Annotated in this window: 99 protein-coding genes, 7 tRNA genes and 1 riboswitch (1 of these 107 running past the window's edge); of the genes, 81 read left to right on the top strand and 25 right to left on the bottom strand. The window is 33.5% G+C overall.

Annotated elements, in window-relative coordinates; genetic code table 11:
- Positions 1-39 precede the first annotated feature (39 nt).
- The 7 genes from EP747_RS17180 (at position 40) to EP747_RS17210 (ending at position 789) form a co-directional block, all read left to right on the top strand.
- Positions 40-113, top strand: a tRNA-Trp gene (locus EP747_RS17180).
- 15 nt (positions 114-128) lie between these two features.
- A tRNA-His gene (locus EP747_RS17185) sits at positions 129-204 on the top strand.
- Between the two features lie 80 nt (positions 205-284).
- Positions 285-359: transfer RNA gene (locus EP747_RS17190), tRNA-Gln, on the top strand.
- Between the two features lie 4 nt (positions 360-363).
- Positions 364-438, top strand: a tRNA-Gly gene (locus EP747_RS17195).
- A gap of 6 nt (positions 439-444) precedes the next feature.
- Positions 445-515: transfer RNA gene (locus EP747_RS17200), tRNA-Cys, on the top strand.
- A 14-nt stretch (positions 516-529) separates the two neighbouring features.
- Positions 530-613 (top strand) — tRNA-Leu (locus EP747_RS17205).
- Positions 614-706: 93 nt separating this feature from the next.
- A tRNA-Leu gene (locus tag EP747_RS17210) sits at positions 707-789 on the top strand.
- A gap of 207 nt (positions 790-996) precedes the next feature.
- Here EP747_RS17210 and EP747_RS17215 read toward each other — a convergent pair.
- Entirely contained in the window at positions 997-1299 is a 303-nt protein-coding gene (locus EP747_RS17215; protein ID WP_129691329.1) for a hypothetical protein, read from the bottom strand.
- A gap of 512 nt (positions 1300-1811) precedes the next feature.
- Here EP747_RS17215 and queG point away from each other — a divergent pair.
- The 6 genes from queG to yhbH all read left to right on the top strand — a co-directional run bounded on the left by queG (position 1812) and on the right by yhbH (position 9339).
- Positions 1812-2936, top strand: a complete 1125-nt coding sequence (queG, locus tag EP747_RS17220) for a tRNA epoxyqueuosine(34) reductase QueG (RefSeq protein WP_129691330.1) — start codon at positions 1812-1814, stop codon at positions 2934-2936.
- A gap of 76 nt (positions 2937-3012) precedes the next feature.
- Positions 3013-3927, top strand: coding sequence for an amidase domain-containing protein (locus EP747_RS17225; RefSeq protein WP_165347121.1), 915 nt, complete (start codon positions 3013-3015; stop codon positions 3925-3927).
- A 61-nt stretch (positions 3928-3988) separates the two neighbouring features.
- Entirely contained in the window at positions 3989-4483 is a 495-nt protein-coding gene (gene trmL / locus EP747_RS17230; RefSeq protein WP_129691332.1) for a tRNA (uridine(34)/cytosine(34)/5-carboxymethylaminomethyluridine(34)-2'-O)-methyltransferase TrmL, read from the top strand.
- Positions 4484-4924: 441 nt separating this feature from the next.
- On the top strand, positions 4925-6820 hold the full coding sequence (locus EP747_RS17235; RefSeq protein ID WP_129691333.1) for a PrkA family serine protein kinase: 1896 nt from the start codon (positions 4925-4927) through the stop codon (positions 6818-6820).
- Between the two features lie 102 nt (positions 6821-6922).
- The gene (locus tag EP747_RS17240; RefSeq protein ID WP_129691334.1) at positions 6923-7825 is read left to right on the top strand and encodes an aldo/keto reductase; all 903 of its coding nucleotides are present in this window, start codon (positions 6923-6925) and stop codon (positions 7823-7825) included.
- Positions 7826-8151: 326 nt separating this feature from the next.
- Complete coding sequence (yhbH, locus tag EP747_RS17245) at positions 8152-9339, top strand: sporulation protein YhbH (protein ID WP_088072555.1); 1188 nt, start codon at positions 8152-8154, stop codon at positions 9337-9339.
- Positions 9340-9463: 124 nt separating this feature from the next.
- Here the strand turns inward: yhbH and EP747_RS17250 are convergent, their stop codons facing one another.
- The 4 genes from EP747_RS17250 to EP747_RS17265 form a co-directional block, all read right to left on the bottom strand.
- Entirely contained in the window at positions 9464-10558 is a 1095-nt protein-coding gene (locus tag EP747_RS17250) for a Ger(x)C family spore germination protein (RefSeq protein ID WP_129691335.1), read from the bottom strand.
- On the bottom strand, positions 10555-11667 hold the full coding sequence (locus tag EP747_RS17255; RefSeq protein ID WP_129691336.1) for a GerAB/ArcD/ProY family transporter: 1113 nt from the start codon (positions 11665-11667) through the stop codon (positions 10555-10557). Before EP747_RS17255 ends, EP747_RS17250 begins: the two co-directional genes overlap by 4 nt.
- Complete coding sequence (locus tag EP747_RS17260; RefSeq protein ID WP_165347123.1) at positions 11664-13124, bottom strand: spore germination protein; 1461 nt, start codon at positions 13122-13124, stop codon at positions 11664-11666. The genes EP747_RS17255 and EP747_RS17260 overlap by 4 nt, the downstream gene beginning before the upstream one ends.
- A gap of 563 nt (positions 13125-13687) precedes the next feature.
- Complete coding sequence (locus tag EP747_RS17265) at positions 13688-14578, bottom strand: LysR family transcriptional regulator (RefSeq protein ID WP_129691338.1); 891 nt, start codon at positions 14576-14578, stop codon at positions 13688-13690.
- Between the two features lie 195 nt (positions 14579-14773).
- On the opposite strand from EP747_RS17265, the gene EP747_RS17270 reads away from it, so the two are divergent.
- Complete coding sequence (locus EP747_RS17270) at positions 14774-16033, top strand: hypothetical protein (protein ID WP_129691339.1); 1260 nt, start codon at positions 14774-14776, stop codon at positions 16031-16033.
- Positions 16034-16193: 160 nt separating this feature from the next.
- Complete coding sequence (locus EP747_RS17275; protein WP_129691340.1) at positions 16194-20483, top strand: S8 family serine peptidase; 4290 nt, start codon at positions 16194-16196, stop codon at positions 20481-20483.
- Positions 20484-20539: 56 nt separating this feature from the next.
- Here EP747_RS17275 and EP747_RS17280 read toward each other — a convergent pair whose 3' ends face one another.
- Positions 20540-21253 carry a DUF421 domain-containing protein gene (locus EP747_RS17280; protein ID WP_129691341.1) on the bottom strand — a complete coding sequence of 238 codons (714 nt, stop codon included), beginning with the start codon at positions 21251-21253 and terminating at the stop codon, positions 20540-20542.
- 240 nt (positions 21254-21493) lie between these two features.
- Here EP747_RS17280 and EP747_RS17285 point away from each other — a divergent pair, with 240 nt between their 5' ends.
- A complete protein-coding gene (locus tag EP747_RS17285) occupies positions 21494-22309 on the top strand; it encodes a putative protein N(5)-glutamine methyltransferase (RefSeq protein WP_235832924.1) in 816 nt (271 codons plus the stop codon).
- A gap of 66 nt (positions 22310-22375) precedes the next feature.
- Here the strand turns inward: EP747_RS17285 and EP747_RS17290 are convergent, their stop codons facing one another.
- The 3 genes from EP747_RS17290 to EP747_RS17300 form a co-directional block, all read right to left on the bottom strand.
- Positions 22376-22510, bottom strand: coding sequence for a hypothetical protein (locus EP747_RS17290; protein ID WP_056467807.1), 135 nt, complete (start codon positions 22508-22510; stop codon positions 22376-22378).
- A 67-nt stretch (positions 22511-22577) separates the two neighbouring features.
- A complete protein-coding gene (locus tag EP747_RS17295; protein WP_129691435.1) occupies positions 22578-23222 on the bottom strand; it encodes a YczE/YyaS/YitT family protein in 645 nt (214 codons plus the stop codon).
- Between the two features lie 17 nt (positions 23223-23239).
- On the bottom strand, positions 23240-23677 hold the full coding sequence (locus EP747_RS17300) for a GNAT family N-acetyltransferase (RefSeq protein ID WP_129691342.1): 438 nt from the start codon (positions 23675-23677) through the stop codon (positions 23240-23242).
- A 127-nt stretch (positions 23678-23804) separates the two neighbouring features.
- Here EP747_RS17300 and EP747_RS17305 point away from each other — a divergent pair, with 127 nt between their 5' ends.
- The 3 genes from EP747_RS17305 (at position 23805) to EP747_RS17315 (ending at position 25416) form a co-directional block, all read left to right on the top strand.
- Complete coding sequence (locus tag EP747_RS17305) at positions 23805-24257, top strand: MarR family winged helix-turn-helix transcriptional regulator (protein ID WP_129691343.1); 453 nt, start codon at positions 23805-23807, stop codon at positions 24255-24257.
- Positions 24258-24283: 26 nt separating this feature from the next.
- Complete coding sequence (locus EP747_RS17310; protein ID WP_129691344.1) at positions 24284-24802, top strand: GNAT family N-acetyltransferase; 519 nt, start codon at positions 24284-24286, stop codon at positions 24800-24802.
- A gap of 311 nt (positions 24803-25113) precedes the next feature.
- Positions 25114-25416: a transposase gene (locus EP747_RS17315; protein WP_129691345.1), complete on the top strand. Its 303-nt coding sequence runs from the start codon at positions 25114-25116 to the stop codon at positions 25414-25416.
- A gap of 77 nt (positions 25417-25493) precedes the next feature.
- On the opposite strand, the gene EP747_RS17320 is transcribed toward EP747_RS17315, so the two are convergent.
- Positions 25494-27734, bottom strand: a complete 2241-nt coding sequence (locus EP747_RS17320) for an MMPL family transporter (RefSeq protein WP_129691346.1) — start codon at positions 27732-27734, stop codon at positions 25494-25496.
- A gap of 118 nt (positions 27735-27852) precedes the next feature.
- Here EP747_RS17320 and EP747_RS17325 point away from each other — a divergent pair, with 118 nt between their 5' ends.
- Both EP747_RS17325 and EP747_RS17330 read left to right on the top strand, forming a co-directional pair.
- Positions 27853-28476 carry a TetR/AcrR family transcriptional regulator gene (locus tag EP747_RS17325; protein WP_129691347.1) on the top strand — a complete coding sequence of 208 codons (624 nt, stop codon included), beginning with the start codon at positions 27853-27855 and terminating at the stop codon, positions 28474-28476.
- Positions 28477-28878: 402 nt separating this feature from the next.
- The gene (locus EP747_RS17330; RefSeq protein ID WP_129691348.1) at positions 28879-29418 is read left to right on the top strand and encodes a DUF2179 domain-containing protein; all 540 of its coding nucleotides are present in this window, start codon (positions 28879-28881) and stop codon (positions 29416-29418) included.
- Between the two features lie 246 nt (positions 29419-29664).
- Here the strand turns inward: EP747_RS17330 and EP747_RS17335 are convergent, their stop codons facing one another.
- The gene (locus EP747_RS17335) at positions 29665-30705 is read right to left on the bottom strand and encodes a putative sulfate exporter family transporter (protein WP_129691349.1); all 1041 of its coding nucleotides are present in this window, start codon (positions 30703-30705) and stop codon (positions 29665-29667) included.
- 389 nt (positions 30706-31094) lie between these two features.
- On the opposite strand from EP747_RS17335, the gene menE reads away from it, so the two are divergent.
- The 5 genes from menE (at position 31095) to EP747_RS17360 (ending at position 37261) form a co-directional block, all read left to right on the top strand.
- Entirely contained in the window at positions 31095-32609 is a 1515-nt protein-coding gene (gene menE / locus EP747_RS17340) for an o-succinylbenzoate--CoA ligase (protein ID WP_129691350.1), read from the top strand.
- Between the two features lie 33 nt (positions 32610-32642).
- Positions 32643-33698, top strand: a complete 1056-nt coding sequence (locus EP747_RS17345; protein ID WP_129691351.1) for a TauD/TfdA family dioxygenase — start codon at positions 32643-32645, stop codon at positions 33696-33698.
- Positions 33699-33785: 87 nt separating this feature from the next.
- Complete coding sequence (locus tag EP747_RS17350; RefSeq protein WP_129691352.1) at positions 33786-35075, top strand: MFS transporter; 1290 nt, start codon at positions 33786-33788, stop codon at positions 35073-35075.
- A gap of 98 nt (positions 35076-35173) precedes the next feature.
- A complete protein-coding gene (locus tag EP747_RS17355; protein ID WP_129691353.1) occupies positions 35174-36172 on the top strand; it encodes a TauD/TfdA family dioxygenase in 999 nt (332 codons plus the stop codon).
- Positions 36173-36316: 144 nt separating this feature from the next.
- Positions 36317-37261 carry an alpha/beta hydrolase gene (locus EP747_RS17360; RefSeq protein WP_129691354.1) on the top strand — a complete coding sequence of 315 codons (945 nt, stop codon included), beginning with the start codon at positions 36317-36319 and terminating at the stop codon, positions 37259-37261.
- Between the two features lie 97 nt (positions 37262-37358).
- Here the strand turns inward: EP747_RS17360 and EP747_RS17365 are convergent, their stop codons facing one another.
- The gene (locus tag EP747_RS17365; protein WP_129691355.1) at positions 37359-38132 is read right to left on the bottom strand and encodes an SDR family NAD(P)-dependent oxidoreductase; all 774 of its coding nucleotides are present in this window, start codon (positions 38130-38132) and stop codon (positions 37359-37361) included.
- 472 nt (positions 38133-38604) lie between these two features.
- Between EP747_RS17365 and EP747_RS17370 the strand changes: the two genes are divergently transcribed.
- Together EP747_RS17370 and EP747_RS17375 are read left to right on the top strand one after the other, a co-directional pair.
- The gene (locus tag EP747_RS17370) at positions 38605-39894 is read left to right on the top strand and encodes an MFS transporter (RefSeq protein ID WP_129691356.1); all 1290 of its coding nucleotides are present in this window, start codon (positions 38605-38607) and stop codon (positions 39892-39894) included.
- A 29-nt stretch (positions 39895-39923) separates the two neighbouring features.
- Positions 39924-40112, top strand: coding sequence for a hypothetical protein (locus EP747_RS17375; RefSeq protein ID WP_129691357.1), 189 nt, complete (start codon positions 39924-39926; stop codon positions 40110-40112).
- Positions 40113-40175: 63 nt separating this feature from the next.
- Here the strand turns inward: EP747_RS17375 and EP747_RS17380 are convergent, their stop codons facing one another.
- Positions 40176-41081: a LysR family transcriptional regulator gene (locus tag EP747_RS17380; RefSeq protein WP_129691358.1), complete on the bottom strand. Its 906-nt coding sequence runs from the start codon at positions 41079-41081 to the stop codon at positions 40176-40178.
- Between the two features lie 143 nt (positions 41082-41224).
- Between EP747_RS17380 and EP747_RS17385 the strand changes: the two genes are divergently transcribed.
- The 4 genes from EP747_RS17385 to EP747_RS17400 all read left to right on the top strand — a co-directional run bounded on the left by EP747_RS17385 (position 41225) and on the right by EP747_RS17400 (position 44895).
- A complete protein-coding gene (locus EP747_RS17385; protein WP_129691359.1) occupies positions 41225-42013 on the top strand; it encodes an SDR family NAD(P)-dependent oxidoreductase in 789 nt (262 codons plus the stop codon).
- Between the two features lie 191 nt (positions 42014-42204).
- Complete coding sequence (locus EP747_RS17390; protein WP_129691360.1) at positions 42205-42681, top strand: 2,4'-dihydroxyacetophenone dioxygenase family protein; 477 nt, start codon at positions 42205-42207, stop codon at positions 42679-42681.
- A 211-nt stretch (positions 42682-42892) separates the two neighbouring features.
- Positions 42893-43675 (top strand): SDR family NAD(P)-dependent oxidoreductase, encoded by a 783-nt coding sequence (locus EP747_RS17395; protein WP_129691361.1) that lies wholly within the window; start codon positions 42893-42895, stop codon positions 43673-43675.
- A 44-nt stretch (positions 43676-43719) separates the two neighbouring features.
- Positions 43720-44895, top strand: a complete 1176-nt coding sequence (locus EP747_RS17400) for a thiolase family protein (protein WP_129691362.1) — start codon at positions 43720-43722, stop codon at positions 44893-44895.
- 93 nt (positions 44896-44988) lie between these two features.
- On the opposite strand, the gene EP747_RS17405 is transcribed toward EP747_RS17400, so the two are convergent.
- A complete protein-coding gene (locus EP747_RS17405) occupies positions 44989-45756 on the bottom strand; it encodes a TSUP family transporter (RefSeq protein WP_129691363.1) in 768 nt (255 codons plus the stop codon).
- A 270-nt stretch (positions 45757-46026) separates the two neighbouring features.
- On the opposite strand from EP747_RS17405, the gene EP747_RS17410 reads away from it, so the two are divergent.
- Positions 46027-46362: a hypothetical protein gene (locus EP747_RS17410; RefSeq protein WP_129691364.1), complete on the top strand. Its 336-nt coding sequence runs from the start codon at positions 46027-46029 to the stop codon at positions 46360-46362.
- Positions 46363-46642: 280 nt separating this feature from the next.
- Here the strand turns inward: EP747_RS17410 and EP747_RS17415 are convergent, their stop codons facing one another.
- Positions 46643-49759 carry an efflux RND transporter permease subunit gene (locus EP747_RS17415; protein ID WP_129691365.1) on the bottom strand — a complete coding sequence of 1039 codons (3117 nt, stop codon included), beginning with the start codon at positions 49757-49759 and terminating at the stop codon, positions 46643-46645.
- Between the two features lie 246 nt (positions 49760-50005).
- Here EP747_RS17415 and EP747_RS17420 point away from each other — a divergent pair, with 246 nt between their 5' ends.
- The 5 genes from EP747_RS17420 to EP747_RS17440 all read left to right on the top strand — a co-directional run bounded on the left by EP747_RS17420 (position 50006) and on the right by EP747_RS17440 (position 54261).
- Positions 50006-50704, top strand: a complete 699-nt coding sequence (locus tag EP747_RS17420) for a response regulator transcription factor (RefSeq protein WP_129691366.1) — start codon at positions 50006-50008, stop codon at positions 50702-50704.
- A gap of 1 nt (position 50705) precedes the next feature.
- Positions 50706-52064 (top strand): sensor histidine kinase, encoded by a 1359-nt coding sequence (locus tag EP747_RS17425; RefSeq protein WP_129691367.1) that lies wholly within the window; start codon positions 50706-50708, stop codon positions 52062-52064.
- 44 nt (positions 52065-52108) lie between these two features.
- Complete coding sequence (locus tag EP747_RS17430; RefSeq protein ID WP_129691368.1) at positions 52109-53422, top strand: VTT domain-containing protein; 1314 nt, start codon at positions 52109-52111, stop codon at positions 53420-53422.
- A 42-nt stretch (positions 53423-53464) separates the two neighbouring features.
- On the top strand, positions 53465-53653 hold the full coding sequence (locus tag EP747_RS17435; RefSeq protein WP_235832925.1) for a hypothetical protein: 189 nt from the start codon (positions 53465-53467) through the stop codon (positions 53651-53653).
- Positions 53654-53904: 251 nt separating this feature from the next.
- Positions 53905-54261, top strand: a complete 357-nt coding sequence (locus EP747_RS17440; RefSeq protein ID WP_129691369.1) for an ATPase — start codon at positions 53905-53907, stop codon at positions 54259-54261.
- 706 nt (positions 54262-54967) lie between these two features.
- Here EP747_RS17440 and bioA read toward each other — a convergent pair.
- Complete coding sequence (gene bioA, locus EP747_RS17445; RefSeq protein ID WP_129691370.1) at positions 54968-56326, bottom strand: adenosylmethionine--8-amino-7-oxononanoate transaminase; 1359 nt, start codon at positions 56324-56326, stop codon at positions 54968-54970.
- Between the two features lie 139 nt (positions 56327-56465).
- On the opposite strand from bioA, the gene EP747_RS17450 reads away from it, so the two are divergent.
- The 3 genes from EP747_RS17450 to bioB are packed head-to-tail and all read left to right on the top strand — an operon-like array spanning position 56466 to position 58738.
- The gene (locus EP747_RS17450) at positions 56466-57038 is read left to right on the top strand and encodes a biotin transporter BioY (protein ID WP_129691371.1); all 573 of its coding nucleotides are present in this window, start codon (positions 56466-56468) and stop codon (positions 57036-57038) included.
- A gap of 1 nt (position 57039) precedes the next feature.
- Positions 57040-57726, top strand: coding sequence for a dethiobiotin synthase (bioD, locus tag EP747_RS17455; RefSeq protein WP_165347125.1), 687 nt, complete (start codon positions 57040-57042; stop codon positions 57724-57726).
- A 16-nt stretch (positions 57727-57742) separates the two neighbouring features.
- Positions 57743-58738, top strand: a complete 996-nt coding sequence (gene bioB, locus EP747_RS17460) for a biotin synthase BioB (protein ID WP_129691373.1) — start codon at positions 57743-57745, stop codon at positions 58736-58738.
- A 78-nt stretch (positions 58739-58816) separates the two neighbouring features.
- Here the strand turns inward: bioB and pgmB are convergent, their stop codons facing one another.
- A complete protein-coding gene (gene pgmB / locus EP747_RS17465) occupies positions 58817-59488 on the bottom strand; it encodes a beta-phosphoglucomutase (RefSeq protein WP_129691374.1) in 672 nt (223 codons plus the stop codon).
- A gap of 22 nt (positions 59489-59510) precedes the next feature.
- Positions 59511-60530, bottom strand: coding sequence for a LacI family DNA-binding transcriptional regulator (locus EP747_RS17470; RefSeq protein WP_129691375.1), 1020 nt, complete (start codon positions 60528-60530; stop codon positions 59511-59513).
- A gap of 447 nt (positions 60531-60977) precedes the next feature.
- Here EP747_RS17470 and EP747_RS17475 point away from each other — a divergent pair, with 447 nt between their 5' ends.
- From EP747_RS17475 to EP747_RS17515, 9 genes are all read left to right on the top strand, one after another.
- Complete coding sequence (locus tag EP747_RS17475; protein ID WP_129691376.1) at positions 60978-62660, top strand: alpha-amylase family glycosyl hydrolase; 1683 nt, start codon at positions 60978-60980, stop codon at positions 62658-62660.
- Positions 62661-62671: 11 nt separating this feature from the next.
- The gene (locus tag EP747_RS17480; RefSeq protein ID WP_129691377.1) at positions 62672-63958 is read left to right on the top strand and encodes an ABC transporter substrate-binding protein; all 1287 of its coding nucleotides are present in this window, start codon (positions 62672-62674) and stop codon (positions 63956-63958) included.
- 160 nt (positions 63959-64118) lie between these two features.
- A complete protein-coding gene (locus EP747_RS17485) occupies positions 64119-65000 on the top strand; it encodes a carbohydrate ABC transporter permease (RefSeq protein WP_129691378.1) in 882 nt (293 codons plus the stop codon).
- The gene (locus EP747_RS17490; RefSeq protein WP_129691379.1) at positions 64987-65838 is read left to right on the top strand and encodes a carbohydrate ABC transporter permease; all 852 of its coding nucleotides are present in this window, start codon (positions 64987-64989) and stop codon (positions 65836-65838) included. The genes EP747_RS17485 and EP747_RS17490 overlap by 14 nt, the downstream gene beginning before the upstream one ends.
- A 35-nt stretch (positions 65839-65873) precedes the next feature.
- Positions 65874-66932, top strand: a complete 1059-nt coding sequence (locus EP747_RS17495; RefSeq protein WP_129691380.1) for a zinc-dependent alcohol dehydrogenase — start codon at positions 65874-65876, stop codon at positions 66930-66932.
- A gap of 66 nt (positions 66933-66998) precedes the next feature.
- A complete protein-coding gene (locus EP747_RS17500; RefSeq protein WP_129691381.1) occupies positions 66999-67811 on the top strand; it encodes a sugar phosphate isomerase/epimerase family protein in 813 nt (270 codons plus the stop codon).
- Positions 67811-68845: a Gfo/Idh/MocA family protein gene (locus EP747_RS17505; protein ID WP_129691436.1), complete on the top strand. Its 1035-nt coding sequence runs from the start codon at positions 67811-67813 to the stop codon at positions 68843-68845. Before EP747_RS17500 ends, EP747_RS17505 begins: the two co-directional genes overlap by 1 nt.
- Positions 68842-71064 carry a glycoside hydrolase family 65 protein gene (locus tag EP747_RS17510; RefSeq protein ID WP_129691382.1) on the top strand — a complete coding sequence of 741 codons (2223 nt, stop codon included), beginning with the start codon at positions 68842-68844 and terminating at the stop codon, positions 71062-71064. The genes EP747_RS17505 and EP747_RS17510 overlap by 4 nt, the downstream gene beginning before the upstream one ends.
- A gap of 12 nt (positions 71065-71076) precedes the next feature.
- Positions 71077-72198 carry a glycerate kinase gene (locus tag EP747_RS17515; RefSeq protein ID WP_129691383.1) on the top strand — a complete coding sequence of 374 codons (1122 nt, stop codon included), beginning with the start codon at positions 71077-71079 and terminating at the stop codon, positions 72196-72198.
- Positions 72199-72323: 125 nt separating this feature from the next.
- Here EP747_RS17515 and EP747_RS17520 read toward each other — a convergent pair whose 3' ends face one another.
- Positions 72324-73517 (bottom strand): chromate transporter, encoded by a 1194-nt coding sequence (locus EP747_RS17520; protein ID WP_129691384.1) that lies wholly within the window; start codon positions 73515-73517, stop codon positions 72324-72326.
- A 192-nt stretch (positions 73518-73709) separates the two neighbouring features.
- Here EP747_RS17520 and EP747_RS17525 point away from each other — a divergent pair, with 192 nt between their 5' ends.
- The 20 genes from EP747_RS17525 (at position 73710) to EP747_RS17620 (ending at position 94921) form a co-directional block, all read left to right on the top strand.
- Positions 73710-75047: a D-serine ammonia-lyase gene (locus tag EP747_RS17525; protein ID WP_129691385.1), complete on the top strand. Its 1338-nt coding sequence runs from the start codon at positions 73710-73712 to the stop codon at positions 75045-75047.
- 315 nt (positions 75048-75362) lie between these two features.
- Positions 75363-76838: an aminotransferase class V-fold PLP-dependent enzyme gene (locus tag EP747_RS17530; protein WP_129691386.1), complete on the top strand. Its 1476-nt coding sequence runs from the start codon at positions 75363-75365 to the stop codon at positions 76836-76838.
- 202 nt (positions 76839-77040) lie between these two features.
- Positions 77041-77301 carry a metal-sensitive transcriptional regulator gene (locus tag EP747_RS17535; RefSeq protein WP_098848528.1) on the top strand — a complete coding sequence of 87 codons (261 nt, stop codon included), beginning with the start codon at positions 77041-77043 and terminating at the stop codon, positions 77299-77301.
- Between the two features lie 127 nt (positions 77302-77428).
- The gene (locus tag EP747_RS17540) at positions 77429-77905 is read left to right on the top strand and encodes a DsrE/DsrF/DrsH-like family protein (RefSeq protein ID WP_129691387.1); all 477 of its coding nucleotides are present in this window, start codon (positions 77429-77431) and stop codon (positions 77903-77905) included.
- Between the two features lie 20 nt (positions 77906-77925).
- Entirely contained in the window at positions 77926-78222 is a 297-nt protein-coding gene (locus EP747_RS17545; RefSeq protein ID WP_129691388.1) for a rhodanese-like domain-containing protein, read from the top strand.
- A gap of 54 nt (positions 78223-78276) precedes the next feature.
- Positions 78277-78849, top strand: coding sequence for a sulfurtransferase TusA family protein (locus EP747_RS17550; protein ID WP_129691389.1), 573 nt, complete (start codon positions 78277-78279; stop codon positions 78847-78849).
- 43 nt (positions 78850-78892) lie between these two features.
- Positions 78893-80020, top strand: coding sequence for an MBL fold metallo-hydrolase (locus EP747_RS17555; RefSeq protein WP_129691390.1), 1128 nt, complete (start codon positions 78893-78895; stop codon positions 80018-80020).
- A 20-nt stretch (positions 80021-80040) separates the two neighbouring features.
- On the top strand, positions 80041-80268 hold the full coding sequence (locus EP747_RS17560) for a sulfurtransferase TusA family protein (RefSeq protein WP_129691391.1): 228 nt from the start codon (positions 80041-80043) through the stop codon (positions 80266-80268).
- A gap of 68 nt (positions 80269-80336) precedes the next feature.
- Positions 80337-81128, top strand: coding sequence for a sulfite exporter TauE/SafE family protein (locus tag EP747_RS17565; protein WP_129691392.1), 792 nt, complete (start codon positions 80337-80339; stop codon positions 81126-81128).
- Between the two features lie 344 nt (positions 81129-81472).
- Positions 81473-81772 (top strand): hypothetical protein, encoded by a 300-nt coding sequence (locus EP747_RS17570; RefSeq protein ID WP_129691393.1) that lies wholly within the window; start codon positions 81473-81475, stop codon positions 81770-81772.
- An 857-nt stretch (positions 81773-82629) separates the two neighbouring features.
- Positions 82630-86457, top strand: a complete 3828-nt coding sequence (locus EP747_RS17575) for a S8 family peptidase (protein WP_165347126.1) — start codon at positions 82630-82632, stop codon at positions 86455-86457.
- A gap of 783 nt (positions 86458-87240) precedes the next feature.
- Positions 87241-87819 carry a hypothetical protein gene (locus tag EP747_RS17580; protein WP_129691395.1) on the top strand — a complete coding sequence of 193 codons (579 nt, stop codon included), beginning with the start codon at positions 87241-87243 and terminating at the stop codon, positions 87817-87819.
- A gap of 331 nt (positions 87820-88150) precedes the next feature.
- Positions 88151-88501 carry an ASCH domain-containing protein gene (locus EP747_RS17585; RefSeq protein WP_129691396.1) on the top strand — a complete coding sequence of 117 codons (351 nt, stop codon included), beginning with the start codon at positions 88151-88153 and terminating at the stop codon, positions 88499-88501.
- A gap of 5 nt (positions 88502-88506) precedes the next feature.
- Positions 88507-88941, top strand: a complete 435-nt coding sequence (locus tag EP747_RS24930; protein WP_129691397.1) for a hypothetical protein — start codon at positions 88507-88509, stop codon at positions 88939-88941.
- A 309-nt stretch (positions 88942-89250) separates the two neighbouring features.
- A riboswitch (SAM riboswitch) is annotated at positions 89251-89368 on the top strand.
- Positions 89369-89543: 175 nt separating this feature from the next.
- Positions 89544-90560, top strand: a complete 1017-nt coding sequence (locus tag EP747_RS17595) for a methionine ABC transporter ATP-binding protein (RefSeq protein WP_129691398.1) — start codon at positions 89544-89546, stop codon at positions 90558-90560.
- Positions 90550-91218 (top strand): methionine ABC transporter permease, encoded by a 669-nt coding sequence (locus EP747_RS17600; RefSeq protein WP_098233178.1) that lies wholly within the window; start codon positions 90550-90552, stop codon positions 91216-91218. The genes EP747_RS17595 and EP747_RS17600 overlap by 11 nt, the downstream gene beginning before the upstream one ends.
- Positions 91215-92063 (top strand): MetQ/NlpA family ABC transporter substrate-binding protein, encoded by an 849-nt coding sequence (locus tag EP747_RS17605; RefSeq protein WP_129691399.1) that lies wholly within the window; start codon positions 91215-91217, stop codon positions 92061-92063. Before EP747_RS17600 ends, EP747_RS17605 begins: the two co-directional genes overlap by 4 nt.
- Before the next feature lie 45 nt (positions 92064-92108).
- Positions 92109-93299, top strand: coding sequence for a M20 family metallopeptidase (locus EP747_RS17610; RefSeq protein WP_129691400.1), 1191 nt, complete (start codon positions 92109-92111; stop codon positions 93297-93299).
- Between the two features lie 289 nt (positions 93300-93588).
- A complete protein-coding gene (locus EP747_RS17615; protein WP_129691401.1) occupies positions 93589-93978 on the top strand; it encodes a YidH family protein in 390 nt (129 codons plus the stop codon).
- A 73-nt stretch (positions 93979-94051) separates the two neighbouring features.
- A complete protein-coding gene (locus tag EP747_RS17620; protein ID WP_129691402.1) occupies positions 94052-94921 on the top strand; it encodes an alpha/beta fold hydrolase in 870 nt (289 codons plus the stop codon).
- A gap of 600 nt (positions 94922-95521) precedes the next feature.
- On the opposite strand, the gene EP747_RS17625 is transcribed toward EP747_RS17620, so the two are convergent.
- Entirely contained in the window at positions 95522-96874 is a 1353-nt protein-coding gene (locus EP747_RS17625; protein ID WP_129691403.1) for an Nramp family divalent metal transporter, read from the bottom strand.
- Between the two features lie 342 nt (positions 96875-97216).
- On the opposite strand from EP747_RS17625, the gene EP747_RS17630 reads away from it, so the two are divergent.
- Entirely contained in the window at positions 97217-97777 is a 561-nt protein-coding gene (locus tag EP747_RS17630; protein ID WP_129691404.1) for an AAA family ATPase, read from the top strand.
- Between the two features lie 246 nt (positions 97778-98023).
- Here EP747_RS17630 and EP747_RS17635 read toward each other — a convergent pair whose 3' ends face one another.
- The 3 genes from EP747_RS17635 to EP747_RS17645 all read right to left on the bottom strand — a co-directional run bounded on the left by EP747_RS17635 (position 98024) and on the right by EP747_RS17645 (position 100076).
- Entirely contained in the window at positions 98024-98638 is a 615-nt protein-coding gene (locus EP747_RS17635; protein WP_129691405.1) for a TasA family protein, read from the bottom strand.
- 72 nt (positions 98639-98710) lie between these two features.
- Positions 98711-99259: a signal peptidase I SipW gene (gene sipW / locus EP747_RS17640; RefSeq protein ID WP_129691406.1), complete on the bottom strand. Its 549-nt coding sequence runs from the start codon at positions 99257-99259 to the stop codon at positions 98711-98713.
- Between the two features lie 49 nt (positions 99260-99308).
- Positions 99309-100076, bottom strand: coding sequence for a DUF4047 domain-containing protein (locus EP747_RS17645; RefSeq protein ID WP_129691407.1), 768 nt, complete (start codon positions 100074-100076; stop codon positions 99309-99311).
- A 263-nt stretch (positions 100077-100339) separates the two neighbouring features.
- On the opposite strand from EP747_RS17645, the gene EP747_RS17650 reads away from it, so the two are divergent.
- The 6 genes from EP747_RS17650 to EP747_RS17675 all read left to right on the top strand — a co-directional run bounded on the left by EP747_RS17650 (position 100340) and on the right by EP747_RS17675 (position 108127).
- Positions 100340-102055 carry a M4 family metallopeptidase gene (locus tag EP747_RS17650; protein WP_129691437.1) on the top strand — a complete coding sequence of 572 codons (1716 nt, stop codon included), beginning with the start codon at positions 100340-100342 and terminating at the stop codon, positions 102053-102055.
- Positions 102056-102274: 219 nt separating this feature from the next.
- Positions 102275-103534, top strand: coding sequence for a helix-turn-helix domain-containing protein (locus tag EP747_RS17655; protein WP_129691408.1), 1260 nt, complete (start codon positions 102275-102277; stop codon positions 103532-103534).
- Between the two features lie 638 nt (positions 103535-104172).
- Entirely contained in the window at positions 104173-104850 is a 678-nt protein-coding gene (locus tag EP747_RS17660; RefSeq protein ID WP_129691409.1) for a response regulator transcription factor, read from the top strand.
- On the top strand, positions 104847-106235 hold the full coding sequence (locus EP747_RS17665; protein WP_129691410.1) for a sensor histidine kinase: 1389 nt from the start codon (positions 104847-104849) through the stop codon (positions 106233-106235). Before EP747_RS17660 ends, EP747_RS17665 begins: the two co-directional genes overlap by 4 nt.
- Positions 106236-106358: 123 nt before the next feature.
- Complete coding sequence (locus tag EP747_RS17670; RefSeq protein ID WP_129691411.1) at positions 106359-107444, top strand: ABC transporter permease; 1086 nt, start codon at positions 106359-106361, stop codon at positions 107442-107444.
- The gene (locus EP747_RS17675) at positions 107444-108127 is read left to right on the top strand and encodes an ABC transporter ATP-binding protein (RefSeq protein ID WP_129691412.1); all 684 of its coding nucleotides are present in this window, start codon (positions 107444-107446) and stop codon (positions 108125-108127) included. The genes EP747_RS17670 and EP747_RS17675 overlap by 1 nt, the downstream gene beginning before the upstream one ends.
- Before the next feature lie 166 nt (positions 108128-108293).
- Here the strand turns inward: EP747_RS17675 and poxB are convergent, their stop codons facing one another.
- Complete coding sequence (gene poxB, locus EP747_RS17680) at positions 108294-110030, bottom strand: ubiquinone-dependent pyruvate dehydrogenase (RefSeq protein WP_129691413.1); 1737 nt, start codon at positions 110028-110030, stop codon at positions 108294-108296.
- 246 nt (positions 110031-110276) lie between these two features.
- Here poxB and EP747_RS17685 point away from each other — a divergent pair, with 246 nt between their 5' ends.
- Complete coding sequence (locus EP747_RS17685) at positions 110277-110651, top strand: MerR family transcriptional regulator (RefSeq protein ID WP_129691414.1); 375 nt, start codon at positions 110277-110279, stop codon at positions 110649-110651.
- Positions 110652-110686: 35 nt separating this feature from the next.
- Complete coding sequence (locus EP747_RS17690; RefSeq protein ID WP_129691415.1) at positions 110687-112351, top strand: acyl-CoA dehydrogenase family protein; 1665 nt, start codon at positions 110687-110689, stop codon at positions 112349-112351.
- 162 nt (positions 112352-112513) lie between these two features.
- On the opposite strand, the gene EP747_RS17695 is transcribed toward EP747_RS17690, so the two are convergent.
- Positions 112514-113065, bottom strand: a complete 552-nt coding sequence (locus EP747_RS17695; RefSeq protein WP_129691416.1) for a hypothetical protein — start codon at positions 113063-113065, stop codon at positions 112514-112516.
- Positions 113066-113181: 116 nt separating this feature from the next.
- On the opposite strand from EP747_RS17695, the gene EP747_RS17700 reads away from it, so the two are divergent.
- On the top strand, positions 113182-113481 hold the full coding sequence (locus EP747_RS17700) for a metal-sensing transcriptional repressor (RefSeq protein ID WP_129691417.1): 300 nt from the start codon (positions 113182-113184) through the stop codon (positions 113479-113481).
- 15 nt (positions 113482-113496) lie between these two features.
- Positions 113497-115343, top strand: the 5' portion of a protein-coding gene (locus EP747_RS17705; protein WP_129691418.1) for a heavy metal translocating P-type ATPase. 547 nt of this gene lie beyond the right edge of the window; only the first 1847 of its 2394 coding nucleotides appear in the window; the start codon lies at positions 113497-113499; its stop codon lies off the right edge, out of view.

The following is a 115343-nucleotide window of genomic DNA, read 5'->3' on the forward strand; positions in this document are numbered from 1 at the left end:
GGGTTCGGCGGTTCGAATCCGTCCCCCTCCACCATTTATAGGGGCATAGTTTAACGGTAGAATAGAGGTCTCCAAAACCTTTGGTGTGGGTTCGATTCCTACTGCCCCTGCCAAATAATACAATAATGGCGGTCGTGGCGAAGTGGTTAACGCATCGGATTGTGGTTCCGACACTCGTGGGTTCGATTCCCATCGGTCGCCCCATTTAAATTATTGTAACGATTACTCAAGTGAGTAATATTATTTATAATAAAATGAATATAGTATATAAAGTTCTTAATTAATGGGCTATAGCCAAGCGGTAAGGCAACGGATTTTGATTCCGTCATGCCCTGGTTCGAATCCAGGTAGCCCAGCCATTACGCGGAAGTAGTTCAGTGGTAGAATACAACCTTGCCAAGGTTGGGGTCGCGGGTTCGAGCCCCGTCTTCCGCTCCAAAATATGGCGGTATAGCCAAGTGGTAAGGCAGAGGTCTGCAAAACCTTTATCATCGGTTCAAATCCGGTTACCGCCTTTTAATTTACTTCTGCCGGGGTGGTGGAATGGCAGACACACAGGACTTAAAATCCTGCGGGGGTTGACCCCGTGCCGGTTCGAGTCCGGCCCTCGGTATCATTAAACCTCTTACAAAAGTAAGAGGTTTTTAATTACAGATTTGAATGGACAATTTGTCTTTCATATATTATAATTATTTTATAACTTTTTGGCGGTGTGGTGGAATGGCAGACACGCCTGACTCAAAATCAGGTATCTTCACGGATGTGCAGGTTCAAGTCCTGTCACCGCTATATTGAAATTAGAGAAGAGGATTTTGCAGAGATGCAGAATCCTTTTTTTATTTAGAAAGTAAGGGTTAGGGGAAAAAAGAATAGAGTTTTTAGTGATTAGGTAATTCTTCATCTAACATTATATAATTGACTTCATTTTGTTTTAATCATCATTATAAAGAAAGGCAGCGACTATAACAATGATCGCTGCCTTTCTTTATGTGACTATTATTCATTCATTTTTACATATTTACGTTTTTGCTTAGCACCAAGCCAATCAAATTGTTTTGGTTTTCTTTTATTTGCTAAAGTAACTACTAATCCTGTTGTTGCTATTAGTAGGCTTGCAGCAGCTACTTTAATAGTAAATTGTTTTGCATCTTTTAATTTCTCATTATTGTATCGATCAAGTTCCTTAAGTGTATCCTGTGTAAAATCAATTCTGTCGTTTGTTTCTTCAATCAAACTACAGACACCTTCGAAACTTTCGACCAAAGGATTTTTCTCTTCATTTACCAAAGGATCTGTCATAGTTACTCTCCTCCTATATATTTAACCTATAAAGAAGAATTCTATGGGAAAATTAATTATACCTTTATTCAAATTTCTACAAATCTTTCAATATCTCTGCAATTAGCTAATTAATAAGGTCCTGATGAATATTTATCTTTTACTTACTCACGTCATCTGTTATTTTTTAACTGCTTTAAACATTTTCTATTCTTGACTCCTTCATAAACCATGCTAGAACTCTTTCGACAAAAAATGATTTTATTCTTGAATTTATGACATATTTATGATAAATTTAATTACAAGTTCATTAAAAACCTACTAAATACATATTACATTTGTATTAGTAGTTTAGCACTTATAACTTGATAACAACGCAGTGTATTGATTCATTCGAAGAACGATACATTGCGTTTTTTTATATTAAAAAGTCTATTATTAAAAGCATTTGTGTCATAATTAGATAAAGAAATAATTTTCTGACTAGAATAGAAAATATAATTTGTAAATTAACAGGCAGTTAGGTGATTCTTGTGAATATAAAAGAATTTCAAAAAGAATTGATTTCATATAGTAAAGAAATTGGAATAGATAAGATTGGATTTACGACTGTTGATCCATTTTTAACATTAAAAAATCGTTTATATAGGCAGCAGGAATTAAATTATCAATCGGGTTTTGAGACAAAGGATATTGAACGAAGAGTAGATGCAAGAAAAATTATGACAGAAGCTAATTCAATTATTGCAATTGCTCTAGCTTATCCATCTAAATTAAAAAATCCTCCTAAAAGTAAAAAAGGATCTACAAGAGGAATCTTTTGTAGGGCCTCATGGGGAGAAGATTACCATGTAGTTGTTAAAAAGAAATTACTTCAGCTTGAGTCTTTTATATTATTACATTATCCAAGTGCAAAGGTTCAGTCGATGGTAGATACTGGTGAGCTAGTAGATCGAGCTGTCGCTGAGCGAGCAGGTATAGGCTGGAGTGCTAAAAATTGTTCAATTATTACGCCAGAATTTGGTTCTTATGTGTATTTAGGGGAAATGATAACCTCATTACCTTTTGAACCAGATTCGCCTATTGAGGAACAGTGTGGAGAGTGTACAAAATGCCTTGATGTTTGTCCGACTAGTGCGATTGTTTCTCCAGGTCAATTAAATGCTAAAAATTGTATTGCTTTTTTTACCCAATCAAAAGAGATGATTCCTGTTGAGTTTCGAAAAGAGCTGGGAAATCGTATATATGGATGCGATACATGTCAGACAATTTGTCCTAAAAATAAAGGAATTAATTTTACTCATCATACTGAAATGGAACCTGATCCGGAAACTGTAAAACCTTTATTACGCTCTATATTAAAAGTAAGTAATAGAGAGTTTAAAAGTCAGTTTGGTCAAATGTCTGGGTCATGGAGAGGAAAGAATCCTATTCAGCGAAATGCCATTATTGCTTTAGCACATTTTAAAGATGAATCGGCATTAGATGATTTAAAGCAATTAGCGAAAAAAGATGCAAGACCAGTAATAAGAGGTACAGCTATTTGGGCTATTTTTGAGATTGAGGGAAAGAACAGTACACCATTTATTGAAAGTTGTTTACAAAAAGAGCAAGATGAGATTGTATTAAATGAAATTAAGGCTGTTCTTTCAAAGTAATCACTACTTAGTGGTATAATCTCTTATTTTTCAACATCGTATAGAATAAGAATATATGTTGAAAAGGGGGATTATCTTGTTTAATCGTCAACTTTTAGAGCGTTATTTAAAAGAACGATTACAACTTTATTTTGGTGAAGGACATCGAAGTCATCTTATACAAGAAAAAGAATATCAGGCAATAAGGCGTAAAGTTGAATTATATAATATGCGTAATATTTCATTAGTGAAAGTATATGGAAATCTTGATGTAAACAATATTTGGAATGAACAGGATGTAACGTATATAAATTATACTTTCCATACGCGATATTTTTTAAAGCAATCCGATTTATATTTTGAAGAGGATCAACATGAAAGACAGATCGCGATTGAAAATGATGAAATTTTATATGACATAGCGTTCCCGATTGATAATCAAGTTGAAAAATTTGAACTCGAAGAAGATGATTTAGGTGAAAATGAATCATTAGAACGAAATAACAGATATAACCGATTTAATGCTGTTAAATATGCTGAAACCTGGTGGGATGGCCATAATAAAGAATATCCATTGTATGCAAATGATTGTACTAATTTTATATCTCAATGTTTAAGGGCTGGAGGCATTCGAATGGTTGGAATGCCAAAACCGGGGACAGGGTGGTGGTATAAAAATCATTCTAATAGTAGTTATAGCTGGAGAGTTGCTCACGCATTAAGAAGATTTTTACCTGCGCCTAAAACTGGAATTAAAGCAGAAGAGGTGCCTACTCCAAAAGATCTTACATTGGGGGATATTATCATATATGATTTCGAAGGTGATGGAGTATGGAATCATTGTACGATCGTTGTTGCTAAGGATGAAAATGGTGAACCGTTAGTTAATGCACATACTGTAAATAGCCGTAAAAGATATTGGTCATATTATGATTCTTCTGCTTTTACGGAGAATATTAAGTATAAGTTTTTTCACATCGTTGATGGCTTTTCTAACCCTCCAATAGAATAATACCTTAATAATTGCGAATTTGGTATAATATAAAGCATTGAAACAATATAGAGGTGAAAAAATGGGAATACACGTTGTATTATATCAACCACAAATTCCAGCAAATACAGGAAATATTGCACGTACTTGTGCAGGAACAGATACAAGTTTGCATTTAATCCGTCCGTTAGGTTTTTCAACTGACGATAAAATGTTAAAAAGAGCTGGTCTTGATTATTGGGAGCATGTAGATATACATTATCATGATTCTTTGGACGATTTATTTGATAAGTATAAAGACGGCAAATTTTATTTTATAACTAAATTTGGAGAAAAAACATATTCAAACTTTGACTATACAAATTTAGATGAAGAGATTTTCTTTGTATTTGGTAGAGAAACAACAGGGCTTCCGAAAGAGTTAATTGAAAAAAATATGGAAACTTGCCTACGTATACCAATGACAGATCATATTAGGTCTCTAAATTTATCAAATACAGCTGCGATATTAATTTACGAAGCTTTGCGTCAGCAAGATTTCCGTGAGTTGTTAAAGGTAAAGGATTATTCTAATTAATAAACAAAAGTCACCATATTTTGGTGATTTTTTTTTATTAATTTAAAAGTTTATCAAAGAGTACACAAATAAAAAAGATGCTTCCATTAAAACGGTCTAGATAAAATTAAGACCGCGTTTGAGAAGCATCCTTTAAAAAATATTATCTGTTTTTCAGTCCAGGTTTGTCATTATAGCCGCCTGTGAAAATTGCTGCTAAGAATGATGCTGTCACTAATAAAATTAATACTAGTCTCATCAGTATGTATCCTCCCAATTGAAAAATTCCCAACACCCTAAACCTTATTATACAAAAAAAACATAGAAATATGAAAGTAAAATTATGAGAATCGGATTTCGATAAAATATATTTTCCTAATTAAAGATATAGCATGAGTACGGACATCCTTGCATATCCTTTAATAATCTCTCTTACAGATGAGAAGAAGGAGGTACTTGTCCATGGATATTTTAAAGAAACTTGAGCAGCATCGGGACATGGAACAAAGATTGAAATGGGAAGGCACTTTTGCTGAGTATCTTGAAATGTTAAAAGAGGAGCCATGGGTTGCACAAACTGCACATTCTAGAATTTATAATATGATTAAAGACGCAGGTATTGAAGAAGTGAATGGTAAAAAAACCTACAGTTTCTTTAATAACAACCTATATGGATTAGAAGAAGCGTTAGAGAGACTCGTGGAAGAATATTTCCATCCTGCTGCCAAGAGATTAGATGTAAAAAAACGTATTTTATTGTTAATGGGTCCTGTAAGTGGTGGTAAATCTACACTGGTAACGATGTTAAAAAGAGGATTAGAAAATTATTCAAGGTCTGATCAAGGTGCAATCTACGCTATTAAAGGTTGCCCAATGCATGAAGATCCATTGCATTTAATTCCTAACCATTTAAGAGATGATTTTTTCAAAGAATATGGAGTTCGAATTGAAGGAAATCTTTCACCTTTAAATTTAATGAGACTTGAACAAGAATTTGGTGGAAGAATAGAAGATGTGTTGGTAGAAAGAGTATTTTTATCAGAGGATCGTCGAGTTGGTATTGGTACTTTTAGCCCGTCTGATCCAAAATCTCAAGATATTGCAGACTTAACAGGAAGTATTGATTTTTCAACAATTGCTCAATTTGGATCAGAGTCAGATCCACGTGCCTACCGGTTTGATGGTGAGTTGAATAAAGCAAACCGCGGAATGATGGAATTCCAAGAGATGTTAAAATGTGATGAAAAGTTTTTATGGCACTTATTATCCCTGACGCAGGAAGGAAACTTTAAGGCAGGGCGTTTTGCATTGATTTCTGCGGATGAATTAATCATTGCTCATACGAATGAAACAGAGTACCGATCTTTTATTAATAATAAGAAGAATGAAGCGCTTCATTCTCGAATAATCGTAATGCCAATTCCTTATAACTTAAGAGTTAGTGAAGAAGAGAGAATTTATCAAAAAATGATCTCTGAAAGTGATGTTTCAAATGTTCATATTGCTCCACATACTTTACGTGTTGCAGCAATGTTTACAATTCTTACTCGTTTAAAAGAACCAAAACGAGGAGATATTGATTTAGTTAAGAAGATGCGTCTATATGATGGTGAAATGGTAGAAGGCTATAACACTGTTGATTTAGAGGAGCTGAAGAAAGAATATTTAGATGAAGGTATGCATGGTATCGATCCACGATATGTCATTAACCGTATTTCATCTACAATTATTCGTAAAGAGATCCCTTCAATTAATGCTTTGGATGTATTACGCTCATTAAAAGATGGTTTAGATCAACATCCATCTATTTCTAACGAAGATCGTGAGCGTTATATGAATTTTATCTCAATCGCAAGAAAAGAATACGATGATATTGCAAAACAAGAAGTTCAAAAAGCTTTTGTTTATTCATATGAAGAGTCTGCCAAAACACTTATGGATAATTATCTTGATAATGTAGAAGCATATTGCAATAAGAATAAGCTTCGTGATCCTTTAACAGGTGAAGAGATGAATCCAGATGAAAAGTTGATGCGTTCGATTGAAGAACAAATTGGCATCTCTGAGAATGCCAAGAAAGCATTCCGTGAAGAAATATTAATCAGAATCTCTGCATATGCAAGGAAAGGCAAACGTTTTGATTACAATTCACATGAAAGATTAAAAGAAGCTATCCAAAAGAAACTTTTTTCGGATCTGAAGGATGTTGTGAAGATTACGACGTCCACAAAAACTCCTGACGAGCGTCAATTAAAGAAAATCAATGACGTTGTCAGCAGATTAGTTGATGAATATGGTTATAACTCAACATCAGCAAATGAATTATTACGCTATGTAGGCTCATTACTAAACCGATAAATTGTTTAAGCGGCTATCTATTAGATAGCCGTTTTCTTTTGCAATTAATAACGTTTATCCTATAATGATGATAATGATTAAAAAGAAGGGTGTGTAGTGTATATGAAAAGAATTCAAATAGCTGAAAATCTTGAGTTTTCACAAATTATACATGGATTATGGCGTTTATCTGAATGGAAAATGACATCAGAACAATTAGTCACTTTTATAGATGAATGTATTGATTTAGGAATTACAACATTTGATCATGCCGATATTTACGGTGGGTATACATGTGAAGAAATTTTTGGAAAGGCTTTAGCATTAAAACCAGAGCTTCGTGAAAAAATCCAAATCGTTACAAAATGTGGTATAAAGTTAAAGTCATCAAAGTTTCCTGAACTTAAAATGAATCATTATGATACTAGTAAAGAGCATATTCTAATGAGTGTTAATAATTCTTTGGAAAATCTACAAACAGATTATATCGATTTACTATTAATACATAGACCAAATCCTTTTATGAATCCAAAGGAAATCGCAGAGGCGTTTAATCAACTTCATTCGGAGGGAAAAGTACGCCACTTTGGGGTATCAAACTTTTTACCTTCTCAATTTAATGCATTACAAGCATATTTAAACATGCCTTTAGTAACAAATCAAATTGAAGTTTCGCCAATGCAATTAGAGCATTTTGAAAAAGGAACAATTGATTTATTACTTGAAAAAGATATTGCTCCAATGATCTGGTCTCCATTAGCAGGCGGACAAATTTTTACTAGTCAGTCTGAATCAGCGTTAAGAGTTCGTGCAATGCTTGAAGAGATTTCTAGTGAAATTGGTGCAAATTCAATCGACGAAGTAATGTATGCATGGTTATTAGCTCATCCTGCTAAAATGATGCCAATCGTAGGGTCTGGTAAAATTGAACGTGTAAAAACAGCAGTTGAGTCTACAAAGTTAAGTATGTCAGCGGAACAATGGTTACGAATTTACGTAGCTGGAATGGGTCATAATTTACCTTAAATAAAAAAAAGTGGAGAACTTATTACTAGTTTTCCACTTTTTTTTTGTTCTTTTTTACGTATTGTTACATATAGTTAAAGGCAAAAGTTTATTAGGATTTTTATATAAATATATTTATTTTTAAGGACTCGTCCAATTTTCTGAAAAAATGGGTGTAAAATTTAGAAGAAACATTGTCAATTATTGTGTCCTTCTGCATATGATAGAGTAATCCATAAAAAAGGGTAGAAAATCACCTACCGAATTAGTTTATGCAATTTAGCATTACTGTGTGACGATTTTTTTATTTTTACAATAAATCATAATAAGTAAGGGAGGGAAAGAAAATGAGTAATGAAAACATCGAACAAAAGCATAATTTTACCATTTCACAGGAAGACTGGACCCTCCATCGTAAAGGACACGACGACCAACAGCGCCACCAAGAGAAGGTACAAGAGGCGATTAAAAAGAATTTAGCAGATTTGATCACAGAAGAAAGCATCATCATGTCAAACGGGCGCGATGTAGTAAAAATTCCAATTCGGTCACTAGATGAGTATAAGATTAGATACAACTACGATAAAAATAAACACGTTGGTCAGGGTACTGGAGACAGTAAAGTTGGCGATGTAGTGGCAAGAGATGGTTCACAAGGTGGCCAGCCGCAAAAAGGTGCTGGTAAAGGGCAAGGAGCAGGTAAGGAATCAGGCGAAGATTATTATGAGGCAGAGGTTTCACTAATGGAATTAGAGGAAGCTCTTTTTAGTCAGTTAGAATTACCTGATTTAAAAAGAAAAGAACAAGATTTAAATACAGTAGAAAACATTGAATTTAATGACATTCGAAAAACTGGGTTAATGGGTAACATTGATAAAAAACGTACGATGATGTCAGCGTTTAAACGTAACGCAATGAGTGGTACGCCATCATTCTATCCGATATCTCCAGAAGACTTAAAGTTCCGTACATGGAATGAAATTAGAAAACCGGAATCTAAAGCCGTAGTACTCGCAATGATGGATACGAGCGGAAGTATGGGCTTATGGGAAAAGTATATGGCACGAAGCTTCTTCTTTTGGATGACTAGATTTTTAAGAACAAAGTATGAATCAGTTGATATCGAGTTTATTGCCCACCATACTGAAGCAAAAGTAGTTACAGAAGAAGAGTTCTTCACAAAAGGAGAAAGCGGAGGAACGATCTGTTCATCTGCTTATCGTAAAGCTTTAGAAGTGATTGAATACAAATATTCTCCTGAAAGATATAATATCTATCCATTCCACTTCTCTGATGGAGATAATTTAACATCTGATAATGCTCGCTGCGTAAAATTAGTTCAAGAATTAATGAAAGTGAGCAATATGTTCGGATACGGAGAAGTAAACCAATATAACCGACACTCTACTCTAATGTCCGCATATAAAAACATTAACGATGAAAAATTCCGCTACTACATCCTTAAACAAAAATCAGATGTATTCCATTCAATGAAGAGTTTCTTTAAACAAGAGCATGAGAAGGCAGCAAAATAAACGCTGGACGATCGATTTAAATGAATTACGAATAGTAAGTGAAACCAAAAAAAAGCCCGACAAAGGGCTTTTTTTGGTTTTGTAATGTAAATAAATGATTGCTAAACTTTACTTGTTTTAACGGTCATAAAATAATCCCACTTGTATACATAGTCACTTTTGTATTGACCTCAAAGGGAACTTTTGAATAGTCCTTTTCCCAATTTAGCTTCTTCCATGTATCCGGATGATAAGCCATTAAATACCTGCCAATCCCTAACGCATCACAATTTGTTTCTTGAAGTATGCTAAATACTTCTATTAGCTCCTTTTCAATACTTTTAGCAATTTTGTTTTCTATCTCCATTTTCTTTAAATTACCTGCTAGATCTTCGCCAGTATACTCAGTTAAATCAATCTTTAATTTTAAATCAATTTTTACTTTAGGTAGGTTTCCATTTTTGATTTGTAGGTTTCTTTTTAAACTTTTTACTTTAAAAGAAACAATCTCATTATATCTTCCCAATGGTTCCGTCAAACTCATCGTATTACTTTTTTTGTCTTTTAGTAATAACAATAATTTTGACTGTTTATTATTTAGTATTTTGCCAGTAAATCGATTGTTTTCTAAAAGTGCCACACCTTTAATTTTAATTGTTTCATCGTCCGTTTTTTCTAAATAAGGTAGGACTAAATCAGTACCTGGATCATCCATTTTTTTGTAAACAGTTTCTTGCGTCTCTTTTGGAATAACAGAAATATTTTCAGCGGCTGCAAGCATTTCTGAAAGTGATTCACTAATAAAAATATCTTTATATGTTTTCATTTCAATGATGCTAGAAGCCTTTCCTTTTACAATTGCAACTCTTGAAGTTAGCGTACTTCGAATAAATCGGAAATAATTATCAAAATAAGGATACAAATTATTTTTTGCAAGATCTTCGCCTAAAAGCATAACTAGTAGTTTGTTAGATGAAAAATTACCAGGTATTTGATAATCAATATTGTTACGTATATCTCTTATAGATACCCCCTGATCACTGACCATATAATTGATATTTTCAGTTTGGTCACCTTTCGAAATGCTAGTTCTGATGCTTACTGTTCCTTTAACCTTACCTTTTGGAAGTTGGTCAAATCCGACGCCAAGTACTAGTGCAGAATCTTTTAATGAGTGCTGGTCCCAGCATCCTGTTAATAAGAAGATTAATATAAAAGGAATAAAATGATATTTTTTCATGACAATTTAACTTCCTTACTTTTAATCTTAAAGAGAAGGGATATACATAAGATCAATGTTGGAATCAAAAGGATAAAAATAAAACTCGAAAAAGATAAAGTTTTTATTAGCATATCGATAAAACCATTTGAAGAAGGTACTAAATTACCAATTAGAAATACAATTATGCAAATAGTAATAGTAGAAAATGTACTAATTCTTTTCCTTTTTATTAAATTTGAAATACCGATATTAGCCAAATTTAAATAAGAAACATAAGAAGAGGCAATGATGACAAACCAAACTGAAAGAAATAGTAAATCAAGTCGCTCTAGTTCTTTGAAAAAAGTTAAAGTTTTAAAGATATAAATTGTCGGTTCCGGAATTAACTGTAATTCTTTTTTACTAAAGAATATGAAACATAAAACAACAGTAAATAGATTAATCAGTGTAATAATTAGTATAGAAAAAATAGAGCTTTTTATTTTTTTTCTATGAGGACCTTTAACAAATGGGTAGACAACTAAGAGACACTCAAAACCATGTAGGAAATAATAAGACGTATAACTTCCTTTCAATATATGGGCAAAATTAACTTGAGCAACTGGTAGTAAAAACTTCCATTCCACCTGTTGAAATGCTTCGATACTAAAAATAAAAATGATTAAAATTGTCCAGAAAGATAATTGGAAAAATCGTGTCATTGTTCGAATATTTTCTTTCCCTAAATAGATCCCAATTATCAATAAAAGGAGTAAAATGCTCCAAGTTGGTGAGTTTGGAAAAACCCATTTGCTAAAAACAAATAGATAAGATTGATTAATTATATAAGCTATAAAAATAAAATATAAAATATAACTGATTTTTAGTATTCCACCGATCCATTTTCCGAAAAAAAACGTACAAATTTCAAAAATTGTTAAATTAGGGAACCGCTTAAGTAGAAATGAATATAGGAATATAGTACATACAGAATATAGACAAGAAAATAATAAAGAAATCCATCCATCATGAGAACTTTCTTTATATAAATACATTGGTAACGTTAAAGTTGCAACATTTAATTGCACGATAACCATATAAAAAAATAATTGAAAGGATGAAATGGTCTCGTTTTTCTTAATTATCATTTTTTCCACCCTTTCGTTTCATTGGTCTGATTTGTATCAACAGGCAATGCGTTTGTTGGCCTTGTCTTCATTTTCCAATTGGGTACTCTAATTAAAGCATCTTTTAAATCTTTTATTCGAATTGGTGCAAGTGGTGAAAAATAGGGAGTACCGAACGATTCGAGCTTAACAATATGAATAAAAATAAGCATTAAACCGAATATAATACCTACAAATCCATAAATTGATGCCAAAATAATCATTGGAAAACTGATTAATCGAAGTGAAAAGCTCATTTCGTTTGTGGGAACAACAAATGAAGCAACTGCTGTAATTGCAAGTACTACAGTCATTGTATTCGACACTAAATTTGCTTCAACAATAGCTGTACCGATAACTAGCCCTCCAACAATACCAATAGTTTGTGCAACTGGGCTAGGTAGTCGAATTGACGCCTCTCTTAATAGTTCCAAAACCACTTGCATTATTAGAGCCTCAACAAATGGAGAAAAGGGCACGTATTCAATACTGTTCTGAATTGTAGACACTAGTTCATATGGGAGAATTTCATAGCTAAATGAAACAATAGCTATATATACTGCAGGTAAAGTTATACAGAGAAAAAAACAAAATAGTCTAATTAGTCTTAGAAAAGTCCCTATGAAAACTCTACTATTATAGTCATCGGGAGTTTGGAAAAACGTAAAAAAAGAAGCAGGCATAATTGAAACCGTTGGACTTCCTTCAACTATTACGCAAATTTTACCGTCAAATAAATTAGAAATAACTCGGTCAGGGCGCTCCGTTTCTAGAATTTGTGGAAAGGGTGAAAGTGAACTATCCTCAATAAATTCTTCTAACTTACCGGTTGTTAAGTTATTTTTAAGTTGAATAGAGTTAATACGGTCTTTAACAATATCTAGAATATCTTTATTTACGATATTATCTAAATATAAAATTCCGACATTTGTACCAGGATCTCCAATTGGTAAAACTTCTATTTTAAAATCAGAGCTTCTAATTCTACTTCTTAGAAAATTTATATTTTTATTAAGGCTCTCAACAAAACCATCATGAGAACCTGAAACAACTTTTTCATTTGTAGGCTCACTTGTCGATCTCACTTCAAATAAAACAGTATCTATAATAAACGCTTCATTTGATCCATCAACTAACAATACCGTATTTCCATTCGTAAGAGCCTCTTGTATTTCGTTCAAACAATTAGTTGTCGAAATAGTTGAAACAGGTAGATCGGTCATGATATTACCTTGTTTGATATTTAAGAGTACTTTAATAATTTTTTCATTTATAATATCTTTATTCGAGATTGTATCAATAAAAGCAATACATAGTGGTCTATTATTGAAAGTAATCTTTCTAGTTTTGAAATCAAAAACATTTGAAAACTCTTCTTTTATTTTTTCTAAATTACTATTAATGTCTTTAGAAATTGTAAGTGTTTGTTGTCTTTTCAATAATATTCCACCTCCTATCGTATATTGTTTGTAAAATAGAAAAACATATTCATTGGTCATTTTAAGTAATTGACTGATAAATGAATGTTTATAAATAAAGAAAAAGGGCTATCTCATAGGTCAGATTAACTGACATGTGAGAGCCCTATTTTTAATTGTTAAAATAAAATGGTATTTCAATAACGCTTTTCATTTGTAGTTGTTATGTTAGCCCTTTTAATAGAGAATTAGCAGATCCTTATCAAGTTATTATTCAATATAGAGCATATTTGCAAGTTCTCCTTTTGAAAGTATCTACCTTTGTACAAGTTTTAGGTCATAATACCTTAACGGGTAGGGAAACTTTTAATTTTATTTGCGATTTTCAGATTTTATTTGCAGACCACTGTTCATTAGAATGTTTGATTACTCCCAACGGAGGGGTTTTTCAACATCTACTTTAAGGGGGGCAGTCTAGGTTTTTCTGGTTTTTGTCATAATAAGTTAAAGTTTAATTAATCGGGTTAAGAGGAGTGTGTCATATTAAATAATGTTAGAAAGCTTTTTTTCTATTCTTATTGAATCTAATTATTTAATAACAAAATGGATTTTACATAACTGATTAACAAATTAGCAATATCCGATTTTTGTTTATATGAATGTAGTACCCAAAAATCCTGATAAAGTAAGTCCGAATTTTTTATCGGAATTACCTTTAGTTCACCATTTAAAACTTTAGGGTAATTAATTAAAGATATATCGTATCCAACAGATATAGCTTTATTATCGGCAACCATTTGGATTAATGCACTTCCTCTATCTGCATATAAAAAGACTTTGTTACCATTCATTTTAATAGCATTTTGTAAGCTTTTACCGCCTAGTCTGTGAAATATGAATTTCTGTTCAACTAGGTCATTTAGAGTGACGAAATCCTTATTATATAATGTAGATTTTTTTCCTACTACGATACAAGGATAACCAATATGCAAGTGCTCATACTTTAAATGATTTTGTTCTAATTCATTTTTTGACGCTGATAAAAATGCTAAATCTGTATTGGTATTATTAAAACTTTTTATTATTTCTATAGAATCTGATTCTTCTAACTCGAACGTAATATCATCTCTTTCATCTGAAATCTTTAATATTGCTTGATGAACTATAGTAGATATTGCAGGTGTGAATGATACTTTTAGATGATTCGTAAGAGATTTCTCGTATTGGTTTAATTTATGATGTAATTCTTTTAAATTGTTTAATATATCATGAGCCTTGTCTGCAAGAATTCTCCCTTGAGGAGTTAAAATTGCCCCTCTATTATCTCGATGAAAAATTGTAATATTCAATTCTTTTTCTAATTGAGCAATTGATTGACTAATAGCAGATGGTGAAATGTGAATTTTTTCTGCAGCCTTCGATATTGACTTCTCATTTGCTACTTCCAGAATATACTCGAGTTGATTAAAATTCATTTGAATGTACCCCTTTTACTTCAGAAAGTAAAATTATCATTTTAGAAATATAATATATTAGTTTTGAATTAATAGATAGAAGTTTGAATATGTAAATACTGGGCATTAAGTTTTCCTTAAAGTGACATGAAATTGTTTAAATACATTTAAATAAATCCTACAGTTAAAATTAGTTTATAAGGTAGGAGGGAGAAAATGAATCAGATACTTTTAGATGAATTTAAAATACAATTGTATAGTAAGGGTTGGAATCATAATGATTTAGCTGATCACTCTGGAATCCATCCTAGTGACATTTCAAGAGTTTTTCTAAATAAAAAAGTACTTTCCTTCCATTATTTAAATGATATTACACGTGCATTTGGGCTACCTGAGCAGACTTACTATCTCCAGTATTCCAAATTATGCTTTAATCGGAATAAATACTTAGATAAAAGAAGAAGTACTGCATATATCTATCGATGTGCTATTAAAAACTATGAAAATGAACTAAATCATATTATTACTTTAATATTGGAAGAGAGAGCGAAAACGATACGTACTAGGAATATGCAAACTCTTTTTCTAGCAGCTGAAAAATTATTTAATGAAGGATTTGAAAAAGAGTCTCTACCTATTTATCAAATCATTATTGATCATATGCCAGACTATAATACAGAGGAAGTTGCAATTAGTTATTTTCGGAAGTTTTATGTGAATAGATTTACCGAATATGGCCAATTTGCAATTGCTCAAGTAATTGAAAATATCGCTAATATGCCTCTACAGTTTCAAGAGTTAACCTATTTATATCTGACGGCCACTTATTATATATTAAAAAAATGGGATGAAGTGCTCCATTATGCAAAGAGATTAGAAAAAATAACATCAAAACCAGAGCATTTAGGGAGAGCTCTTTTGTATCAATGTTTTGCATTAACTAGGTTAGGAAGCTCATTAGAAGAAGTATTAGACAAAATAGATCAATATGCAACGATTAATGATTATTTTGCTGATATTGCAGTAGGTAATCGACTTGTAGCATTCATTAACTTTGGTCATTACGATTATGTTGATGACTATTTAAAGTGGCTATCTAATCGAGATGATCTTTATGTAGGAATACCAAAAATTTTGGATACATTTCTAAAAATGGGTAGAATAAGCGATGCTACTCACTTAATTGAAAAGTATAATACTTTACTAGTAAACTTATCAACCAGCTCGGATTTGTATAAGCAGCAATTATATAATGAATATTGTTATTTTTACGCGCTATTTTTATGTGAAAAAAAAGAATATCATCGAGGATTGATTGAACTAATTAATGTTGCTGAACGTTTGAAGAGTAATCATAGTGAAAAATTTTTTCATACGATTTTGGCATTATGGAAATATAGAAAACATTTCAATTCGGAAATTGAAGAAAAATATATTCATATGTTATCAGGTTCAAAATTTGACGAAATACAGTGAAAGGAAGAAAAGAACTCTTAATTGGGTTCTTTTTGTTTTGCTTTTTCAAGTCGAAATTAGTCGAAATTTTGACTACATTTGTAGAATAGTCGAATCGTGTCAAATTTCCTTATAATATTAATTGAAAGATAATTGCAAAAATTAATGGGGGAGAGAAAAGATGAAAAAGAGAATTAGAAAAAATGTTACGACAGTGGCACTTACAACAGGTCTTGTAGCTAGCGTTTTTAATCCTGTTTCTGTTACGCAAAACGTTCACGCACAATCAATGTCAAAAGTGGAACAAGTTTTATCAGCATTAACTCCGGCTCAACGCGAGGCAATTAAACAATTAAAAATTAGTGACAAAACGGGACTTCAAGTATCTCCTGATTTAGATCTAACAAGTGACGCTCCAACTTCTGTCATTGTTGAATTTAAGGACAAGCCAGCACAAACAGCAGTAACGGTAGCAGAAACAGAAGGAACAACTCTTTCTGAAGAGGATGCACAAGCAAAAGTAGATGCTTCACACGAATCGTTTGATCAAGATTTAAAAACGATTTTTAGTAAAGAGTTAAATGAGAAGAAAAATCCATACAAAATTAAACGCTCTTACAAAAAAGCATTTAATGGGGTTTCAATGACACTCCCTGCTAATAAAGTTAAATCATTACTTAAATCGAATGCTGTTCAGGCAGTATGGAGTGATTTGCATGTTCAGTTAGATGATCCATCTGTTAAAGAACAAGCGTCTGGACAACAAGGTCCAACTCATAATATGGTAACGTTCCCTGGCGTTGAAAAACTTCATGAAGAAGGTTATACAGGAAAAGGTGTAAAAATCGGTATTCTTGATACGGGAATCGATTACAATCACCCGGATTTAAAAGGTGCATTTAAAGGTGGATACGATTTCGTTGATAATGATAATGATCCGATGGAGACAACCTATGCGGATTGGAAGAAATCGGGACAACCTGAGACAAGTGGTGGTGAAGCCTACTATACTGAGCATGGAACGCATGTAGCCGGAATTATTGCTGGACAAGGTAAAAATAATGCGGACTATGCGGTTACGGGTGTTGCACCAGATGCTGACATTTATGCTTATCGTGTGTTAGGACGATACGGATCTGGTCAAACTTCAGCAATATTGGCTGGTATTGATAAAGCAGTATCAGACGGTATGGATATCATTAGTATGTCACTAGGAGCAAACTACAATGACCCGTTATTCCCTACGGCAATTGCAGTTAATAATGCCGTACTTTCAGGGGTAACAGCAGTAGTTGCAGCAGGAAATTCTGGAAATCGTATGTATACACTAGGCTCACCAGGAAATTCACCTTTGGCAATCACGGTTGGAGCAAGCGATACTTCTGTTACCATACCACAATATTCAGCAACTGCTCATCCATCAACAGGTGATACACCAGTTGATATGAAGCTAGCTGCACAAGGGTATTCTGATAATGTAGCAGATTTACAAGGTCAAACATTTAAATTGGTAAATGTAGGATTTGGTAAAGATACTTCATACTATAAACGTGATTCGAATGGTAATATGATACCAAGAGATGTTGATGGAAAAATTGTTGTTGCAACACGTGGTAGCGTAAGTATAGCAGATATCGTCTCTACTGCTATAAAGCATGGAGCAAAGGCTGTTATATTAAGCAATGCAGATAATGATACATTACAAGATGTATATTTAGGAAATACATTTGGATATATCCCAACATTTTTAATAAACAGTAAACAAGGTCATGCTATTACAGGTGATTTACCGCTAACAAACGCAAAGTTAGATGCTTCGATCGACTTTACATTTGGTAATATGAGTCAAACTGTCACACAAGGTAATAAATTAGCAGACTTTAGTTCAAGAGGTCCATCACGTGTCCTATATGATATTAAACCAGAAGTAACAGCACCAGGGGTTTCTGTCTTCTCAACTGTGCCTGCTTATATGCATAAAGATGACAATGGTAATCCATTAACTGGTTACCAAGATGCGTATGAACGTTTATCTGGTACATCGATGGCTACACCAAATGTTTCTGGGGTAGCGGCTTTATTAAAACAAGCTCATCCAGACATGACGCCAGCAGATATTAAGGCAACATTAATGAATACAGCTGATCCATTAAATGATAAATATAGTGTATACGAAGTAGGTGCTGGTCTAGTTAATCCGTATAAAGCTGTTCATACACAAACAGAAATTCAAGTGAAAGACAAGACGAAAACGTTAAGCAGTAATGCGAAAGATTCGGGTGATACTACTCTAGCAAGTAAAGGAATTAAAACAATTAAAAATATTACAGGTGCATTAAGCTTTGGGGAGCAAGCAGTTAATGGTAAAGATCTGACTGATCAACGTTCCATCACTTTATTTAATAAAGGCTCTGAAGATAAAACGTATGATGTAAAGGTTCAATTCCAGACATTGGATGGCCGATTTACAAATGACTCTAGAGCAGACCAAGATGCTGCAGCTAATGGCGTTACGCTAGATGTGAAATCATCTGTAAAAGTAAAACGATATAGCAGTGCGAATATGGATGCTACAATCAATGTGCCTAAAACTGCTAAACTTGGAACGTACGAAGGATATGTTGTTTACACAAATCAAAAGAATCCTGATGAAACGTATAAAATTCCATTTGCAATTCATACAGTTGATGAAGGAATTGATTATGTAAAAGGTGAACCATCTGCTTTCACAATACCTTACGAAGCAGCTAGCACTTCAACAAAATGGTCAGTGGGCTTAGAATTCAAATTGAAATCTCATATGCGTACATTTGACTTCTTCCTTGTCGATCCAAAAACAAACGAAGAAATTGGATATCTTGGTACAGCGGACGGAATGGGAGCGGATGAGAATATTGAATATTATTTCCAAGGTATATTGAACCAAGGACAATATTATCCATTAACAGGAAACCCTGATAACCCGATTACATTTGATTATAAGGAAGTTGACCCTGGATTATGGAAAATACGAATGGTTGGTACAAATGATAAAGGTGTAACCTTTACGAATGACGCTCCAATTTTCTATGGAGAAAAAGAGCCAAAGGTCACAATGAGCTATGAAGCAGGTCAAATCGTTGAAACGGCGAATCCAACCGACAAAACTGTTAACGTAACAGGTAATGCATTTGATAAAGACGTAGCTGAAATGAAGGCAGCAGGTATTGATGCTTCACAAGGTGATAATAAAATGTATTATTATAATCCAAACAACTCTAGTGAAATTAACTTGCCTGTAGACCAAAATGGAAACTTTAATTCAACAATTCCTTTATCTACAGCTGGTCCAAACACATTGCCAATTACAGAGTATGATTTCTATGACCGAAATAAATCAACTGTAGAAAATTACGGAAGTGTGAGAGACGTTTACTTTGTGAAAAAAGGAACTGCTTATTCTACAGCAATTTCTGATAAACAACGAATCAACATGGGAGATTCAACAACAGTAACGTTCTCAACAAAAAATATGGCAACGAAAGTCAAAAAAGCTGAATACTCATTCTTGTATCCTAAGCAGTACTTAGATATTGTGAGTGTTAACCCACATGGAACATATAATGGAAATCTAGACGTTCAATATACAACTACATCATTTAACAGCTCTTACGATAAAATGACGATTACAGCAACAGCACTTGGAGATCTTGCGACTACAGGCATTACTGGAGATACTTCTTTAGTAGACTTAACGTTTAAAGCAAAAGACAATTATTACAAAGGTCCAATGCAGTTTGAAGATCCGAATGGTTCAACTAGATTCTTTAAAGCAGTCTATACAAATGTGGATAATAGTACCTTAACAACACAAGGTATTCAACCTTATTTCTATATTACTCCAACTTATTCTCTAATGAGAGGGATTGCTTACCCTGAAGGATTAATTAACGGAATCGACACTACAGGCCAACCTACTATGAAAAAACTTGACTATAATAAAGCCGGTACAAAAATTAGTGTGAAAGATTCGGATGGAAAAGAATACGGAGTATCGGATCCATTAGGATATAGTTCAGTTTCCGTAACTGCTTTTACTACTAGACTACCAATCACAGATAAACAATTTACATTATCAATTGACGTACCAGGACATTTCACATTCAAGAAAGATTTTACGGTTGGTTTGAAGGAAGACGGTAAAGTTACCGCTGGATCTAAACCAGTTGATTATCCTTATATCCCTGGTGGAGATGTCAATAAAGATAATGTCATTGACGTAAATGATGCGTTATACATCCAAACATATTGGGGTACAGATAAGCGTGATGCAGACATTAACTATGATGGAGTTGTTGATGCAAAAGATATGCAATATGTAATTGATAACTACTTCATGCAAAATCCATGGAATGATAATTCACCAAAACCAGTTAAGAAATTTAAGGGCAAAACATTGGATAATGTTTTAGAAGCTCTAGGGTTAGAGTAATTTAAAAATTGACTAGAAAATCGGTAATCTCTAAGGAGGTTACCGATTTTTTATATTCATTCCTCTATATCAACAGGCGAATTAATCCGATCTTTGTACAAATCAAAATACAGCTGACCATTTGTTCCGCGAACACAATATGAAACTTCAGCTAATTTCAAACCTCGCCGCTCAATTTCAGTAACGATCCAATCCTTTGTTAGGTGGTTTTGAGTGATGTTTTTATCTATAATTTGACCATCCATAATGATTTCAATAGGGAAATCTGATTGGGTAGAAATAGAAATACCTAAATCTTTTCTAGTAACAAAACGATGTAAAGGTTTCTTTAATATAGATAAATGCCCATCAGGTTCAAAAATAGCGAATTCTACTTCATCTATATCAAATATATCTCTCCTTCTTAGTGCTTGATTGAATGAATCCATTGTAACTTTTAATTTTTTTATGTTTTCTTCAAGTATTTTTCCATCTTGTATAACAACAGTAGGTTCTCCATTGAATATTGCTCTGGCTTTTTTATTTTTTAAAGAAACTAAAGTAGCGAGAAACAAAAACGTACTGAAGATTGTTAAAGCAGTTATATAGTTACTGAATCGTATGGAAGTATTAAAAGTCAAATTACCTGCGATAGACCCTAATGTAATTGATGTAATATAATCATGATAAGTCATTTTTGAAATGGTTTGTTTTCCAAGTAAGTGGGTAATACAAATAAGTAAAACAAACGCTGAAAGAGTTCGAATTATGACATCAAATGTTCCAATCATTACCTTCACCTTTAACTTTTTTTCTTACTATATTTTTACATAAAAGCTATAGAAAATACGTTAAAGTAAATTCTTTTGTAAAGTTATGAAGGAACAGAACGATTGGTCTCTCATATTTTGTTTTTATTAATGTTAAAAATTAAATTAATAATGTAGAAAGTACCTTCTCCAACTACTAGTTTGAAGAAGGTATTTTTTTATTTTTAACGAACTCCCAGTAATAACCTTTATAAAGATTGGGTGGTAATTATAGTAAAGCAAAATGAAATTTATCGTAGTGACCAACTTAAAAATTGTATAATCGAGCAACTTCGGAACGCTGGTTGCGTTTTTGCTGAAGAAGAGGCTCAGCTTCTTATTTCTGAAGCTGAAACTTTGGAAGAGCTTTTAACAATGGTAAAACTTCGAGCTACTGGTTCACCCTTAGAATACATCCTAGGCTTTGCGGAGTTCTATGGCAATAGGATTGCAGTAGTCCCAGGTGTCTTCGTTCCGCGCCGTCGTACAGAGTTTCTTGTCCAAAAGGCTGTTGACTTATCTGTACCTGGTGTCAAAGTGGTTGATCTTTGTTGTGGTTCGGGTGCAGTGGGTGTAGCGATTTCTAAGGCAGTGGGGTTGGTTTCGTTGTATGCGGTCGATATTGATCCTACTGCAGTCCAGTGTGCCAAGTGCAATGTTTCTAAACTAGGTGGTCTTGTATATGAAGGTGATCTTTATAATCCATTGCCACCTCAATTAATCGGGAATGTTGATATTATAGTGGCGAACGCACCATATGTTCCAACTGAGGCAATGAAGTCTCTCCCTCACGAGGCACGTCATTATGAGCCAAAAGTGGCACTTGATGGTGGTAAGGATGGAAATGTTATTCATCGAAAAGTGGCAGAAAATGCGTCTTTCTGGTTAGCTTCAGGCGGGCATTTATTAATAGAGACGAGCAAAATTCAGGCTCCTCAAACAGTTGAAATTTTTAATCAATGTGGATTAATAGCTAGGTTAATACACAATAATGAATTGGACGCCACAGTCGTAATTGTTACAAAACCCCCAATATAGAATTAATTAAAAAACAACCAGTGTAGCCCCGTTATGAGTTACTCTGGTTGTTTTTAGTAGCAAAGTTTATTTTTTGTTCGACTTTTTTGCTAAATTCTGTAGTTCACTTTGAGGCTCAGTTGAAAATTCAACGTCTTTTCCGTATCCTTGTGGATTAACACTTGGAGCCTTTTGTCCTCTTCCAGATGATTTTTTACTCATGTGCTCACCTCCAAGGATAGTGTTTCCGAAGACAGTAGATTTATGAGTAAAAGTAATCTAGTACATGCTATATAGAAAGATTTTTCTCTTTTTCAAAGTTAGGAGATGTACTATGTTGAGATAATACGCGGTCTAAAAATTTTTTTGTAAGTGGCATAAAGCAATTAAGTATTAACCCACCAAAACAAACGGTTAGTATAGTTCCAATGCCGATTGGTCCATTTGACATTAATGCAGTTATTAAGAAAATGAGGTAAATAAGTGTTTTCGAAAAAAAGATATTTGTTCTGGTTAATTCTTGTAGGATTAATGTTAATCTGTCCACTGGAATCGGTGCAAAGTTTGTGTATAAATAAGTTGCAGTTCCGAACCCTGAAATAACTAATCCGATAATATAAAAAGCTATTTTGCTGTACCAAAATTCAGGTGTTATTAAATTGTGTAATAAAAAAAGCCACATATCAATACCAATACCCGTAATAAAGGCAGTTACTAATCCTAAAAATTCTGGTCTTTGTCTTTTTAATAAAGAATTTAGACATAGTAGTAATAAAGCAATGATTATTTCCCAACTTCCGACAGTCAGCCCCACATTTTGGGATAACCCCACTAGAAGCGCATCAAAAGGTGAAGTTCCAAGGTTAGATTGTATATTGATTGAAATACCCAAGGTTAATATTAAAATTCCTAATACGTAAAAAACATATTTCATTTTAATTAATCGCTTTATCATTTAGTTATTTCTTTTAGCATTAGAATATGAGAGATACCATCTTCTATAAAGATATCAGAGGAAGTACGATAACCAAGTCTTTTATAAAAACCTTCTGCATGTGTTTGGCCATGCAATTTTACTTGCGAAGCTCCTTGTTCTTCCGCGATTTCTTCTAAAGCTTTAATAATGGTTTTGCCAAGACCAAATTTTCGGAAAGACTCAAGGATACAAATTCTTTCTAATTTACCTACTCCATCAATAAACCTAATTCTTCCTGTTCCGACTGGTTGTTCATTGTAATGAACTAATATGTGTACGCAATCACCATTTAATTTATCGTATTGATCAAACTCATCTTCTAAAGGTACGCCTTGTTCTTTCACAAATATCTCTTTCCTTATTGCAAATGCTATTTTTAGTTCTTCTTCATTTATTACTTTTTTTGTATTCATTATTTTTATCAGTCCCTTTTAATTAATATTTTTTGTTGTTTTATTGCAAATACAACAAAAATAAGTTAAATTCAATATATATCATTTTTATTGCATTTACAACAAAATTAATGCTAAGGAGTTTATTATGAAGGAAATTCTTCGTGAAATTGGAATGATCGCAAGGGCGCTAGATTCGATCAGTAATATTGAATTTAAAGAGCATGATCTTACAAAAGGGCAGTATTTATATCTAGTGCGAATAGTTGAAAATCCAGGAATCATTCAAGAAAAATTGGCTGAGATGATAAAAGTAGATCGAACTACAGCAGCACGTGCTATAAAAAAACTTGAAATGAATGGATTTATTGAAAAGAAAGAGGATAAAGAGAATAAAAAAATAAAAAAACTCTTTGCAACAGAAAAAGGGGAAAATGTATATCCATTTATAAAAAGAGAAAACGATTATTCTAATATCGTTGCACTAGAGGGATTGTCCGAAATAGAAGTTGAAACAATTTTTAATCTACTTCAAAAGGTAAGAAAAAACGTAGAAAAAGATTGGGAATTTGTAAAAAAGGGAAACAAGAGAAATTATTGATTAGATAAGAGGAGAAACGTATTAATATGACTATCAATATAACAAAGTGTAGCTCTAAGGATTCACACGAACTTCAACAAATCGGTTATGAAACGTTTAATGAGACATTTAAGCATCAAAATACACTTGAAAATATGAATACTTATTTAGAAAGAGCGTTTAATTTAAATCAAATAGAAGAAGAATTGTTAAATCAGTCTTCGCAATTCTTTTTCATTTATTTTAATCAAACCGTTGCTGGCTATTTAAAGGTTAATACAGATAATGCTCAATCTGAAGAAATGGGTGATGAATCACTTGAAATCGAGAGGATTTATATAAAGAAGGAATTTCAAAAACACGGACTTGGTAAAGTTCTGTTTAATAAGGCCATAGAAATTGCGGAGGAACTTAATAAAAAGAAAATCTGGCTAGGCGTATGGGAAAAAAACGAAAATGCTATCGCATTTTATAAAAAAATGGGATTTGTTCAAACTGGGTCACACTCATTTTATATGGGGGATGAAGAACAAATAGACTTTATCATGACTAAAACAATCGTGTAATATGTTTATTTGATATGATATTGTAAAAAGATTGACAATGATACTGATAATCATTATCATTTAATTAAGATAACATTCAATACAAATAACCCCGGTATTGATAAATGATGTCATAAAACCTTATGTATAATTCCCCACCCCTTTTTCATACGGTTATCCAAAAAAGCTTGATTAGTCTCCAAGCTTTTTTGGTATTTATTTGGTGATTTTTAGAGGGAGAATGAAAAGTGTGGTCAATTTGGATAGTTAATATAAATTTGTAAAGAATAAAATTATCATAATTCAATAATAAAATGGGGTAAGTAAACCACTTGAAAACTTTAATATTTTGTTCAATTATTATTTTTCCTTTTATTATGAATGGATTAGCTAGATTTAATCGAATATTTAACACAATCTTTAATTTGATCGCAATCATTTCTTATGTAGTTTTTGGGGGAATTTCAGCAATATCAATTTATGAGATTATAAAACATGATGTTGTTTTTATGACAAATATTCATGCTGTATTTCTTAATATTTATTTTTTAATTTCTGGCTCATACTTAGGGATATATGGTCTATATCAATTGATTAATCTGATGATGAAACAGCTTAATCAAACTAATAAGTAATATACAAAGATTGTTCCAATAAAAAACACCACAACGCATCATTTCCGTATATAATGCATTGTGGTGTTTTTATTATGTTATTTTCCTATTTGCATTTCTTGTTTTGAGTCATACTCTTTTTTCGAAAGTTCACCTGGCCAATATGCAAATCTACCTAATACTGTAGTAATTGCTGGAACTAAAAGTGGACGAACTATGAATGTATCAATTAATACTCCAACACAAGTAACAATACCAAATTGTACTAATACTTGAATTGGTAGTGTTGCTAACACTAGGAAAGTACCAGCCAAGATTAATCCAGCAGATGAAATAACAGCCCCAGTTTTTGCAACTCCATTTGAAACTGCTTCGCGATGAGCTTGTTTCTTTTTATTTTTCCATATTTCGGAAACCATGAATATATTGTAATCTTCACCTAAGGCTACTAAAAATACAAAGGAATATAAAGGAATCGAACCTTGAATCGCGCTAGCCCCAAATCCGTAGTGAAGAATTAGCCAGCCAGCACCTAATGCTGAAAGATAAGATAATATGACGGTTAGAATTAAGTAAATCATCGCTGTAAAGGAGCGTAAATAAGTTAACAGTAATAATGCAATTAATCCAATCATTACCGGAATGATCACCGATTGATCACGCTCAGTTATATGTTTTGTATCTAAATTCGTTACTGTTTCGCCACCAATCCAGTAATGCTTATTTACTTTTTGTATATCATATTCGCTCAATAGTTTCTTAATTTTCTTTTCTAGCTGAGGTATTCGCTCTAATCCTTTAATAGAGTATGGATTATCGACTAAAGAAATTTCATATAATTGTAATTTTTTATTATCTTTACCTGTAATAGGATCAGACACATCTTTTACGAATGAAAGTGATTCTAATTCTTTTTTTACAGGAATATTTTTATTTTCTGTATCGATTATTACTTTAACAGGTGCTAATAAACCTGATGAATAATGGTCAGATATTAAATCAAATCCTTCTCTTGAAGGCATATCTTTAGGAAATGATTGTAGTAAATCGTATGTGTATTGCACTCGAGGTACAAATAGAGCTAACCCTCCTAAGAGTATGATAGAGGCTAGTATAATTGTCCAAGGTTTATGAGTAACTAGTTTTCCTATTTTTTGATTAAATGTTACTTTGATTTGTGTTTTCTTAATTGATTTTCCTTTTTTCTTAGCTCTTAATGCTTCCATTTCCTCTGTTCTTGGAATAAAAGGAAAAAATGAAATCCTGCCAAATATGGAAAGTAGAGCAGGAAGGAGCGTTATAGCAGCAATACCCATAATAAGAACTGCCAAACTAAATGGTACTGCGAAACGATGGAACGCACCATATTGAGCTAATAAGAGTGTGCCTAATCCAATAACGACCGTTAAAGCACTCATCGAGATGGCCCCGCTAGATTCTTTGATCGCGAGCTGAAGTGCTTTATATTTATTTTCTTCAAAAAGTAAATAATCACGATATCTAGATATTAAAAATAAACAATAATCAGTACCTGCACCAAATAATAAAACTGTCATAATCGAAACGGCTTGAGAATCCACCGTAATAATACCTTTATCACCTAAAAAACCTAATAATGGATTTACGATTCCATACGCGAAACCAACGACTATTAACGGGACAATTGCCATAATTGGCGAACGATATAGAAGGATTAAGAAAACTAATACAAGTGATACAGTTGATAATAAAAGTTTAACATCGGCTTGTGAAAATAAACTTACAGCGTCTGTTTGAATACCAACCGGGCCAGAAAAGCGGACTTTTAGACCAGATTCTGTTAATTTTCGTTTTACTGGGTCATCACCAGTATTATTTTTAATTTGTTTTTCTAGTATGTTGATATTTTTTCGTAGTACTTTATCATCTGCTTTTTTGTCAAAAAGAACAGCTGTAATGATTGTTGAACCATCCTCTGAAGTACTTCGTTTAATTGCCTGGATAGGCATTAAATCATATGACGGTGATGTTAATTGATTTTTCAATGGATTATTTCGAAGTTCTTTATAAACAGTTTGAATGACTTTGTAATCGTCCTCATTTAGTCCGTCTTTACGGTTCCAAACAATTAATAAAGGGTTTCCAGAATCAGTTGGAAATTCTTTTTTTATTAGCTGATCCGCTTTTTGTGACATGGATTGCTTAGGTAAGTTATCTGCAGTATTGTTTTCTACTTCGTTTACAGATGGAAAAGTAAATGATAATACAACCGTTAATAAAACCCACACCAACAATGTTAACCATCTTGTACGTTTACTACTAACAAATTTGCCCCAAGAATGAAAAGGGTGATGTTTCATATGGAATTCACCTCACGTATAATTTATTAACTTAATTATATATACTGGTCAGTTAATTATTCAAGAACTTTTATTATGCTATAATGAAGGGGAATTAAAAGGTTAGGAGAGAAGCATATTGGAACAAATGAAACGGCCTCTTGGAAGACCGCCACAGGATTCAAAAAAAAAGCCTACAAAAACAACAATCGTTGAAAATGCAATCCAATTGTTTTTTCAAAATGGATATCAATTAGTTTCAATGGATGACGTAGCTAAACAGTGTGGTGTGACCAAAGCAACGGTTTATTATTATTATCCAACAAAAGCAGATCTCTTTACGGATGCAATGGTTCAAATGATGCTTCGAATAAGTGATCGAATTGCTGAGATTTTATCTACGGATAGATCGTTAAAAGAAAATCTCCACGAAATGGTTAAAGTCCATTTAAGAGCAACTTTTGAAATTGATTTAAAAGCTTTTACGAAAGAAGCGAAAGTCTCTTTATCAGATGAGCAATTACAACAGATGAATAACGCGGAAGAAATGATGTATAATGTGATCGAAAAAGCAATGACAACGGCAATAGAGAATGGAGAAATACCTAAAGGTAATTCAAAATTCTATACCCAATTGTTCTTTGCAATTCTATCAATTGGTAATTATAAGGATACAGATCAAAAGTCAATTTTTTCAACAATAGATGAAATGGCCGATCAAATCATAGATTTCTTTTGGAATGGAATAATGGGTAAAAAATAAAAGAAGATTTACTTTTTGAGTAGATCTTCTTTTTTGAGTGTTAAATAAAACATAATACATATTCAAAATCGAGATGATGAAAATAACTTACAATTACAGTTAACAGGTTCATGAGTAAATGCTTTAGAATAATAGGTCCTCTTTTATTTTTATAGTAATCTTTTAATGTCCTTAAAGAAAAGCAGGAATTTAACTGAACAAGTTGAATTAAGTACTACAACTGGTAAATAATACAAAAAATTCACATTTTGTACGCACCAATTCCAGCTTTATTATTAGAATAATTTTCTACTAGGCTTTCACTTTGATTCCTTAAAAAAAAGTTTAAAAGCAAGGCTTAGGATGAAAAGAATTACATACCTAGATCTGCTATCCAAAAATTTAAACTTTGAGGTGTCAACATTGAAGGATATTTTACTAATCTTATTATTACAATTGATTTATGTACCTATTTTAACATTAAGAACTATTTTTCTAGTTAAAGGGCTGAGTATGGCTGCCGCGTTATTTGGCTTTATAGAAGCAATAATCTATGTTTTTGGGTTGTCGCTTGTTTTTTCCGGAGACCAAAGTACATTATCAATGATTGTTTATGCAGTCGGATTTGGAATTGGCATTTTAATTGGAAGTTACGTAGAAAATCGCTTAGCGATCGGATATACGACTTTAGTAGTTAATTTAACGAACAAAAATAAATTGCTGATTAACCGACTTCGTGAGGAAGGATTCGGCGTGACAGTATTCCAAGGAGAAGGAAGAGATAGCGAGCGTTATCATTTGGATATATTAACTAAACGTAGTAGAGAACCTGAACTTATGGATTTAATTGCTCAATATGAACCGAATGCCTTTATCATTTCATATGAAGCGAGAAGGTTTAAGGGTGGATTTTTATTAAATTCAATGAAGAAAGCAAAACATAAGAAATCGAATATATTATAGACCCTATATAGTAAATAAAAAATCAGAGAAACTGGAATAAAGTTTCTCTGATTTTTTTAATTAATGTATCTTTACTTTCCTAAAAGCTTTGATTAGAATCATCCGATAGAAACCCCAAAATCGATTCCATCATATTGCGGATTAATAGATTTCTAATTTTTTGAGTGATAGGAGTCATTGGTTGATTTTCTGCAACATGCACAGGATTTGGAATTGACTTAAGTTCAGAAATTAAAAAGGTTCAAGTTATAGACTAAAAAATGTTACGAAAGATAAGAGAATAGATGTAATCACGATTGCAATAAGCGGACGAATTGATTTTGTGCGCAATTCTTTTAAGTTAATGTTTAATCCTAAACCAGTCATAGACATTGTTAAAATAAATGATGTAAAAACAGCAATATCTGACATAGTTTCATTTGATACCGGAATTTTTTGTTCAAGGATGTAGCTTCCAACAAAACTCATAATAACAAAGCCAGTTAAAAACCATGGGAACTCCAATTTTGCTTCTCCGTTTAATTTTCCTTTACGTTTCATCCAAAATAAAAGGATAAAACAAACCGGAATCAATAGAAATACTCTGGCAAGTTTGGCTAGCAATGCGTGAGCAAGCGCATCCTGACCTGCAGGTGCAGCTGCTAAAGCTACATGAGCAATCTCATGAAGGCTTATTCCGACCCATGCTCCATATTCAGTTGGGCCGATTGGTAATAAAGGATAGATTAAAGTATAGATGATGGAAAATATTGTGCCGACTAGTGCGATGATTCCAACGGCCATAGCTGTGTCATCATCTTTTGCTTTAATAATTGGTGATACGGCAGCGATTGCAGCAGCACCACAAATACCTGTTCCGATACTTAACAATAGAGATAAATTAACGTCTGCTTTAAGCCATTTTGCAACAGCCATAAGGACTACAATCGAAAATATGATTGTTCCCATGCCTCTCAGTAATAAAGGCAAACCATCACTAAAAATGACAACCATGTTTAGTTTTAATCCGTACAATATGATGGCTAATCTTAAAAGTCTTTTTGAAGAAAATTGAATGCCTGCGCGCAATTTTTCAGGATAACCAAAAAATTGTCTATACACTAAAGCAAGTAAAATGGCACATGCAAGTGGTCCAATATGATCAAACCCTGGTAACTTTGCCATCAGAAAACCTAAAACAGCTATGATGAATGTAAAAGCTACTCCATAGATCATTGCTACATTTAACTGTTTAGTAGGCTTTTTTTGTTGCGCTGTATTTGTATTAATTATTGCCTTTTGTTCCATTGTGTTCATCTCCTCAGGGCGTTCTAGTATTATTTATCGTATCGAATCATTTATCATAAGGAAAATAAATTATTATTATAGTTATGATAAGGAAATACGATAGTAAGAAAAAGAGTCTATAAACTAACTAAAAATAAACAGAGCCTTTTTAAGTTTGGGCTTTGTTTTTTTATTTTAGAGCTAGCTGAATGAAGAGTTAATGAATCTCAGTGGAACCTTATTATATTGAACAACGATTTTAATATTAGTTAGACTTACATACAAATTAAAATCTTTAATTTTATTTCATTTTTATTTATGAGTATACTTAGAGTAGTAATATTTTAAATATTCAAAATAATTAATTTATAAAACGCTTCCAAGCGGTTGAAAGGGGGAAAATTCACTTAATGAGTAATAACTTATACGAAAACTTAAATAGAAGCGCAATTAATTTCCCGGATAGTATCGCTTATATGTATGGTGATCAGTGTGTTACATACAGGAAATTAAATCAGCTTGTAAATCAATTTGCTACGGGAATGTCTGCACAAGGAATCGGCAAAGGAGATGGAGTTGCCCTTTTATTAGGAAATAGCCCAGAATTTCTTATTGCATACTATGGAATTTTGCGACTAGGTGCATTTGTTGTTCCAATTAATCCTTTGTTTACCCAAGATGAAATCAGCTACATATTGGAAAATAGTCAAGTAAAAGCGGTTATTGCTCATGAATCTGTTGAGCCAATGTTATCAGAAGTAAAGAAACAGTTGGTTAATCTAAATTTAGTCATTTATACAGAAGCAAAGAAACAGGAATGGACATGGGAGCACCTTATGAAACCGAGTACAAGTGTAAGTGGAAGTCCATTCGTTGATCAAGAAGATCTAGCAGTTATTCTGTACACTTCGGGTACTACAGGTAAACCAAAGGGTGCAATGTTAACACATCGAAATTTGGCATCGAATGCAGATTCTATTTCAAAATTGCTAGAACTGGATGAAAACGACCGAGTAGTTGCTGTTCTGCCAATGTTTCATGTTTTCTGTATGACAGTTTGTTTGAACGCACCGATTGCTTGTGGCTCAACAGTTTTAATTCAGCCTAAATTCAGTCCTGTCGATGTAGTCAATACCATTCAAAAAAGAAATGCCACTGTATTTGCAGGAGTACCTACGATGTACAATTTTATCAATCAATTACCTGAAGCTTCGTCAGAGCATTTCAAATCCATTCGTATTTGTATTTCGGGTGGTGCTTCGATTCCTGTAGAGCTTCTGCAAAAATTTGAAGGTAAGTTCAACGTACCTATATTAGAGGGATATGGACTTTCGGAAACAGCGCCACTTGTAGCAATTAATCCGTTAAAAGGAATTAGGAAACCAGGTTCAATCGGTAGAAATATTCCCGCTGTTCAAATCAAAGTAGTAGATAAATTTGGAGAAGAATTGCCAATAGGTGAGGTTGGAGAATTAGTTGTTCAAGGACCAAATGTAATGAAGGGATATTTAGGGATGCAGGAAGCTACATTGGCCGCTTTTAAAAACGGGTGGTTTTACACCGGTGATCTCGCAACAATGGACGAAGATGGATATATCTACATTGTTGACCGAAAGAAGGACATGATTATTGTTGGAGGTTACAATGTTTATCCTCGTGAAGTGGAAGAAGTACTATATCAACATCCCGCAGTTGTAGAAGCAGCAGTAGTTGGCGTACCTAATAAAGAATACGGAGAAAATGTAAAAGCATACGTCGTAGTTAAAGATGAACAGCTTACAGAGAACGATATTATTGAATTTTGTAAAGATAAGCTAGTTAAATACAAGCTTCCTAAATATGTAGAATTTTTTAAAGAGCTACCAAAGAATTCAACTGGGAAGATTTTGCGTAGAGAGTTAAGAGAATTGACTGAAGTAAAGTAAACAACTAAATCATTCATAAAGGGAGGATTCATGATGTCAACAATTTTAAAGGAAAAGGTTAAAGGGCCAGTAGCTTGGAAAGGAACAGACTTAGCAAAAGATGAATCTTGGATTTATTACTTATCTGAGGAAACAATTGTTGAGCTTGAAAATGCACTAGTTCATGTAAAACAAAAGGGGTTAAAAGCACCAAATTTTAACAAAGAAGACTTCCAAGTGCCAAATCTTTTAAATGAAATTGATTACTTTGTTGAAGAACTTGAGAACGGAAGAGGATTTCTATTAATTCGAGGTTTACCGATTGAAAGATATACAGACGAAGAAGCAAGCATCATTTATTGGGGTCTAGGCCTTCATATGGGTACTCCAGTATCGCAAAATGCTAATGGTGAACTTTTAGGGCACGTTAGAGATCAAGGTCTTAGTTTAGAAAATTCAAACGTTCGCGGTTACCAAACGAAACTGCATCTTCCTTTTCACGCTGATGGTTCTGATGTAGTAGGTTTATTAAGTCTACGAAAAGGGAAATCAGGGGGGGAGAGTAGCATTATAAGCTCGATGGCAGTTTACAATGAGATTCTAGAGAAGAACCCTGAATATTTAGGAATACTTTGTCGTCCGTTTAACTTTGATCGCCGTGGAGAAGAGGGGCCAGGAGAATCGCCAATATTTACGTCACCAATTTTTAGTTACTATGATGGAAAACTAAGTTGCCGATATGTTCGTTTATTTATCGAATCAGCACAAGCGAAAACGGGTATCAAGTTATCAAAAGTTGAAATCGAAGCATTAGATTTACTGGACTCTCTTCTTCATGATGAAAATTTACATTTTAATATGATGTTAGAGCCAGGCGATATGCAATTTGTAAATAATTATACGGTTCTTCATTCACGAACTCAATACGAAGATTATGAAGAACTAGATCAAAAACGCCATTTATTAAGATTATGGCTCACGATGCCAAATGGCCGTGAAATTTCTCCGGATTTTGCAATGTTTTTTGACGAAAATACTGGAAAACCGGGTCGTGGCGGCGTACCTGCTCGTAATAAAACAGCGGGCGGTATTGTTGAAACATTAAAGTAATTTTACTTCTGTAAGAATGAGTGTGAACACCTTTTTCTATTTTGGAAAGGGTGTTCCTTAAATAGTGAAAAGTGAGGATATACTTGTATGTCAAGAACTCCAAAGTACGCTTGGGTAATCTTATTATTTCTAGTTCTTACCGGTATGATCAACCAAGTAGATAAAATTATCATTGGTTTGGTTTCCGTTCCTTTAATGAAAGAATTACATTTAAGTCCAACAGAATGGGGAGTTGTAGGAAGTTCATTTTTTTGGTTTTTTACATTTTCCTCAATGATACTTGGAGGAATGGCTGATTCGAAAAATACGAAAAAAATGTTGACTTGGCTGTCATTGGTTTGGCTAATTGTTCAGTTTGCAACTCCTTTTGCTTCTAGCCTAACTTTGCTTTTGATAACAAGAATGTTTTTAGGATTAGGTGAAGGTCCAGCCCCAGCTCTTTCTACAGCAATCATGGGGAAATGGTTCCCAAAACATAGACATGGTATAGGTTTTGGTGCGGTTCTGTTAGGAACGACCGGGGGTTCGGCAATTGCTTCTCCATTATTAATATCATTAATTGATAAACATGGATGGAAATCGGCATTTTTAGTGATGGGTGTTCTTGGACTGCTCGTGTTAGTTTTATGGTTAATTTTCGGTAAAGAAAGTCCAACAGAAATTGGACTACTAGCCATTCATCAAACGGAGCACAGGTCTAGCCTTCCTAAAGTATCAATGCGACAGTTTTTTCCGCATCTATTTTCTAAAAACTTTATATTAACTGTTTTGTGCGGTGGTTGTGCATATTGGTTACTGTCCATTCAGGCCGTATGGTTCCCGTCTTACTTTACAAAAATCCAACAGTTTGACTCTCAGACTTTAAAACTAGCGGTATCTTTGCCTTTTCTTTTTGCAGCTTTTTGCCAAATTGGATTTTCTATGCTATCTGATCGTCTTTACCGTAAAACAGGCAATATTCGTAAAGCCCGAATTAATCTTGCGGGTTTCATGATGATGTTATCAGCTATTTGTCTATATTTAGCGATAATCGTGAATTCAGTTACTATGTCTATTGTTTTTTTTACACTTGCACCTGGTTTTGCGTATGTAATTCTTTCACTTGCTCCCGCTATATTGATGGAGTTCTTTTCTCCCGAAAACATTGGAAAAGCACAGGGAGCATTCATTGCCTTTGCAAGTATATCTAGTATTATTGCTCCACTAGTCTTCGGATACTTTATCCAACATGCCCTAACTGAAGCAATTGGTTATAATTACGCGTTTGGCTTTTCTTCATTAGGAATGCTGATTATAGGTATCGTATTTTGGCTTGGAGTACATCCCGCAAATCAAAGAAACGCAATAAATGAGTCGGGGGAGCAAATGAGTAATTAAAGAAAGATCTACAAGTACTTAAAATATGAGTTGAAAATAATAGTTTTAAATATTTGGCTATTAAATTAGTAATCTTCAATTTCGAAGGAGGAGTTTTAATGTCAATCATTTTAAATGAAAAAATTCAAGGGCGATCTGCATGGAAAGGTATTGATCTTGCTAAAGATGAATCATGGATATATTTTTTAACCGACACAACAATTGCTGTACTTGAGAAGGCTGTATTATGTGTTCAACAAAGGGGGTTAAAAGCACCTGATTTTAAAAAAGAAGATTTTCCAATTCCTGATCTAGCTGACGAAATTAAGTACTTTGTTGACGAATTAGAGAATGGAAGAGGTTTTCTCTTAATCCGTGGATTGCCAATGGAGCGTTATTCCGATGAAGAAGCAAGTATCATTTACTGGGGGCTTGGACTCCATTTAGGACTGCCAATCATCCAAAGTAAAAATGGCGAACTCCTAGGTCATATTAAAAATGTAGGCAAGGACTTTAACGATAATTCAAAAGTACGTGGTTACCAAACGAATGTACATCTTGATTATCATACAGATCTTGCTGATGTGGTTGGATTACTATGTCTTCGTAAAGCAAAATCTGGTGGTTTAAGTAGTATTGCAAGTGCGATGTCTATTTATAATGAAATTCTGGAAAAACACCCAGAATATCTTGAAATTCTCTATCGCTCATTTGCCCATGACCTTCGCGGAGAGGAAACGCCAGGTCAATCACCTGTTGTTCATTCACCAATCTTTAGCTACTTCGATGGTAAATTAAGCTGCAGATATATTCGCCAGTATGTCCAATCAGCACAAACGAAAACTGGTATCCTTTTGTCGGATGAGGAAATTGAAGCATTTGATTTTATTGATTCCCTTACTCATGATAAAAACTTCCATATCGATATGATGATGGAACCAGGTGACATGCAATTCGTTAATAATTATACTGTTTTCCATTCACGTACTCATTTTGAAGATTTCGAGGAAGAGGATAAAAAACGTCATTTATTAAGATTATGGCTGATGATGCCAAATGGTCGTAAAATTGCTCCAGGTTTTGAGTTTTATATTGGTGGAGCACCCATAAATAGCTAAGAACTAGTGGGAATTTAGCTTATTAAGTAATTGGTGATTTTATTCAGCGATAACGTGAATAGGATCACCAATTTATCATTTAGATTGACTAATTGTCTGGATAAAAGTAAGTAAAGTAATTAAAACGAGAGAGGTTGATGTTGTTTGGCAAAGTTAGATTCGCAAGCAGAGAAGTTTTTAAATGCATTAAAGCAAATGCCACCTATTCATGAACTAGACCCTAAAACTGTAAGAGAAATATTATCAAAGTCACCACGTCCTCTTATAAATTTAGAAACACTATCAAAAGTAGAGGACTTTATGATTCCGGTAAGCAATGATGAAGAAATTAAATGTCGAGTATACATACCAAAAGGTTCAGGCCCATTTCCAATATTCATATACTACCATGGTGGTGGATGGGTACTCGGAGATATTGAATCAACGGACGCAAGCTGTCGCATAATTGCTAATAGAACACAGAGCATCGTTGTATCCGTAAACTATCGCCTTGCACCGGAGTATAAGTTTCCGACAGCAGTGGAAGATGCGTATTCAGCTTTGGAATGGGTCTATGAAAATGGCATTCTCTTTAATGGGGATGTCTCTAGATTGACAGTTGGAGGGGATAGTGTAGGGGGAAACCTTGCGACAGTTGTGACAATGATCGCAAGAGACAGGAAGGGTCCCAGCATTGTTGCACAAGTTTTAATTTATCCTCCAACAAATCTTGAGTTTAATACAGAATCACATCAAATGTTTGCAAAAGGATTTGGTTTAGATCGAGAACAGCTAATTTGGTTCCGAAATCATTATTTAAGAAATGAAGAGGATAAGATGAATAGGTACGCTTCTCCATTAATAGCAAAAGACTTAAGTGACCTCCCACAAACGTTAATCATTACAGCGGAAAATGACGTACTCCGTGATGAGGGATTGGCTTATGCTAATCGGTTGAAAAAATTTGGAGTTCAGGTTGAATATGCTTGTGAATACGGAATGATTCATGGCTATTTTGCACATGTGGCTATTTTTTCTAACAATATTGAATCAACGGTTTCTAAGATTGATAAATTTTTACGTACAGTAAATAATACATTAAAGATCTAAAATGAAAAGAGCCTCATTAAATTATGAATGAGGCTCTTTTTCTTTGATGATTAACTTATAAACTATGAAACCGTTAAAAGTATTTCAACCTAGTATATTAGAAATAAACGGTATTTCCAATGCCGCCAGTTACAGGAACTACTTCTCCAGTAATCGATGCTGATAATGGAGATGCTAGGAAGGTGACAACATAAGCAATCTCCTCTGGGGTAATCAAGCGACCGAGAGAATTTAGTGATTTTACTTGTTGAATTGCTTCCTCATTAGTCACTTTATCTCTAAACGTTTCGGTATCAACAATTCCAGGATATATTGCATTGACGTTAATTCCATGCTTCCCTAATTCCATTGATGCAGATTTTGTTAAATGGACGACAGATGCATTACGTGGCCCAGAGCTAAAGTAATTGCCGCCAATCCTAGCAGCTAGTCCACTGATATTAATAATTCGTCCCCACTTGTTTTCAATCATATATGGCGCAACGGCTCTAATACTACGAAAATACCCCATATATTTTTCTTCAAAATCCTTTATAATAAGTTCTTCTTTAATACTATTAAAGTCTTCTGGCTCATGTCCTCCAACACGGGCTCCACTGTTAATTAATATATCTATGCTACCCATTACTTCCGCTGATTTTTCTACTAAATTTAAGATTGAATCTGGATCGGTAGTATCTGCCACGATTGGATAGATATTTCGATTAGTTTCTTGTGCCAGTTCCTCTGCGGCAAGTCTTAATGTGGATTCATTTCTTGAACAAATCGTACAATCTACACCTTCAAGTGCTAGTTGGCGTGCAACAGCTTTACCAATACCACGGCTACCCCCTACAATCAGTGCCTTTTTTCCCGATAACTTTAAGTCCATTGTTCAGCCTCCAGTTCGATTCTATAGTACTACAAAAAAATTGAATGATTTAGTATTTAGTCATTTCTATCTTAATTCTACCTATAAATAATATTTATATAAAATTAAAGATTTTAATTTGTAATTTAATTGTGCTAATATAATGTGGTGTTAAAATTTCCCATGTACAATGGTGTATATTTCATATATTAGTAGTATTTACATGAAAGTTAAAATGTTTAATTTTATTTAACTGAAAATTATGAATATAATAAATATAAAGAATATTGATATGTAATTAAAGTTATGAAATGAATCTATGTAAATAAAGGGGGGAAGGGCATTTTTTAATTTGATAGAGAAGGTTATAGAGTAATTTGTAAGCGCTTTACCAAAGCGTAAAAATTGTTAATTTGTTATAAACGTTTTAGTTAGAAAACAGGTTGCTTTTTAGAGATGTTCAATAATTAGAAGGAAAGAAAGGGAGATTTTTTTGAACACACCAAAATATTCTTGGATTATTTTATTAATTCTAGTTGCTTCTGGCATGGTCAATCAAGTTGATAAAATCATCATAGGTTTAGTTTCGGTTCCGTTAATGAAAGAATTACATTTAAGTCCATCACAATGGGGGTTAGTTGGAAGCTCGTTTTTTTGGTTCTTTACGATCTCTTCTTTCATTCTTGGTGGCATGGCTGATTCTAAAAACACAAAAAAGATGTTTACTTGGATTATGTTAATATGGTTAATCGTTCAATTTACAACACCTTTTGTATCTAGTTTATCTCTACTAATATTTTCTAGAATGCTATTGGGAGCAGGGGAAGGACCAGCTATTTCTATTTCAACTTCAATAATTGGAAAATGGTTTCCTAAACATAGACATGGTATTGGTTTTGGGGCAGTGCTTTTTGGAGCTACAATTGGACCTGCAATTGCTTCTCCGCTATTAATCTCACTAATTAATCAATATAGTTGGAGAGCCGCTTTTGTAGCAATGGGAGCAGTCGGATGTATTGTTCTACTTTTATGGATGATTTTTGGAAAAGAGAGCCCAAAAGATATAGGGATCTCTACATATGAGCAAGAGGATAAAAACACAGTGATCCCAAATAAGGTTTCATGGAAGCAGTTTCTTCCACATATTTTTTCGAAGAATTTTATTTTCACCGCTATTTGCGCAGGCTGTGCATATTGGTTATTGTCTGTCCAAGCGGTTTGGTTTCCAGCATACTTTTCGAAAGTTCAACATTTTGATGGTAAAACATTAAAAATGGCAGTGTCTTTACCTTTTCTCTTTGCAGCTATATGCCAAATTGCATTTGCCCTAATTTCAGACCGCATTTACCGAAAAACTCAGGATATTCGTAAAGCAAGAATAAATCTTGCAGGAACTTCAATGATGTTATCCGCTATTTGTTTATATATTGGAAGTGTCGCAAATTCAAGTGCAATTTCCATCTTGTTCTTCATCCTTGCACCGGGTTTTGCAATTGTCATTCTTTCTCTAGCGCCAGCAATGTTAATGGAGTTCTTTTCACCTAAAAACATTGGAAAAGCTCAAGGGACATATGTTGCTATATCAAGTTCAACGAGTATTATTGCTCCTGTTATATTTGGTAATTTTATTGAAAATGCAGGAAGTGAGTCAATAGGATATGGTTACGGATTTTTGGTGACGTCTTTAGTCATGTTTGTTTTCGGATTAATTTTTTGGATCGCCGTGCGTCCTGCTAAGCAACCAAGCACTACGATCAAGGTAGAGGAACAAGTCATTATATAAAAGTATGAAGTAATCGAGGAGGAAAGATAATGTGTAAAAATAGAAAAGTTTTAGATGGAATTGATTGTTGTGTAGAATGTCATGAAGAATTATCTATTATGGAGAGAAATCGTAGTAACTGCTGGAGTTGCCAGGATAAAATAACTGAAACTTATGCTGATGACCACATCAATATAGAAACAGAGGTCAAAACTGAGCAAAATACTAGTTCGAGATAAAAATAGATTCGAATAAAAGGAGAAGCTCCCGCGTCCACTTTGAACGCAGTTGCTTCTCTTTTTTTAACTTTTAATAATTTCCGATTTTAGAAAATGAATATATTTGTTTGCATATGTAGATAAATGTTTATCCTCTGATCGAACTAATCCTAAAGAAATGTTAACAGTACTATGGTTCACTAAATCGATTGGAATAATATCACCATTAATGACGGATGGATAATTTTGCATGACAAAATCAGGAGCAAATGTAATTGCCAAATTTTCATTGACGGCTTGGAGAAGTCCAGCCATATTATTTGTTGTAAAAAGAATTTTCAAAGGTTTATATTTTTTAAAAAAATCTTGGATAAAATATTGCATTAATTCTCCCTTATATATGACGAGGGTTTGATTGAAAATGTCTTCTGGGGTTACAGAACCAAGAATGGCTAAAGGAGAATGCTTTGAAACGTATACCTTTTGCTTCCCATCAAGGAGTGCTTCAAAAGCGATCCCTTCCATATTTACCCCTAAATCACTTGAATAGGTAATTAGCCCAAAATCAGTCTTATGCTGTCTAACATCATCAATCACTGATGTACCACTTTTTTCAGTAACCTCAAGATTTACATGAGGATAATCATGACTAAATGAAGAGATTGCTTTAACGAGAAATGTCATTAAGCCAGGTAAAGAAGATATGTTAAGCTCACCCACCTCGGTGGAGTTAAATAGGTTAGCTGCCTCTTTTATTTCTTCAAGTTTTTTTTGAACTTCATAAGCAAGTTTTAAAATGACTCTGCCTTCATCAGTTGGGACAGCACCATGTCCCCGTGAACGTTTAAATACCTTAATTTCTAGCTCTTTTTCTAAGTTAGTTATAGACTGGCTAATTGTTGATTGAGTCACGTGTAGATTTTGTGCAGCTACTGACAAGGAACTGTATTTTGCGACTTCAACAATATAAATAAATTGTTCAATATTCATGGTTGTCCCCTTTTTTTGAATATTAGTGATACTAACTTACATATTAAAATCTTTAATTTTTTTTCATTATAATTTATATGTATAATCAATATCAATAAGATTTTTAAAAATTAGAATATTCTAAATTCAGGAGGAAGAGTAGAATGTCATTAGCACAATTGTTTGATTTAACAGGAAAGACAGCGATCGTTACAGGAGGCGGAAGTGGACTAGGACGTGTAATGGCAATAGCTTTAGCAGAAGCGGGAGCAAATGTAGTAGTTTGTTCTAGGCGTTTAGAAGTTTGTGAAGAAGTCGTGAAAGAAATAGAAGCATTAGGCAGACGAGCTTTAGCTATATCATTAGATGTAACTAGTCCCAAATCAATTGAAAAGGGATTGGAACAAGCTATTTCCCAATTTGGAAGCATCGAAATTTTAGTAAATAGTAGTGGAACTGTTTTTGAAACGCCAGCAATAGAAATGCCTTTAGAACAATGGCAATCTATGCTTGATACGAATGTGACAGGAACTTTTTTAATGTGTCAGGCAGTCGGGAAACATATGATTAATAACGAATATGGAAAAATCATCAATATTTCTTCTAGTATAGGCTTTAAAGGTGTTGACCCTGAAGCTGTAGATTCTGTTGGATATACAACAAGTAAGGGAGCTGTTATGACTTTAACAAAGGACTTAGCAGTTAAGTGGGGGCGCCACGGCGTTAATGTAAACTCAATTGCTCCAGGAGTTTTCACTACAGGAATGAATAACCCAGAAATACCTGGAACACTTGTACATAAAGCAGGTCCATTCATTGCTACTCAAGTTCCACTTAGAAGATTAGGTAGTGATCATGATTTGGTAGGTGCAACCCTTTACTTTGCTTCAGCAGCATCTGACTATTGTACAGGACAAATATTAGTTCTTGATGGTGGTCTTGGTGCTAAGTAAATTTCTTCAAAGTAACTTAGCAATGTAGATTAGCCAAACTTATAAACAAGTTAAAAATACTAATTTTACTTTACAGAAAATTATAAATATACTGATAATAACGAATTCGAAATAGTTTTTAGTTGGCTTACCACTGTAAGGAACTACTCTAGACGAATTTAAAAAAACATAAGTTGGAAGAGGGGATTTAAGTGAGTAATGTAAAGGATGTTAAAGAAGTAGTAGTACATCATGCTGGAAATATTAATGTAGAAGAATTGCCTTGGATTCCTTATTTTGGAGATTCAAAGTTTAAATTACTTAAAGCAAACCCTGTAACAGGGCAAACTCTTACATTATTATATGTACCTGCGAAAATGCAGCTTCCTGCACATTTCCATCCTGGAACAGTTATTGTATATACTGTTCAAGGTACTTGGAGATATCTAGAAGAGTCTTGGATTTCTAAACCAGGTGACGTTGTTTATGAGCCTGCTGGATCGAAACATACACCTACAGCTGTTGGTGACGAAGATGTTATTACCTTTAATATTGTAGAAGGAACATTGGATTACATCGGTGAGAATGGCGAAATTCTTGCTAGAGATAATTGGGAAACATTCCTAAATAGATACTATGAATATTGTGCAGCTGAAGGTATCGAACCTGTTGATGTGACTAAATTTTAAAAAATAGTGAAAAGAGAATCTGAAAACGTCCAGTGACGAAAAGGATTCTCTTTTCTTATGAATAAAAATCTTAAGATTTTTATATATAAGCAAGACTTACTTGTAAATTAAATTCTTTAATTTTATTTAACTATTACTTATGAGTATAATTAGTTACAAATTAATATTTTTAAAATTTAGAATATTTAAATACGAGGAGGCTTATCTAAATATGCCAGCTGAAACAGTGTTAATTACAGGCGCTACAAAAGGTATTGGATTGGAATTTGCAAAGATCTTTGCAGGACATCGCTATAATTTAGTTTTAGTTGCTAGAGATGAGTTGTTGTTGGAAAAACAAGCTGGTTTTTTAAAAAAGGAATACGGAATAGAAGTGAATACTTTTGTCGGTGATCTAAGTAATCATGAAACCGTAGAGAGCTTGTATACATACCTAAAAAGGGAAGAAATCAATATCGATATATTGATTAATAACGCCGGAGCGGGCGGATTAGGGTTAATGACAGAATTAGATATTAAGAAAGAAATAGAATGTTTACAGCTGAATATGATTTCCTTAACTTATTTAACTAGACTTATAGCGGATGAAATGATTAAGCGAAATCACGGTAAAATTTTAAATGTTGCTTCAACGGCAGCTTTTCAACCAACTCCACGGATGTCGATGTATGGGGCAAGTAAATCATATGTTTTATCTTTTACAGAAGCGATAGCCGAAGAACTAAAAGGTACCGGGGTTCAAGTTAGTGTATTATGTCCCCCGTCAACAAAGACACCACTTACTGAGGGACTTGCTTCAACAGGAACAAAAATTTTCATTAAAAACTTAATGGACCCTAAAGCAGTTGCCAAGTGTGGTTACGAAGGCTTAATGAAAAATAAAACTGTGATTATTCCAGGCTTTAAAAATAAACTGATGGCAAAATCTGTTGGAATACTGCCAAGGAAGTGGGTAACTACTTATACCCGAAAGATGATCGAGGAAAAAGTGTAAGTACCATATTTGAGATTAAGATATAAAGAAGAGAGGGATCGTAAATGCAGAATGTATATTTAGTTGAAGCGCTCAGAACTCCAATTGGGTGTTTCGGAGGCTCATTAAAAGATGTAGGTGCTGTACAGCTTGCATCAACAGTTATTAAGGAGGTATGGCAACGATCTGGTCTATCTGCTGATTGTGTTGATGAAGTAGTATTAGGTAATGTTCTAAAGTCAGGGCTTAAAGGAAATCCAGCAAGACAAGCCGCAATTAATGCTGGTTTACCTGTTTCTATACCAGCCATTACAATAGATAAACAATGTGCATCTGGACTGCGAGCAATTACATTAGCCTATCATCAAATACTAGCTGGAGATTCAAATGTTGTAATAGCTGGAGGGACGGAAAGTATGAGTAATGTCCCACATTTAGTAATGAATGCAAGATGGGGACAAAAAATGGGAGATTTAAGGACAGTAGATGCAATTTTTCATGACGGGCTTCACTGTGCAATAGAAGGTTACCATATGGGAGTTACAGCTGAAAATTTAGTTGAAGACTATCGTATATCGCGCGAGGAGCAAGACATTTTCGCTTTAGAAAGTCAGCAAAAAGCGATTAGAGCTAAGGAGCAGGGCAAATTTGAAAAAGAAATTGTTCCAGTTACGATTCAAACTAAAAAAGGGCCCATTTTATTTAAAGAAGATGAGAACATAAAAAATACTAGTCTAGAGAAACTACAAACTCTTAAAGCAGCTTTTAAAGAGAATGGAACAGTGACAGCTGGGAACGCTTCATCATTAAATGATGGTGCTGCTGCAGTCATTGTTGCATCTGAACAAGCAGTTCGAGAATATGGTTTAAAACCGCTTGCCAAAATTCGTTCGGTAGCAAGCGCTGCTGTTTCTCCTTCGATTATGGGAATTGCTCCAGTTCCAGCAACACAAAAAGCACTGCAACGAGCAAATCTAACGATACAGGATATAGAATTGGCAGAGATCAATGAAGCATTCGCTGCACAAGTACTAGCAGTAAATAAAGAATTAAATATATCAGAAGAAATTATTAATGTAAATGGAGGAGCTATTGCATTAGGACATCCAATCGGTTGTTCAGGTACAAGAATTGTAGTTACTTTATTACATGAATTAATACGTCAAAAGAAACAAATTGGTTTAGCAACTTTATGTGTAGGTGGCGGGCAAGGAGTTTCAATTATCATAGAAGCTGTATAATCTAACTAAAAAGAAAACGGTAAGCAAATTCTACAATAATTTGCTTACCATTTTTTACACCAATCTAATTCGGTTTGAGCGTTAAGGATTATCTTAATGAAGATAATCAAAAGTATTTTTTGCTAATAAGATAAAGGTTACTGTAATAAAAAGGATTCGAACGTAGCCACTTCCTTTTTTAATAGCGAATTTTGAACCACAAATTGCACCTGCTATTTGTGCAAGTCCCATAGCTAGCCCATAGGCATAATGAATTTGTCCCAAGTACATAAACATTAATAATGCAGCTATATTACTACCGAAATTTAAAAACTTTGCGTTGCCTGCAGCTTTTAAGAAATCAAACCCCATCATTAAAAAAGCAAATATTAGGAATGAACCAGTTCCAGGCCCAATGAATCCATCATAAAAACCAATACCAAAAATTAAAAGCATAAACAGAAAAATACGAGTAACTGAGAGATTTTTATTAGTAGTAGTATCTCCCCAATCTTTCTTAAAAATAGTATATATTGCGACTGCTGCAAGCATAACGAGCATAAGAGGCTTAAGAACTGTAGGATCAATTAAATGAACCGTCCAAGCTCCCAAAATGGAACCAATAAAGGTGAGTGGGAATAACTTATAGACAGATTTCAAATCAAGCTTTCCAGAACGATAGAACATGATTGTGCTCGTTAAAGAGCCGATTGACCCAGCTAATTTGTTCGTTGCGACAGCAGCAGCTGGAGATAGACCAGTAAATAATAATACTGGCAAAGTAATTAGCCCACCGCCTCCAACTACAGAATCAATAAATGCAGCTAAAAATCCAAATACAATTAAAGTTAATAATAACGACGGATCAATATGGAATATCATCAAATCTACCTTTCTTTTATTTACTAATTTGATAGTAGTTAAAATATAAAACAATGTAAATCATTAATTTAGTAATATAAGAATATTTTTATAATAAACCTATTAAAAAGTAATAACAGGGGAATATGTTTTTTATTCATACGTTAATTAATACGGGTGGATTACTGATTACTTACAGAAAATATACAAGTTTTTAATTACAACTTGTACCACTTCCTAAAATTTTGCATATATTAATATGTGATAATTTAATGATGAGGTGTGTATGGATTGAATTTCGAACAAACAAATACTACTACAGAAATAGGACAAGCTAAAGAAAAATACTTTGAAAAAAACGTCAATCGTTTGATGAAAGAGATAGTTACAAAGATCGAAATGAAGATGGCACTTGAAGAACTAAAAGTTAAACGTATTATCCAATTTGATGGTCTAGAAAATGATGAAGTTATTAAACAAGTACAAAATGACTTAACAAAAATACTAGAAGATGCAATTAAAGATATTCAACTAAAAATGAATGAAATTGAGCTTTATTTTAATTCATTAGATGAAATAAAAGGCTATTCAGTAACGAAGGAAAATTATTTTAATAAGCAAAAATAGAGTGAGAAACACTAGGTTTCTTCACTCTATTTTTTATGCAAACGATTGAGATGAATTAATCGGAAAGATATTATTTATTGTTAATTTGAATATTAATAGTAATTTGATTCTTACAATGAGAAGAAGATGATGACTTTTGTACAGCGCTTAATAATTTAGCAATTAGATCTGTACAGCAATCACATTTATGCAACTTGAATCTTTATGATTTTTTTCACCTTTTTCACAGTGACAATCGAAAAGGTAACTCTCAAAAATAAGAGTTACCTTTATAGTTTAGCTAAAACGAATTAACTTCCTCAGTTGAAATTACTTTCTTGTTTGATTGTTTTTTATGCAACCATTGATAAATAATTGGTATTACTAAAAAGCTATTTAAAGTAGAGGTGATCATCCCACCTATTACTACAATTCCTAATGTCTGTGAAATGACAGTATCACCTTGATGTGAAAATGCTAGTGGTAATAATGTTAAAATCGTTGTAGCTGCTGTAATTAAGATTGGTCTAATCCTTGAAAGACTACCGGAAATAACGGCGTCTTCAATATTCATACCGTTTTTACGATTACGTTCAATTTTATCAACTAGTACGATCCCATTTGTCACTACAATTCCAGTTAACATTAAGACCCCAATTAATGCTGCTAAATTCCACTCTCCTCCTACTAATACTAAAGAGATGACAACACCACTTAATGCTAATGGAATGCTAAATAATACCGAAACTGGAGCTCTCCAGCCCTTAAATAAGGATGAAGTAATGACCATAACTAATAGAATAGAGAAGGCTACGGCAATTGACATATCAAAAATCATTTCTTTAACTTGTTGAGTAATACCTCCCATAGAGTAACTTACTCCTTTAGGAAGAGCTTGCTTACTAATGACGTCTTCAACTTGTTTTGAAACTTTACTAATGTCATTTGAAGTAATTTGACCTGTAACGATTGAATAAGGCTCTCCATTACGTTCATTAATCGTTGAAGGCGCAGTATCTTTCGTAATAGTGGCAATTTGTTCAAGTTTGACGGTTTTATTACCACTTGTTAGAAATGTTTCATTTTTAAGCGAATTGATTACATCTTCTGGCGATGCATTTAATTGAACTCGAGTTTTTCCACTACTAATTTGATCAAGATACATATCAACTGGCAGGCTTACATGGTCAACTACAAATGTAGCGTCTTTTGCCTGTGACATATAACGATTAATTACTTTCATTACATCTGCTACTTGAATTCCATTTTGTTCAATTGCTTGTTGGTTAAATGTGATTTTGAATTTTGGAAGTCCGGATGTTAAATCTACTTTTCCATCAACACTTAGTCCATCAATTTTTACAAGTTTTGATCGCATTTGATCTGCAATTTTGTCTAGTGTAGCTTGATCAGAGCCAGCAAATATGACTTTCAATAAAGAATCATCGCCGGCAATACTTTGACTTGAAACAGTATAAGCTACATTTTTAGATAATTGTGGTAGTTGTTTTCCAAGTTCTTTAATGACTTGGTCTGAGTCCTTTTCGTTCTTTAAAACAACAGAAAGATTCGCTACATTAGGTTTTTGTAGGAAACCACCGCCTTGGTCGAATACATCATCACTTTGCGGCGTATTAGTAGATCCAAAATTAGCTATATAAGATTTTATTTTTGGATTATCTTTTAATTGATTTTCTACCTTTTGAACCTCAGAATCTACTTGCATTAATGTACTTCCTTGAGGTAATTCAAGTTTAATTGCCACTTGACCAGTTTTAGCACTTGGTAAGAATGAAACCGGTAAAAACGAACCAAATGCTACTGCGAAAATAAATAGTAAAGCTGAAATGAAAATTGTAAGTTTTTTATTCTTTAATGATGATAGTAAGATCGGTTTCATCATTGGTTCTAAAGAAACAACTTTTGTTTTCTTTGTATTATTTTTCCAACCCATTAGCGCAAGTGCTGGAATAACAAGAATTGCTACAAAGAACGATATAATTAGGGAGATAACAACAGACCATGCAAAACCGCTATATGAAGCACTAATAGCTCCACCTACAAAGGCAATTGGAATATAAACAGCAATTGTCGTCAGTGTAGATGCTAAAATTGCAGGTGTCATTTCATAAACTGCTGAACTTAATGAAAATAGTAATGATTTATCAGGATTTTGTTCTCTTTTACGGTACATATTATCAAGGATAACGATGGAATCATCAACAATACGACCCATTGCAACAATTAAACCCGAGACGGTTAGAATATTAAGTGTAATGCCCATTGATTTTAGGATAGCTGTTGTTGCTAATAAAGAAATTGGTAATGAAATTGCAATGACTAATGTTGATTTTACATTGCGGAAGAAGAAAAATACGCAAATCATTGAGAAAAGACATCCAAGTAAACCTTCACGAATTAAACCGTTTAATGAATCATTTAATTCTTTTTCACGATCTAATTGTGTTGTCAATTTTACAGTACCGTCTTTTACTTGTTGTAAGCTTTGAATTCTGTCCTTCACATCTTTTGCTACATCTGTAATATTTGCACTTTGTGTTTTAATAACATTTAATTGAACACTTGTTTTTCCATTTGTTCTTGCAATAGTTTTTACATCATTTAAAGCGTGAGTAACAGTTGCAAATGCTGAAAGTGGAACTTGTTCGCCATCTGAATTTTTGATTTTTACATCATTTAATTGTTTAACATTTAAATTCCATCCATCAAATTTAACTGGAATAGACAATTGATTTTGTAAGATAGTTCCTTCAGGTAAGGATGGAACTGATACAGCTAGGGCTTTATTTAAGTCATCTAAAGTAAGTTTATTTTTTGCTAGGTCCTTCGTTCTAACAGTTAGTACGTATCCGTCTTTTGCACCACCAAATACTGATACATCGGATACACCTGGAACTGTTTTAAGATGCTGTACAATATCCATTTGAGTTACTGATTTTAAAGTATTATCATCTAATTTATTACTAGTTAAACTGTAGGTTAATATTGGAAATGAACTAGTTGTAAGTCTAGTAACTAGAGGTTTAGATGTAATTGTCGGAGGAATATCCGCATTTTCTAAAGCTTTATTTACATCAATTTCGGCTTGTTTCATATCTGTATTCATTGGGAAATACAGACTCATAAAAACTCCACCATCATAAGAGCTAGTTTCAATATCTTGTAATCCCTCTGTTGTTCTTACAGCACTTTCAAGATTATTGGTAATATTTTGTTTTACTTGATCGGCCTGGTACATAGGTAGACGCATGCTTACTGTAAGAGTTGAATTGTTTATACCTGGTAAATAATCGCGTTGCATTTGGTAAGCTGAAATAGCACCCCAAGTTACGATCATAACGACGCAAACAATCATTAAAATTGCTCTTTGCATGGTCCCTTCTATAAATTTTTTCATCTGATACCTCCTAAGATTTTTATTATAAATTGAAAATTATTTCATAAATCAACTCCATGTCATTGTAAAATTCCTAACTGAAACTTTAATGAATAATCAATTAAAATTAGATTAAAATGAAAAAAATACGAATTAAACGTTCTATAATGGCATGTATACTAGGAACTTCTAAGACTACAATCAGTCTTAAAAAAAGAATAGAGTTTTTCGAGACACTAAAACTATTAATAGAAATAGGTGAGTTAAATGAAGAAAATCTTAATTATCGAGGATGAAGTGAATATAGCTCGTGTTTTAAAATTAGAAATAGAATATGAGGGTTATGAAGTATTGATCGAACATAATGGAAAATCTGGTTTAGAGGCGGCTTTAAGCAATAATGTCGATCTAATTTTATTAGATGTTATGTTACCTGAATTGAGTGGAATTGAAGTATTAAGAAGAATAAGAAAAACAAATCAATTTGTGCCCGTAATTTTATTAACTGCTAGAGATGCTACACATGATAAGATTATCGGACTCGATTATGGTGCAAATGATTATATTACGAAACCTTTTGAAATCGAAGAAGTATTAGCAAGAATACGTTCATGTCTAAGATCAAGTAATCTTGTTCATGAATTTAAGAAAAGCGAAGACGAAGATCCCATTTTAACGATTGAGGATTTAGTTGTTAATTTGGAAGCTAGGGAAGTAAAGAGGGATGATAAAGTCATTTCATTAACACCAAAAGAGTATGATTTATTAGTTTATCTATTAACAAATCAAAATAAAATTTTGACAAGAGAAGGCATCATAACAACCGTTTGGGGTTATGAGTATGAAGGCGAAACAAATGTTGTTGATGTGTACATTAGACATTTAAGAAAGAAAATTGAAGAGGACTTTGACGTTCCTTTAATTCGAACTATAAGAGGTGTGGGGTACACAATGAGGAAGGGTTAAGATGAAAATAACGACTAAAATAAATTTGCTAATTACTTCATGGATCTTAATCATTCTGGTTTTAATTAACGGGTTAGTTTTTTATTTGTTTATGAAAACGACTGTCAATATGGAAGAGCATGTTGTAAGTCAAAAGGCTCATGAAATCTTAAAAAAACAGGATATTCCTATAACATTGAAGATGAATGAAGAGGCATTATATCCATTTATGTCTAATCATTCTTATATTCGAATCATTGATCCAAAATCAAAAATTGTGACAGAAGTTAGTAATGATAAACTACTGAATCGCATTAAACCTAAGTTCACTAGAAAAGAAGAAACAAAGCTAATTCCTTTTAGTGAGCATCAAAATATAGTCGTACGTGTACCAATTTTACAAGACCAAAAAGTAATTGGAACCCTAGAAATTGGAGAGTTGTTAGTAGGGCTTGAAGGTCGGAAAGATATGCTATTAACAATAATGGCAATCGTTACTGGTGTTTCTGCTATTTTATCAATGATGGCTGGAAGATGGTTAACACGTATCATAATGAACCCAATTACTTCTATGATAACGACGATGGAAGATATTGAAAAAAGTGGAGTTCCAAAAAAGATTTTAATAAAAAATGAAACAAAAGATGAATTACACAAAATGGCAAGCACGTTTAATCGAATGATTAGTAGGCTTCAAGACAACATCGAAAAACAGAAACAGTTTGTTTCAGATGCATCACACGAGTTAAAGACTCCTATTACGGTTATTAGTAGCTTTGCTAACTTATTAAGAAGACGTGGTTTTAAAAATGAGGAAATGGCGACAGAAGCAATTGAGACGATTTATTCTGAAGCCAACCGTATGCAAGATTTAACAAAAACATTATTAACTTTAGCAGAATCGGAACATTTAAAGAATATCGAAATGAATCCAGTAAATCTAGTTACTTTGTGTAATTCAACTCTAGTACAACTGCAAAATGTGTATAAACGAGAAATTTCTTTACACTCAGAAAAGCAGAAAATATTTATTAAAGGAAATGAGCTTAAAATTAAACAAGTTATTATTATCTTTTTAGATAATGCTATAAAATACAGTGCTGAAAAAATAGAAGTATATATTAGTTGTACAAGTGAAGCTGCTATTCTTCAAATAAAAGATTATGGAATAGGAATTCGAGAGGAAGAATTAGAAAATATTTTCGAACGATTTTATCGAGTTGATAAAGCACGTAGTCGTGGAGTTAGTGGTGGCACTGGACTTGGTCTTTCAATTGCTAAGAATATAATTAACTTGCATAACGGAAAAATTAATATTAAAAGTGTTGAAAATGTAGGAACAGAAGTAGAGATAGTATTTCCATTAGATGAGATTAGGTGAAAATAATTAGTACATTATAGAGTCTTGAAAATTGAGGTCTTAATATGAATGAAATCATCCATTTATTAAATGAATATGGCTATATCATCTTATTTTTATCATTGATGTTGGAATTGATCATAGTTCCAATTCCGAATGAAGCATTGATGAGTTATGTAGGTGTTTTATGTTTTCATGGGAAAATGAATATTGTATTATCTATTATTTCTGCCGGGCTTGGAGGAGTAGCTGGGGTAACCATTTCTTATTGGTTAGGATATAAACTTGGTACACCATTTTTTCGTAAGTTTGGACACTATATCCATATGGGCCCAGAAAAGATCGAGAAGATGTCAAAATGGTATGAAAAGTATGGGAAGGTATTATTGCTAGTATCATTCTTTATTCCGGGGATTAGACATTTCGCAAGCATTATTTCTGGAATCATTAAATTACCATATCGATCCTTTGCTATTTTTTCCTATATAGGTGTCTTTCTTTGGATTGGAACCTTTATTTGGTTAGGACAGGCCATGGGACCTAAATGGGATATCTATCAAGTAGAAATTAAAAAGTGGTTAGTATTGGGTAGCATATTATTAGGATTTATAGTGCTCGCTTTTTTTATTGTTAAAGCAAATAAGGAAATAATTAAAGAGTCATTACTATTAATTTTTGAATCAAGTTTCAAGAGATTTAAAAGCTTCATGAAAATAAAATTGATCATCTTAATCTGTTTAATTTTTTTCGTTACGTTTTTTATCTTAATGGTCGGGTTAATTCAAGACACAATTAGCAATGAATTTGATAAATTCAATTCCGTATTCAAGACCATTGTTTTTAGTTTATTTAATCAACATTGGCATGGAAGTATGAATTTTATTTATTCATTATCGACTTGGAAGGTTTTAATGACGATTTCGCTAGCTACAATCTTAGTGATACTGATAAATAACAAAAATAAATGGCTAGAATTGCTCTTTTTTATCGCTAGTTTAGCGGGGATTCTTGTACTATCCATAGGGATTCCTTGGATGTTCAACTTTATGCTAGGAGGTAATGTAAGTAAAAACTTTCCTAATGAAAAGTCTATGTTAATTTTGACAGTATTAGGTTACTTCATTATTATGTTAATTCGACACAACAAAGCTTATTTACTTAATATCGTAATGTTCTTCAGTTTTATATTTGTTGTTTTACTATTTTCTATAAGCAGCGTCTATTTGCACCACTTATTGCCTAGTGACATTGCTGCTGGATTTGTATTCAGTTCAGTTTGGTTAAGTGGAATCATATTCTCGCTGGAGTTGTTTCGTTTTGTATCACTGTTAAAAGAGAATATGCGTGCGGAAAAATTGTTAAAAACACAAATTGAATAAATCAGTATCTTCCTTGAAAATTATTCCAGGAGGTTGAAGATTATGAGGAGCAAGAATATTTGGGTATTAAGTTTGGTCAGCTTTTTTACAGACATGGGTACTTACATGGTAACACCTTTAATCCCCATTATTCTTTCAGCTTCAGGACCGTTCATAATTGGGGTTATTGATGGCTTATCAGAAAGCTTAGCTAGTCTGTTGAAATTTTATTCCGGTACTCGATCAGATTGACTTAAAAGTAGAAAACAGTTGGCGATTTTCGGATATGGATTGATGACTTTGGAAACAGAAAACCGATTAAGGTTTTCTGTTTTTTTATGTTGTGAAAATATCTTTGATTCGTCCAACCAAACAATTTAAAGAGATTTCCTTATTTTAAGTAGATTGAACATTCTGTTTAGAACATTTAATAGAGTATTGAATACTATGTAATTGTAATCTACTAGCTTCTAATCTATTAATCCGTTGGAGGTGAATTTTAATTGGCATTTACAACTGGTCCAATTGAAAATGTAGGAAATCAACCTAGCAATGCAACTAACGCTCGGGTTAAGATCCTCAATCGAACTGCTGGCCGACTTACTGGAGTAGTCAGATCTTTTAGACTTAATGGTACGAGAACTTTAATCCAACAACAAAGCTTTAACGTGGCACCGAATGCATCCACTTTTTTAACCCTCAGTTTAATTCATCCAATTTTGGGACGAGCAGCTCAATATGAAGTTGAGATTGTTCCTGATCAAAACGGTGGATTATTCTCTGTTTACGGAAGAACTGCTAACAATTTAATTATCACTGCACAACGAGTTTTGAATTCAGAATTAACGCAGTTTCCTTAGTTGATCCGTAGATTAGAAATATTAATCTCTTATAGCCATTAGAAAATAAAAACAGAAAAACTATTATAAGAGTTTTTCTGTTTTTTTAATGATGGATTAAGTATTCTCAAGCCATTCTAACTCAAACTTTAAAAGATTTACAAATTTATCATACAACAACGTTAAGAAGGAGTTATTTGAACGAAGCCAACCGGTATTGTAGAAGGTTCTACATCTATTAACGGAATAGAAACAGTTTGTCCATTCAAAATAGAAGCTTCATTTTTTAAGGAAATACATGTATCAAATGTGACCGCCAATTCCTCAATTATGGCACCTCTTATAACTTCTAAATTATTAGTGACCAATAATACATTTAATGGAAAATCCTTTAAGTACTCGGAAAAAGAGTTTACATAATCATCATTTTACAGTACAAAATTTTCATCTTTTAAGTCACTAATTGTTACCGAATCTTTTAAAGCTAAACGAGAGGCCTTACTAGCGCAAATATGAATAGGGCTCCTCAGTATAACTTCTGACTGAACTTTTTTTTATATCCTTCGTTAAATAATCTTGAAATTGAATTAAGCCAAAATCATATTTTTGTTTTATTACACCTTCCACGATATCTTTAGACCCTTTTTCTACTACTCTTAGAGAGACATTTGGATGCTCCTTTTTAAAAGTAGAAATTTGATTTTAAGACTTAGATTAGGTGACTAGTTTACATTTCTGTAATATCAGAAATAGCGCGATAAAGAATGTCTAACATTTCGTCAAGCTCTGATTCCTTTGAAGCTAATGGAGGCATAAATACAATAACATTTCCAAGGGGACGGGTGAGTAGTCCAAGCTCTTTTGCTCTTTTGGTTACTTTCACACCAATTCGTTCGTTCCAATGGAAAGCTTCTTTAGTATCCTTAGATTTTACTAGTTCAATTCCAATCATCAAGCCACTTTGACGTATATCTCCAACATGTTTTAACTCATTAAATTGCATCAGTTTCTCTTGGACATAAGACGAGATTTTTTCGACATGTTGTAATAATTTCGTTTTATTAAATAAATCTAGATTCGCTAATGCAACAGCGCATCCAAGGGGATTGCCTGTATAACTGTGACCATGAAAGAAAGTTTTTTGTTCTTCGTACGTACCTAAAAATGCTTCATAAATTCTGTTTGTCGTTAAAGTTGCTGCTACTGGTAAATAGCCACCAGTTAACCCTTTTCCGCAAGTTAAAATATCTGGTGTAACTCCTTCTAGCTCACAAGCAAACATTTTACCGGTTCGACCAAATCCTGTTGCAACTTCATCAGCTATTAACAATACATCATACTTTATGCATAATTCCTGTATTGCTTTTAAATACCCCTTTGGCATGACAATAATACCACTTGCTCCTTGAACAATTGGTTCAATAATTAATGCCGCAATTGAATTGGCCTTTTCGATGAATAAATTTTCAACCTCGTTTAAATAGGAATTTATTATTTCTTCTTCAGTTCCCACATGTTTTGAACGATAAAGATGTGGATAGGAAACCTTTATGCTTGGAAACAGTAACTCATTATATGCTTGATGATATAAATCGATTGTTCCTACTGACACTGCTCCGATTGTATCCCCATGATAAGCTTCCTTCATCGTAACAAAAGTATTTTTATTGAATCTACCTTTGTTTCGCCAATATTGATAGGCCATTTTAATCGCAATTTCAACTGAGGTTGCTCCCGAGTCTGAATAAAAAACTTTCTCTAAGCCGTTAGGAGAAATTTCGACTAGTCTCTCTGCTAATAGAATGGCAGGTATATTGGCCATTCCTAGAAGTGTTGAATGGGCAACCTTCTTTAATTGTTCATGAATTGCTTCATTTAATTCTTGAATATTATGACCATGAACATTTAACCAAATAGAGGATACACCATCGTAATATTCATTGCCTAATACATCATATAATTTTCGATCTTTACCATGTGAAATAATTAGCGGATCTTCGTTTATATAATCCTTCATTTGGGTAAATGGGTGCCAAAGATACTGTTTATTTTTAATAGATAATTCTTGATAGAGTTCATGATTCATATATGTTCCCCCTTGTCTTGTATGTTAACCTAAATTTATAGTTTGGTTGACATATATTTCAATTGCATGTTAATTTAATTTTGTTAGTTTGTCAAATTTTGCTAATTTGTCAAACTCATAAACTAATAGGGGGGATACGATGCAAAATAGGACATTATCATTAACAGTAATATCATTATTTGCCTCGCTAACATCGATTGGGGCCTTTATAAAGATTCCTTTACCAGTGATTCCTTTTACGCTTCAAATACTTTTCGTATTTTTAGCGGGCTGCCTTTTAGGAAGTAAAAAAGGGATGATGAGTCAATTACTGTATGTTGGAATTGGATTAATCGGAATACCAGTATTTGCTTCAGGTGGTGGACCTGAATATGTTTTAAAACCAACATTTGGGTACCTAATCGGTTTCATTATTGCTGCGTTTGTAATTGGATCGATCGTTGAAAAAACAAGGAAACCAAAACTTAAGAATTTTATTTTAGCTAATGTAATAGGGCTATTGATTGTTTATATTTTAGGCATTACATATGTATACATTTCATTAAACACTTGGTTAGGTAGTCCCGTTTCATTAAAAGAAGTTCTAATGATGGGACTCGTATATAGTATTGGGCAAGATTTGTTACTAGCTGTTTTTGGAGGAGTACTGGCGGTGCGCCTACATTCTCATTTTGCAAAAGCTAGAGAAAATGAAAAAAAGGTGGCTGCTTAAGATGGGAAAAGGATATTTTGTTACTGGTATTGATACGAATATTGGAAAAACTTATGTAACTGCTCAAATGGTGGATTGTTTACGGAACAAAGGAATCGATGCAATTCCTTATAAGCCAATTCAAAGTGGAGTAGTCAATATTAACAATACGGTCATAGGGGAAGACGTAGCATTTTATAAAGAGAAACTAAAACTGACAGAAGAGCATGAATACTACAGTACGTACACAATGAAAACACCGGTCTCACCACATTTAGCTAGTAAACTAGAAGATGTTTTTATTGATGAACAAGTTATTTTAGAAAAATATAAGTTATTAGAAAATAAGCATGATGTTGTTTTTGTTGAAGGAGCGGGTGGAGTTGCGGTTCCGTTAAAAGAAAATTTTGGAACGATTGATTTAATAAAACGATTAAACTTACCAGTAATCCTTGTTACATCATTAAAGCTAGGAACAATTAATCATACTGTATTAACAACCGAATATTTAAAATCACACCAAATTAATCTAATGGGATTATTAATTAATAAAGTACCATCAGTTATGGGTGAAATGGAAAAAGATAATTTAGTTATGCTAGAAAAATTAACAGGTCATGACATTCTTGGAGTCATACCGGAGCAGACGGATTTCTTTACAGAAAAATCTATTTTAGAATTTCAGCAATTATTAACGAAAAATCAATGAAATGGTGAGTGATCATATGAATTGGACTAAATTAGCGCAAGAGGTTATTCTAGGTAAAGAAATTTCTGATGAGGAAGCTTTAAGCATATTGTCATGTGACGATGATGAGTTACTTTCACTTTTAAATGGTGCATTTATCATTAGGAAACATTATTATGGAAAAAAAGTTAAACTTAATATGATTATTAATGCTAAAAGTGGTTATTGTCCTGAGGATTGCGGCTATTGTTCCCAGTCTTCGATTTCTAATGCACCTATTGAGAAATATCCTTTTCTATCTAAAGAAGAAATTCTTGATGGGGCAAAGCGTGCTTTTGAATTAAAAGCAGGGACATATTGCATTGTTGCAAGTGGGCGCGGACCAACGAATCGAGATGTAAATGTAGTAACTGATGCTGTTAAGGAAATTAAAGAATTATATGGTATGAAAGTATGTGCTTGCTTAGGGATTATTAAAGATCATCAAGCAAATGAGCTTAAAGAAGCGGGTGTTGATCGATATAATCATAATTTAAATACATCAGCAGAGCACCATAATTATATTACCACAACTCATACATATCAGGATCGAATCGATACCGTTGAGAAAGTTAAACAGTCAGGTATATCTCCGTGTTCCGGAGCCATTATTGGGATGAAGGAAACAAAACATGATGTTATTTCGATCGCGAGGTCATTACATAAATTGGATGCGGATTCCATTCCGGTAAACTTTTTACATGCTATTAATGGAACAAAACTAGAAGGCGTGAACGAATTAAATCCACGTTATTGTTTGAAAGTATTGGCACTATTCCGGTTTATAAATCCAACGAAAGAAATTCGAATTTCTGGAGGACGTGAAGTAAATCTGCGTAGTTTACAACCACTAGGACTTTATGCTGCAAATAGTATATTCATAGGTGATTATTTGACAACGGAGGGGCAGGAAACAAATAGTGACCATGCAATGCTAGAAGATTTGGGGTTTGAGATTGAGTTGGTTGGAAAACAAGAAAAGATATTCTCATAATAAAAAAACGAAAACCTAGAAAATGAAAATCAGGTTTTCGTTTTTTTATTATTAATTAATCAAAATGCTACTTTGGTATTAAACTGTTAAATACTTATCAATAATACGATTAAGTTCTAATTCTTCAGTTGATGATAAAACTAGGTTAGCATGGCCTAAGATTGCAGCATCTCCAATCGCAACTGAGTACATATTAGCCGAGTTAATCGCGTCTACACCAGCTGCCGCGTCCTCCACACCGATGCAGTTCTCAGGTTTAGCAGAAACTGCTTCGGCAGCTTTTAAAAATACTTCAGGATCTGGCTTAGAATTAATGACTGTTGCAGCGTCAACGATATGGTCAAAATAATCAATAATGCCTAAAGCTTTAACGACCATTAATGCATTTTTTGAAGCAGATGCCATTGAAATTTTAATACCAGCTTCTTTAATTTGCTTTAAAAATGATTCAATGCCGGGTAATAAGTCTTTTTCAGATATATTGCGAATTAGTTCTACATATTGTGCATTCTTTTTTGTTGCTAAATCATTTTTTTCGCTTTCAGTGAAATCATTTTGTCGGTTTCCTAATGTTAGGATTCTTTCTAATGAATCTGTTCGGCTTACACCTTTTAATGTTTCATTAAATTCACGATCAAAAGGAATTCCTAAGTCTTCACCTAACTTTTTCCACGCTAAATAATGAAATTCAGCAGTATCAGTAATTACACCGTCTAAATCAAAAATAAATGCTTCAACTTGTTTTTTCAAAATGGTACCTCCATAATTTCATTCAATTTAATTTCGCTACTGATTTTCGTTCGACTAGCTTTGTTGGAACAATAATGTGCTCTGATTTTTTAGGTATATTTTTTATTCGCTTAAAAAGTAAGTCTGTAGCAATTTCACCAAGCTTCATAACAGGAATTTCAATCCCTGTTAAAGGTGGCGAGAATAATGGTGAAAAAATCCCATTATTATATCCTATAACTGATACATCTTTCGGTATGGATATTCCTAACTTTGCAGTTGTATTATAAAGTCCAATCACTTTCAGGTCATCTATTGCAAAAATTGCTGTAGGTAAATCTTTAGATTTCAAAAGTGATTCTGAAACTTCGTATGCCCTTTCCATTGTATATCCACTATCAATAATTCGATCAGGTCGAAGAGGAATTCCATTATCAATTAAACATTTTTTATATCCTTCCAGTCTGTCAATTGATACATGGTAATCGAGAGAAGAATGTAGACAGGCAATGTCAGTATGTCCTTGATTGATTAAGTGTTGGACTAATTGATAACTATCATTAAAATTATCAGTATCCACTGAATAAATATGTTGATAGTTTCCTTCTACTCTTCCAATAACGACTACTGGAATTTTATATTTATCTAATTCTTTGAAAAAGTCCTCATTTGCAGGTGAACTCAGCATTAGAATTCCTTTAATCATTTTCCCACGAATCTTCTCGATACACTTATTTAACTCATCTTTGCTATTTTTAGATGTTTGGATAATGACATCGAAATTTTCTACTTCTGATCTCGTTGAAATAGAGTGAATAATTTCAGAGAAAAATGTGTTTCCGGCAGTTGTTTTCGTAGAACGGGACATTACCAAGATTGCATCAAAGCCTGATGATGTAAGAGCCCTAGCTAATTTATTAGGTTGGTAATTTAACTCTTCAATTGCCTTCATCACTCGTATACGGCTTTCTTCTGAAATATTATCTTTATTATTAAGTACTCGAGATACAGTGGACTTTGAAACGTTAGCCACGCGAGCAATATCGTAAATTGTTGGGCCCATTTGTATTCTCCTCTTTGTTTTCTGAAGTTATTTCATAAAAACGTTTTCATTTTTAATTTTTTAAATGATTCTTTAATTTAAGAATAAAACGCAGGGTTATAGTTATACTAAAATAGTGTTGTAGATAAATTTATTTAGGAGCGAGTACGAAAATTTTTCGTAATTATAAATGATAGTATCGAGTTTTCTATTATTTTTGTCAAGACTATAGACAAAATACTGATAGGTAAATAATGTTACCTTATCTATCGTTAGCACTTTATATGAATAGTGATTGTTTTAAATCTATGATTAAAATGTTTAATGTGACATATTTTTCAAAAAAATATCATATTTTCATAAAGTTTTTAAATTGACAGTAAGCGCTTTCTATAATATATTGATTGTGGGAGCGGTACCAAGGAAATTTCACATCTCTGTGGGAGCGATACCACAAGGAGGAATCTTATGAGTAAAATTAAAGAAAGATTAGCCTATATTTATGAAAACAAAGACATTGATCAACTTTATAGTGCAATCGTAAATCGCATTGAAGAAGCTAAAATAAAAATTACGAAAAAAAGAAAACAAAATTGGGACGAGTCAGATGTAGTTTTAATTACTTACGGTGATCAGTTCCAAGAAGAGGGAAAACCAACATTAGAAACATTTAAAAAAATGTTTGATGAACATTTAGCAAATAAATTTGAACTTGTTCATATTTTACCTTTTTATCCTTATACATCTGATGATGGTTTTTCAGTAGTTGATTATAAAAAAGTAAATCCAGAATTAGGCGATTGGTCACATATCGAGAGCTTATCAAAATCAGCAAGAATAATGTTTGATTATGTATGTAATCATATCTCTAGTAAGAGTGAGTGGTTCCAAGGCTATTTGAACAATGATCCAAAATATAATGATTACTTCATTGAAATGGATCCCTCAAATGATTTAAGCTCAGTAACTAGACCTAGAGCACTTCCATTGCTATCAAAGTTTAAATTAGCGAATGGTGAGGAAAAATACATTTGGACAACATTTAGTGATGATCAAATTGATTTAAATTTTAGTAATCCACAAGTTTTACTAGATATGATTGATGTTTTACTATTTTACCTTGAACAAGGAGCAGAATATGTAAGACTTGATGCAGTAGGATATATGTGGAAAGAAGTTGGTACTTCATGTATCCATCTTGAAAAAACACATGAAATCGTGAAATTATTCCGTGACTTATTAGATGAGGCAGCAAAAGGTACAGTAATGATTACTGAAACGAATGTACCTCATTTAGATAATATTTCTTACTTTGGTAACGGACATGATGAAGCACATATGGTTTACCAATTTCCATTACCTCCATTAGTTTTATATTCACTTCATAAAGGGAATGGTAGTGTACTAACAAATTGGGCAAAAAATCTAGAAGGTTCTGGAGAAGATACAACTTTTTTCAACTTCTTAGCTTCACATGATGGAATTGGTTTAAATCCGATTCGTGGAATTATCCCTGAAGAAGAAATTCTTTCGTTAGTAGAAGATTTAAAGGTAGAAGGAGCATTAGTAAATTATAAGAAGAATTCAGATGGTACTGAAAGTCCATATGAAATAAATGTAACTTATTTAGATGCTTTAAATAAACAATCTACAAGTGATGATATAAGAGTAAAAAGATTCTTGTTAGCGCATTCAATCTTATTAACATTCCAAGGCGTACCGGCTATTTACATCCAAAGTATGTTAGGTTCTAGAAATGATTATGCGGGTGTTGAAAAAACTGGAATGAATCGCTCAATTAATCGTCAAAAATATGCACTTGATACGATTGAAAAGGAATTAATGGAAGAAGGTTCATTAAGAAATAAAGTTTTCACAGAACTTACAAAAATTATCCAAGTACGTAAAGAAGAAAAACTATTTAATCCTGATGTAAAAATGGAAGTACTTGAAGTAAATGAAAATGTATTTGCGATCAAACGTATTAATGAAGAGGATAGTGTTGTAATTCTTCATAACCTATCAAATGAGCAAGCGAACTGCGATTTAAACGGAAAATTTATGAATATTATTACGGGAAATGTTGAAGAATTTAATGAAAACATTACTTTAAATCCATATGAATTCCTTTGGTTAAAACCTTTAAAATAGGAGGCAGAACAATGAAAAAAGTATTAAGTATGTTCTTAGTTTTAATGTTAGCTGTTGGATTAACAGCGTGTGGTGGGAAAAAAGAGAATGGTAAAGTAACGATTGAATTTATGCATTCTTCTGTTGAACAAGAGAGATTAGCAGTAATTACTGATTTAATTTCTAAATTTGAAAAAGCAAACCCAAATATTACAGTAAAGCAAGTTCCAGTTGAGGAAGATTCTTACAATACGAAAGTTGTAACTTTGGCAAGCTCAGGCAAGCTTCCAGCGGTTATTGAAGTTGGACAGGACTATGCAAAAGTTATGGACAAGGACGAATTAATTGATAAAGATGCAGTTAAATCAATTATCTCTAAAGTTGGAGAAGATAAGTATTATGAAGGTGCGTTAAAGCTTTTAAAAACTGAGGACGGCAAAAATTATACTGGTGTTCCAATTAGTGGTTGGGTACAAGGAATTTGGTATAACAAGCAAATGCTTGCTGACAAAGGATTCGCAGAACCTAAAAATTGGGATGATGTTTTAAAGATTGCAAAGGCATTTACGAATAGTGGAAGTAAAAAATACGGTATTGCAATTCCAACTGCTGAAGGTGGTTTTTCTGAACAAGCCTTCTCACAATTTGCTTTATCAAACAATGCAAATATGTTCGATAGCAAAGGTGATTTAACATTAAATACACCTGAAATGAAAGAAGCTTTAAACTACTATAAAGAATTATCAAAATATACAATGCCAGGTTCTAATGATGTTACAGAAGTAAAAGATGCTTTCATGAATGGATCTGCTCCAATGGCTGTTTATTCTACTTATATTCTTCCTTCAGTATATGAAGAAGGTAAAACAAACAATATTGGATTTGTAATTCCAACTGAAAAATCACCAGCAGTTTATGGAACAGTATCTGCTTACACGATTTCTTCTGGTTTAGATGATGACCAAAAAGCTGCAGCAGAAAAATTAGTAGAGTTTATGGCAAAACCTGAAAATAATACGAAATTAGTATTAATGTCTCCAGGTGGATCTCAACCAGTAAATAAAGAAGTAACAGAAAGCAAAGAATATAAAGAAAATAAAGTTGTAAATTCATTTGGTGAGCTTTCAACTGAAATCGCAAGCGCTTTTGATAACATTCAAGTATTTGGTCTTGTTGATAACAAGAACTTCTTAAAAATGGGTGATGTTACAAGTTCAGGAGCAGTTGCTAAGTTAATTAATGATGTGACTGTTGGTGGAAAAAGCGTAGATTCTGCAATTAAAGAAGCTGGAGAAAAATTAAAAGGTGTAATAAAATAGATACCTTTAATTCAATTTACCTAGTAATAATTATTTGATTTACTGAAAGTTGTTTACTAAGAACGAACGCTTGAAAAGCAAGCTAAGTTGCTTTTTAAACAACTTTTCTTTTATCACCAATCTATCAAATAAGAGAATAGATTGTTTTTTAGGAGGAAGTATGAAACCGATTGTCCGAAAAAAATCTGATATAAAGCTAGCCATGGTACTACTTTTACCAAGTATTTTCCTACTATTATTACTAGTTGCTTATCCGATGTTATCTAATATTAAAATAAGTTTTTTTGATCAGCCGATTAACCCTAGATTACCAGCTAAGTTTGTTGGTTTATCTCATTACACAGATGTTATTAAAGATATCGAGTTCTATAAATCTTTAGGAATTACCATTCTATATACAGTATTAACTGTAGTTGGTAGTACAGTAGTTGGTCTTGGTGTTGCTTTATTCTTTAATCGTCCATTTAAGTTCCGTAAAACTGCTCGTTCTTTAATAATCCTTTCTTATGTAACTCCATCTATTTCATTAGTTTTTGCTTGGAAATATATGTTTAATAACTCATATGGGATTATCAATTACTTAGGAACGGATGTTTTTCATCTATTTAAAAGGGCGCCACTATGGTTTGACAATCCAGTTTATAGTTTTATAGTTGTAGTAGTTTTTGCGATTTGGAAGTATTTCCCTTATGCATTTATTTCGTTTTTAGCAATCTTGCAAACGATAGATAAATCATTATACGAAGCTGCGGATATCGATGGGGCTTCACAATGGCAAAAGTTTAACGTTGTAACTTTACCAGCGATTATGCCGGTATTACTAACTGTTGTAACTTTACGATTTATTTGGATGTTCTACATGTTTACAGATGTTTACTTATTAACAAACAAAGTAAATATTTTAGGTATTTATTTATACGAAACAGCGTTTGCTTTCAATAATTTAGGAAAAGCATCGTCAATTTCAGTAATCCTATTTATTATCTTATTCATCGTAATTATCGTTTCAAGAAAGAGGGTGAACTTAAATGGCAGCAAGTAGTAAAAGAAGCAAGATCATTAAGAAAACAAGTTTTTATGTAGTATTAATCCTTTTATTAGGAATCATGTTATTCCCATTCTTTGTAATGCTAATGACGTCATTAAAAAGTTCAAAAGAAGCAATTGCAACAAATCCGACATTATTGCCACATGAATGGACTTTCCAGCATTATATTGATATTTTTAATCCGACAATTTTCCCATATTTAAACTACTTTAAAAATAGTTTAATTGTCGCTATAATCGCAGCTTCATTATCAGTCGTTCTTGGTATTTTAGGAGCGTACGCTTTATCGAAACTAAAGTTTAAAGGAAGAGTGACGATAAATGCTAGTTTTTACACTGTTTATATGTTTTCAGGGATCTTACTAGTTGTCCCATTATTTAAAATCATTTCTGGTTTCGGTTTATATGATACAAAAATGGCATTGATCATTACGATGATTGTTCAAACTCTACCAACAGCAATCTTTATGTTAAAGAGTTATTTCGATACAATTCCTGAAGATTTGGAAGAAGCGGCTATGATTGATGGTCTTAGTCGATTAAAAATAATCTTCTATATTATTATTCCTTTGTCAATATCGGGAATCGTATCTGTTTTCGTATATGCATTTATGATTGCATGGAATGATTATTTATTTGCATCAATTTTCTTATCAAGTTCAGAAAACTTTACGTTACCAATCGGTTTAAATACTTTATTCAGTACACCAGATTATGTGTGGGGTCGTATGATGGCAGCATCTTTAGTTACTGCTTTACCAGTAGTTATTATGTATGCATTATCTGAGCACTTTATTAAAGGTAACTTAACTGAAGGTGGAGTAAAAGGTTAATTCGAAATAATTTTTTACTGAAAGGATGAAATAAAATGAAAAAATTAGTAGCAGTTGAACCAAGAGTTGCAGCATTAGTCGAGTACGAAGATCGCCTTGTACAACCAAATGAAGTAAAAATTAAAGTCGAATTTGCTTCACCAAAACATGGTACAGAAGTGGTTGATTTTAGAGGACTTAGTCCATTTATTGATGAAGAGTTCAATGAAGAATGGAAAATGTTTATGCCACGTGAAGAAGGAGCTGCTCGTGGAATCGTATTTGGTGAATTTCAATTAGGAAATATGGTTGTAGGTAGCATTTGTGAAATCGGTGATGAAGTAACTGAGTACAAATTAGGAGATCAAGTTTGTACTTATGGTCCAATCATGGAAACCGTAATCGTTAATGCTGTAGATAATTATAAATTACGTAAAATGCCAGAAGGTTCTTCATGGAAGAATGCAGTTTATTATGATCCAGCACAATTTGCAATGAGCGGAGTTAGGGATGCAAATGTTAGAGCCGGTGATTATGTAGTAGTTGTAGGACTAGGTGCAATTGGACAAATTGCTATCCAGTTAGCAAAGAAAGCTGGAGCTAGTATTGTAATTGGTGTAGATCCATTACAACATAGATGCGATATCGCGTTAAAAAATGGAGCGGATTATTGCTTCAATCCAATTAACTGCGATTTAGGATATGAAATTAAAAAAATTACTAATAAGTTAGGTGCAGATTCAATCATTGAAACAAGTGGTGTATCAAGTTCACTGCAAGCAGCACTAAGAGGAATTGCATACGGTGGAACAATTTCTTATGTAGCTTTTGCTAAACCTTTCCCAGAAGGATTTAATCTTGGTCGTGAAGCACATTTTAATAATGCTAAAATTGTATTTTCAAGAGGTAGTAGTGAACCCAACCCGGATTATCCACGTTGGTCACGTAAACGAATCGAAAATACTTGTTGGGAATTATTAATGAATGGTTATTTAAATTGTGAAGATTTAATTGAACCAGTTGTTTCATTTGAAGAAGTAGCTGAATCGTATATGGAATTTGTTGATCAAAAGCCCGAACTAAGCATTAAGATGGGTGTTCAATTTAAAAAATAATAAGAATATCAATCATTAAAATCATGGGAGTGTATTACACTCCCTTCTGTTTAGGAGTGGATTTCGTTGAAAATTGGAACACAAAATCAAGCATTTTTTCCAGAAAATATTAAAGAAAAATTTAAATACTTAAAAGAAATTGGTTTTGAAGGATTTGAAATCGATGGCAAGTTTTTAGTTGATAATTTAGAAGAAGTTAAAGAAGCAATTGCTGAGACTGGCTTACCGGTAACGACAGCTTGTGGTGGTTATTATGGCTGGATTGGTGATTTTATTGAAGAGCGTCGTTTAAAAGGTTTAGCAGATATTGAAGAAATTCTAAAAGCTTTAAAAGAAGTTGGAGGAAAAGGTATTGTTGTACCTGCAGCTTGGGGAATGTTTACATTCCGATTACCACCTATGTCTTCTCCAAGAAGTCTAGAAGGAGATCGCAAAACAGTTACTGAATCACTAGTTTTTCTAGATAAAGTGGCCGGTGAAACTGGAACGACTATTTACTTAGAACCTTTAAATCGCTATCAAGATCATATGATTAATACTTTAGCTGATGCACGTAAATATATTGAAGATAATCAGTTTAAAAACGTCAAAATCATTGCAGATTTTTATCATATGAATATTGAGGAAGATGGTATTTCTGAGGCACTTCACGCTAATCGTGATTTAGTTGAACATATTCACATCGCAGACAACCACCGTTTCCAACCAGGAAGTGGATCTCTTGATTTTAAAAAGTATTTTGACCAACTTAAAGAAGATGAGTATGAAGGCTTTTTAACATTTGAATGTCGTGTAAGAGGAAATAACTTAGAAGATGAATATATTAAAGCATTTCATCATATAAAAGAATCTTTAAACTTAAAAGGTGAAGCACTGTGATTAAAAAGAAAGTAGCTATTATAGGCGGGGGCCAAATAGCTGAAAAAGTTCACGTTGCTTACTATAAAACTAGAGCAGATTTAGAAATAGTTGCCGTAGTCGGTACAAATGAGGAAGCATTAAAGAGCTTTGCAGAGCGTAATGAGATTCCTAACTATTACACGGATGCTGCTGAAATGTATGCGAATGAAAAACCGGAAATTGTAAGTGTTTGCACTCCGAATAAATTTCATTTCGATAATGTAATGCAGGCGTTAGAAAATAATTGTCATGTTTTTTGTGAAAAACCTCCTGCAATTTTGGCAGAGGATGCAAGAAAAATGTATGAAACAGCTTTAGAAAAAGGGCTTATCCTTGCTTATGATTTTCATCATCGATTTGCTGATGACGTAACGATTATAAAAGAAAAAATAGATCAAGGTTTATTAGGTCAAATTTATTTTGTAAAAGTAAAAGCTTTAAGACGAAATGGAATTCCTGGATGGGGTAGCTTTACTAATAAAGAAATTCAAGGTGGGGGACCTCTAATCGATTTAGGAATTCATATGCTTGATGCTGCACTTTTCGTTATGAATTATCCAAAAGTAAAGAAAGTTACAGCAAAAATGTTTCAGAAGATTGGTACTAAGAAAGATGAAGGTGCATTTGGTAAATGGGACCCATCAAAATTTGAAGTAGAAGATTCTTTATTTTCTTATATAGAGTTAGAGAATGGATGTTTAATTCAGCTTGAAACATCTTTTGCATTAAATATAAAAGAAAAATCAGAAATGAATGTAGAACTATGCGGAGAAGAAGCTGGTGCAACAATGTTCCCGGCTGAAATCTATACGGATGAAAAAGGAGAGCTTGTATCCCTATTAAAGAGAGAAGAGGCTGACCCTGACCGTCATACTAAAAGTATGGCAGCCTTTGTTAATCGTTGCTTAGGACAGAATGTTATGTTAGCAGATGGAGAACAAGGTTATGCTATTCAAAGACTTGTAGAAGCGATTTATCAATCAGCTGAAAAAGGTGAGAGTATATCTTTATGAATGAAGTAAATGTAATTAATGAAATACAATTTGATTTACAATATATAAATAAATATGCAACGATCATGGCTCTTGGAAATGGATATTTAGGTTTACGTGCTAGTCATGAGGAATATTATTCTGAACAAACTCGTGGTATGTATGTGGCTGGTATTTATAATAAATTTACACCAAATGATATTACAGAGTTAGTCAATTTGCCAGATTTAGTTGGTATAAAAATCGAAATAAATAATGAAATATTTTCAGTTTTAACAGGAGAAGTACTATCTTATGACCGTACTTTAAATATGCAAAATGGAGAACTAACGAAAGAAGTTATCTGGAAAAACAAAGAAGGTAATCGCTTTTGTTTAAAATTCCAACGATTTGTTTCAAAAGATAATTTACATTTACTTGCTTCTAAAGTTAGTGTAGTCAGTTTAGATTGTAGTGCATCAATTAAAGTTACGACTGGTATCGATGCGCAAATGTCTAACTTTGGAAAGCAACATCTTTTAGAAGAAAATGTACGAGTTATTGATAAAAAAATAATGCATGCTGTATATAGAACAACTGAAAGCGATCACTCAATCGCAATGGCAACTTCATGTAAAGTTTCAAGTGAAAGTGATGTTTCTTTTGTGGCTAAAAACAGACAGCTTTTGGCGATTATTAAACATGATTTAGTCGTTGATCGGCCGTTTGAATTAGAAAAAATAAGTGCTGTTTATACTTCAAATGACTTGTTTGTAGATGATCCCGCACTATCAAGTATTCATACTGTTCAAGAAAATCTTGATAATGGTTACGATCGTTTATTAGTAAGCTCATCTATAAAATGGAATGAGTTTTGGAAAAAGAAACGCGTAATCATTTCTTCTAAAGAAGCTATAGATCAAATAGCATTAGATTTTTCACTTTACCATATTGAAATAATGACACCTGCACATGATGATCGCTTTAGCGTTGGAGCAAAAGGATTAACAGGTGAAGGATACAAAGGTCATGTATTCTGGGATACGGAAATCTTTATTGCACCGTTTCATTTGTTCACTGATCCGGATGTAACAAGAAATTTATTAAGATATCGCTATCTTCATATTAAAGAAGCAAAAGAGAAGGCAACTAAAAATGGCTATTCTGGAGCTTTATTCCCATGGGAAAGTGCATTTTCTGGTATGGAAGAAACGCCAGAATATGCAGCTATTAATATACTAACGGGTAAACGCCAAAAAGTGGCTTCAGCTCTTGCTGAACACCATATTGTTGCTGACATTGCATATTCGGTTATTCAATACTATGAAAATACACTTGATGAGTCATTTATGGCAAATGAAGGGCTAGAATTACTAAAAGAAACAGCACGCTTTTGGATAAGTCGTACGACAGAAGAAAATCAAGCACTTTCTATTAAAGATGTAATCGGACCAGATGAATATACTGAACATATTAATAATAATGCTTATACGAACTATATGGCATATTATAATGTTCAACAAGCTTTAAGTTTTATGGAAAAATATAATAACATCGATGCTGAAATTGTTGAGGCTGGTAAGGATTTTCTAAATCTACTTTACTTACCAAAACCAAATGCAGAAAATATTATTCCACAGGATGATACATTTTTATCAAAACCAGAAATTGATTTATCAAAATATAAACAAAAACAAGGTAGTCAGGCAATTCTTTTTGACTATTCACGTCAAGAAGTAAATGAGATGCAAATTTTAAAGCAAGCTGACGTAGTTATGCTATTATACCTTTTCCCTAACTTATTTGAAGAGGATGTTGTTAAAAAGAATTTGCACTATTATGAGGAGCATACAATTCATGATTCTTCACTTAGTAAAGCCATCCATGCAATTGTTGCTGCAAGATGTGGAGAAAAAGAAAATGCTTATCGATTCTTCCAAGAAGCTTGCTTAATCGATCTAGGTCCAAATCCGAAATCATCAGATGAAGGAATACATGCAGCATCTCTAGGTGCGAATTGGTTAGCCACAATATTTGGTTTTGCAAACGTTACGATGGAATCAAATAAGCTAAAAATTAATCCTAACTTACCTAAAAACTGGGACAAACTTTCATTCCCGTTCCATTGGCAAGGTACAAATCTTGAGATTTCAATTACGCACGAATCTGTAACGGTAACAAAACAAACTGATACAGAAATTGTAATCGAAATTAATGGAGAATTATTTAACTTAACAGATCAAATAATCGCATCACTTTAAGGAGGAGGACAAATGAAAGTAGTAATATTACCTGATTCCTTTAAAGAAAGCTTGGATGCAATGAATGTAGCTAATGCCATTCATAAAGGCTTTCATTCCGTATATCCGAATGCAGAGTATCATTTATTACCATTAGCAGACGGAGGGGAGGGCACTGTTCAAGCTTTAATCGCTTCAAATGGTGGAGAAGTAGAAACGATTAATGTAACAGGGCCTCTTAATGAAAGCGTTCAAGCTAAAATTGCATTTTCTAAAGATAATAAAACAGCATTTATAGAAATGGCTGAAGCCTGTGGTTTGCATCTTGTACCACTAGATAAACGTGATCCTTTACAAACTACTTCCTTTGGTGTTGGCGAATTAATTCTTTATGCTATTGAGCGTGGAGTTTCTGAGCTTATTGTTGGTGTTGGAGGTAGTTCAACAAATGATGGTGGGATTGGTATGGCAACAGCGCTAGGTTACCAATTCTTCGATCAAAATGGTGAAAAAATTGAAAGCAATGGTGAGGCATTGCTAAAAGTAGCTTCAATGTCTGACGAAAACAAGTCACCACTATTAGATAAAGTAAAAATCACTATTGCGGCAGATGTTGTTAATCCATTGATTGGTAGAAATGGAGCAACATATATATTTGGACCACAGAAAGGACTTTCTGCGGATCAATTAGCTACAATAGATGAAGCAATGGGAAATTTCTATCAGATTACTGAGCATTATCTAAATAAATCCGTCTCAGAGATCCCCGGTAGTGGAGCTGGTGGAGGCATGGGTGCAGGCCTAATGCTATTCGCAAATGCTTCAATAAAAAAAGGGATTGAACTTGTTCTTGAACAATTAAATGTTAAAGAAGTATGTAAGGATGCTGACATCGTAATTGTAGGAGAAGGCAGAATGGATGGACAAACAATTTATGGTAAAGCACCTGTTGGAGCGGCTGCTTGTGCCCCATCTAATGCGAAAGTAATTGCAATTTGTGGTAGTATTGGTGATGGGATAGAGGAATTGTATAAACACGGAATCGATGCCATTTTTCCTACGATTCCTGCAATCTTACCGATTGAAGATGTTATGGAAAACGCATTTGAAAATATTGAAAGAACTGCAAGAAATATTGCTGTATTGTTAAAATAATTGAAAATAAAAAAGCAGAAAAACATTGTATGAGTTTTTCTGCTTTTTTATTGGATTTGCCTTCTATTAAAAATGGCGAGGAGCTGTTCTCCTAAAGTTTGAACAGATAATTAACCAAATAAAATTTAAATTTTAGATAAAATTTCCCCACTAATTGCTCCTACAAGTACAATAATCCATGGTGGTAATTGCATAATTACTAACATACTAAATAAGATCGCTACGATTAGAAAGTCAAAAATCGAAAATACAGAGCTTATCCATATTGGATTACAAAAAGCTGAAATTAAAATCCCAACTACTGCTGCGTTTACACCTAATAAAGCTCTCCTTAATTTCGAATTACGACGCATACTAGACCAAAATGGGAGAGTACCTAAAATAAGTAGGAATGCAGGTAAAAAGATGGCGATCGTTGCAATTAAACCTCCTCGCCAGCCTACCATTACAGTTCCTAAATAGGCTGCAAACGTAAATAATGGTCCAGGTACAGCTTGGGTGACACCATATCCAACCAAAAATGTTTCTTTGTTTAGCCATCCAGTAGGAACAAACTCTCGTTCAAGTAAAGGGAGAACAACATGGCCTCCACCAAATACCATCGATCCTGCTCTGAAAAAACTGTCAAATATAGAAATCCATTTTGACGATGTAAATGAACTAATTAAGGGTAATAAACCTAATAATATAAAAAATATAGCCAAACAAATGACTGAAACCCTTTTTGATATATTCGTAATTAATGTAGTTTTATCACTATTTTCATTATCTTGATATAGAAAATATCCTACAATTGAAGAAATTAAAATGACAGCAATTTGAGTGAATGTCGTTTGCCATATTAGTGTAGCAGTCATTGCAAACAAAGCAAGAGCTTTCCTTTTTAAATCAGGTGTCAAGTTCTTCACCATGCCTAAAATAGCCTGTGCAACAATTGGCACTGCAACCAGTTTTAGTCCATGGATCCAACCTGAATTCTTTATATCCAAGTCTTGTAGTAATAATGTAAATAACATAAGTGCAATTACGGATGGTAATGTAAATCCAATAAATGAGACAATGCCACCTAAGACCCCTGCACGTATTACGCCAATACCAATGCCAACTTGGCTACTTGCTGGTCCAGGTAAAAATTGTGACAAAGCTACTAAGTCAGCATAGTTTTGATCGTCAATCCACTTTTTCCTTCTTACATATTCTTCACGAAAATAACCTAAATGAGCAATTGGTCCACCAAAAGAAGTTAAGCCCAGTTTAGTAGAAACAATAAGTATTTCTAACAAAAGATATAACTTACTATTTTTATGATTAGGATTCATATTCCCTCCAACAATGATATATAGAAATAGTATAGTTTGAATCAAAGTCTAAACCAATCTCTTTTCGTGTGAATTTACAAAAGATTAACAATCAAAGCTATGTTTGAAACTCTATTTGAAAACAATGTTACTGACCTAGTGGTAATATCTGATAAACTACATATAAACTGTTTAAGCCTAGGAGGAAAATAGATGAAAAGAATTGATATACAGGCATATATAGAAAATTATCCAATCCTAAAAAAACTGATGAACTTAGAGGAATATCTTTGGTTGAACCCAAATCTTGAGATGTTTCAAAAAGCAATTAAAAAGTCACCACTTACTCAAGATGATATAAACGACGCGGATGAACGATTAAAAAGGTTTGCCCCATATATATCAAAGGTTTTTCCAGAAACTAAAGATACAAATGGCATTATTGAGTCACCTTTAGTAGAAATTCCTTCTATGAAACAATCGTTAGAGAAAAATTTCGAACAAACTATATTAGGAGAATTATTTTTAAAATGTGATAGTCATTTACCAATATCAGGGTCAATTAAAGCAAGAGGTGGCATTTATGAGATATTAAAGCATGCTGAAAGCCTAGCTATAAAGCATCAACTATTAAGGATTGAAGATGATTACTCAAAAATAGATAGTGATATTTTTAGAGACTTTTTCTCAAACTACTCAATTGCTGTAGGGTCAACAGGTAATTTAGGTATGAGCATTGGAATTATTAGTGCAAAGTTAGGGTTTAAAGTAACTGTACATATGTCAGCGGATGCAAAGCAATGGAAAAAAGATTTACTTAGAAGTAAAAACGTAAATGTCATTGAGTACGAGGCGGATTATAGTAAGGCAGTAGAAGAAGGACGAATTCAAGCAGAAGCAGATCCTAATTGTTATTTTGTGGACGATGAAAATTCACAAGATTTATTTTTAGGATATGCAGTAGCAGCATCACGATTAAAAAAGCAGTTTGAAGAATTAGACATTACAATTGATGAAAATCATCCATTATTTGTTTATTTACCTTGCGGAGTTGGAGGAGGACCTGGTGGTGTCGCATTTGGTCTGAAACTATTATTTAAAGATAATGTTCATTTCTTTTTTGCCGAGCCAACTCATTCTCCTTGTATGTTGATTGGATTAATGACAGGACTTCACGATCAAGTTTCTGTACAAGATTTTGGCATTGATAATAAAACGGATGCAGATGGCCTAGCTGTGGGGAGACCATCTGGCTTTGTAGGAAAAATCATGGAGCCTTTTTTAAGTGGTTGCTATACAATAAGTGATGAAAAACTATATTCCATGTTAAAAGAATTAGTTGATACTGAGGATCTTTATTTAGAACCGTCAGCACTAGCTGGTATGATCGGTCCAATTAAATTATTTAAAGAAGGCAAGGATTATTTACTAAAAAATAATTTGTTGAAAAAAATGGAAAATAGTACCCATGTCATTTGGGGCACAGGTGGTAGTATGGTCCCAGAAAAAATGATGAAAGAGTACTATCAAAAAGGGTCTCTTTTTAAATAAAATAGATAGTGTAAAATTTTACTAATATTTTAAAAGTGAAAAAATTCTTTTAATGCAGAATAATTTGACATATATTTGTATATGTAAATAAGTTTTCTATTTAGATTTTGACGCAAGATATTTTCTTTTTAATTGGTTCTGTTTAAAAATTGATAAACTATTTTAAAAAAGCCTTTCCGTCATGAGCGGACTGGCTTCAGTGCATTTTATATAATACCCATAAGGGTATTGGAATACTCGGTTTTATCTTAATTACCTTAAACAGAGACTTCCGATTAAAAAGCACAAAACATATTCTCATTAGGAGCGATAAAATTGAATTTAGAAAAGTATTTTTCACAATTTAGAAAAGAGATTATTGGAAATGAAAAAACATTCTTATCGCCATTTGGTGAAAAGAAAATTATTTATTTAGATTGGGCTGCGAGCGGTAGGTTATATGGACCAGTTGAAGAAAAATTACTTTCAACTTTTGGACCATATGTTGCAAATACGCATACGGAATCAAATATAACTGGAAGCACGATGACGAATTGTTATCATGAAGCATTACAGATCATAAAAGAGCATGTTAATGCAAGCGCTTCCGACACAATCTTAACTGATGGATCAGGAATGACTGGCGTTATGAATAAGTTTCAACGTATTTTAGGGCTAAAAATTCATGAAAATTTCCACTTCCGTTTAAGTATACCTGAGGAAGAAAGACCAGTTGTTTTTATAACAAGTATGGAGCATCATAGCAATCATACTTCGTGGTTAGAAACAATTTGTGATGTAGAAGTTGTGCCTAATTGTACTAATAATGTAGTCGATTTAAACTATTTAAGAAATCGACTTGAGTTTTATAAAAATAAACGAAAATTAATTGGATCCTTCAGTGCTTGTTCTAATGTATCTGGATTAATTACACCTTATCATAAGCTAGCTAGACTAATGCATGAATATAATGGTGTTTGTTTTGTGGATTTCTCAGCTTCTGCGCCATATGTTGACATTGATATGCATCCTAGTGACCCAATGGAAAAACTTGATGCAATTCTGTTTTCACCTCACAAGTTTTTAGGAGGACCTGGTAGTAGTGGAGTTTTGATATTTGACTCTTCAATGTATCAAAATAAAATTCCAGATCATCCAGGTGGAGGAACTGTTGAATGGACAAATCCATGGGGTGAGAAAAAATACATTAACAATATTCGTGAAAGAGAAGATGGGGGTACTCCAGGATTTCTACAAACAATTAGAACAGCTCTTGCAATTAAGGTGAAAAATGCAATGGGTACTGCGAATATATTGAATCGTGAAGAAGAATTGGCACACATCGTATTAGATGAGCTTAGAACAATTGAAAATGTAGTGTTACTTGAAGATTCAAGTAATCCACGATTAGGTTTTTATTCTTTTTATTTAAAAAATATTCATCATAATTTAGTAGTTAGATTATTAAATGATCGTTACGGAATTCAAGTACGAGGTGGTTGTTCATGTGCGGGTACTTATGGACATATGCTACTGAATATTACAAGAGAAATGTCTAAAGCAATTACAGATGAAATCGATAATGGCAATATTAGCGTAAAGCCTGGTTGGATTCGCATGAGTGTTCATCCAACGACCACGAATGAAGAAGTAGTCATATTCACTAATGCTTTAAAAGATATTATTCAAAACATTGGAGAATGGTCTAAAGATTATATTTATTTAAAAGAGAAAAATGACTTTATCCATAAAGACGAAGCAGTTATGGAAGTAGGAACTTATTTTGAGATGGAAATGACAGTAAAATCTTAAAATAACGTATTAAAAAAAGATCACGTTATTGTGATCTTTTTTGTTCATGATTATCTTTTAACCAACTAAAAGTTGATTTATTTAACTAAAATAAAACGATTGACATAATACCCTGTGGGGTATATATTACAAGTAAGAATATTCCACATATATTCTAAAAAAAGTTAAGCTTTGTTTAGTTCTGTAAGTTAGGGGTGATTTAATGAAATATGATGATCCAGTAAAAAATAGAGTAAAGCGAATTGAGGGACAGATTCGTGGAATTTTAAAAATGATGGAGGAAGACAAAGACTGTAAAGATGTCATTACACAGTTATCAGCAGTTAAATCAGCTTTGGATCGTACGATTGGCGTAATAGTAAGCTCAAATTTAGTTGATTGTGTCCGAAATGCGAATGAAAACGGGCAAGATGCCGAAGATTTAGTGAAAGAAGCAGTAAATTTACTTGTAAAAAGTAGATAATATATGATTTGACACAATTTTTTATTTTTAATATCATATACCCATAGGGGTAATAGTATATATAAGATATATTTTTTTGTTTTGTTATATACCCTAGTGGGTATAAAGAACGATAAGGAGAAAGAATATGACAACTAAGAAAACTAATATCATTTTATTTAGTGGAGATTATGACAAAGCAATGGCTGCCTACATTATTGCGAACGGTGCAGCAGCTTTTGATCATGAAGTAACTATTTTTCATACATTTTGGGGATTGAATGCTTTACGAAAAGGTGAACATGTAGCAACAAAAAAAGGTTTTATTGAAAAGATGTTTGGAAAGATGATGCCTAGAGGCGCAGATAAAATGGGACTTTCTAAAATGAATTTCGCTGGTTTTGGACCAAAGATGATTAAGGATATTATTAAAAAGCATAATGCATTGCCTTTACCACAATTAATTGAAATGGCTCAAGAACAAGATATAAATTTAGTAGCATGTACAATGACAATGGATCTGTTAGGTCTACAAACAGAAGAGTTATTAGAGGATATTCAGTATGCTGGTGTTGCAGCCTACATTGGTGAAGCAGAAGAAGGTCAAGTTAACTTATTTATTTAATTAGAAAGGATTTGAAGAATATGAAAGAAATTACTACGATTGAGCTTGAAAATGAATTAAAAACTGGAAAAGAATTAAATATTATCGATGTTCGTGAAGTAGATGAAGTTGCAGCTGGAAAAATCCGAGAAGCTATTCATATTCCACTTGGATTAATCGAATTTCGATTACACGAATTAGATAAATCAAAAGAATATATTATGGTTTGTCGCTCAGGTGCAAGAAGTGGCCGTGCAACGGAATTCCTTCAATCTCAAGGGTTTAACGTTAAAAACATGGTAGGCGGAATGCTTTCTTGGGAAGGGAACGTGGAATAATTTTTTTGATTAAATATATACCCCTAGTGGTATTCTATGTGCGGAGGTCATAATATGGAGTTCATTAAAACAAATATGAAATTAGATGCAAAAGGATTAGCTTGTCCAATGCCGATTGTAAAGACTAGAAAAGCAATGAAGGATTTAGATAATGGCCAAGTAATCGAGGTTCAAGCAACGGATAAAGGTTCAAAAGCAGACATTAAAGCTTGGGCGGAAAGCACTGGGAATCAATACTTAGGAACAATCGAAAATGGAGAAGTATTACTTCATTATTTAAGAAAATCTTCAGATGAAAATACAATTGAAAAAAGATTTGAAAACGTCATTTCAAACGATCAATTAAGTCAAAAGCTACAAAATGAAAATATAATCGTTTTAGATGTAAGAGAAGAAGCAGAATATGTATTTAATCATATACCAAATGCGGTATCGATTCCTTTAGGTGAATTGGAGAGCCGTATGACAGAATTAAATAAAGATAATGAAATATATATCATTTGCAGAACTGGAAACCGCAGTGATCTTGCAGCTCAATTACTAGTTTCGAGTGGTTTTACTAACGTGTTTAATGTAATACCTGGAATGACTGAGTGGTCTGGTGAAACAGCGAGCATAAAAGGTTAATCTAATTTTTTTGAATAATAATATACTGTGGGGGGTATAAAGGATGGCAGTCACATCAATGTCTGCAAAAGAGATTACAAAAAAAATATTTGATAAAGAAGAACTATTTATTCTAGATGTACGAAATACTGATGATTATAACGATTGGAAAATAGAAGGTTCAAATTTTGAACATTTAAATATACCTTATTTTGATTTACTTGATGGGGTTGAAGACATCTTAGATAAGATTCCTTCAAGTACAGATGTTTTAGTTGTGTGTGCTAAAGAAGGATCTTCCATCATGATTGCAGAGATGCTTTCAGACGAGGGACTAGACGTAGCTTACCTTAAAGGCGGAATGAAAGAGTGGAGTGAACATCTAGAACCAGTAAAAATTGCAGATTTAAAAAATAGTGGTGAGCTGTATCAATTTGTCAGAATCGGTAAGGGCTGTTTATCCTACATGGTTATCTCAAATAATGAGGCAGCTATTATTGATTCTACTCGAATGACGGATATCTATATTGATTTTGCAAATACAAAGAACGCAAAAATTACACATGTATTTGATACTCACCTTCATGCAGACCATATTTCTGGTGGAAAAAAAATAGCTGAGCTTACTGGCGCAACATACTGGTTACCGCCAAAGGATGCTAAAGAGGTTACCTTTGAATATAGTCCATTAGAAGATGGTAATAAGGTAATAATTGGTGAAACAGCAATCAGTATTGAGGCTTTTTATTCACCAGGTCATACAATCGGATCAACTTCTTTTGTTATTGATGAAAAGTTCTTACTTTCTGGTGACATTTTATTTATCGATTCAATTGGAAGACCTGATCTTGCTGGTATGGCAGAGGATTGGGTAGGGGACTTACGCGAAACCCTTTATAAAAAATACCGAAACTTATCGCTTGAATTAACCGTGCTCCCATCACACTTTATGGTGATTAGTGAATTGAACGAAGATGGTAGTGTTTATAAAAAACTCGGATATTTATTTGATCAGAATCATGGGTTGAACATTGAGAGTGAAAGCGAATTTAGAAAGTTAGTAACTGAGAACTTACCACCACAACCAAACTCATATCAAGAAATCCGTGAAGTAAATATGGGCAAAATTAATTTAAATGAAGAAAAACAGAGAGAAATGGAAATTGGTCCAAATCGCTGTGCAGTACGATAATGAGACTTGGAGGAAATAGAATGGAATCTACAAAATTATTAGATGCAAAAGGCTTAGCATGTCCAATTCCAATTGTAAAAACAAGAAAAGCAATTGCAGAGATTGAAGCAGGCGAAATACTAGAAATTCATGTCACTGATAAAGGTGCTAAAAACGACCTTGCAGCTTGGGCTAAATCAGGTGGACACGAATTATTAGATTATACCGAAGAAGACAATGTTTTAAAATTTTGGATTAAAAAGGGATAAGTTAATAGATTAATAGGAAAAGGAGAGTTAAGTGTTACATCTCCTTTTCTATTATAGGGGGACTTAAATTGGAGTGGACCTTAATTTTAGTACTTTTCTTAGTTGGTTTTTTTGGGTCCTTTATTTCAGGAATGGTAGGGATTGGTGGAGCAATTATAAATTATCCAATGCTCTTATTTATTCCTCCATTATTAGGATTTGCTGCTTTCACACCACATCAAGTTTCAGGTATAAGTGCCGTCCAAGTAGTATTTGCAACTTTAGGCGGAGTATTAAGCTATCGTAAAAGCGGTTATTTAAACAAAAAAGTAATATTAAGTATGGGAATAAGTGTACTAATAGGAAGTTTTCTTGGTGGATTCGGTTCAAATCTACTTTCAGAACATGGAATTAATCTTGTTTACGGAATTTTAGCATTGATTGCGGTCGTTTTAATGTTTATTCCTAGAAAAAACGTCGAGATGTCAGCAGATGGTCAAATTTCAATTAATGTATGGCTTGCTTCAGGTTTGGCATTTATCGTTGGAACTAGTGCAGGTATTGTTGGTGCAGGAGGTGCATTTCTGTTAGTACCAATCATGTTAACGATCTTAAAAATACCAACTCGTGTGACAATTGCTTCGTCATTAGCCATTACATTTATTTCTTCAATAGGCGTAACGATTGGGAAAATCTCTACTGGTCAAGTTGAAATTTTGCCTACAATTATTGTTGTTATTGCAAGTTTAATCGCCTCACCATTAGGTGCAAAAATAGGCAAAAAAACAAAAACGCAGGTTTTACGAGGGATTCTAGCAGTCTTAATTGGTTTTACCGCTTTGAAGATTTGGTTTACGATTATTAAATCATGGCTTATTTGAATAAAGATAAGATTTATAAAACAGAAAACTTTTTATGAGAGTTTTTCTGTTTTTTTATTGGCTTTTTTAATAGTGTGTTGTCTTCTTATGGAACTAATGGTAGGTTAGTTTGATCATGACTTTCAAATTTTTCAAAATAACCGAAGTTTAAAATAGAAGTAATTAGTTAACTTATCTCATCACCGCATGGTCAACTTCTTACTAATCAATAAATTCAAAATGATAAGATATCTTTTTTTTTAACAAGAAAATAATATGGTTCCAATTACTTTTGAGTCTAGTTTAAGCATATTTCTACTCTTTTAAGGAAAACGTATTAAAAAACATGAATGGAGGAAATCAAAGTGAGTACTGAAAATCCTAATGATAGTTATCCATTTCCAATTTCAGGATTAGGTTTAGATTCACAAAACAATGTGAAATTAAATGAGGATACATATGAAGTGTATGTAAATGATGAGTTGGTCGGACATAAAACATTAAAGAGCGCTGGTGAAAAGCTTTCAGATGTCGATGACTTTTTAAGAATTCAAGGAATTCATGATTTTTCTTCTACAGTAAGAGGTGACCATTATTTAATTCATACTAGTGGAGACTTCGAACATTTAAAAAATGCAATATCCGTATATTTTGAAAATAAATAGTGAGCATCTCGTTAAGCGAAATCTTTATAATAAAATTTGAAGTTCACTAAATAGTAGATTTTTATTTTATCTACTTTTAGGTTTTTTTTTAAAAAAAATTTACCGTTAATCCATGTGATTTAATATCAGTTAGAGTTACATCATACGATGGAGCATTACCAAATGGTGTGGCAGCAACAGTTTTTTATACAACATCATAATCAAGAATAGGATCTTCTATAGAAGATCTTTTTATTTTGGCTCTGTTAAAGTCAGATGTAAACTTTAAGAGAATCCTTGTTGTTCAACTAACCCATGCTTTAGTTGAACAACATGATCGGCTTTATGGTCGATTTTTATTGAGCTAAATGATAGTTTAGTTCAATAAGAAAAGTTAGTTAACGTGTAAAATCACGACGTTTCTACCGTGATTTTTATTTTTGCAACATGGAAGCGAAAATTACAATTTTTAAATGAAATTCTAATATTCCCCCAACAAATCCCAATATTTTTCTACTTTAATTAACAAATTATTTCATATTATTTCTTTTTTAAAATTTTATTAGACAAAATAAAACATTAAAATTTATTTTTTGTAGATAAACGTTGAAAAATGCTAATAAAATTCATAAGCTATTACCCCAATGTACTCAAATTGAAGCCTAACCTATAATTTGTATTAAGTGATATTTCTGAATATTCAACAATTTGTGTTTAAACTCTCAATTTAAACTAGGTCGTTTAGAAAGTAAAAAATACTCATGTTGAAAGACAGTCAGTGTATTAAATGTGAAGTTACGTCATCAACACGAAACCTTCATATTTTTACAAATATATTAGTCTATTATTTTATTAGGCAAGGGAGATGTTTAGTTTCAATGGGGAAAAGAAGAAACAAAAAAATGATTAATGTATTAACCGCGAGCTTGGCTTCTGCAGTACTATTGGGAACTGGTACTATTGATTCTTTAGCTTTTGATGACACTACTGAATCGACTGTCAGCCCGACTGCCCAAGAGCAGGAGAATAGTTCGGTTGAACGCACGTACACGATCACGCTTGTGACTGGTGATGTCGTTAATGTAGAAAAACTTATTGACGGAACACTTGCGAGCACTCTAAAACCAAGGGAGGACGGAACTTCACCATCATTTTTTACACAAACTATTGATGGTAACTCGTATTTGATTCCCGAGAATGCTTCACAATTCATAGCATCTGGCCAACTGGATGAAGAACTGTTTAACATCACGAAATTGGTTGAATATGGATACGACGACTCACATCAATCGAGTATTCCTTTGATTGTAACAGAGGAATCAGGAAAGCTTGATCCATCTGTAAGCGAGGCTGCGGAAGAGGCAGTGTCTATTGGGGCAACGGAAAAAGTAGAACTTCCTAGTGCCAACGCTGTCGCAGTGAAAACGAACAAAAAGCATGCCAAGAAATTCTGGGATGCTATTGACGGAGAGGACACAACCGTAACAAAACAAGCTCCATTAGAGCTTAAAGCTGGTATTAAAAAGATTTGGTTGGACAGGCCCGTACAAGCTTTACTTGACAAGAGTGTTCCGCAGATTGGTGCGCCTACAGCATGGGCAGCTGGGTATGATGGTAAAGGCGTAAAAATTGCTGTTTTGGACACTGGGATTGATCCGACTCATCCTGACGTTAAAGATGCTATCTTGGAAGAGAAAAGTTTCATAGATGGACAAGATTATGTCGATCACCACGGGCACGGTACGCATGTTGCATCGACAATCGCAGGTACTGGTGCTGCTTCAGGCGGTAAAATGAAAGGTGTAGCTCCTGGTGCAAAACTTCTAATCGGAAAAGTGCTTAGCAATGCGGGTTCAGGTTCTGAATCGGCAGTCATCGCAGGAATGCAATGGGCCGTTCAAGAAAAGGCCGATATCATCAGCATGAGTCTTGGCTCGGATGTACCGAGTGACGGCACGGATCCAATGAGTGAAGCGGTCAACACTCTAAGTGAAACTTCCAACACCTTGTTTGTTATTGCTGCTGGTAATTCAGGATCAAATGGAAAGGGTTCCATCGGATCACCTGGAGCAGCTGAAAAAGCATTGACCGTTGGAGCAGTTTCCAAATCCGACGTGTTGGCTAGCTTCTCAAGTCGAGGTCCTCTTATCAATAATTTTAAAGTTAAACCTGAGATTACGGCACCAGGAGTAGGCATTGTAGCTGCACGTGCAGCAGGTACCTATATCGGTATCCCTATTGACGCAAACTACACTAATCTCAATGGTACTTCAATGGCTACACCACATATTGCTGGTGCCGCAGCTATTTTAAAACAAAGACACCCGGAATGGACGGGAGAACATATCAAGCAGGTATTAGCGGGTACAGCGGTATCAAAAACCCCTTATCAAGCATATCAACAAGGTGGCGGGCGTGTAGATGTTGTACAAGCCTTGAATGCTAACGTGTACAGCAGTCCTGCTGTTGTCAGTATGGGAGCTAGTGTAGATAAACTTAAGGAACAGACATTTAAATACGTCAACCCATCCGATAGTGATGTAACATTGAATCTCGCATTGTCAGCCAATGTGGAGTTGGGAGGACAGATACCGAATGGATTGTTCTCAATCGACAAGACGGAGGTCACTATACCAGCACATGGTAGTAGTGAGGTAAAGGTGACATTTAATCCAGCACTTTTAGAACTTAGTAAAATTGCGGATTATAGAGCAGTAGTTACGGCTACCTCAAGTGATGGTAAAAAAATAAACACGACGATTGGTGCATCGAAGACAGAAGCAAAAGTTAAGTTAACTCTTAATAGGATTGACCGCAAAGGAAACCCTGCGAAAGGACAAATCTATGCGTATAACACCGACACGGGGAGATTAATAGGCTTATATGATCAAGATGACGAGTACAAAACAATCCTTGAGTTGCCGCCGGGGCATTGGTCGGTGATGAATTTTATTCAAACAAAAAATGAGGCAGGAATAACTGAAGACTACACCCTTGGTGGCGATACTAATGTGGAATTGCTTTACAAGGAGGAAAAGGCATTAACTATTGATGCACGTTTGGGTAAGGAGATCAAGTTCGCAACTCCTAAGGAGTCCGTGTCGAAAAACTTCAGTTTAGGTTACAGCCAAAGAAGGCTCAATAACAACCCTGGGTTCGAAGTCTTGTTAAATACTGGGGGATGGCAAAACTTTAGTCACACGTACGTGGTGCCAACTGGGCCAGCGAAGGGCTTTGATCTTTTCTTCAAACAGCGCAAATTCGCACCAGAGATCAAGGCATCCTTTGACGGACGCGGCGGTTCGATTCCGCTTGAGCCAATTCGCTCAGTACCTAAGTTAGACGGTGCAAAAACACTTAAAACTGTCTACATTGGTAAGGGAAGTCAAGAGGATCTTAGCAACAAGGACGTTCATGGTAAGCTTGTGGTCGTAAGTCGCGATGAGGAAATGTATAAATATCCTGGAGAGCAGATTAAACTAGCGGAGAATGCCGGTGCCGAGGCAGTGATCCTCGTGAACCCTATTCCAGGCAACGATATTACTGCTATGCGTACAACTGATAAAATAACCATTCCGGCTTGGACAATTGGCTCGGACGACGGAGCGGTACTTATCGACCGAATTACAAACAGCAACGCTCCAACTCTCATCAACCTTAAGGGTATTGCTAATAGCCCGTATATGTACAACCTCGCGATGTCGGTTCCTGGTGAGATTCCGGCCGACCCTACAGACGATGTGACCGAGGAGAACTCTGAAGTGGTAAATACCCACTACCGTAGCTCGAAGAAGTCGATGGGTCTATTGGAGACTAACATAGCGGTTCGTCCTGGTGATTCGCAGGTTTTCATGAATTTAGATCTATTAGAGAAAGCGCCACTAGATCGAGAGGAGTGGTACTCCACTGGTAGTAAGTGGCAAATGAAGGACATGAAATGGTACCATGAGGTCATGCTAGACGTAAATAATACTGCACGCAATATGAAGGACCTGCGTTCTTATCAACCTGGAACCAAGAGCGAGGATACCTGGTTGGGTGCGGCGATCGGTCTTGTCGGACCGGAAAATCCGTATACTTTAGCATACCGCCAAGGGGATAACGCATATCTATCTATGCTAGAATTTGGTGACAGCTCACCAGGGCACTATGCTTGGTTCTCAATGGGAGCTTGGGAAGATGTTGCAACATTGCGTATGTACCAGGACGGGAAGCTTCTAACGGAGAAGAGTGGCAATAAATTACTCGGTATAAAGGTGCCAGTCGGTGCTGACCCTGCGAACTACCGAATTACTTTTGACACGACTCAAACATTGTTACCAGTGTCTACAAAGACAAGTACTGATTGGATGTTCAAGTCCGAGCGACCAACTAACGCAAAGGAAAACCTGGCACTGCTGTGGCCGAAATATGGCTTTGACCTGGATATGGAGAACAAAGCAAATGGTAATAGTATGGGCCACTTTGATCTATCATTCAGAAATCAGTCTCTTGAAACTCCAGATATTCAAGGAGTCGAAGTTGCAGTATCCACTGACGACGGTAATATTTGGAGCAACACAATGGTGGAGAAGCAAGATAATGGCCACTATACTGTAAGCGTGAAAAACCCAGCATCTGGATATGTGTCACTTCGTGTCAAAGCGTGGGACTCTAAAGGCAGTCAGGTTGAACAAACAACAATCAGAGCATACGGTGTGCGATAAAAATACAAGTTGTTGTAGATCAGTTAATAATGAAAATTAGCTCAAATAAAAAGAGTTAATTTCCTAAGTGTAGACTAAACCCCGAATAACGGACACTTTTAAAAATGGTGTGCATTGTTCGGGGTTTTAAAATACTTTTTAAATTTTGGGGAATACACATTTCCTTATGGTGAGAAATTTTAAAGATTGACCTAAGCTTATTGCAATTACAATTAAACATGCTATATGAAGAAATTTGTATATAGAATTTTTTATAAACAGCTTCCAAACTTTCAAATCATTTTTTTATAATTTATTCTATTCTTATTAAGAGATTCCTACTTCTTATTTACTAAATTTCCAATTATCACAATGAAAAAGTAGCCTAAGTAGCCTTAAACTTTTTCAACTAATACATGCATTAGTTGAAAAACATTATCGGCTCTATTGTCGATTTTTTTATTGAGCTAAATGGCAGGATAGTTCAATTAGGATTGGTATTCATAGGTTATCTTAGGAGCCAGGTTTTAATTAAAAGACATAATTGTAATATTTTTTTCTAAATTTGTAATACTGGAAATATAAAAAAGGGCAATTTACTGATTTTCCCCCAAATATAATTAATTCGAAACACTTTATTTAGCAATGTATTCAACTCAAATTTAAAAAATAGAGTAAAAAAATAGTTGAAAATGGTTAGAAAAACTAAGGGGAGGGTGATGAATTACCCCAATTTTCAAATCAAATTCATGCATTATAATTAAGATGTACTATTAATACATATTACACAATGGGGGTTTTTTCATGAAAAAGACGATGGGTGGTTTGATTTTAACGGGGTTATTAACTATAGGCGTAGCAACATCTGGTGCACATGCTGCAGTTAATTTTGATTCAACAGCAGGTTCAGGATTTGTAGGTAAAGGTGATGTTCAATTAGCATTTAATTGGAACAATACTGCTTTACAGAAAAATGGAAGTGGTCTTACTTTTACTTATGAGGCTGTAGATACTTATGTTGTAACAGAATATTGGGAAACATTAACTGGTGGTAAACAACCTAAAATCGTAACTCATGAAGTAACTGTCCCAAAACATGCATCTGTTAGTGCTGATGTAGCATATGACGCTCGTAAAGCTAATCAAATCAATGGCTTTAACTTAACTCATTTTGGAACAGTAGTAACTGAAGGAACTGTACCGGTTGTAGGCGATCCTTTGACTGGTAATCGTGAAGTTTATGATGCTGAAGAGGGTGTTTGGGTACACGCAACTGTAACAGCTGTTCAAAAAACAAAGAGCGAAGGCGGATTGTTTGTAAACTATAATGGAACAAGTATTGCAATGCCAAATACTCCAGTTGAGCCAGTAGTAGTTCAATAATATTTAAACCAAGCCAATATTAAAGTCGATTTCCAAATATGGAATTCGGCTTTTTTAACCCTTATGTAACTAACGCATGTTTTAGCTGAACAACAAATAGGAAGATGATCATCAATCAAAACATCCACTGAATTAGTTAAAAGCTCAATTTTTCTCACAGCTCTTTTTTTATTAATTCTGCGCTACATTTAAAGTCCTTTTTGTTGCTTATATAAATTATTGCCGTTTCAATATCTTTAAATAAAATTTGCTAATATTGTACTATTTAAAATAAAATGGAACTAATTGTTTTTTAGCTTTTACTTTAAAATTGAAATGGAGAATGGATTAAATGACAAATCAGAATGAAACAAACGCTTTACCGCCAAAAACATGTACGATTGAACGCCTTGTAACGCTGCAAGAGGATGTCGAAAAAGTATTGGCAGGACAAAAAACCGCTACTCGCCGCAACGGGAGATATGCAGATGTTGGGGAAGTGATGACTCTTCAAAATCGCCAGTTTGTTGTTGAACGAGTTTATTCGCAAGCCCTAGGTGAATTGACCGATGAAGATGCTAAGCAGGAAGGCTATACGACAGTAGAAGAGTATAAGCAATCGATCCTGTCAATCCATCCTGGAATGCCTTGGTTGCCAAAAATGAGGGTATGGGTTCATGAGTTTCGTCTCATCCAAGATTAATTCATATGCTTTATAGACTGCTTCTTTACATACATATTGCTAGTGTAATCTTATCAATCGGTCCTTTTTTCGTATTGATTCCGATACTTAAAAAGCTACATACCTCACAGTCCGCGATACAACAGAGCTATTTGGATGTATTCCGGTTTGCTGTCAGATTGGCAAAGCATGCTGGGCATGTACTGGTTGGATCAGGTGTCTTGTTGGTACTAGCGGGCCATTGGTCGTGGAAGACATCTTGGATTGTGATGACTATTCTTCTTTTGGTGAGTTCATTATTTTTCCTAGCTAGAGCCTTTTCACCGACCATTCGGAAATTCAGTGAACCAGACCAAGACAAGAGATTGCTGATTCACTTGCTTCGTCGTTCAATCTGGATTTATATCGTTCTTTTAATGGTTATGCTATGGTTCATGGTGGTAAAGCCTACATTATGGTAGGTATAATTCAATTAAGCAGACAGGGTTCTCTTTTATGGAAGAAGCCTTGTCTGCTTTTTTGTCCTTCTCTTAAATGAAAATACTAATAAAAACTCAAAAAAATAAGTATATTGACCTATTTCAAACAGTATATGAAATAGGTTTCTTGATTTGAATATGAAGGACCTAAGACCCGTGTAAAACAGTGTGCGTAAAAAAAATGCTATTTGCAAACACAATTTTTACTAAAAAATTTGAAAATAATTCTTGACGTATTATAAAAAGAGAGATAACATGAACTCAATAATTTAAAAACTTAATAAATTCTATTACTTATCCAGAGAGGTGGAGGGACTGGCCCTGCGATACCTCGGCAACGGGTTTGTTGTTTCGTAACAAATACCGTGCTAATTCCTGCAAATCGTTCATGCGATTTGAAAGATAAGAAGTAAAGTGGCTTATATATTATAACCCCTCTTCTTATCTGTTTTATTGGATAAGAAGGGGGGTTTTTTGATGAGGTGCCATAGGAGAAAAAGGGAGAAATATAGTTATAATTCCTAGTTTTCGAATCTGTTTACTAAGTTATAGTTGTTAAAATAACTTGCATTGGAGGAAGTAATTTGATTGAGATTAAAAATGTCTCCAAGGTTTATCCTGGAAGGCCACCGATTAAAGCTTTAAATAATATTAATATGAAAATTGAGAAAGGCGAGATTTATGGAATCATTGGCTTTTCTGGAGCAGGAAAGAGTACATTGATTCGTTGTTTAAATAGACTTGAAGAGCCAACAGAAGGATCAGTTCTGATTGATGGATTGAACCTGATGACATTAAAAGATGAAGAGTTACGTAAGACACGTAGAAAAATTGGTGTCGTATTCCAGCACTTTAATCTCCTTTCAGCCAAAACGGTTTTTGATAATATAGCAATGCCGCTATACCTTGAAGGAAAGAAGAAACGGGATGTTCAAGAAAAGGTAATGGAATTAATTGAATTTGTTGGACTTACAGGGAAGCAAGATGTATTTCCGGGGCACTTATCGGGGGGACAAAAGCAAAGAGTGGGAATAGCAAGGGCACTCGTAACAGACCCAGATCTTTTGCTATGTGATGAAGCTACATCTGCATTAGACCCTGAAACAACAAAGAATGTATTAGAGCTTTTAAGGAAGGTAAATAAATCCTATAATCTTACAATTTTCCTTATTACCCATGAAATGAGTGTAATTCGTGATTTATGTGATAAAGTGGCCGTCATTGATAATGGAGAAATTGTCGAAGAAGGTAATGTTTACGACGTTTTTACGAATCCACAGAAAAGTATTACAAAGAATTTTGTTAACACTGTATTACAAAATGAGGTGCCGTCTAAGTTATCGAAAACATTATCAAAGGGGAAATATTATCAATTAGTCTTCCTAGGTGAAAAGGCAGCCAATCCATTATTATCAGAGGTTCTTAAAAAATTCGATATTCATTTAAACATTCTTTATGGATCGATTACAGAGCTACAAGAAAGACCTTATGGGAATTTACTTGTGGCACTAGAAGGGACAAAAGAGGAAAGCGCAAAAGCTATTAAATTTATTTCGGAAAAGGGGATAGATGTAAGGGAGGTTGAGTTAAATGGAGCTTAATTGGGAATTCTTTTGGCCGCAGTTTTTGCAGGCAACTCAAGATACATTTCTAACTGTACTAGGGTCATTTATTTTTGGCACAATCATAGGATTGCCTTTAGGCATTATCCTAGTTGTAACAAGGCCAGGTCATATAATGGAAAACAAACCTTTATTTACGTTGTTAAATACCATTATTAATATTGTTCGATCCGTACCATTTATTATTTTACTAGTTGCCATTATTCCATTTACTAGATTATTGACGGGAACGTCCATTGGCGTAGTAGCAGCAATTGTTCCGCTTTCGATCTTTGTAGGCCCTTATTTGGCGCGATTGATTGAGAACTCCATGCTTGAAGTGGATAAGGGAGTGCTAGAAACAGCCTATTCAATGGGAGCAACAAAGTTTCAAATTATCGTGAAGTTTATTTTACCTGAAGCGATTCCATCGTTGATTCTTTCATTTACAACAGCAACGATTGGATTGATTGGATCGACTGCGGCAGCTGGTGCTGTTGGTGCTGGTGGATTAGGTGACTTAGCTATTACATATGGTTATCAGCGCTTTGAAACATTGGTTATTATCATTACTGTTGTATTACTAGTAGTTATTGTTCAAATCATACAAAGTTTGGGAAATACGTGGTCAAGATATGTAAGGAGGAAAAGAGGATGAAAAAGTTTTTTACTATTTTTGCAGCATTATTATTAACGGTTTCGGTATTATCAGCATGTGGTTCTAAAGAGTCATCAGGTAACGGAAAGGAGAGAACAGTTAAGATTGGTATTAACGGTGATGACTATGAACTTTGGAATATTGTACAAAAACAAGTAAAAAGTGAAGGCATTAAATTGAAAATTATTTCATTTTCAGATTATGTTCAGCCTAACACAGCACTTAATGACGGTAGCCTTGATTTAAATTCTTTTCAAACAATTACCTATATGAACCAATTCAAAGGCGATCATAATTTAGATATTTCTGCGATTGGCTCGACGGTGATTGCGCCAATGGGGATTTACTCGCATAAATTTAAAAAGCTAAGTGATATTCCAGATGGAGCAACTATTACTATACCAAATGATGTTACGAACGCAGGCCGTGCACTTAAACTATTACAATCTTCAAAGTTAATTAGTTTAGTAGATAATTTTGACCCTAAAGGAAGTATTGAACAAATTAAAGAAAATCCTAAGCATCTAAAAATCAAACCGATTGCTGCAGGGCAAACAGCTAGATCATTGGATGATGTGGCAGCAGCTATCATCAATAATGGATTTGCTGTTCAAGCGGGCCTAGACCCTGCAAAGGATCCACTTTATAAAGAAGATCCTAATGATAAAGCAGCTATGCCGTATATCAATGTTATTGCATCTCGTACGAAGAATAAAAACGACAAGGACTTTTCAAAGATAGTGAAGGCATATCAATCAAAAGAAGTTCATGATTACATTATTAAACGTGACAAAGGTGCTACGGTTCCGGTAGTCATTTCGATTGATAAAATTAAAAATCTATAAAGTTAGTTCATTCTTATTTAAAAGAATAGAAGGGAGATCGTTTAAATGACAGTCAAAATTGACACACAAAGAGAACAAATTGTGAAAAGTATTGAGGAATCGAAGGAAATCTATCTTGAAATTAGCCACCAAATTCATGAGAAACCTGAGATTGGCAATCAAGAATTTTTTGCATCAGAAACACATACTAAAATTCTAGTAGAAGCTGGTTTCGATGTCACACGTAATATTGCGGGACATGAAACAGGCTTTGTTGCAAGGAAAACGTCATCTAAGCAAGGCCCAACCATCGCTTTTTTAGCAGAATACGATGCACTACCTGGTCTTGGTCATGCATGCGGACATAATATTATTGGGACAACGAGTGTAGCAGCAGGGATCGCTCTTGCTGAAGTCATTTCTGAGACCGGAGGAGAGGTTGTCATATTTGGAACACCTGCAGAAGAGGGTGGACCAAACGGAAGTGCAAAGGGGAGTTTCGTAAAAAATGGATTACTAGAAGGTGTGGATGCAGCTCTTATGCTCCACCCAAGTGGTAAAACAAGTTTGTCGAGTCCATCTTTGGCAGTAGATCCACTAGACTTCCATTTTTTTGGAAGAGCAGCCCATGCTGCTGGGTCACCAGAACATGGAATTAATGCCTTAGATGCAGTAATCCAGTTATTCAATGGAATTAATGCCCTTCGTCAGCAGCTTTCTAGTGATGTTCGCATACACGGAATTATCACTCATGGAGGCGATGCACCAAATATTATTCCAGAGTATGCTTCAGCGAGATTTTTCATCCGTGCTAGTACATGGAAGAGTACGAAGGAAGTATCCACTAAGGTTCGTAATATTGCCGAAGGAGCAGCACTAGCAACTGGTAGTACAGTGAAAATTGAAAGATTCCAAAATGAAGTCCATGATTTTATTATCAATCAATCTCTTGATGAGATTGTAGGAGAAGAACTAAGCCTATTGGGTGAAGTAGTGAATGGCAAAAGCGGCGGGCTTGGATCTACTGATGCAGGAAACGTAAGCCATGTTGTTCCGACTTCTCACGCATATATTAAAATTGGACCTGATGATTTAATTGCTCATACGAATGAATTCCGTGAAGCTGCGAGGTCGCCACTTGGTGATCATGCTCTAGTAACGGGGGCAAAAGCATTGGCTCTGACGGGCTATCGTTTAATTACCGATAAAAAACTTTTGGAAAAGGTTCAAAATGAATTTCAACAAACAGAAAAATAGTTAGCTTGAACGGTCAGAAAGATGGGCGGAATTACCATCTTTTTGACCGTTTTATTTTTGATAGCTCATACTAATGTCGTTATTTGTTCTATTTATATAGTAGTCTTCTGATAACTTCTCCTTCCGTTAAATACCTAATAAAAGTTTTAAATCTACATTATCTGATTTCAATTTTATCAAAACGTAAACTCAAATTTACTAAATCTTAAATTTTAAAGATTAAACTAAACATTAGATATGTTTTCTATAAGTTTATCACTCTATAAATCTTTGATAGGGGTAATTTAATATGGTTTCTTTTAGTAAAGTAAAAGATTTATCAGATGATAGTGTTAAATATGCACAACAGCATCTAGCAAACGAAAGGACATATTTAGCATGGTTGCGAACTGCAATCTCAATTACTGGTGTAGGATTTTTAACAACTTCACTACACTTTACAATTAAAATTAGTGATAACCAGTTCATCAATAGATTAGCAATTTTTCTTGGCATATATGCATGTGTTGTTGGTTTTATTTCTGGAGTATTAGCTACTATTCAGTACAGTAAAAAGCGGAAAGAAATCCAAAATGGAATTTTTATACCTGCTCATAATTCAATTATTCTTGTATCAATTCTATTTTCATTTTTAATATTCATGATTGTGCTGTATTTGTCTTTATTATTATTCAAATAAACCTATTTTTTCTCTGTTATTTTTATAGGGATATTTTTATAAAAATCGAATATTACATAAAGTGGACACTAATATGAATGGAGTGATTGATATTTTTTATCCTGAATCTCGGTTTGAAACGATTAATGGAATGGAGCTTCATTTTACAGAATGGGGAGAAAGAAAAAATCCAACAGTTGTTTGCTGGCATGGTTTAACTAGGAATGGTAGGGATTTTGATATTTTAGCTCGTCATTTAGCTAAGGATTACCATGTAATTTGCCCGGATACGATTGGACGAGGATTAAGTCAGTGGAGTACTTCTCCTGAGCAAGATTACTGTTTTGAAAACTATGTAAATATAGCGATTGATTTATTAGACCGTTTAGAAATTGAACAAGTTCGATGGGTAGGGACTTCGATGGGTGGAGCAATTGGAATGCGACTTGCTGGTACGCCGAAACATCTAAATCGTATTTCTCATTTAGTATTAAATGATATCGGGGCAGGAGCTTCAGAAAACCAACCACAAGATATTGAAGGAATTAAGAGAATTATTAGCTATGTTGGTTCACCACCTCAATATAAAACATTTACTGAATTGAAGAATTACTACAAGTTAATTTATCATTCATTTGGTGTTTCGAGTGAAGAAGAATGGAATGATTTTACGCAAAATTCTTGCCGCAGAAGAGATGAGGGTGGCATTGGCCCTGATTATGATCCTAAAATTGCATTACAATTTCAGCATACTGAAGATTTAACCTTATGGAATTACTGGGAGGCTATTCAGTCCAACATTTTACTCATTCGAGGAGAAGTTTCGGACGTCTTGCCACTTGATGTAGCATTAAAAATGAAGGAAACGCAGAAGTTTCAAATGGAAACAATACCAAAAGTTGGTCATGCACCTGCTTTAAATACAAATGAGCAAATCTCAATTATTGATAATTTTTTTAAATAATTTTTAGGTTTTATGCGATCTATTTGAAAATATGGGTTGTTCCATATGTCAGGTTACTGACTAAGGAGCGGTCCTTTTTTTATTGAAAATATAACAGATGAACTCTGTTGATTTAGCAATGGGGGGATCATAGCTGTACTTTTCATTTGTAGTTGATATGATTGCACCTTTTTTATAAATAATAAGCAGATTTTATCAATTTTTTATTCAATATAGTAAGAATTAGAGCATGCTTGCAGGTTTTCCATTTGGGAATAGCCAATATTGTACAATTTTTATATCATAATACATTAACTGGTACGGGTAATATTTCGTCTTAATTGCGGTTATTAGGAATTTAATTGCAGTTATGATATTTTTATTTGCGATTTTCAAAATTTAATTGCAGTTATGCTAATTTTAATTGCGGTTTTCGAAATTTATTTGCAGTCCACTGTTCTTTTGTAACTTTTCAGCATTTATTTGCACAGTTTAACTCTTTATTTGCAAGCCTACAAGACTTATTTGTAACTCAGATTTAACAACGTAACAGTAGATAAATAAAAAAGATTGAACAAATGTCATTCAAACATCTGTTCAATCTTTTTTTGTTTCAATTTATTATTTAAAGAATGTGGCCCAAAGTAAATATGCATTTAATACTGCAATAACTGAAGCAATTGTCCAAGCGACTGATTTAAGCCAAGTTTTATTAACGAATTTACCCATTTTCTTAGCATCACTAGTAAACATGACTAGTGGTATAACCGCGAAAGATAACTGTAAAGATAAAATTACCTGACTTAGTATTAATAAATCTGCAGTTCCCTTTGCTCCATAAAAATAAGTGACGATTAGAGCTGGTGTAACGGCAATTAAACGAGTTATTAGTCTTCTTAGCCAAGGTTTAAGCTTAATATTTAAAAAGCCTTCCATTACAATTTGACCAGCTAGAGTACCTGTTAAAGTAGAATTTTGACCGGAAGCCAATAATGCCAATCCAAAAAATGTACTAGCTAAAGTCGTTCCTAGTAATGGAGTAAGAAGCTGAAATGCATCTTCAATTGAAGCAACACTTGTATGACCCGATTTGTAGAAAGTTGAAGCAGCTAATATTAAAATTGCTGCGTTTACAAACAAAGCAATCATTAATGCAACTGTTGAGTCAATTGTAGCAAATTTAATTGCTTCTTTTTTACCAGCATCAGATACTTCAAACTTTCTAGTTTGAACGATTGAAGAGTGAAGATATAAGTTATGAGGCATAACAGTTGCCCCTAAAATTCCTAAAGAAATATAAAGCATTTTTGGATCTGTAATAACTTGAGAACTTGGAATAAATCCACCAAATACAGCTTTTACATCAGGTTGAGCCATAATCAACTCAAAAACAAAACTACCTGTTATTAATATGATCAATGAAATTACAAAAGCCTCGATATATCTAAATCCTTTATTTTGTAAAAGTAAAACAAGTAATATATCTAAAGTTGTCAAACATATTCCATAAAACAACGGAATCCCAAATAATAAATTTAAAGCGATGGCTGACCCTATTAATTCAGCTAAGTCACACGCAGCAATTGCGGCTTCACAAAGCACCCAAAGTATAAATGATACAGGTTTACTGAAGTGATCTCGACATGCCTGAGCTAAATCTCTACCGGTAACGATACCTAATTTAGCAGCTAATGATTGTAGAATAATGGCCATTAAATTTGAAATTAAAATAACAGATAATAAAGTGTAATTAAAAGCAGATCCACCTGCTATTGAAGTTGCCCAGTTTCCAGGGTCCATATATCCAACTGCAACTAAATATCCTGGGCCAGCAAATGCTAGAAACTTACGGAAATTACTAGCTTTCTTTGGAACAGATAATGAACGATGAACCTCTTGCAAACTAGGTTGTGAATGTTCCTGTCTCCATCCGGCTTCTTTATATATGACTTTTTCTTGTGACTCTTGTGACATGTTTCCCACCACCTGTTTTATTGTACACATCAAATAGTTTTTCCCTAGGGAAAGTTTTTAAATTATATGCTGATTTTAACACAATAGTTCCCAAATGTAATAAAAAATTTTTGATAACTTCGTAAATTTTTAGTAAAAGGAAAATATACATAGAATATTTTCCTTTTCTTTGTTTCTGCTTTTTTACTATTTCTTATGCAATTCATTCAGATAGTTCTGTTTTTTTAGTATGCTGAAGTTTATTATCGAGTTAATTATTATCAAGTGTGATATACTAGTCAAAAAATTCAGTTATATTTGTAGGCGTTTATAAAAAAATTAATATATTTGGGAGCTAGATCCATGAAGTTTGTATTAGTATTTGGGCCACAAGCTGTGGGGAAAATGACTGTAGGACATGAACTAGAAAAAATAACAGATTTAAAATTGTTTCATAACCACATGACAATTGACTTGGTTAGTAAGTTTTTTGATTATGGAACAAAAGAGGGAAGTCGACTAGTTAATTTATTTCGAAAAGAAATATTTGAAGAGGTGTCCAAAAGTGACTTATACGGAATTATTTTTACTTATGTTTGGGCTCTCGATCTAAAATCTGATTGGGATTATGTTGAGAAAGTTTGTACCATATTTGAGTCAAAAGGGGCGACAACCTATTTTGTTGAACTAGAAGCAGAACTAGATGAGAGACTTGTGCGAAATAAAACTCCGCACAGATTAGAGCATAAGCCAACAAAAAGAGATATTGAATGGTCTGAAAACAATTTAATGAAGACAATGGAAAAATTTAGATTAAATTCAATAGAAGGGGAAATTCAGAAGGAGAATTATCTAAGAATAAATAACACAAACATGAGTGCAGAAGAAGTAGCTAAATTAATAAAAGAAAGATTTGCTTTGTAAGTAGTAAAATAATGGATTCACTTTTAACTTTCATATTAGTTTACTAATAGGTTATTAAGTAAGTAAAAAAATAAGAAGATGATAATAGCTTATTCATAAAAGGTTCATGAGTAAGTAAAATAGCAAAAAGGAGTGGAAATCAACCTCACTCTTCTCCTTTTACAAAAATTTGGTAATTAATTGATAAGATTGTTTTTCAACAGTGTGAAAAACCACCTAATTAAATTTAGGTGGTTTTGTTTTTTATTAGTTGTTGTTAGGATCAGTGTCGTCGTGGTATGTACTTCCACCAGTTTGAGCATTAAATGTCCAGTCAACTTTCAGTTTGTCACCTTGGAATTGGTTTTGGTCTTGTCCATTATCAACAAATTCGAATAATACGAAAATCTTTTCTTTTTGTCCTGCTGCAATGCCATCTGGATCTTTTGTACTACCTACAAATTGATTAATTGCTGTTAAATCAGGAGTTTGATTTTGTAGGTCATATAATGTTGTATCAACAATCTCGTTGGTAGCACTGCTAGTGTTATACATAATTGTTACTTTAATATTTTTAGCCAAATCTTCAGTATTATCTTTTTTTACGTCTTCAATTTGATATTTAGTGTTTAATAGAACTTTATTAATATCTAAAGTACCATTGTTTTCTAGCGTAAATTCACGATATACTTCATCACCAGGTTTTAAATTGCTAATGTTTACAACAGCATTAGGGTTCATACCTAAGTCTAATGTACCTGCAGCGAACGTATTATCAGTTTTAATTGTATCGCTAAAATATGCAAAGGTACCTCCACTAATTAATGATAAACCGACTGCTCCACTCATTACTACCTGACCAATTCTCTTAGTAAAACTCATTTCATTTCCCCCTTAAGGTTTATTTATTAAACTCTTAAGCTTTTATTTTGTACTTAAGAGATCTAACCAACTTCATCCTGCAGTTTTTTGTTCAAACTCTTTTCTTAATTGGAATAAATTGCGCATTGCTGAAAGAGTCAAAAGAATACCTGGAACAATTAACAATATCGCTGATCCAGCTTTGGAGCTTACAAAATTTAATGCATAACCAACATATGGAATCGTAAAATTAGAATATTTTCCAACGATATTCTGAGGGTACACAGTCCATAAGTCTTGGGCATTATTGTTATCGCCCTTCGTTTTATATGAAATTTCGCCATTTTTATGATGGACAGCTGCTATTCTGTGAGTGATTAGCTTATTATCCATTTGGAAGGTAACAATATCGCCTTTTTGATAAGACGATGGATTTGCACCTAGCTTAACGGCAATAATTGAACCCGTTTGAAAAGTAGGTTCCATTGATCCGGATAAAACAGCTTTTAATTGATAGCCTAAAATGGTAGAATCTCCACCTGTAAACCTAGAAGAAATCACAATAAAAGCTAAGAAACACAAGATGACAATAGAAATACTTTTAAAAATATTACCTACAATTGATAAAACTTTCTTCAACATGAGATATCACCTATTCGTTTTGAGTTGTATTTACTGAATTATTAGAATTTTAGTTTGTGATTGTATCTGTATTGGTATTATCAGTATCCTGGCTCAGAACTGAATCTGTATGATCAGAATCCTGGTTCGGAATTGAATCTGTATCAGAATTATTAGAATCCCGGCTCTGAATTGAATCTGTATTAGAGTTATTAGAATCCTGGCTCGGAATTGAATCTGTATCAGAACTATTAGAACTTTGGCCCTGACCAGAATCGGTAGCATTTTTAGGTTCACTAGTATCGTTATTAATCATTTCTTTACTTTCACCTAGCTGGGTTTGAATTGTAGATTTAATGAACGCTATCTTTTGAAGATTAATTGTTTCATTTAATTGCTGGATTAGTTGGTTAACAACCTGGTAGCCTTTTCTCTCATATTCATAGTTACTTTGTTCAGTTTCAGGTAGTTCATGAATTTGATTGTGGTAAGAGTTCAACTGCTCTTGTATATTTTGTAAACTCTTAATCTCATTATTTAATTCTTGTTCCTCATTAAGAACAGTAGTAAGTAAATTTGACAAATCAGATCCAGTGCCATTAATTGATGTCTTTAGGATCGACTTATATATATGATTAGCTCTTGTTGAATGATCCTTTGCAGTTATTTCTAGTTGTTGGATTGTTTTAGGAAACACAATTGCTGCTGAAACGATTTGTTCTGATGATGCCTGACTAGAAAAGGTTGCCTCCGTTTGGCCAACTGTTTGCATTGCCAAGTAAAATTGAATAGAACATAAACTTACGATGATGGAGACTTTTTTTCTTGCTTGTTTCAAATTTTCACTCCTTTACAAAAGCTCTGTTGAAATTCATTATTGCTCAGTTGTCAGAAAATTGAAAGCGGGTTATTTTCTTGTCAATTATCGGTAGTTTTTTGTCAGAATTAGTCGCTTGTAGGGTAAAAAGCCATAAAATCACCTAAAAAAGAACCCGACTTCGACATATTGATTTAATTTTGAATTTTCTCAATAATGAAAATTGCAGTCGCAACAAAATTAAATAAGGGGTGAAAGTTTTGAGAATGAAAAAAGAGAAAAGAATGAGAAGAAAAGCAATTCCAGCAGTAATGGCATTAACTGTAGCATTTGGAGGAGGTTTAACAACTTTACCTTCATTTGTAAATGTAAAAGCAAGTGCAGCAACAGTTGATCAAGCTTTAAGTAAGGATGAAATTGTAAAAGCTTTTCTTAATTCAAAAGTAGAAGGTCTTGCTAGAGCAGGTTCCGCATGGGAACAATTTAAAGTTATTAGTGAACAAGCTGACAGCACGACAAATACTTACCATGTCAGAACAGTTGAACAGTACAAAGGAATTCCAATTTATGGATCTGGACAAGCTGTTGCACTAGACGCAAATAACAATGTATACGCATCATTTGGTAATGTAACTCAAAAATTATCACGTACAATTATTCCAACTGAAGCGGCTATTTCTAAAGAAGATGCAGAAGCAACTGCTAAGGAGAGCATCGAATCTCAAATTGGCACTGTTAAAAATTATGATGGAATTGATACTGAATTAACAATTTACCCACATAATGGAAAGTATTATTTAACATATTTAGTTAAGGCTTCAACTTCTGTGCCAGCACCTGGTTACTTCCATTATTTTGTGGATGCAACTAATGGAGAAATAGTAGACAGCTTTGATGCAATAGATAATTTAGCAGATCCAGCAAAACTTTCTGTTGCGGTTGGAAGAGGTTTAGATGTATTTGGTAATATGCAGACATTCCCTGTTGGAAAAGACACATCTACTGGTACTAGCTATTTATATGGTGGATCAATTGCTGGTGGTACTACAACGTCACCAAATATCGTGCCACTTGCAACTTTCGATGCTCATCGTATGGGTGAAACTCCATTTATTCTTCTTTCAGCACTATTAGGATTTACAGGATTTGAAATAGAAACAAAAAGTTCAACTAATTTTTTCTATGATCCTGCTGGAGTATCAGCTCATATGAACTCTGATAAAGTAAATAAATATTATCAAACAGTGCACAAGCGTAACAGTTTAGATAATAAAGGAATGACATTAATCAGCACGGTTCATATCGGATCAAAATGGAATAATGCAGCTTGGAACGGAAAGCAAATGCTATACGGAGATGGTGATGGAATTGTTCTTGGTTCTTTAGCAGGCGGATTGGACGTTACAGGTCACGAAATGACACATGGTGTAATCTCAAATACTGCAAACCTTACGTATCAAGATGAGTCTGGTGCAATTAATGAATCATTAGCAGATATTTTTGGAGCATTAGCCGAAATGAATGCTGCAGGCGCTACAGTTCCATCTGATTGGGAAATGGGTGAAGATATCTACACTCCTACAAAAGATGGAGATGGCGGTCTTCGTTCATTAAGCAATCCAAAATCTAAGTCACTTAGTCCTATTTATGGATTAAAAGATAACAAATATCCAGATCATTACGCTGATCGCTATTTAGGTACAGAAGATAAAGGTGGCGTACACATCAACAGTAGTATCAACAATAAAGCTGCATATTTAATCGCTGAAGGTGGCACACATAACGGCATTACAGTAACTAAATTACAACGTACAGTAGCAGAAAAAATTTACTACCGTGCATTAACAATGTATTTAACACCTTCTTCTGGATTTAAAGAAATGCGTGAAGCTGCTATTCAAGCTGCTCGTGATTTATACCCAGATAACAAAACTACTGGTCAACCATCAACACAAACAAAAGCAGTAATGGATGCATATACTGCTGTAGGTGTTCAATAATAAATATACTTAAAAACCATGAACAAACTTGTCTTGTTCATGGTTTTCTTATTAACTATTAACTTTTACCTATTATTCATTAGAATTAGTATTAAATTACTATTTTTTATTATTAATTTTTCATTAGAATAACTTAATAATTTGTGTGTATAGCATGATGGAATCTATGCTTAACTATTGTATATTTAGTATAAGTTTTAGGAATAGGGGGAGCATGTAATGATCGAAGGAGAAGTTATAAAATTTTATCGCATTAAAGCCGGGCTAACACAAGAAGAACTAGGAAAAGGAATCTGCTCTTCCAAGCACGTAGGAAAAATTGAAAGAGGGAATACATCCTATTCATCTGAGATTATTTCCTTATTTTCTGAACGATTACAAATTGATATTCGAAAAGAAATTGCTAATTTTGAAAATCTAGAAAAGAAACTACAAGATTGGCATACAGCAATTATTAAACTAAGAATGAAGGAAGTTGATTCATGTAAAAAAGAGCTGGAAGAAACCCCTTTTATTAATTCTCCAAAATATGATGCGTGGTATCAATTGCTACTAGCAAGATATTATCTCTTAAAGAACGACTATAAGAACACTCATACAATTATTCAAATTATACAAGGAAACTATAAAGACCTACCTCCATTTGAAAGAAATCTCCTTTTGCATGTAATAGGAATTTATTATTTAAATAACTACAATAATTCAAGTACAGAGAATCATCATAAAGCAATACAAACTTTAAAGAAGATTGATCTAAACGAGTACGGAAATCCAGAATACTATTATCATCTAGCAGTAGCATATGGATGGGTTGATTCTAAAGTAATGGCATATGTATACGCAGAAAAGGCGCTTAAATATTTTAAAGATACAAGTAATTATTTACGTGCCATAAATGCTGAATCAATTATGCTTTTACAATCAAGCAACGATGGGCATTTAGACTTTAAAAAATTGAAACAATCATATAAAAATCTGATTCATGATAGTGAAACGCTCAATGCACCAGATAAAACAGGGATGTTATTAAATAACTTTGCTTTGGAATATTTTAAAAGAAAAGATTATGAAAAAGCGCAAAAATATTATAAAGCAGCATTACAATTGGAGAAAAAGCCATCGGTAATTTATCTTCAACGACTGAATAATTATCTTAAAAGTTCATTTGAAGGTAAATTAATGCGCAAATCTGCTTTATTAAATAGTGCTCAAAAAGGTCTAACAATCGCAAATAATTTAAAGAATCAACATTATCAAATCCTTTTTACATTACTAATCTATTTGATTGAAAATAAAACGAAAGAATATATACAGTACATAGAAAAGACAGCTTTTCCATATTTTAAATCACGCAATCATACTATTTTCATGAAACGATATGGTAAGGAGTTGTATGATTATTATGTGAAAGAAAAAGAGTTTGAGAAGGCAGTTGAAATGTCTAACTTCTTAATAGATGCTATTAAAATTCATAACTAAAGGACTGTTGTAGGGAAGTTCCTTTAGTTTTTATTTTTTCAGATCAAAGAAGGAGTGTGACGAATAAAGTTGCACTGCAAATAAAATTATCAATAATGATTAAAAGTGCTACAAAATTTAATTGGCAACTAATTTTTTCAATAAAATGCAAAAAAGTTCCATAAAGGAACTTTTTTTAAATATTATTATGTTGAAATAATAATATCGAAAGTAGGGGCAAATCTTACTATTTCTAACATAATACTCTCATGATTGACTCTTTTCGAAATGGTTGTTGTTTATAAACCGATCATTTTTAAAACACACAGTAAATAAAGAAGCTGGTTGGAAACAAGGTGTAGGGTTTCTGTAGGAGTATCAGAAAAAGGAAAATCTGAGATGTCTCCCGAGTATATTCAACTAGACATCTCTTTAAAGAGCAACAAGATTTACGAAAACAGCCATTATAAACTACATATTAATATTATGTTTAAAAATACAGAAATGTATGGGGGACAAACTATATTACAGAAATTTTTTTAATCATGTTATAATACATCAGCATTTCTGCCCATGAAAAATAGTAAAAGGAAATTAAAATTAAAATATGATATGATTTTTTAAATAATTGCACTAATTTCAAAGAATGGGGATAAGTTATGATTCGAATTTTAATTGTAGATGATGATTCTCATATAAGAGAGTTGCTAAAAATGTATTTACAAACAGAAGGCTATACTACATTTGAAGCAGCTAACGGAGACGAAGCTTCTACATTACTTGAACATCAACAAATTAATCTAGCGATTGTAGATATCATGATGCCTGGTAAAGATGGGTACCAGCTTTGTGAAGAAATAAGAGAGTATTATGATTTTCCAGTAATATTGTTAACTGCAAAAAGCGAGCTTTCTGATAAAGAAAAAGGTTTTGCTGTAGGAACAGATGACTATTTGACCAAACCATTTGAACCAAAAGAAATACTATTCCGGATTAAGGCACTGTTAAGAAGATACAATATGATTAGTGCTCAAAAAATAAAACTGAACGAAACCGTTATCGATCGAAAAAGCTATGAAGTATACTGTAATGGAAAATTACTTATGCTTCCAATGAAGGAATTTGAATTATTGTCTCAATTGGCAAGTTATCCGGATCGAATTTTTACACGTGATGAGCTGATCCAATTAATCTGGGGTGCTGATTTTGAAGGTGATGATCGAACAATAAATGTTCATATTAAACGATTACGTGAACGATTTTCTACTTTAACGAATGACTTTAGTATAAAAACAGTTCGCGGTGTTGGTTATAAATTGGAGGTCACTAGAAAGTGAAAACTTTATACATAAGAATTGTTCTTACAATCCTCGGTGTAATGATTTTTAGCAGTTTATTGGCTTTCTTTCTTTCAAATGTGTATTACCACTATAATCTAAAGCCTTATAATGATAAAAAATTAACTAAAATGGCTTTAGACGTTGGTACTTTTTATGAAGAAAATAATGATATCGAATTAAGCAATTACTTAAAAAGTATTAGTAAATTGGGATATCAAATTTTATTAGTAGATCAACAAGGAAATCAATCTTTTTATGGTGGTTCTTTTAGAGAAAAAAAACTAGATCGCAAAGTGATTGATTCTGTTTTGAACGGGAAGGTCTATCATGGTATTGCCGAATTTCCAACATCATTATTTGTGACTGGTTTTTTTGATAATACATTGAACAATACAGTGGGTGTTCCTTTAAAATCGACTTCTAATCAATTTGCGCTTTTTATGCGTCCAAATGTACAGCTTCAATTTGGTGAATTACGTATACTCTTTTCCATTCTCCTTTTACTGACAATCGTATTAAGTATTATATTCGTTTTAGTTAGTACAAGATATATTGTAAAACCGATTATTAAATTAACAGAAGCAACTAAAAAGATTGCAGAAGGAAAATATAATGTTCAATTGCAAATTAAACGCCAAGACGAAATTGGAAAACTTGCTAATCACTTTTCGCACATGTCACAAAGATTAAGACAAATTGAAGCGATGCGTCAGGAGTTTGTTTCGAATGTATCTCATGAAATTCAATCACCCCTTGCATCAATACAAGGTTTTTCACAGTCACTACAAACTGAAAAATTAACCGAAGAGCAAAAGAATCATTACTTATCAATAATAGAAGAAGAAAGTAAAAGAATGTCCTTGTTAAGTAAACAATTATTAACGTTAGCCGCATTAGATAAGGAAGAAAGTATATTGCAAAAAACAACTTTTGATGTTGCCGAACAAATTAAACAAGTAGTTTTTACAACTGAATGGAGTTGGAGAAACAAAGAGTTGGCCATTGATTTGGAATTACCACAAACTTATGTATGTGCTGACAAGAATCTAATGCATCAAGTTTGGACAAACCTAATGACGAATAGCATTAAATTTAATCATGAAGGTGGATCAATCTCAATAAAACTGAGTAGTAATGAAGAGTATGTTCAAATTGAATTTCAAGATACTGGAATTGGCATTTCCGAAAATGATCTAGAACAAATATTTAATCGATTTTTTATTGTTGATAAAGCAAGGAATCGAAAGGAATCCAGTAGTGGCTTAGGTTTAGCAATTGTTAAACAAATCATCGAATTGCATAATGGGCATATAGAAGTAAGCAGTAAAGTAGGCGAAGGAACTAAATTTCATCTATCCATACCTAATATTAAAGAGTTCTGATTTATAATTGTAATCGACTGTTCACCTGTTGTTCATCTAACATTCCTATACTTTAAATTACAAAGAGTGATTTTACTTTTTACACTCTTTAAAATTTAGTATGTTAAGGGAGATGAATGACAGGTGTTTCTTGCATTAAGGGAATTTAAACACGCAAAATTACGTTTTTTATTAATTAGTCTAATCATGATCCTTATATCATTCCTAGTATTATTCGTTTCAGGATTAGCGAAAGGATTATCTTTTGATAATGCTTCTTCTATTGATAGCATGGCATCAAACTATTTTGTTTTACAAAAGGAATCAGGTAAACAAATTAATCATTCAATGTTAACGGAAAATCAAATAAATGAAGTTCAGAAATTTGTTGATGAGAAAAATTCTACTACTTTAGGAGTTCAAATGACTACGTTTCTAAAGGATGGAACATCTAAAAAAATTGATGCTACATTATTTGGAATTGATGTGAATGGTTTAGCGGCTCCAAAGGTAATTGAAGGAGACATGATTAATAATTCAACAAAGAATGAAGTTGTAGGAGATATCTCTTTGAAAGAAAAAGGAATCAAGCTTGGGGACAAAATTTCAGATCAAATCTCAGGTAAAGAATTTAAAGTTATTGGATTTACAGAAAATCAATCATATAGTCATGCACCGGTTATCCATATGAATTACAAAGAGTGGTCGATGGTGAATAGTAAGAATTCATTTAATGCAATTGCGTTAAAAACAAACGAAAGTACTGCAAAAAAGGTAAATGAAAAAGTCTCTGGTGTAGAGGTAATTAATAAAAAACAAGCATTAAAAGGCATACCTGGTTATAAAGAAGAACAGGGATCTTTACTAATTATGATTGTTTTTCTATTCTTTATCGGAGCATTTGTGTTAGCAGTCTTTTTCTATATCATTACGATTCAAAAAATCAATCAATTTGGCGTGCTAAAAGCAATTGGTTCAAAAACTAGTTATTTAGCTAAAAATATTATTTTTCAAGTATTAACACTTACACTATTAAGTCTAATGATAAGTATTTCAATCACATTTGGATTATCGAAAGTATTACCAGCTGGCTTACCTTTTGTATTTGATGCTCCGTTAATCATCGGAAGTTCATTATTATTCCTATTTGTAGCAATAGTCGGCTCATTAATCTCTTTATTAAAAGTAGTAAAAATTGATGCGATTGAAGCAATAGGGAGGGCTTTTTAATGAGTAATAAACTAGTGCTAGATAATATTAGCAAAACATACAATGACGGAGATTCTTTAGCAACAACGGTATTAGATCAAGTTTCTATGCAAGTAAAAGCTGGTGAACTAGTGGCAGTTGTAGGACCGTCTGGCTCAGGTAAAAGTACCTTCCTTTCAATAGCGGGTGCATTACTATCTCCGACTAGTGGGAGAATTCTAATAGATGATATTGAACTAAGTAATCTTCCAGCAAATAAGCTGAATGAATTTAGATTATCTAAAATCGGATTCATTTTTCAAATGTCTAATTTAATCCCGTATTTAACAGTTAAAGATCAGCTTCTATTAATTGCCGAATTAGCTGGAATAAAAAATAAAATTGCCGAGAAGAAAGCTAACGAATTGCTTGAACAATTAGGATTATCCAAGAGGATGAAAAATTATCCAGAAAATTTATCAGGAGGTGAGAGACAACGAGTAGCCATTGCAAGAGCACTAATGAATGATCCAGAAGTAATCTTTGCGGATGAACCTACAGCTAGTCTCGATTCTGAAAGAGGAAGATCAGTAGTTGAAATGCTATCTAAAGAAGTGAAGCAAAGACAAAAAGCTGCGATAATGGTCACTCATGATAAAAGGATGCTAGACTTGTGTGACCGTGTTGTTTATATTGAAAATGGAAAACTTACTGAACAAATTTAAGGAAGAGCCCGTTTAAATTGAACGGGTTCTTTTTAGATTGTTTATGAGTAAGTTATTTTGAAGATCGAGCTATTTTGGTTACTCATGAAACTTTTATGAGTATGAATATTGACTTCCAATTACCTAAATAACAAAAGAACCCGTTCGAATTGAACGGGTTCATTAATTATAGATGGAATCGATCTAAAAGATTCGTTTTAGCAAGATCAATTACATCATTTGCATGACCATTTAATACAGCTTTTAATGTCCAAAGTGTAAATCCATGAGCTTGTTCAATACTTACTTTAGGAGGCATTGCTAATTCCTGACGGTTTACTAAAACATCGATTAATACCGGTCCATTGTGTTCAAATGCACGTTGTACAGCGGATTCTAAATCAGCGGGATCTTCTACACGAATTCCTTCAATCCCCATCGCTTCAGCTAATGTTGCAAAGTTAGGGTTTTCTAAAGTTGTACCAGTTTCTAGGTAACCAGCAGCTTTCATTTCTAATTCTACGAAACTTAGCGCACTATTATTAAATACAACTATTTTTACAGGCAATTTATGCTGATGTATTGTTAATAAATCACCCATTAACATTGACAATCCACCATCTCCGCACATTGCGACAACTTGGCGATCAGGTTTCGAAACTTGAGCACCAATTGCTTGAGGCATGGCATTAGCCATTGTTCCGTGATTAAATGATCCAAGTAATCTTCTCTTTCCATTCATTTGTAAATATCTTGCAGACCATAATGTTGGCGTACCGACATCGCATGTAAATATAGCGTCTTCATTTGCAAGATCACTTACAATCTTAGTTAAATACTGAGGGTGGATCGGTGTGCGTCCTGGTTTTCCTACAGCAAATTTATCTAAATCTTCACGGACATTTTTGTATGCTGAAACATACTTTTCTAGATGGCTTGAATCTTTCACATCTGTTAAGAGAGGTAATAACTGACTAATTGTCTCTTTAACATCACCACATAGTCCATAAGTAAGTGCAGCTCGTCGACCTAAATGCTCAGCTCGAACATCTACTTGCAAAATAACTGCATCGTCCGGATAAAATTGTCGATAAGGAAAATCTGTTCCAAGCATCAATAAGACATCGCAATCCATGATCGCGTGATACCCCGATGAGTAGCCAATTAATCCGGTCAACCCAGCATTGTATGGATTATCGTATTCAAGGAATTCTTTTCCTCTAAGCGCAATAACCATTGGAGATTTTAACTTTTCGCAAAGTAGCATTAAATGAGAATGAGCACCTTCACAGCCTGCTCCGCAAAGTAAAGTAACTTTCTTACCATCGTTAAGAAAACCAGCTAGTTTTTCTAATTCTGGTTTAGATGGAGTAATTAGTGGATTAGTGACATGAATGACTTGTTCTGGAACAGTTTGTCGATCTTCTAATGCAGCAATATCTCCAGGTAAAACAAGTACAGATACACCTTTTCTTGCTATTGCATGCTGCATGGCAATCGTTGCTAGACGAGGCATTTGTTCTGCTCTATATACTGTTTCACAAAAGTGGCTGCATTCTTTAAATAATTGCTCTGGTTTAGTTTGTTGAAAATATTCGCTTCCAATTTCGATGCTTGGGATATGTGCAGCGATCGCAAGTACAGGAATACGACTTCGATGACAATCGTATAATCCATTAATTAGATGTAGATTACCTGGGCCACTGCTTCCAGCACAAACTGCGATACTTCCACTTAATAAAGAATCTGAACCCGCAGCAAAAGCCGCAACTTCTTCATGACGAACGCCAATCCATTCAATTCTTTTGGAGTTTTTAATTGAATCCAAAACAGCATTTAAAGAATCGCCAACAATACCGTAAATTCTAGTAACTCCTGCCTGAATCAATGAATCAATTAGTAAATCAGCAATTGTTTTCCTCATTGTAATCTCCTTCTAGTTCACCAATATGGAACTACTTCAATTATTAAGCCTTAGGCTACAGATAAAATTATGCTTTGCATAAATTCAAAACGTTATACCAAAAAAAGGAAGGAAAAGTAGGAGGTATTAAGAATAAGTACTTTAAAAAGTATCTTATCCTCGAATTTTTTGTCGAAGGAATCCGTCTTGAAACTGACGTTTACGTAAGATTTATAATAAATCTATAGTTAGAAGGAGGAGGGCATTTTGAAGTTTTACTCGATTCGAGAGATGACGAATGAATTTAATACGACTCATAGAACCCTTAGATATTATGAAGAAATCGGATTATTACACCCTACCTATACTGAAAGTGGTAGAAGAAAGTATTCTCAAAAAGATCGAACACGTCTTTATTTAATTCAAAGAGGTAAAAATTTAGGCTTTAATTTGCAGGAAATAAAAGAAATGATTGATTTATTTACAATTGATCGAACAGGAGAAAAACAATTACAAAAAACAATTGAATATGGAAATCAGAAGATTGTAGAGTTGGATAAAAAGATTAACGATCTAATCCAATTAAAAGAAGAAATTATAAGAATGAAGAGTAAGCTTGAGCGAAATTTATTACAGATTTAGTAAAAATACTTCTGGAAAAGGGTGTGGAAGGCTTAATGAATTTTTATAAAGAAGATCTTAATCTACAAATGATTTTAAGAAAATATTTTAATGAAGATTTTTTTGCATGGGCTGATAGAGAATTAGAAGAATTTGGCGAGCTTTGTGCGAATGAAATCGATCAACGTGCAATTCATACAGACCGAGAAGGTCAACCACGTTTAATCAAATATGATGCATATGGTAATGATATTTCACATGTTTGGGTAAATGATGGTTATAAGCAAACTGTAAAAGATACTTATAATAGAGGGATCGTTAGCTATATCCATAAGCCAATACCAGAACTTGGTATTAAGGGAAATTATATTTATTCCTATGCACAAGGGTATTTATTATCACAAACTGAAGCTGGTTTTTATTGTCCGGTATCATTATCAATGGCTGCTACTTTTTTAGTTGAAAGATATGCAGATGAAGCACTGAAAGAAAAATATCTACCTCATTTATTATCGACCGGTGAAACAGAATTATATGAGGGGGCAACTTTTTTAACTGAAAGACAGGGTGGTTCAGATGTTGGAGCCAATGTAGTGAAAGCAGTTAAAGAAGGAGATTACTATCGTATTTATGGAGAAAAATATTTTGCTAGTAATGCAGGGCAGTGTGGTATTACAACGATTTTAGCTAGAATTGAAGGAGCACCTTCTGGTAGTAAGGGGCTAAGTTTATTTTTAGTTCCTTGGAAGAATGATGATGGTACAAATAATGGATTCACGATTCGTCGCTTAAAAGATAAGCTAGGTGTAAGAGCTGTTCCATCAGGAGAAATTGAGTTTAATGGAGCGAAAGCATTTCTAATCGGAGATCCTTCTAGAGGAATTAACTATATGATGGAAGCACTGAATCTATCTAGAATATGTAATGCTGTAGCATCAGTTGGAATTATGAGAAGAGCCTATGTGGAAGCGAAGAAATATGCAGAAAATAGGCTTGCATTTGGACAAATATTAACTAAGTATCCAATGATTCAAGAGACACTAGTAAAACTTGCCTCCATTCAAGAAGTACAAACTAGTGCAGTATTTAATTTAGTTGCTTTATATGATCGAGTGGTTGGGAAAGAAAATGGAACAACCGAGGAGCAAACAGTAGTAAGACTTTTAATTGCTATATTAAAAATGCGCACTGCCGAAGAAGCAATTCATTTCTCCCACGAAGCGATCGAAATGCATGGAGGAAATGGTTATATTGAAGATTTTGTTACACCTCGACTTTTAAGAGATGCTCAGGTACTTACAGTCTGGGAAGGAACAGCTAATATTTTAGGTTTAGAGATTTTAAGACTGTTTAAAAAAATGGATGGTTATCAAGTCTTTAAATCATATATTGAAGAAAAATTAGTAGATACACCTCAAACATTAGTAGATGAAAGTGAAATCGTAAAGAAAAAGCTGGAGGAATTAAATGAAATTGTTTATTATACATTTACTTTAGATGCAAATTCTCAATCATATAATGCAAAGAAAATAGCAAATAAAATGGCGGATTTAATTGAAGCAGTTACTGCTCTTAAAGATGCAAAAGAGCATAATCGAAAAGAGTACATTGCAAAAGTATTGATCCATGAACGATATTTTAAAGACGAAATTAATAAAGAACAAATTCATTTAAAGTATTTTGATGAAATTGTTGGCAATAAAATTTCAATTAATAAATGAAATGACTAACTAGACATATTTTTTGTGTCTCAGGTAGTTGAACCCAAATTTAACTATTATTTTGTATACTTACATTGCTTTATTGAAAATACAATCTCTATTGAATTTTTAGGAATAGAAGTTTTCAACATTTTGAAGACACCCTACAATGAGGGTGTCTTTCTATTTTTTCAACACATTAATTTTATAGCTCTGGGAAACAGTAGTAGTTCCAAAATGTGTAAAAGAATAAAACACAGTTAAGATGAGCAGCAGGCTAGAAATAATAATTACTGGAAAGAATGATGATAGTAGTTTTGGGAATCGCTGACTTAAAAACATAGTAGAACAAAATATGGCTGAACAAGTTAATAATAATAAACAAATTAATAATAAAGCATGTGCTTCTGATATTGAAATCATAACGACGATCATGCTCCCCATCATACCGGCCATCATTCCAGTAAAGATCCCCTCGAGTAGTGCAAGAAAATGTAATCGAAAGCCGATACATAATCCAATGAATGCAGATAAGCCCATCGAAATGAGTAAGGAATTAAAAAATTGTTGGTGATTTGAAAGTGTAATGAGTACACCTATTGTTAAACCAGTAGTCATACTGATCATCATCATATACATCATTTGATGCATCTGGTCATTTTTTGTTGGTTTAAGGTGGATCGAAATGATTGTTATAAAGAGCATTATGCTAATACATACCCAACTGGTGAACATATATGATACCCCCTAACTATTCGCTTTTTATCATCATATGGACAACATAAAATAAATAGAATAAAAAATTGACACCTATACCCCCTATGAGTATATAATAATGGTGAGGTGATAAAATGGAAAATTGCCATGATAATCAAATGGTTCCAAGAAGTGAAGACGAAATTAACGATTTAATGAAACGTCTTCGTAGAATAGAGGGGCAAGTAAGAGGTATTCAAAAAATGGTCGAAGAGGACCGATATTGTATAGATATTTTGACGCAAATTATGGCAGTTGAAGCTGCTATGAAAAAGGTAAGCTTCTCATTAATTGAAAGACATGCGAATCATTGTATGGTTAAGGCAGTTAAAGAAAACAATGGCGAAGAATCAGTAACCGAATTAATGGAGGTTATTAAGCGTTACGTAAAGTAAAGGGGGTTGATTAGTATGAATGATGCAAAGCAGTTAACCCTTGGTATTGAGGGTATGACCTGCGCCGCATGTGCAACCCGAATCGAAAAAAGCTTAAATCGAATGGATGGTTTAAAAGCAAATGTGAATCTTGCCTTAGAAAAAGCTACTATTATATATGATAAAGGGCAATATCAAACTTCTGATTTAATAGAAAAAATCCATACGATTGGTTATGAGGTTGCAGTTGAAAAAATTACGCTAAATATTGAAGGAATGACATGTGCTGCTTGTTCAGCTCGAATCGAAAAAGTAATAGGGAAAATGGATGGAGTTGTTCAAATCAATGTGAATCTAGCTATGAATATAGCAACGATTTCTTATTTACCTGAAGTACGCTCAGTCCAATCCATAATAGATAAAATTAGTCACATCGGTTATGTTGCAGCTATAAAAGACGAAAATGTAGTTAAAGAAAAAGACACAACAAGAAACAAGCGGATTCAATTAATCGTTTCAATCTTACTTTCAATTCCACTATTGTATTCGATGGTATCTCATCTGCCATTTAGTACTAATATATGGATGCCACATTTATTAATGAATCCATGGTTTCAACTTTTGTTTGCAACTCCAGTTCAGTTTATTATAGGTTGGCATTTTTATGTAGGAGCATTTAAAGCAATACGAAATTATAGTGCAAATATGGATGTTCTTGTTGTACTTGGAACATCGGCTGCTTATTTTTATAGCTTAGTTGAGTCGATTAAGACAATAAATAATAGCTCGTATATGCCGCATCTTTATTTTGAGACAAGTGCAGTATTAATAACATTAGTTTTACTTGGAAAATATTTTGAGCATATAGCTAAAGGAAAAACAACTGAAGCAATTTCTAAACTAATGGAATTACAAGCAAAGGAAGCAATAGTTTTAGATAATGGAAAAGAAATTTATGTACCACTTGAAGCTGTAAAGGTTGGAGATCTCCTTCTTGTAAAACCAGGTGAGAAAATTCCTGTCGACGGTATCATTGTATCAGGAGTATCTACAGTTGATGAATCAATGATTACTGGTGAGTCTTTACCAGTTGATAAAAAGGCTGATGATAAAGTAGTTGGAGCAACAGTTAATGGAAATGGTATTTTAACGATTCAAGCTGATAAGGTTGGTAAGGATACGGCATTAGCAAATATTGTGAAAATAGTCGAAGAGGCACAAGGTTCAAAAGCTCCTATTCAAAGATTAGCAGATCGAATTTCGAATATATTTGTTCCAATTGTAATTGGCATAGCCATTTTAACATTTATCATTTGGTTTTTTGTAATTGATCCACAAAATTTGCCTAAGTCAATTGAAGTAGCAATAGCTGTTTTAGTCATCGCATGTCCTTGTGCTTTAGGACTTTCTACACCAACCTCGATTATGGTTGGAAGTGGAAAAGGTGCGGAAAATGGTATTTTATACAAAGGTGGAGAATTTTTAGAAACTACCCAAAAAATTAATACAATCATTCTTGATAAAACAGGAACTGTTACAAAAGGAAAGCCTGAAGTAACAGATATCATTAATTTAAATCAACGAGAGGATTTATTGAAGCTCGTTGCAAGTGTAGAGAAAATGTCAGAGCATCCTTTAGCACAAGCAATTGTTCAATACGCTCTTAAGCAGGAATTGCAACTAACTGATATTACAGAGTTTATTGCCATACCTGGACATGGAGTAGAAGCCATGATCGAAAATAAAAAGGTATATATCGGTACTCGAAAGTTAATGAATGAAAAGAATATCGATTTTTCTTCAGTTGATGAACAATTAATTGTATTTGAATCTGCCGGAAAGACAGGAATGTTAGTAGCAATTGACGAGAAGCTTGAAGGAAT

The sequence above is a fragment of the Gottfriedia acidiceleris genome (genome assembly GCF_004138285.1).
Classification (GTDB): Bacteria; Bacillota; Bacilli; order Bacillales; family Bacillaceae_G; genus Gottfriedia; species Gottfriedia acidiceleris_A.

Bases quoted from the DNA above. Each gene is read 5' to 3' on its own strand.
- EP747_RS24930 (WP_129691397.1), top strand. From the start codon at position 88,507: ATGCTTTATAGACTGCTTCTTTACATACATATTGCTAGTGTAATCTTA.
- EP747_RS17695 (WP_129691416.1), bottom strand. From the start codon at position 113,065: ATGTTCACCAGTTGGGTATGTATTAGCATAATGCTCTTTATAACAATC.
- trmL (WP_129691332.1), top strand. From the start codon at position 3,989: ATGGGAATACACGTTGTATTATATCAACCACAAATTCCAGCAAATACA.
- EP747_RS17345 (WP_129691351.1), top strand. From the start codon at position 32,643: ATGTCAACAATTTTAAAGGAAAAGGTTAAAGGGCCAGTAGCTTGGAAA.
- EP747_RS17435 (WP_235832925.1), top strand. From the start codon at position 53,465: ATGAGGAGCAAGAATATTTGGGTATTAAGTTTGGTCAGCTTTTTTACA.
- EP747_RS17615 (WP_129691401.1), top strand. From the start codon at position 93,589: ATGGTTTCTTTTAGTAAAGTAAAAGATTTATCAGATGATAGTGTTAAA.
- EP747_RS17320 (WP_129691346.1), bottom strand. From the start codon at position 27,734: ATGAAACATCACCCTTTTCATTCTTGGGGCAAATTTGTTAGTAGTAAA.
- EP747_RS17605 (WP_129691399.1), top strand. From the start codon at position 91,215: ATGAAAAAGTTTTTTACTATTTTTGCAGCATTATTATTAACGGTTTCG.
- EP747_RS17495 (WP_129691380.1), top strand. From the start codon at position 65,874: ATGAAAAAATTAGTAGCAGTTGAACCAAGAGTTGCAGCATTAGTCGAG.
- EP747_RS17480 (WP_129691377.1), top strand. From the start codon at position 62,672: ATGAAAAAAGTATTAAGTATGTTCTTAGTTTTAATGTTAGCTGTTGGA.
- EP747_RS17625 (WP_129691403.1), bottom strand. From the start codon at position 96,874: ATGTCACAAGAGTCACAAGAAAAAGTCATATATAAAGAAGCCGGATGG.
- EP747_RS17270 (WP_129691339.1), top strand. From the start codon at position 14,774: ATGAATCAGATACTTTTAGATGAATTTAAAATACAATTGTATAGTAAG.
- EP747_RS17240 (WP_129691334.1), top strand. From the start codon at position 6,923: ATGAAAAGAATTCAAATAGCTGAAAATCTTGAGTTTTCACAAATTATA.
- EP747_RS17255 (WP_129691336.1), bottom strand. From the start codon at position 11,667: ATGATAATTAAGAAAAACGAGACCATTTCATCCTTTCAATTATTTTTT.
- EP747_RS17310 (WP_129691344.1), top strand. From the start codon at position 24,284: ATGACTATCAATATAACAAAGTGTAGCTCTAAGGATTCACACGAACTT.
- EP747_RS17510 (WP_129691382.1), top strand. From the start codon at position 68,842: ATGAATGAAGTAAATGTAATTAATGAAATACAATTTGATTTACAATAT.
- EP747_RS17515 (WP_129691383.1), top strand. From the start codon at position 71,077: ATGAAAGTAGTAATATTACCTGATTCCTTTAAAGAAAGCTTGGATGCA.
- EP747_RS17600 (WP_098233178.1), top strand. From the start codon at position 90,550: ATGGAGCTTAATTGGGAATTCTTTTGGCCGCAGTTTTTGCAGGCAACT.
- EP747_RS17430 (WP_129691368.1), top strand. From the start codon at position 52,109: ATGAATGAAATCATCCATTTATTAAATGAATATGGCTATATCATCTTA.
- menE (WP_129691350.1), top strand. From the start codon at position 31,095: ATGAGTAATAACTTATACGAAAACTTAAATAGAAGCGCAATTAATTTC.
- EP747_RS17620 (WP_129691402.1), top strand. From the start codon at position 94,052: ATGAATGGAGTGATTGATATTTTTTATCCTGAATCTCGGTTTGAAACG.
- EP747_RS17425 (WP_129691367.1), top strand. From the start codon at position 50,706: ATGAAAATAACGACTAAAATAAATTTGCTAATTACTTCATGGATCTTA.
- sipW (WP_129691406.1), bottom strand. From the start codon at position 99,259: ATGTTGAAGAAAGTTTTATCAATTGTAGGTAATATTTTTAAAAGTATT.
- EP747_RS17635 (WP_129691405.1), bottom strand. From the start codon at position 98,638: ATGAGTTTTACTAAGAGAATTGGTCAGGTAGTAATGAGTGGAGCAGTC.
- EP747_RS17400 (WP_129691362.1), top strand. From the start codon at position 43,720: ATGCAGAATGTATATTTAGTTGAAGCGCTCAGAACTCCAATTGGGTGT.
- EP747_RS17485 (WP_129691378.1), top strand. From the start codon at position 64,119: ATGAAACCGATTGTCCGAAAAAAATCTGATATAAAGCTAGCCATGGTA.
- EP747_RS17375 (WP_129691357.1), top strand. From the start codon at position 39,924: ATGTGTAAAAATAGAAAAGTTTTAGATGGAATTGATTGTTGTGTAGAA.
- EP747_RS17470 (WP_129691375.1), bottom strand. From the start codon at position 60,530: ATGGGCCCAACAATTTACGATATTGCTCGCGTGGCTAACGTTTCAAAG.
- EP747_RS17335 (WP_129691349.1), bottom strand. From the start codon at position 30,705: ATGGAACAAAAGGCAATAATTAATACAAATACAGCGCAACAAAAAAAG.
- EP747_RS17395 (WP_129691361.1), top strand. From the start codon at position 42,893: ATGCCAGCTGAAACAGTGTTAATTACAGGCGCTACAAAAGGTATTGGA.
- EP747_RS17415 (WP_129691365.1), bottom strand. From the start codon at position 49,759: ATGAAAAAATTTATAGAAGGGACCATGCAAAGAGCAATTTTAATGATT.
- EP747_RS17650 (WP_129691437.1), top strand. From the start codon at position 100,340: ATGAGAAGAAAAGCAATTCCAGCAGTAATGGCATTAACTGTAGCATTT.
- EP747_RS17575 (WP_165347126.1), top strand. From the start codon at position 82,630: ATGGGGAAAAGAAGAAACAAAAAAATGATTAATGTATTAACCGCGAGC.
- EP747_RS17675 (WP_129691412.1), top strand. From the start codon at position 107,444: ATGAGTAATAAACTAGTGCTAGATAATATTAGCAAAACATACAATGAC.
- EP747_RS17490 (WP_129691379.1), top strand. From the start codon at position 64,987: ATGGCAGCAAGTAGTAAAAGAAGCAAGATCATTAAGAAAACAAGTTTT.
- EP747_RS17655 (WP_129691408.1), top strand. From the start codon at position 102,275: ATGATCGAAGGAGAAGTTATAAAATTTTATCGCATTAAAGCCGGGCTA.
- bioB (WP_129691373.1), top strand. From the start codon at position 57,743: ATGAATTGGACTAAATTAGCGCAAGAGGTTATTCTAGGTAAAGAAATT.
- EP747_RS17300 (WP_129691342.1), bottom strand. From the start codon at position 23,677: ATGAATACAAAAAAAGTAATAAATGAAGAAGAACTAAAAATAGCATTT.
- EP747_RS17305 (WP_129691343.1), top strand. From the start codon at position 23,805: ATGAAGGAAATTCTTCGTGAAATTGGAATGATCGCAAGGGCGCTAGAT.
- EP747_RS17545 (WP_129691388.1), top strand. From the start codon at position 77,926: ATGAAAGAAATTACTACGATTGAGCTTGAAAATGAATTAAAAACTGGA.
- EP747_RS17385 (WP_129691359.1), top strand. From the start codon at position 41,225: ATGTCATTAGCACAATTGTTTGATTTAACAGGAAAGACAGCGATCGTT.
- EP747_RS17535 (WP_098848528.1), top strand. From the start codon at position 77,041: ATGAAATATGATGATCCAGTAAAAAATAGAGTAAAGCGAATTGAGGGA.
- EP747_RS17380 (WP_129691358.1), bottom strand. From the start codon at position 41,081: ATGAATATTGAACAATTTATTTATATTGTTGAAGTCGCAAAATACAGT.
- EP747_RS17405 (WP_129691363.1), bottom strand. From the start codon at position 45,756: ATGATATTCCATATTGATCCGTCGTTATTATTAACTTTAATTGTATTT.
- EP747_RS17365 (WP_129691355.1), bottom strand. From the start codon at position 38,132: ATGGACTTAAAGTTATCGGGAAAAAAGGCACTGATTGTAGGGGGTAGC.
- poxB (WP_129691413.1), bottom strand. From the start codon at position 110,030: ATGAGGAAAACAATTGCTGATTTACTAATTGATTCATTGATTCAGGCA.
- EP747_RS17555 (WP_129691390.1), top strand. From the start codon at position 78,893: ATGGCAGTCACATCAATGTCTGCAAAAGAGATTACAAAAAAAATATTT.
- bioA (WP_129691370.1), bottom strand. From the start codon at position 56,326: ATGAATCATGAACTCTATCAAGAATTATCTATTAAAAATAAACAGTAT.
- EP747_RS17355 (WP_129691353.1), top strand. From the start codon at position 35,174: ATGTCAATCATTTTAAATGAAAAAATTCAAGGGCGATCTGCATGGAAA.
- EP747_RS17235 (WP_129691333.1), top strand. From the start codon at position 4,925: ATGGATATTTTAAAGAAACTTGAGCAGCATCGGGACATGGAACAAAGA.
- EP747_RS17215 (WP_129691329.1), bottom strand. From the start codon at position 1,299: ATGACAGATCCTTTGGTAAATGAAGAGAAAAATCCTTTGGTCGAAAGT.
- EP747_RS17580 (WP_129691395.1), top strand. From the start codon at position 87,241: ATGAAAAAGACGATGGGTGGTTTGATTTTAACGGGGTTATTAACTATA.
- EP747_RS17350 (WP_129691352.1), top strand. From the start codon at position 33,786: ATGTCAAGAACTCCAAAGTACGCTTGGGTAATCTTATTATTTCTAGTT.
- EP747_RS17560 (WP_129691391.1), top strand. From the start codon at position 80,041: ATGGAATCTACAAAATTATTAGATGCAAAAGGCTTAGCATGTCCAATT.
- EP747_RS17660 (WP_129691409.1), top strand. From the start codon at position 104,173: ATGATTCGAATTTTAATTGTAGATGATGATTCTCATATAAGAGAGTTG.
- EP747_RS17630 (WP_129691404.1), top strand. From the start codon at position 97,217: ATGAAGTTTGTATTAGTATTTGGGCCACAAGCTGTGGGGAAAATGACT.
- EP747_RS17475 (WP_129691376.1), top strand. From the start codon at position 60,978: ATGAGTAAAATTAAAGAAAGATTAGCCTATATTTATGAAAACAAAGAC.
- EP747_RS17690 (WP_129691415.1), top strand. From the start codon at position 110,687: ATGAATTTTTATAAAGAAGATCTTAATCTACAAATGATTTTAAGAAAA.
- EP747_RS17540 (WP_129691387.1), top strand. From the start codon at position 77,429: ATGACAACTAAGAAAACTAATATCATTTTATTTAGTGGAGATTATGAC.
- EP747_RS17525 (WP_129691385.1), top strand. From the start codon at position 73,710: ATGAAAAGAATTGATATACAGGCATATATAGAAAATTATCCAATCCTA.
- EP747_RS17265 (WP_129691338.1), bottom strand. From the start codon at position 14,578: ATGAATTTTAATCAACTCGAGTATATTCTGGAAGTAGCAAATGAGAAG.
- EP747_RS17280 (WP_129691341.1), bottom strand. From the start codon at position 21,253: ATGATTGGAACATTTGATGTCATAATTCGAACTCTTTCAGCGTTTGTT.
- EP747_RS17585 (WP_129691396.1), top strand. From the start codon at position 88,151: ATGACAAATCAGAATGAAACAAACGCTTTACCGCCAAAAACATGTACG.
- EP747_RS17550 (WP_129691389.1), top strand. From the start codon at position 78,277: ATGGAGTTCATTAAAACAAATATGAAATTAGATGCAAAAGGATTAGCT.
- EP747_RS17520 (WP_129691384.1), bottom strand. From the start codon at position 73,517: ATGAATCCTAATCATAAAAATAGTAAGTTATATCTTTTGTTAGAAATA.
- EP747_RS17275 (WP_129691340.1), top strand. From the start codon at position 16,194: ATGAAAAAGAGAATTAGAAAAAATGTTACGACAGTGGCACTTACAACA.
- EP747_RS17290 (WP_056467807.1), bottom strand. From the start codon at position 22,510: ATGAGTAAAAAATCATCTGGAAGAGGACAAAAGGCTCCAAGTGTTAAT.
- EP747_RS17450 (WP_129691371.1), top strand. From the start codon at position 56,466: ATGCAAAATAGGACATTATCATTAACAGTAATATCATTATTTGCCTCG.
- yhbH (WP_088072555.1), top strand. From the start codon at position 8,152: ATGAGTAATGAAAACATCGAACAAAAGCATAATTTTACCATTTCACAG.
- EP747_RS17610 (WP_129691400.1), top strand. From the start codon at position 92,109: ATGACAGTCAAAATTGACACACAAAGAGAACAAATTGTGAAAAGTATT.
- EP747_RS17295 (WP_129691435.1), bottom strand. From the start codon at position 23,222: ATGAAATATGTTTTTTACGTATTAGGAATTTTAATATTAACCTTGGGT.
- EP747_RS17250 (WP_129691335.1), bottom strand. From the start codon at position 10,558: ATGAAAAAATATCATTTTATTCCTTTTATATTAATCTTCTTATTAACA.
- bioD (WP_165347125.1), top strand. From the start codon at position 57,040: ATGGGAAAAGGATATTTTGTTACTGGTATTGATACGAATATTGGAAAA.
- EP747_RS17700 (WP_129691417.1), top strand. From the start codon at position 113,182: ATGGAAAATTGCCATGATAATCAAATGGTTCCAAGAAGTGAAGACGAA.
- EP747_RS17420 (WP_129691366.1), top strand. From the start codon at position 50,006: ATGAAGAAAATCTTAATTATCGAGGATGAAGTGAATATAGCTCGTGTT.